This is a genomic window from Nonomuraea sp. NPDC050786, from assembly GCF_040654115.1.
Classification (GTDB): domain Bacteria; phylum Actinomycetota; class Actinomycetes; order Streptosporangiales; family Streptosporangiaceae; genus Nonomuraea.
On record NZ_JBFAHJ010000034.1, the window covers coordinates 1 to 111624 of the forward strand.

103 protein-coding genes, 6 tRNA genes, 1 pseudogene and 2 riboswitches (1 of these 112 only partly in view) are annotated in these 111624 nt (G+C 71.2%); of the genes and pseudogenes, 48 read left to right on the forward strand and 62 right to left on the reverse strand.

Features of this window, described 5'->3' with window-relative positions; translation table 11 throughout:
- Positions 1-89: 89 nt before the first annotated feature.
- On the reverse strand, positions 90-2615 hold the full coding sequence (locus AB0H84_RS42760) for a LuxR C-terminal-related transcriptional regulator (RefSeq protein WP_357617748.1): 2526 nt from the start codon (positions 2613-2615) through the stop codon (positions 90-92).
- A gap of 67 nt (positions 2616-2682) precedes the next feature.
- Between AB0H84_RS42760 and AB0H84_RS42765 the strand changes: the two genes are divergently transcribed.
- Positions 2683-3780 (forward strand): hypothetical protein, encoded by a 1098-nt coding sequence (locus tag AB0H84_RS42765; protein ID WP_357617750.1) that lies wholly within the window; start codon positions 2683-2685, stop codon positions 3778-3780.
- 198 nt (positions 3781-3978) lie between these two features.
- Here the strand turns inward: AB0H84_RS42765 and AB0H84_RS42770 are convergent, their stop codons facing one another.
- Positions 3979-4794 (reverse strand): aminotransferase class IV family protein, encoded by an 816-nt coding sequence (locus tag AB0H84_RS42770; protein WP_357617752.1) that lies wholly within the window; start codon positions 4792-4794, stop codon positions 3979-3981.
- A 164-nt stretch (positions 4795-4958) separates the two neighbouring features.
- On the opposite strand from AB0H84_RS42770, the gene AB0H84_RS42775 reads away from it, so the two are divergent.
- Positions 4959-5831, forward strand: a complete 873-nt coding sequence (locus AB0H84_RS42775; protein ID WP_357617754.1) for a helix-turn-helix transcriptional regulator — start codon at positions 4959-4961, stop codon at positions 5829-5831.
- Positions 5832-5883: 52 nt separating this feature from the next.
- On the opposite strand, the gene AB0H84_RS42780 is transcribed toward AB0H84_RS42775, so the two are convergent.
- The 5 genes from AB0H84_RS42780 to AB0H84_RS42800 form a co-directional block, all read right to left on the reverse strand.
- Positions 5884-6366, reverse strand: a complete 483-nt coding sequence (locus tag AB0H84_RS42780; RefSeq protein ID WP_357617756.1) for a CBS domain-containing protein — start codon at positions 6364-6366, stop codon at positions 5884-5886.
- Positions 6367-6433: 67 nt separating this feature from the next.
- On the reverse strand, positions 6434-7549 hold the full coding sequence (locus AB0H84_RS42785; protein ID WP_357617758.1) for a glutamate--cysteine ligase: 1116 nt from the start codon (positions 7547-7549) through the stop codon (positions 6434-6436).
- An 82-nt stretch (positions 7550-7631) separates the two neighbouring features.
- Entirely contained in the window at positions 7632-9218 is a 1587-nt protein-coding gene (locus tag AB0H84_RS42790; protein ID WP_357617760.1) for a pyruvate, phosphate dikinase, read from the reverse strand.
- Complete coding sequence (locus tag AB0H84_RS42795; protein WP_357617762.1) at positions 9215-9829, reverse strand: transcriptional regulator; 615 nt, start codon at positions 9827-9829, stop codon at positions 9215-9217. Before AB0H84_RS42795 ends, AB0H84_RS42790 begins: the two co-directional genes overlap by 4 nt.
- Positions 9830-9888: 59 nt before the next feature.
- The gene (locus AB0H84_RS42800) at positions 9889-10986 is read right to left on the reverse strand and encodes a helix-turn-helix domain-containing protein (protein WP_357617764.1); all 1098 of its coding nucleotides are present in this window, start codon (positions 10984-10986) and stop codon (positions 9889-9891) included.
- Positions 10987-11131: 145 nt separating this feature from the next.
- Here AB0H84_RS42800 and AB0H84_RS42805 point away from each other — a divergent pair, with 145 nt between their 5' ends.
- Complete coding sequence (locus AB0H84_RS42805; RefSeq protein ID WP_357617766.1) at positions 11132-11539, forward strand: pyridoxamine 5'-phosphate oxidase family protein; 408 nt, start codon at positions 11132-11134, stop codon at positions 11537-11539.
- An 88-nt stretch (positions 11540-11627) separates the two neighbouring features.
- On the opposite strand, the gene AB0H84_RS42810 is transcribed toward AB0H84_RS42805, so the two are convergent.
- Entirely contained in the window at positions 11628-13295 is a 1668-nt protein-coding gene (locus AB0H84_RS42810) for a GAF domain-containing protein (protein WP_357617984.1), read from the reverse strand.
- Positions 13296-13389: 94 nt separating this feature from the next.
- Between AB0H84_RS42810 and AB0H84_RS42815 the strand changes: the two genes are divergently transcribed.
- A complete protein-coding gene (locus tag AB0H84_RS42815; RefSeq protein WP_357617767.1) occupies positions 13390-14031 on the forward strand; it encodes a response regulator transcription factor in 642 nt (213 codons plus the stop codon).
- 72 nt (positions 14032-14103) lie between these two features.
- On the opposite strand, the gene AB0H84_RS42820 is transcribed toward AB0H84_RS42815, so the two are convergent.
- Both AB0H84_RS42820 and AB0H84_RS42825 read right to left on the reverse strand, forming a co-directional pair.
- Positions 14104-14760 (reverse strand): CBS domain-containing protein, encoded by a 657-nt coding sequence (locus AB0H84_RS42820; protein WP_357617769.1) that lies wholly within the window; start codon positions 14758-14760, stop codon positions 14104-14106.
- Between the two features lie 38 nt (positions 14761-14798).
- On the reverse strand, positions 14799-15446 hold the full coding sequence (locus AB0H84_RS42825; protein ID WP_357617771.1) for a DUF305 domain-containing protein: 648 nt from the start codon (positions 15444-15446) through the stop codon (positions 14799-14801).
- Between the two features lie 266 nt (positions 15447-15712).
- Between AB0H84_RS42825 and AB0H84_RS42830 the strand changes: the two genes are divergently transcribed.
- Together AB0H84_RS42830 and AB0H84_RS42835 are read left to right on the forward strand one after the other, a co-directional pair.
- A complete protein-coding gene (locus AB0H84_RS42830) occupies positions 15713-18868 on the forward strand; it encodes a BTAD domain-containing putative transcriptional regulator (RefSeq protein ID WP_357617773.1) in 3156 nt (1051 codons plus the stop codon).
- Between the two features lie 163 nt (positions 18869-19031).
- On the forward strand, positions 19032-21164 hold the full coding sequence (locus AB0H84_RS42835; RefSeq protein WP_357617775.1) for a BTAD domain-containing putative transcriptional regulator: 2133 nt from the start codon (positions 19032-19034) through the stop codon (positions 21162-21164).
- A gap of 15 nt (positions 21165-21179) precedes the next feature.
- Here the strand turns inward: AB0H84_RS42835 and AB0H84_RS42840 are convergent, their stop codons facing one another.
- The 4 genes from AB0H84_RS42840 to AB0H84_RS42855 all read right to left on the reverse strand — a co-directional run bounded on the left by AB0H84_RS42840 (position 21180) and on the right by AB0H84_RS42855 (position 26128).
- The gene (locus AB0H84_RS42840; RefSeq protein ID WP_357617777.1) at positions 21180-22244 is read right to left on the reverse strand and encodes an ABC transporter permease; all 1065 of its coding nucleotides are present in this window, start codon (positions 22242-22244) and stop codon (positions 21180-21182) included.
- Positions 22237-23784, reverse strand: coding sequence for a sugar ABC transporter ATP-binding protein (locus tag AB0H84_RS42845; RefSeq protein ID WP_357617779.1), 1548 nt, complete (start codon positions 23782-23784; stop codon positions 22237-22239). The genes AB0H84_RS42840 and AB0H84_RS42845 overlap by 8 nt, the downstream gene beginning before the upstream one ends.
- Positions 23781-24818 carry an ABC transporter substrate-binding protein gene (locus tag AB0H84_RS42850; protein ID WP_357617781.1) on the reverse strand — a complete coding sequence of 346 codons (1038 nt, stop codon included), beginning with the start codon at positions 24816-24818 and terminating at the stop codon, positions 23781-23783. Before AB0H84_RS42850 ends, AB0H84_RS42845 begins: the two co-directional genes overlap by 4 nt.
- Positions 24819-24925: 107 nt before the next feature.
- Positions 24926-26128, reverse strand: a complete 1203-nt coding sequence (locus AB0H84_RS42855; protein ID WP_357617783.1) for a hypothetical protein — start codon at positions 26126-26128, stop codon at positions 24926-24928.
- A gap of 101 nt (positions 26129-26229) precedes the next feature.
- Here AB0H84_RS42855 and ppk2 point away from each other — a divergent pair, with 101 nt between their 5' ends.
- On the forward strand, positions 26230-27162 hold the full coding sequence (gene ppk2 / locus AB0H84_RS42860) for a polyphosphate kinase 2 (RefSeq protein WP_357617784.1): 933 nt from the start codon (positions 26230-26232) through the stop codon (positions 27160-27162).
- 20 nt (positions 27163-27182) lie between these two features.
- On the opposite strand, the gene AB0H84_RS42865 is transcribed toward ppk2, so the two are convergent.
- The 3 genes from AB0H84_RS42865 to AB0H84_RS42875 all read right to left on the reverse strand — a co-directional run bounded on the left by AB0H84_RS42865 (position 27183) and on the right by AB0H84_RS42875 (position 29125).
- Positions 27183-28061 carry an alpha/beta hydrolase gene (locus AB0H84_RS42865; RefSeq protein WP_357617786.1) on the reverse strand — a complete coding sequence of 293 codons (879 nt, stop codon included), beginning with the start codon at positions 28059-28061 and terminating at the stop codon, positions 27183-27185.
- 181 nt (positions 28062-28242) lie between these two features.
- On the reverse strand, positions 28243-28653 hold the full coding sequence (locus AB0H84_RS42870; RefSeq protein ID WP_357617788.1) for a GNAT family N-acetyltransferase: 411 nt from the start codon (positions 28651-28653) through the stop codon (positions 28243-28245).
- A 31-nt stretch (positions 28654-28684) separates the two neighbouring features.
- The gene (locus AB0H84_RS42875; RefSeq protein ID WP_357617789.1) at positions 28685-29125 is read right to left on the reverse strand and encodes a DUF4396 domain-containing protein; all 441 of its coding nucleotides are present in this window, start codon (positions 29123-29125) and stop codon (positions 28685-28687) included.
- A gap of 250 nt (positions 29126-29375) precedes the next feature.
- Between AB0H84_RS42875 and AB0H84_RS42880 the strand changes: the two genes are divergently transcribed.
- Genes AB0H84_RS42880 through AB0H84_RS42890 form a run of 3 tightly spaced genes read left to right on the forward strand, consistent with a single transcriptional unit; the run spans position 29376 to position 33159 of the window.
- Complete coding sequence (locus AB0H84_RS42880) at positions 29376-29891, forward strand: 2Fe-2S iron-sulfur cluster-binding protein (RefSeq protein ID WP_357617791.1); 516 nt, start codon at positions 29376-29378, stop codon at positions 29889-29891.
- Positions 29888-30865, forward strand: coding sequence for a xanthine dehydrogenase family protein subunit M (locus AB0H84_RS42885; protein ID WP_357617793.1), 978 nt, complete (start codon positions 29888-29890; stop codon positions 30863-30865). The genes AB0H84_RS42880 and AB0H84_RS42885 overlap by 4 nt, the downstream gene beginning before the upstream one ends.
- Positions 30862-33159 carry a xanthine dehydrogenase family protein molybdopterin-binding subunit gene (locus AB0H84_RS42890; protein ID WP_357617795.1) on the forward strand — a complete coding sequence of 766 codons (2298 nt, stop codon included), beginning with the start codon at positions 30862-30864 and terminating at the stop codon, positions 33157-33159. Before AB0H84_RS42885 ends, AB0H84_RS42890 begins: the two co-directional genes overlap by 4 nt.
- Here the strand turns inward: AB0H84_RS42890 and AB0H84_RS42895 are convergent.
- Positions 33156-33842, reverse strand: a complete 687-nt coding sequence (locus AB0H84_RS42895) for a helix-turn-helix domain-containing protein (RefSeq protein WP_357617797.1) — start codon at positions 33840-33842, stop codon at positions 33156-33158. The two genes, AB0H84_RS42890 and AB0H84_RS42895, sit on opposite strands and share 4 nt — an antisense overlap.
- 63 nt (positions 33843-33905) lie before the next feature.
- On the opposite strand from AB0H84_RS42895, the pseudogene AB0H84_RS42900 reads away from it, so the two are divergent.
- Both AB0H84_RS42900 and AB0H84_RS42905 read left to right on the forward strand, forming a co-directional pair.
- Positions 33906-34169 (forward strand): annotated as a pseudogene (locus tag AB0H84_RS42900) (SAM-dependent methyltransferase); the annotation flags it as partial.
- 223 nt (positions 34170-34392) lie between these two features.
- On the forward strand, positions 34393-34557 hold the full coding sequence (locus tag AB0H84_RS42905; protein ID WP_357617798.1) for a hypothetical protein: 165 nt from the start codon (positions 34393-34395) through the stop codon (positions 34555-34557).
- Between the two features lie 95 nt (positions 34558-34652).
- On the opposite strand, the gene AB0H84_RS42910 is transcribed toward AB0H84_RS42905, so the two are convergent.
- From AB0H84_RS42910 to AB0H84_RS42920, 3 genes are all read right to left on the reverse strand, one after another.
- Positions 34653-35252, reverse strand: coding sequence for a TetR family transcriptional regulator (locus AB0H84_RS42910; protein ID WP_357617800.1), 600 nt, complete (start codon positions 35250-35252; stop codon positions 34653-34655).
- A gap of 50 nt (positions 35253-35302) precedes the next feature.
- Positions 35303-36427 (reverse strand): serine hydrolase domain-containing protein, encoded by a 1125-nt coding sequence (locus AB0H84_RS42915; protein ID WP_357617802.1) that lies wholly within the window; start codon positions 36425-36427, stop codon positions 35303-35305.
- Between the two features lie 123 nt (positions 36428-36550).
- Positions 36551-36784 carry a heavy-metal-associated domain-containing protein gene (locus AB0H84_RS42920; protein ID WP_357617804.1) on the reverse strand — a complete coding sequence of 78 codons (234 nt, stop codon included), beginning with the start codon at positions 36782-36784 and terminating at the stop codon, positions 36551-36553.
- Between the two features lie 190 nt (positions 36785-36974).
- On the opposite strand from AB0H84_RS42920, the gene AB0H84_RS42925 reads away from it, so the two are divergent.
- Positions 36975-37946 (forward strand): helix-turn-helix transcriptional regulator, encoded by a 972-nt coding sequence (locus AB0H84_RS42925; protein ID WP_357617806.1) that lies wholly within the window; start codon positions 36975-36977, stop codon positions 37944-37946.
- Between the two features lie 16 nt (positions 37947-37962).
- Here the strand turns inward: AB0H84_RS42925 and AB0H84_RS42930 are convergent, their stop codons facing one another.
- From AB0H84_RS42930 to AB0H84_RS42950, 5 genes are all read right to left on the reverse strand, one after another.
- Positions 37963-39174 carry a hypothetical protein gene (locus AB0H84_RS42930; protein ID WP_357617808.1) on the reverse strand — a complete coding sequence of 404 codons (1212 nt, stop codon included), beginning with the start codon at positions 39172-39174 and terminating at the stop codon, positions 37963-37965.
- 103 nt (positions 39175-39277) lie between these two features.
- The gene (locus tag AB0H84_RS42935) at positions 39278-41188 is read right to left on the reverse strand and encodes a cytochrome c oxidase assembly protein (RefSeq protein WP_357617810.1); all 1911 of its coding nucleotides are present in this window, start codon (positions 41186-41188) and stop codon (positions 39278-39280) included.
- A gap of 46 nt (positions 41189-41234) precedes the next feature.
- Positions 41235-42140 (reverse strand): cation diffusion facilitator family transporter, encoded by a 906-nt coding sequence (locus tag AB0H84_RS42940; RefSeq protein WP_357617812.1) that lies wholly within the window; start codon positions 42138-42140, stop codon positions 41235-41237.
- Positions 42140-42520, reverse strand: a complete 381-nt coding sequence (locus AB0H84_RS42945; protein ID WP_357617814.1) for a metalloregulator ArsR/SmtB family transcription factor — start codon at positions 42518-42520, stop codon at positions 42140-42142. The genes AB0H84_RS42940 and AB0H84_RS42945 overlap by 1 nt, the downstream gene beginning before the upstream one ends.
- Positions 42521-42586: 66 nt before the next feature.
- Positions 42587-43876, reverse strand: coding sequence for an aminotransferase class V-fold PLP-dependent enzyme (locus tag AB0H84_RS42950; protein ID WP_357617816.1), 1290 nt, complete (start codon positions 43874-43876; stop codon positions 42587-42589).
- Between the two features lie 186 nt (positions 43877-44062).
- Between AB0H84_RS42950 and AB0H84_RS42955 the strand changes: the two genes are divergently transcribed.
- Genes AB0H84_RS42955 through AB0H84_RS42965 form a run of 3 tightly spaced genes read left to right on the forward strand, consistent with a single transcriptional unit; the run spans position 44063 to position 46911 of the window.
- Positions 44063-44512 carry a hypothetical protein gene (locus AB0H84_RS42955; RefSeq protein ID WP_357617818.1) on the forward strand — a complete coding sequence of 150 codons (450 nt, stop codon included), beginning with the start codon at positions 44063-44065 and terminating at the stop codon, positions 44510-44512.
- Between the two features lie 57 nt (positions 44513-44569).
- The gene (locus AB0H84_RS42960) at positions 44570-45658 is read left to right on the forward strand and encodes a PLP-dependent cysteine synthase family protein (protein WP_357617820.1); all 1089 of its coding nucleotides are present in this window, start codon (positions 44570-44572) and stop codon (positions 45656-45658) included.
- 5 nt (positions 45659-45663) lie between these two features.
- The gene (locus AB0H84_RS42965; protein ID WP_357617822.1) at positions 45664-46911 is read left to right on the forward strand and encodes an MFS transporter; all 1248 of its coding nucleotides are present in this window, start codon (positions 45664-45666) and stop codon (positions 46909-46911) included.
- Between the two features lie 150 nt (positions 46912-47061).
- On the opposite strand, the gene AB0H84_RS42970 is transcribed toward AB0H84_RS42965, so the two are convergent.
- Together AB0H84_RS42970 and AB0H84_RS42975 are read right to left on the reverse strand one after the other, a co-directional pair.
- A complete protein-coding gene (locus AB0H84_RS42970; RefSeq protein ID WP_357617824.1) occupies positions 47062-47769 on the reverse strand; it encodes a cation transporter in 708 nt (235 codons plus the stop codon).
- Positions 47766-48152, reverse strand: a complete 387-nt coding sequence (locus AB0H84_RS42975; protein ID WP_357617825.1) for a metalloregulator ArsR/SmtB family transcription factor — start codon at positions 48150-48152, stop codon at positions 47766-47768. Before AB0H84_RS42975 ends, AB0H84_RS42970 begins: the two co-directional genes overlap by 4 nt.
- Before the next feature lie 144 nt (positions 48153-48296).
- Here AB0H84_RS42975 and AB0H84_RS42980 point away from each other — a divergent pair, with 144 nt between their 5' ends.
- From AB0H84_RS42980 to AB0H84_RS42990, 3 genes are all read left to right on the forward strand, one after another.
- A complete protein-coding gene (locus AB0H84_RS42980) occupies positions 48297-49865 on the forward strand; it encodes a M28 family metallopeptidase (RefSeq protein WP_357617827.1) in 1569 nt (522 codons plus the stop codon).
- 122 nt (positions 49866-49987) lie between these two features.
- Positions 49988-50422: a hypothetical protein gene (locus AB0H84_RS42985; RefSeq protein WP_357617829.1), complete on the forward strand. Its 435-nt coding sequence runs from the start codon at positions 49988-49990 to the stop codon at positions 50420-50422.
- A 656-nt stretch (positions 50423-51078) separates the two neighbouring features.
- Positions 51079-52365 (forward strand): PHB depolymerase family esterase, encoded by a 1287-nt coding sequence (locus AB0H84_RS42990; protein ID WP_357617831.1) that lies wholly within the window; start codon positions 51079-51081, stop codon positions 52363-52365.
- Positions 52366-52602: 237 nt separating this feature from the next.
- Here the strand turns inward: AB0H84_RS42990 and AB0H84_RS42995 are convergent, their stop codons facing one another.
- The 3 genes from AB0H84_RS42995 to AB0H84_RS43005 all read right to left on the reverse strand — a co-directional run bounded on the left by AB0H84_RS42995 (position 52603) and on the right by AB0H84_RS43005 (position 56503).
- Positions 52603-54411 (reverse strand): CocE/NonD family hydrolase, encoded by a 1809-nt coding sequence (locus tag AB0H84_RS42995; RefSeq protein WP_357617832.1) that lies wholly within the window; start codon positions 54409-54411, stop codon positions 52603-52605.
- Between the two features lie 145 nt (positions 54412-54556).
- A complete protein-coding gene (locus tag AB0H84_RS43000; protein ID WP_357617834.1) occupies positions 54557-55534 on the reverse strand; it encodes a nitroreductase family protein in 978 nt (325 codons plus the stop codon).
- Positions 55535-55660: 126 nt separating this feature from the next.
- On the reverse strand, positions 55661-56503 hold the full coding sequence (locus AB0H84_RS43005) for a universal stress protein (RefSeq protein ID WP_357617836.1): 843 nt from the start codon (positions 56501-56503) through the stop codon (positions 55661-55663).
- Between the two features lie 149 nt (positions 56504-56652).
- Between AB0H84_RS43005 and AB0H84_RS43010 the strand changes: the two genes are divergently transcribed.
- The 4 genes from AB0H84_RS43010 (at position 56653) to AB0H84_RS43025 (ending at position 59891) form a co-directional block, all read left to right on the forward strand.
- Positions 56653-57309, forward strand: a complete 657-nt coding sequence (locus AB0H84_RS43010; RefSeq protein WP_357617838.1) for a pyridoxamine 5'-phosphate oxidase family protein — start codon at positions 56653-56655, stop codon at positions 57307-57309.
- 226 nt (positions 57310-57535) lie between these two features.
- Positions 57536-57883 carry an STAS domain-containing protein gene (locus AB0H84_RS43015; RefSeq protein ID WP_357617840.1) on the forward strand — a complete coding sequence of 116 codons (348 nt, stop codon included), beginning with the start codon at positions 57536-57538 and terminating at the stop codon, positions 57881-57883.
- A gap of 110 nt (positions 57884-57993) precedes the next feature.
- Complete coding sequence (locus AB0H84_RS43020; protein WP_357617842.1) at positions 57994-58833, forward strand: universal stress protein; 840 nt, start codon at positions 57994-57996, stop codon at positions 58831-58833.
- Between the two features lie 305 nt (positions 58834-59138).
- A complete protein-coding gene (locus tag AB0H84_RS43025) occupies positions 59139-59891 on the forward strand; it encodes a DUF305 domain-containing protein (RefSeq protein ID WP_357617844.1) in 753 nt (250 codons plus the stop codon).
- A gap of 23 nt (positions 59892-59914) precedes the next feature.
- Here AB0H84_RS43025 and AB0H84_RS43030 read toward each other — a convergent pair whose 3' ends face one another.
- Both AB0H84_RS43030 and AB0H84_RS43035 read right to left on the reverse strand, forming a co-directional pair.
- Positions 59915-60955 carry a substrate-binding domain-containing protein gene (locus AB0H84_RS43030; protein WP_357617846.1) on the reverse strand — a complete coding sequence of 347 codons (1041 nt, stop codon included), beginning with the start codon at positions 60953-60955 and terminating at the stop codon, positions 59915-59917.
- The gene (locus AB0H84_RS43035; protein WP_357617848.1) at positions 60952-61347 is read right to left on the reverse strand and encodes a 2Fe-2S iron-sulfur cluster-binding protein; all 396 of its coding nucleotides are present in this window, start codon (positions 61345-61347) and stop codon (positions 60952-60954) included. Before AB0H84_RS43035 ends, AB0H84_RS43030 begins: the two co-directional genes overlap by 4 nt.
- 316 nt (positions 61348-61663) lie before the next feature.
- On the opposite strand from AB0H84_RS43035, the gene AB0H84_RS43040 reads away from it, so the two are divergent.
- The gene (locus AB0H84_RS43040) at positions 61664-62251 is read left to right on the forward strand and encodes a DUF2218 domain-containing protein (protein ID WP_357617850.1); all 588 of its coding nucleotides are present in this window, start codon (positions 61664-61666) and stop codon (positions 62249-62251) included.
- A gap of 22 nt (positions 62252-62273) precedes the next feature.
- Here AB0H84_RS43040 and AB0H84_RS43045 read toward each other — a convergent pair whose 3' ends face one another.
- Positions 62274-62852 (reverse strand): TetR/AcrR family transcriptional regulator, encoded by a 579-nt coding sequence (locus AB0H84_RS43045; RefSeq protein ID WP_357617852.1) that lies wholly within the window; start codon positions 62850-62852, stop codon positions 62274-62276.
- 344 nt (positions 62853-63196) lie between these two features.
- Between AB0H84_RS43045 and AB0H84_RS43050 the strand changes: the two genes are divergently transcribed.
- The 4 genes from AB0H84_RS43050 to AB0H84_RS43065 all read left to right on the forward strand — a co-directional run bounded on the left by AB0H84_RS43050 (position 63197) and on the right by AB0H84_RS43065 (position 65263).
- Entirely contained in the window at positions 63197-63373 is a 177-nt protein-coding gene (locus AB0H84_RS43050) for a hypothetical protein (protein ID WP_357617854.1), read from the forward strand.
- A gap of 64 nt (positions 63374-63437) precedes the next feature.
- A complete protein-coding gene (locus tag AB0H84_RS43055; RefSeq protein WP_357617856.1) occupies positions 63438-63812 on the forward strand; it encodes a BlaI/MecI/CopY family transcriptional regulator in 375 nt (124 codons plus the stop codon).
- Positions 63809-64759 (forward strand): M56 family metallopeptidase, encoded by a 951-nt coding sequence (locus tag AB0H84_RS43060; RefSeq protein WP_357617858.1) that lies wholly within the window; start codon positions 63809-63811, stop codon positions 64757-64759. The genes AB0H84_RS43055 and AB0H84_RS43060 overlap by 4 nt, the downstream gene beginning before the upstream one ends.
- 99 nt (positions 64760-64858) lie before the next feature.
- On the forward strand, positions 64859-65263 hold the full coding sequence (locus AB0H84_RS43065; protein ID WP_357617860.1) for a MerR family transcriptional regulator: 405 nt from the start codon (positions 64859-64861) through the stop codon (positions 65261-65263).
- 51 nt (positions 65264-65314) lie between these two features.
- Here the strand turns inward: AB0H84_RS43065 and AB0H84_RS43070 are convergent, their stop codons facing one another.
- From AB0H84_RS43070 to AB0H84_RS43095, 6 genes are all read right to left on the reverse strand, one after another.
- Positions 65315-68257 carry a BTAD domain-containing putative transcriptional regulator gene (locus tag AB0H84_RS43070; RefSeq protein ID WP_357617862.1) on the reverse strand — a complete coding sequence of 981 codons (2943 nt, stop codon included), beginning with the start codon at positions 68255-68257 and terminating at the stop codon, positions 65315-65317.
- Positions 68258-68353: 96 nt separating this feature from the next.
- Positions 68354-68689: a hypothetical protein gene (locus tag AB0H84_RS43075; protein ID WP_357617864.1), complete on the reverse strand. Its 336-nt coding sequence runs from the start codon at positions 68687-68689 to the stop codon at positions 68354-68356.
- A 61-nt stretch (positions 68690-68750) separates the two neighbouring features.
- Complete coding sequence (locus AB0H84_RS43080) at positions 68751-70133, reverse strand: FAD-binding monooxygenase (protein ID WP_357617866.1); 1383 nt, start codon at positions 70131-70133, stop codon at positions 68751-68753.
- A 24-nt stretch (positions 70134-70157) separates the two neighbouring features.
- Positions 70158-70289 (reverse strand): hypothetical protein, encoded by a 132-nt coding sequence (locus tag AB0H84_RS43085; RefSeq protein WP_357617868.1) that lies wholly within the window; start codon positions 70287-70289, stop codon positions 70158-70160.
- Between the two features lie 150 nt (positions 70290-70439).
- The gene (locus AB0H84_RS43090) at positions 70440-73277 is read right to left on the reverse strand and encodes a BTAD domain-containing putative transcriptional regulator (protein WP_357617870.1); all 2838 of its coding nucleotides are present in this window, start codon (positions 73275-73277) and stop codon (positions 70440-70442) included.
- A gap of 195 nt (positions 73278-73472) precedes the next feature.
- Positions 73473-73637, reverse strand: coding sequence for a hypothetical protein (locus AB0H84_RS43095; protein ID WP_357617872.1), 165 nt, complete (start codon positions 73635-73637; stop codon positions 73473-73475).
- Positions 73638-73695: 58 nt separating this feature from the next.
- Between AB0H84_RS43095 and AB0H84_RS43100 the strand changes: the two genes are divergently transcribed.
- From AB0H84_RS43100 to AB0H84_RS43115, 4 genes are all read left to right on the forward strand, one after another.
- Positions 73696-73827, forward strand: coding sequence for a hypothetical protein (locus AB0H84_RS43100; RefSeq protein ID WP_357617874.1), 132 nt, complete (start codon positions 73696-73698; stop codon positions 73825-73827).
- Positions 73828-73976: 149 nt separating this feature from the next.
- The gene (locus AB0H84_RS43105; RefSeq protein WP_357617876.1) at positions 73977-77771 is read left to right on the forward strand and encodes a hypothetical protein; all 3795 of its coding nucleotides are present in this window, start codon (positions 73977-73979) and stop codon (positions 77769-77771) included.
- 242 nt (positions 77772-78013) lie between these two features.
- A complete protein-coding gene (locus AB0H84_RS43110) occupies positions 78014-78514 on the forward strand; it encodes a hypothetical protein (RefSeq protein ID WP_357617878.1) in 501 nt (166 codons plus the stop codon).
- Positions 78515-78750: 236 nt separating this feature from the next.
- Positions 78751-78894, forward strand: a riboswitch (cyclic di-AMP (ydaO/yuaA leader).
- 12 nt (positions 78895-78906) lie between these two features.
- Entirely contained in the window at positions 78907-79683 is a 777-nt protein-coding gene (locus tag AB0H84_RS43115) for a GH25 family lysozyme (protein ID WP_357617879.1), read from the forward strand.
- 30 nt (positions 79684-79713) lie between these two features.
- Here the strand turns inward: AB0H84_RS43115 and AB0H84_RS43120 are convergent, their stop codons facing one another.
- Entirely contained in the window at positions 79714-80130 is a 417-nt protein-coding gene (locus AB0H84_RS43120; RefSeq protein ID WP_357617880.1) for a VOC family protein, read from the reverse strand.
- 79 nt (positions 80131-80209) lie between these two features.
- Here AB0H84_RS43120 and AB0H84_RS43125 point away from each other — a divergent pair, with 79 nt between their 5' ends.
- Positions 80210-80827, forward strand: coding sequence for a TetR/AcrR family transcriptional regulator (locus tag AB0H84_RS43125; protein WP_357617882.1), 618 nt, complete (start codon positions 80210-80212; stop codon positions 80825-80827).
- Positions 80828-80860: 33 nt separating this feature from the next.
- Here AB0H84_RS43125 and AB0H84_RS43130 read toward each other — a convergent pair.
- From AB0H84_RS43130 to AB0H84_RS43180, 11 genes are all read right to left on the reverse strand, one after another.
- Positions 80861-80937: transfer RNA gene (locus AB0H84_RS43130), tRNA-Leu, on the reverse strand.
- 133 nt (positions 80938-81070) lie between these two features.
- Positions 81071-81146: transfer RNA gene (locus tag AB0H84_RS43135), tRNA-Pro, on the reverse strand.
- A 178-nt stretch (positions 81147-81324) separates the two neighbouring features.
- The gene (locus AB0H84_RS43140; protein WP_357617884.1) at positions 81325-82341 is read right to left on the reverse strand and encodes a mechanosensitive ion channel domain-containing protein; all 1017 of its coding nucleotides are present in this window, start codon (positions 82339-82341) and stop codon (positions 81325-81327) included.
- Positions 82342-82397: 56 nt separating this feature from the next.
- Positions 82398-83393 carry a ribonucleotide-diphosphate reductase subunit beta gene (locus AB0H84_RS43145; protein ID WP_357617886.1) on the reverse strand — a complete coding sequence of 332 codons (996 nt, stop codon included), beginning with the start codon at positions 83391-83393 and terminating at the stop codon, positions 82398-82400.
- Between the two features lie 12 nt (positions 83394-83405).
- Positions 83406-85550 carry a ribonucleoside-diphosphate reductase subunit alpha gene (locus AB0H84_RS43150; RefSeq protein WP_357617887.1) on the reverse strand — a complete coding sequence of 715 codons (2145 nt, stop codon included), beginning with the start codon at positions 85548-85550 and terminating at the stop codon, positions 83406-83408.
- 122 nt (positions 85551-85672) lie between these two features.
- Positions 85673-85868, reverse strand: a riboswitch (cobalamin riboswitch).
- A 43-nt stretch (positions 85869-85911) separates the two neighbouring features.
- Positions 85912-86820, reverse strand: a complete 909-nt coding sequence (locus AB0H84_RS43155; RefSeq protein ID WP_357617889.1) for a tripartite tricarboxylate transporter substrate-binding protein — start codon at positions 86818-86820, stop codon at positions 85912-85914.
- A gap of 67 nt (positions 86821-86887) precedes the next feature.
- Positions 86888-87658, reverse strand: a complete 771-nt coding sequence (locus AB0H84_RS43160; protein ID WP_357617891.1) for an SAM-dependent methyltransferase — start codon at positions 87656-87658, stop codon at positions 86888-86890.
- Positions 87659-87716: 58 nt separating this feature from the next.
- Positions 87717-89537, reverse strand: coding sequence for a glutamine--fructose-6-phosphate transaminase (isomerizing) (gene glmS, locus AB0H84_RS43165; RefSeq protein ID WP_357617893.1), 1821 nt, complete (start codon positions 89535-89537; stop codon positions 87717-87719).
- 13 nt (positions 89538-89550) lie between these two features.
- Complete coding sequence (locus AB0H84_RS43170) at positions 89551-89826, reverse strand: hypothetical protein (protein ID WP_357617895.1); 276 nt, start codon at positions 89824-89826, stop codon at positions 89551-89553.
- Positions 89827-89906: 80 nt separating this feature from the next.
- Entirely contained in the window at positions 89907-90647 is a 741-nt protein-coding gene (locus AB0H84_RS43175; protein WP_357617896.1) for an ABC transporter permease, read from the reverse strand.
- Positions 90637-91440, reverse strand: a complete 804-nt coding sequence (locus AB0H84_RS43180; protein ID WP_357617898.1) for an ABC transporter ATP-binding protein — start codon at positions 91438-91440, stop codon at positions 90637-90639. Before AB0H84_RS43180 ends, AB0H84_RS43175 begins: the two co-directional genes overlap by 11 nt.
- Before the next feature lie 55 nt (positions 91441-91495).
- Here AB0H84_RS43180 and AB0H84_RS43185 point away from each other — a divergent pair, with 55 nt between their 5' ends.
- The 7 genes from AB0H84_RS43185 to AB0H84_RS43215 all read left to right on the forward strand — a co-directional run bounded on the left by AB0H84_RS43185 (position 91496) and on the right by AB0H84_RS43215 (position 96353).
- Positions 91496-92104, forward strand: coding sequence for a TetR/AcrR family transcriptional regulator (locus AB0H84_RS43185; RefSeq protein WP_357617900.1), 609 nt, complete (start codon positions 91496-91498; stop codon positions 92102-92104).
- Between the two features lie 65 nt (positions 92105-92169).
- Positions 92170-94125, forward strand: coding sequence for an N-acetylmuramoyl-L-alanine amidase (locus AB0H84_RS43190; protein WP_357617902.1), 1956 nt, complete (start codon positions 92170-92172; stop codon positions 94123-94125).
- A 91-nt stretch (positions 94126-94216) separates the two neighbouring features.
- Positions 94217-94288 (forward strand) — tRNA-Gly (locus AB0H84_RS43195).
- 15 nt (positions 94289-94303) lie between these two features.
- Positions 94304-94374: transfer RNA gene (locus AB0H84_RS43200), tRNA-Cys, on the forward strand.
- Positions 94375-94426: 52 nt separating this feature from the next.
- Positions 94427-94498 (forward strand) — tRNA-Gly (locus AB0H84_RS43205).
- Between the two features lie 19 nt (positions 94499-94517).
- A tRNA-Val gene (locus AB0H84_RS43210) sits at positions 94518-94592 on the forward strand.
- 1182 nt (positions 94593-95774) lie between these two features.
- On the forward strand, positions 95775-96353 hold the full coding sequence (locus tag AB0H84_RS43215) for a dihydrofolate reductase family protein (RefSeq protein WP_357617904.1): 579 nt from the start codon (positions 95775-95777) through the stop codon (positions 96351-96353).
- Here AB0H84_RS43215 and AB0H84_RS43220 read toward each other — a convergent pair.
- Both AB0H84_RS43220 and AB0H84_RS43225 read right to left on the reverse strand, forming a co-directional pair.
- A complete protein-coding gene (locus AB0H84_RS43220) occupies positions 96335-97045 on the reverse strand; it encodes a helix-turn-helix domain-containing protein (protein ID WP_357617906.1) in 711 nt (236 codons plus the stop codon). The two genes, AB0H84_RS43215 and AB0H84_RS43220, sit on opposite strands and share 19 nt — an antisense overlap.
- A gap of 239 nt (positions 97046-97284) precedes the next feature.
- Complete coding sequence (locus tag AB0H84_RS43225) at positions 97285-97521, reverse strand: nuclear transport factor 2 family protein (RefSeq protein ID WP_357617908.1); 237 nt, start codon at positions 97519-97521, stop codon at positions 97285-97287.
- Positions 97522-97584: 63 nt separating this feature from the next.
- Here AB0H84_RS43225 and AB0H84_RS43230 point away from each other — a divergent pair, with 63 nt between their 5' ends.
- Positions 97585-98154 carry an IS607 family transposase gene (locus AB0H84_RS43230; protein ID WP_357617910.1) on the forward strand — a complete coding sequence of 190 codons (570 nt, stop codon included), beginning with the start codon at positions 97585-97587 and terminating at the stop codon, positions 98152-98154.
- Positions 98155-98174: 20 nt separating this feature from the next.
- The gene (locus tag AB0H84_RS43235) at positions 98175-99368 is read left to right on the forward strand and encodes an RNA-guided endonuclease TnpB family protein (protein ID WP_357617912.1); all 1194 of its coding nucleotides are present in this window, start codon (positions 98175-98177) and stop codon (positions 99366-99368) included.
- An 88-nt stretch (positions 99369-99456) separates the two neighbouring features.
- Here the strand turns inward: AB0H84_RS43235 and AB0H84_RS43240 are convergent, their stop codons facing one another.
- On the reverse strand, positions 99457-99819 hold the full coding sequence (locus AB0H84_RS43240; RefSeq protein ID WP_357617914.1) for a MarR family winged helix-turn-helix transcriptional regulator: 363 nt from the start codon (positions 99817-99819) through the stop codon (positions 99457-99459).
- On the opposite strand from AB0H84_RS43240, the gene AB0H84_RS43245 reads away from it, so the two are divergent.
- Together AB0H84_RS43245 and AB0H84_RS43250 are read left to right on the forward strand one after the other, a co-directional pair.
- A complete protein-coding gene (locus AB0H84_RS43245) occupies positions 99818-100111 on the forward strand; it encodes a hypothetical protein (protein WP_357617916.1) in 294 nt (97 codons plus the stop codon). The two genes, AB0H84_RS43240 and AB0H84_RS43245, sit on opposite strands and share 2 nt — an antisense overlap.
- Before the next feature lie 146 nt (positions 100112-100257).
- Positions 100258-101367 (forward strand): FAD-dependent oxidoreductase, encoded by a 1110-nt coding sequence (locus AB0H84_RS43250; RefSeq protein WP_357617918.1) that lies wholly within the window; start codon positions 100258-100260, stop codon positions 101365-101367.
- 144 nt (positions 101368-101511) lie between these two features.
- Here the strand turns inward: AB0H84_RS43250 and AB0H84_RS43255 are convergent, their stop codons facing one another.
- Positions 101512-102051: a GNAT family N-acetyltransferase gene (locus AB0H84_RS43255; RefSeq protein ID WP_357617920.1), complete on the reverse strand. Its 540-nt coding sequence runs from the start codon at positions 102049-102051 to the stop codon at positions 101512-101514.
- A 199-nt stretch (positions 102052-102250) separates the two neighbouring features.
- Between AB0H84_RS43255 and AB0H84_RS43260 the strand changes: the two genes are divergently transcribed.
- Positions 102251-102640 (forward strand): hypothetical protein, encoded by a 390-nt coding sequence (locus AB0H84_RS43260; RefSeq protein WP_357617922.1) that lies wholly within the window; start codon positions 102251-102253, stop codon positions 102638-102640.
- 110 nt (positions 102641-102750) lie between these two features.
- On the opposite strand, the gene AB0H84_RS43265 is transcribed toward AB0H84_RS43260, so the two are convergent.
- Complete coding sequence (locus tag AB0H84_RS43265) at positions 102751-103125, reverse strand: VOC family protein (RefSeq protein WP_357617924.1); 375 nt, start codon at positions 103123-103125, stop codon at positions 102751-102753.
- A 123-nt stretch (positions 103126-103248) separates the two neighbouring features.
- On the opposite strand from AB0H84_RS43265, the gene AB0H84_RS43270 reads away from it, so the two are divergent.
- A complete protein-coding gene (locus tag AB0H84_RS43270) occupies positions 103249-104097 on the forward strand; it encodes a hypothetical protein (protein WP_357617926.1) in 849 nt (282 codons plus the stop codon).
- Positions 104098-104172: 75 nt separating this feature from the next.
- Here AB0H84_RS43270 and AB0H84_RS43275 read toward each other — a convergent pair whose 3' ends face one another.
- Genes AB0H84_RS43275 through pobA form a run of 4 tightly spaced genes read right to left on the reverse strand, consistent with a single transcriptional unit; the run spans position 104173 to position 108125 of the window.
- Entirely contained in the window at positions 104173-104484 is a 312-nt protein-coding gene (locus AB0H84_RS43275; RefSeq protein WP_357617929.1) for a DUF6401 family natural product biosynthesis protein, read from the reverse strand.
- Positions 104485-104511: 27 nt separating this feature from the next.
- Entirely contained in the window at positions 104512-105642 is a 1131-nt protein-coding gene (pcaC, locus tag AB0H84_RS43280) for a 4-carboxymuconolactone decarboxylase (RefSeq protein ID WP_357617932.1), read from the reverse strand.
- Positions 105639-106940, reverse strand: coding sequence for a lyase family protein (locus tag AB0H84_RS43285; protein ID WP_357617935.1), 1302 nt, complete (start codon positions 106938-106940; stop codon positions 105639-105641). The genes pcaC and AB0H84_RS43285 overlap by 4 nt, the downstream gene beginning before the upstream one ends.
- 30 nt (positions 106941-106970) lie before the next feature.
- Positions 106971-108125 carry a 4-hydroxybenzoate 3-monooxygenase gene (pobA, locus tag AB0H84_RS43290; RefSeq protein ID WP_357617937.1) on the reverse strand — a complete coding sequence of 385 codons (1155 nt, stop codon included), beginning with the start codon at positions 108123-108125 and terminating at the stop codon, positions 106971-106973.
- Positions 108126-108195: 70 nt separating this feature from the next.
- Here pobA and AB0H84_RS43295 point away from each other — a divergent pair, with 70 nt between their 5' ends.
- The gene (locus tag AB0H84_RS43295; RefSeq protein ID WP_357617940.1) at positions 108196-108963 is read left to right on the forward strand and encodes an IclR family transcriptional regulator; all 768 of its coding nucleotides are present in this window, start codon (positions 108196-108198) and stop codon (positions 108961-108963) included.
- Here the strand turns inward: AB0H84_RS43295 and AB0H84_RS43300 are convergent.
- On the reverse strand, positions 108932-110692 hold the full coding sequence (locus AB0H84_RS43300) for a thiamine pyrophosphate-binding protein (RefSeq protein WP_357617942.1): 1761 nt from the start codon (positions 110690-110692) through the stop codon (positions 108932-108934). The genes AB0H84_RS43295 and AB0H84_RS43300 overlap by 32 nt on opposite strands.
- A gap of 87 nt (positions 110693-110779) precedes the next feature.
- On the opposite strand from AB0H84_RS43300, the gene AB0H84_RS43305 reads away from it, so the two are divergent.
- A protein-coding gene (locus tag AB0H84_RS43305) for an NAD(P)H-binding protein (protein ID WP_357617945.1) crosses the window boundary here: on the forward strand, positions 110780-111624 show its 5' portion. Its footprint extends 49 nt past the window's final position; 845 of the gene's 894 nt are visible here — the first part of the coding sequence; its start codon is at positions 110780-110782; its stop codon lies beyond the right edge, outside the window.

Consider the following 111624-nt stretch of genomic DNA (forward strand, 5'->3'; position numbering starts at 1 on the left):
CTCAAAATCGGTCCAGCGGTTGGAAGTGCTCACTCACCAGCGGCTACCAGGCACCGAGTCTGCCCGATCAGCCGACCCGGTAGCTCCCATTAGCGATTCAGGATGGCGGCGAGGGCGGCGCGGTCGTTGACGCCGGTCTTGTCGTAGACGGCGTACAGCGTGTTGGCCACGGTGCGGATGGACACGACCAGCCGCTCGGCGATCTCGCGGTTCGTCAGCCCCTGGGCGGCCAGCACCGCGATCTCGCGCTGTCTCGGCGTCAGGCCGGGGACGTCGAGGTCCATCAGGGCGAGCGTGCGGGCGCCCTGGCAGCGCTGGGAGAGCTGCCAGGCCCGGGTCTCCGCCGCCCGCGCGCCGCGCCACAGCCCGGCCTCGCGGTGGCGGGCGGCCGCCTGCGCCGCCGCCTCGGCCGCGTACAGCAGCAGGCCGAGCCGCGCGAAGCCCTCCGAGACCGCGTCGAGCTCCGCGCCGTCGCGGGCGGCGGCGTGCCGCGCGAAGAGCGCGACCAGCGGGCTGTCCACGTCGAGCGCGGCGAGCCGCGCGGACACCAGGTCGGGACGGCCCAGCCGGACGACGTCGTGCAGCGCGAACGGCTCGTCGCAGGGCAGCGCGCTCCCGGCGATCTCCAGGCAGAGCGCGACGGCCCCGGCCGCGTCGCCGCGCCCGGCCATGGTCCATACCTGGGCGAAGCGGAGGGGTATGACGGCGGACGGGCCGATCGGCCTGCCCGTCGCCTCCACCCGCGCCAGGGCCTCCTCGGCCGCGGCGACGTCGCCGAGGAGCGCGTACGCGTGCGCGAGCTCGCCCAGATAGGACCCCGCCAGCGCGCTGCAAGCAGGCAGCCGGCCGGTCGTGTCGCGGGCCCAGGCGAGGGCGTCGGCGAGCCGGCCACGCAGCCGCAGCACGCGGGCCTTCACCGTGCCGAACTCCAGGATCGCCCGCGTCCAGCTGCCGAACTGGCCGCCCAGGTCGAATCCCTCGTCGGCGAGCCGCTCGGCGCCGTCCAGGTCGCCGAGCAGCAGCGCGGCGTTCGCGGCGGTCCCGGTCAGGGTGGCGGCGAGGCTCCGCATGGCGTCCGGCTGCTTCACGAGCCTGGCGCGGGCCTCCGCCACGCGGGCCAGGCTTTCCGCGGCCCGGCCCCGTGCCAGCAGGACGGCCGCGTCGGCCCCGCCGATCATGCGTTCGCCGTGCGGGTTGAGCGGGCCCAGCTCCCGCGTCCGCGCGAGCAGCTCCTCGGCGGCGGCGATGTCGCCGGTGAGCACCGCCAGGACGGCCCGCATGATCAGGATGCCCTGCCGCGCGCCAACGCCGCGGGCGAGCCGGGTGGTCTCCTCCAGGACGGCCCGCGCCCGCGCGACGTCCCCGAGCCCGACGGCCAGGTTCAGCGCCCACTGCACGCCGAGGTCGGTCCTGGCCGTCTCGGTCATGTCCGCTTCCCACGCGGTGGCGAACACGTCGTCGGCCTCGGCGTACCGGTCGGAGTAGGACAGCACTGTAGCCAGTGCGGCCAGCGCGGGCGTCCCGCCGCCCGCGGCCACGGCCGCTCGTCCGAGCCGTACGGCCAGTTCCAGGTCCCGGACGATCCTGGCGCGCTCGCAACCCGCCAGCAGCAGCCCGGGATCGCCGGGCAGGCCGCTGTCCAGCCGCCAGACGGCCACCCTGAGCACGTCCTCGCGCCGTCGCAGCCCGGCCTCGGTCACCGCCTGGGCCAGCCGGCGCATCATCGTGCGGGCGCGCAGCACGCCGCAGCCGTCCCTGATGACCTCGCCGTACAGGGGGTGCGCGAGGCGTACCTGGAGCCGGCGGCCGTCCGGCTGCACGGTGACGAGCTGCCGGTCCTCCAGGTGCTGGACGGCGTCGAGGGAGCCGAGGACGGCCAGCAGGTCGGCGCCGAGCGGCTCGCCGTAGGCCAGGAGCTCCAGCGCCTCCCGTTCGCGCGCGGTCAGCTCGCCGATGCGGCCCGCGATGGTCTCGCGCAGCGTGGGCGTGATCGTCAGCGGCCCGCGCCAGCGCCACACGTCCCCGTCCTCGGTGAGGATCCCGGACAGCACGAGCTCGTGCAGGTAGAGGGCGTTGCCCTGGCTGGCGCGCCACAGCCGGGCCACGGTCGCCGCCTCCACCCGGCTGCCCAGGGCTGCCCCCAGGAGGGCCTCCGTCTCCTCCGGGGAGAACGGCTCCAGCTCCAGCCGCGGCACCAGATCGTCCTTCCACAGCGCGAGCACCGCGTCCGGCACGGGCGTCCGGCTGCGGAGTGTCGCGATCACGCGGGTCCCGCCCCGCGTCACGAGGTGGTGGACGAGCGCGGCCGAGGCCGGATCGAGCAGGTGGGCGTCATCCACCACCAGCACCGGCGCGCGCAGCGCGGCGGCCGCCCAGCCCAGCGGGTTGCCGGCGGGCGGCGTGGCGGGGAGCAGCGGGGCGAAGGCCCCCAGCGGGACCTCCGCGGCGGCCGCGGTGGCCCGCGCCCACGCGACCCCGTCGAGGCCGTGTACGGCCTGCGCCACCAGGCGGCTCTTGCCCGTCCCCGCCGGCCCGGCGACGACCACGCCTTCGGCGGCGGACCTGATCTTCGCGAGTTGCGTCGCACGCCCGATGAACGGCCAGGAGGCTGCCACGGCGAAAGCGTATTTGAGTAGGCCATGCTCATGCGAGAGCGTCGCGGCGCCCGGCATGCTGGGGCCCATGACCGTGACGCTGACCACCGGCCTGACGGACCTCGTCCGCGCGTGCCTCGGCGACCCGCTGGCCGAGATCGCCGAGCAGCACGTCGAGCTTCTCCACCACGGCTCCGGGTCGTTGTCGACGGCCTCGCTCCACCGCGTGCGCGGCACGACGACCGGCGGCGTGAGCTGGTCGTTCTTCGTCAAGTCGATCCACGCGATCAGGCACTCGGCCTGGTTCGCGAAGATGCCCGAGGAGACGCGGGCCGCGGCGGTCGCGCACTTCCCCTGGCGGGCCGACGCGGACGTCTACCTGGCCCGGCCTCCGCTTCCCGCCGGGTTGCGACTGCCCCGGATGTACCGGCTGGACGACCTGGGGGACGACCGGCTCGTCATGTGGTTGGAGGACGTGCCGGTCGCTCCCGCCGCGTGGGACCTGGACCGCTACCGCGTCGCCGCCCGCCTGCTGGGCGAACTGGCCGCCGCGCGGCCCGTGGCGGGCCGCTCGTCCGCGCCGCGCGAGCCGCTCAACCGCAGCCTCCGCTTCTACTGCGCGGGTCCGGTCGCCGGCCTGTTCCTGCCGATCCTGCGGGACCCGGCGACGTGGCGCCACCCGCTGGTCGCCGCGAACGCCGACCCGCTGCTCCGAGCCGACCTCCTGGCCCTCGCCGACCGGATCGACCCGCTGCTGGACGCCCTGGACCGCCTCCCGCACACCCACGTCCACGGCGACGCCGGCCCCATGAACCTGCTGGTCCCGGCCGACGGCTCGGCGGAGTTCGTGGCCGTCGACTGGGGCTGGCCGCACCCGGCGGCCGTGGGCTTCGACCTGGGCCAGCTCCTGGTCGGCCGCGCGCACACCGGCGAGCTCGACCCGGCGGACCTGCCGGCCGTGCACGAGGCGATCGAGGCCGCGTACGCCGCCGCGACGGCCGGCGTCGCGGATCCCGGCGAGGTCTCCTTCGGCTACGTCGCCACGCTGGTGCTGCGCAGCGCGTGGACCGCGATCCCCTTCGAGCTTCTGGGCCAGGAACCCACCCCCGAACTGCACGAGCTGTTCCGCAAGCGGGCCGCGCTCGCCCGCTTCATCGTCGACCTGGGGCGCTCCCTGCTTCCCTGACCGCGGTGGATGCCGACCACGGCGGCGGGCTCGCGCCCGTACGGGCCGGCGGTCCAGAGGGCGAGGTGCTCCCCGGCCTCGCGGAGGTGGAGCAGGGCGGGGCGGTCGACGGTGATGTCCGGTCGCGTGCATGCCGTCCGCCGTACCCGGAACCTCCCTAACCGGAACGGGCCGGGGTGGCCCCCGGCGGCCGGGACCTCATGGCGCGGTGAGCGGCTCGGCCTGGTAGGCGCGGTGCAGCAGCTCCACGAACGACGGCGACTCAGGCAGGGCCACGGCGCCGATCCGGTGCACCGCCACTCCCGGCGTCCATGAGTTCATGACGACGGCCCCGGCCAGAGCCGGCAGGTCGGACAGGGTGATCTCCTGGGAGCGCTGCGGGATGCCGAGGCCGTCCAGCCGCCGGCGGAGGATGGTCATCGTGATCCCGCTCAGCATCTCGGCCACGGGCCACACCACCGCGGTGCCGTCCCAGAAGGCCAGGTTCCAGATCGACGCCTCGCTGAGCCGGCCCCGGCGGTCCACGAAGGCGGCGTCGTCGAAGCCTTGCGCGACGGCTTGGCGGAGGAAATACGTCTTGGCCACCTCGCCGACGTGCTTCACGGCCGGGAGCATCCGTTCGTGCTCGACCGCCGCCAGCGCCAGCGGCCCCTCCGGGCCGGAGGCGGGGGGTCCGGTACGGACGAGCACCTCCGGCTCGACCTCGGCCCCGGCCACGGTGAACTCCCCCGCCGGCGAGTACACCGTGGCCGTCAGCGAGAGATCGGCCGGACCGTCCTCCAGGGCAGCCCTCAGACAGGACCGCACCCGATCGTCGGGCAGCGCCCGGCCGAACAGCTCCACCGAGGCGCGCCGCAGCCGCTCCAGATGGAGGTCCAGCCCCCGGACCCGGCCGCCACGCACCTGCATGGCGGTGAAGTGGGCGTAGCCCGCGAAGGCCAGCGGCGCCAGCTCCCCGGCGACCGCCGCCCGGCCGTTGAGTTGCACGACAGAAGAGGCGGCAACAGTGCTCATCGAAGTCTTCCCTCAGATCGTGGTCAGGTGGGGGGGCACACCCCAGCCTGCCGCGGCGGGGCGGGATGGCCCAGAGCCCTGTCCCGCGTACGACCGGTGGTCCTACTACTGCCAGGGTCAGGCTCGCACGCACTCGTATCCGGCGATCAGCGACAATGGGCTATATGTACGTCATGCCCGACCCGGAAGGAGCGGACCCGGGCGGCGAGCAGCCGTTCGATCCGCGTGCCGAGATCGGCGCGTTCCTGCGCAGCCGCCGGGCCCGGCTGACGCCGGAGGAGGTCGGGCTGCCGGTCCTCGGACGGCACCGGAGGGTGCCGGGGCTGCGCCGCGAGGAGCTGGCCCAGCTCGCCGGCGTGTCGGTCGCCTACCTGACCCGGCTCGAGCAGGGCCGGGGGAACAACGTGTCGGACGAGGTGGTCGGCGCGATCGCGCGGGCCCTGCGGCTGACGGACGCCGAGCACACGCACCTCAGGCACCTGGTCAAGTGCCAGCACCGCAAGCAGTACTCGCCGCCCCACCAGCAGGTACGCGCCGAGCTCCGGCAGCTGCTGGCCGCCATGGACGGGGTGCCGGCGTACGTGACGGGGCCGCGCTCGGACCTCCTGGCCTGGAACCGGATGGCGGCGGCCCTGTTCGGCGACTGGGACCGGCTGCCGGCCAGGGAGCGCAACTGGGCCCGGCTGGTGTTCCTGCGACCCGATCATCGCCGCCTGTTCGCGGACTGGGAGTCCAGGGCCACCGACGTCGTCGGCGCGCTGCGCCTGTACGCGGGCTGCTATCCGGACGATCCGCAGCTGCTGACGCTCGTGGACGAGCTGACGGCGCGGAGTGAGGAGTTCCGCCGCCTGTGGGCCCGGCACGACGTCGAGGAGGCCAACCACGGCGTCCAGCGCCTGCGTCACCCGCTGGTGGGCGAGCTCACCCTCTCCTTCGAGTCGCTGCGGCTGCCCGACGACCCCGAACACGCCCTGACCGTCTACCACGCCCCGTCCGGCTCCGCCGCGGCGGAGAGCCTGAGACTGCTGGCCCGCTGAGGCCAAGCGCCGCGCCAAGGAGAAGGGTGTGGGCGTACGCAGGGCGGCTTCCTCACGCGCCTCCCGGCGAGGGCGCCGGAGGCAGGACGGGCTCGAGGTGGAACATCCCGGTGACGACTTCACCGGGCGTCCGAGCGGACCGGACCCGTCCGGCGACGGCCGCCAGCACGTCACAGGCGGTGACCAGGCCGACCAGCCCGCCGCCGTCGACCACCGGCACGGCGTCGCACCCGGCGTCCAGCATCGTCCCCGCCACCCTGGCCAACGGGGTGTCCGGCCGGACCACCGGCCTGCGCTCGCGCCGCAGCAACATCCGCACCTGGCGGCTGGACTGCTCCTCAGGCCCGCCCGACCAGGACGCCGCCACCTGCTCCCGCGTCAGGATGCCCAGCACGTGCCGCCCGTCGACGACCGGCAGGTGATGCACGCCGGCGCGGCGCATCAGCTCCCAGGCCATCAACGACGACTCGTCCGGCTTGACCGCCACCAGGACGCGGCTCATCACCTGCCCGGCGGTCAGCGATTCGACGGTCATGACCCCTCCTTCGCGACGAGCCCGCCACGCGCGTATCCCCACATGTCGGATCCCTCACCTCCTACCCTCACGCTCGGGCCCGTGTCGCGCCGGCGAGCAGCTGGGCGAAACGCCGGGGTGAGCCCGCCCGTGCCCACATCGTCCGCTGCCTGGCCGCACCCGTCCCCCGGCGGGCGAGCCCGCGCAGGAGCAGGGCGATCGGTTCCGGGTCGGGCAGGTGCGGCAGGAGGCTCTCCAGCAGGTCGCGGTGGGGCATGACGCGCGAGGTGTACGGATCGACGGCGAGCGCGTCCAGGCCGTGGCGGGCGGCGGCGGTCAGCTCGGCGGCGATCCGCCTGTCGCTCAGCGCGGTGACGGGCACGCCGCGTGTCACGTCGGCGATGGCCAGGGCGACGAGCGCCCGCGCCATGGCCGCCATCAGCAGGGTGTCCTCGACCGAGAGGCAGGTGTCCATGACGCGCAGCTCCACCGTCGGGTGGCGCGGTGACAGGCGGGCGTGGAAGTACACGCTCCGCTCGTCCATGGCACGGCCGCGACGGATCAGGCGGCACACGGCGGCGTCGTAGTCGGCCGCCGATCGCCAGACGCGGGGCGGCGCCGCCGTCGGCCAGCGGCTCCACTGCGGGTGGCGACGGCTGGCCCAGCCCGTGTCACCGCCGTCGGCGATGGGCGAGTTGGCGCTGAGCGCGAGGAGCGTGGCCAGATAGGGCCGGAGCCGGGCGAGGATCTGCACGCCGAGCTCGCGGGAGGGGATGCCGACGTGTACGTGGCAGCCGCAGGTGCCGGAGCTCGCGACCAGGGAGCCGTGGCGGGCGGCCAGTTCCCGGTAGCGGGCGTCGGCCGTGAGGGCGGACAGGCCGGGCACCTGCCAGGGGGCTATGCCGCAGGCGACCAGGTGGCAGCCGAGCTCCTCCGCCGCGCGCGAGGCGAGCGTCCGGTGACGGGACAGCTCCTCCGCCACCTGCGCCAGGTCCGTGCACACGCCGGTGACCGTCTCGAGCTGGTAGCGCATGACCTCGGCCTTGACGTACGGGTCGCCGTCGAGCAGCGCCAGGATCGCGGGCGCGGTGAGGGCCGGACGGCCTTCGGCGTGGTCCAGCAGCAGGAACTCCTCCTCCACGCCCACTGTCAGCGCCCGGCTCGTGGGACGCGCCGCAGGCATGGTGGTGCCGTGCACGCTCATCGCAACCTCCCCCGAAGCGATGACCCGCTCATCTAAGGGTCGCGCTTGGAAGGCGTCCGCGGCAAGCCGGCAGAACGCCTGCTCACCGCCCCCTTTCGAGGCGTTCCGCGGCGCTGCGGGGCGAGTGGTCGCCCGAGACGGCGTCGGCCCATTCGAGCAGGCGGTCCAGGTGCGGATCGGACGCCGCCGTGACGATGCGGGGGCTGCCGACGGCGACCTCTCCGCCGGTCCCGTCGATGGTGACGAGCGTGCCCTCCGGGATGGCCCGCCCGCCGGCTCGCACGCGGGCGGCGGCCACGTCGACCTCGAGGTCCGCGGCTCCCACCACGGCCGGTTTGCCCATGGACCTGGCGACGACGGCGGCGTGGCTGGTAGGACCGCCACGGGCGGTGACCACGCCCGCGGCGGCGGCCAGGCCGTGCAGGTCGAGCGGGGAGGTTTCGGGGCGTACCAGGATGACCGGACCGTCGGCGGCCATCCGGGCGGCCGTGTCGGCGGTGGTCGCCACCCTGCCGGTCGCGACGCCCGGGCACGCGCCCACCCCTCGGGTGAGGAGGTCGAGCCCGCCTGACGGGTCGATCCGGGGCGTGCGTACCTGGTCGAGCCGGCGCGGGGAGACGCGGTGCAGCGCCTCGCGGCGATCGATGACGCCCTCGTCGGCCAGGTCGACCGCGACGCGGACGGCGGCCCGCCCGGCGAGTCCGCCGGGCCGCACCTGCAGGAGCCACAGCCGGCCCGCCTCGAAGGTGAACTCCACGTGGCACGCGTCGCGGTAGTGCCCCTCGACCCGGGCCAGGGCCGCCAGCAGAGCGGCCCACACCGCCGGCTCCCGTCCGGCCAGCTCGGACAGCGGCCGGGTGATCGACCGCCCCGAGACGACGTCCTCGCCCTGGCGGCCGAACAGGACCTCGCCGTAGGGGACCCGCTCACCGGTGTTGGGATCGCGGCTGAACGCGACGCCGCTGCCGCTGTGGTCGCCGCGATTGCCGAACACCATGGCCTGAACGGTGACCGCCGTGCCCAGGTCATGCGGGATGTCGTGCAGCTCGCGGTAGGTCCGGGCGCGCGGCGTGTCCCATGACGCCAGCACGGCCTCGACGGCCAGCTCCAGCTGCCGCGCCGGGTCGTCGAGGACCGCCTGGCTGGCTCGTTCGCGGATGAGGGCCTCGATCTCATGGATCCCCGCGGCCCCGCGTGCGGCCGGGTCGACGCCGAGGACCGTGGCGGCGAAGCCGGACAGGAAGCGCAGGCGCGAGTCGAGCGCGAAGCGCGGGTCACCCGTCTCGGCCGCCAGCCCCTCCGCGGCCTCGGCGGTGAGGCCGAGGTTGAGGATCGTGCTCATCATGCCGGGCATCGACACGCTGCCGCCCGAGCGGACCGACACCGCCAGCGGCCGCTCGGCCCCGCCCAGGCGCCGTCCCGTGGCGGCCTCGAGCTCGGAGAGCGCGGCGGCCAGCTCGGCGCCCAGGCCGTCAGGAAGCCGCCCGTCGCGCAGGAAGGCGCGGCAGGCCCCGGTGCCGATGACGAATCCCGGAGGCACGGGCAGCCCGAGACGCCGCAGGACGATCAGGCCGTACGCCTTCCCGCCGAGCACGGCCGCGCCCTCCCCGCCCTCCCCGCCCTCCCCGCCCTCCACGGCTTCCGGCGACAGCGGATGGATCCACGTCATCGCGGAATCCCCAGCGTGACCAGCAGATCTTCGTGCAGCTGGAACCAGACCGTGTGGTACGAGGCCATGCTGTCGGTCACGTACTCCGGCTCGCCGGCCCTGGCGCGGGTGAGCGCGTCGGTGAGCCGGGCCCGATACCGCCGGAATCGGGGCAGCGCCGCGGTCAGGTCCGCGATGACGACATCGGCGCGCCGGTCGAAATCGGTCAGCCGGTCCAGGACGCGGGAGTCGTAGGCGGGGTCGGCGTGGTCGTTGAGCGTCAGGACACCGCCGGCGGACCGCGTCTGCCAGGCGGCGCAGAGATCGAGCAGCTCTCCGTTGAGCGGGAGGAAGGCGTCGTACGCCGCCGCCACCGCGGCCCGGGCGCCGGCCGCGTCCAGCTCGGCGGAGATCCGCTCGGCGTCCGCGGCGCGGCCGGCCTCGGTGATGCCCCACCCGCCGAAGTCTCCCCGAGTGTGCGTGACCAGGCCGGCCACGGCCAGATCGATCAGCTCGGATTCGACGTCGGCCTCGGGCAGCCCGCTCGCCTCGGCCACGCGGGCGAGGACGGTGAACCCCATGCAGCGCAGGGTGTGGAGCACCAGCAAGTCGGTGCTGGTCGGACGCGGCACGTCGGCAGGCCCTTCCTGTCGGTCGTCTGTGATGTCGGGGACATGCCGGGCGGCGCGGGTCATCGCCCGGCCTTCCCGGGTTCGGTCATGGCCGGCCCGCCCGCGGCTGCCGCCGCGTGGGCGGCGCCTCGCCCGGAGGCCCGGGCGACGATCCAGCCCGACTGGACGCGTACCGCGGCCTCGGTGGCGTCGTCGGCGTCGGGGATCCCGGCGGCCGAGGCGATGGTGGCGCGCTCGTCGAGGACCAGGCGGAGGTCCGGCCAGGCGTCGGGGGTGAACACGCGGCGCAGGCATCCGGCGAGGTCGCCGATCCTGAGCCGGGCGAGACGTCCGGTCTCGGCCGGGTCGCCGGTCACGACGGCCACGGTGACGCGGTCGCCCGGGCGGGCGGCGCGCACGGCCTCCTCGGCCGCCTCCAGCCGGCCGGTGCCGAGGACCGCGATCACACCGTCGGCGTCGAACCCGGTCCGCCGGCCGGTGATCTGGTCCGGCAGCTCCGCGGGCGGCTCCCAGACGTCCTGGACGGGCCGCGCAGGAGCGATGTACGGCAGGTGCGGCGGGTCCCAGGTGTCGGCGAGGTCGAGCCCGGCCAGATGCCGGCAGGCGCCTGCCACGTCGAAGGGGTCGCCGAAGCCGGGCGCCGTGTCGGCCAGGTGGCCGGCGCCGGCCAGCAGCGTGAGGACCAGCTCGGCCAGCCGCACCCGCCGGGTGTGGCGCGGCAGGCGTGACTCCAGCGCGAGAGCGAGCAGCAGCGCCTCCAGCCGGGCGAGCTGGGCCAGCGCGGCGCGGCCCGGTTCGTCGTCGAACACCCCGGCCAGCGCGCGCAGCTGCAGCTTCCCACCGGCGGGGGTGTCGCCGGCCAGCGGGAGCCGTTCGAGCCAGACGCGGGCGAACGCGCCCAACGCCTCGGCCAGGTCCGGCGGCGACGTCGCCGCCGCCGCGTCCGTGCGCCCGATCGAGTCGGTCAGGACCGCCAGGTAGAGCGCGCGCTTGCTCGGGAAGTTCGAGTAGACGGCGCCACGGGTCAGCTCGGCCCGCTCCGCGATCCGGTCGACCTTGGCGTCGGCGTAGCCGCGCTCGGCGAACTCCTCCCTCGCCGCGGCCAGCACCGCCGCGCGGGTGCGCTCCTGCTGCTGCGCCCGGGTCAGCCTCGCCATCATGACTCCCTTCCTCGTCCCGACACAGTAAGGATACCAAGAACATCCCGATGTTCTCATCATCTGAGTGGCATGGGTCTTCGAGCGGCAAGGACGGGACTTTCGCCCCTAACGCTGAGGGGCTCGGAGCAGAGAGGGTGAAGGTATGCAGGTCGACTCGTCCGGGCTTCAGGTGCTCTCGCGCGCGGAGTGCCTCGACCTGCTGTCCACGGCGCCGATCGGGCGGATCGTGTTCACCGATCGGGCTCTGCCGGCCGTGCAGCCGGTCAACTTCCATCTCGACGGCCATTCCATCGTGATCCGCACCTCGATCGGGTCCAAGCTGGCCACCGCCACCAGAAGCGCCGTGGTGGCCTTCGAGGCCGACGAGTTCGATCTGGAGCGGCGTACCGGCTGGTCTGTCACCGCGGTGGGACTCGCGCGGGCCGTGACGGACCCGACCGAGCGCGACCGGCTGTCGGCGCTGCCGTTGGCGACCTGGGCGCCGGGCAACCGGGACCACTACATCGTGGTCGAGGCCGAGCAGGTGTCCGGCCGCCGGATCGCCGCCTGAGCCGTCTCACAGCGCCGTCTCACAGCGCCGCTCCCACAGCGCCGCTCCCACAGCGCCGTCTCACAGCGCCGCTCCCACAGCGCCGGTCTCACAGCGGGACGTGCCAGCACAGCCGGGTGCCGCCCTCTTCGGCGGGGGCGAACTCCGCGGCGCCGCCCAGGCAGGCGGCCCGCTCCTCCACGTTGCGCAGGCCGCTGCGGCGTCCGCTCTCTCCCAGGCCGACGCCGTTGTCCGTGACCATGAGGGCGAGTTCGGCATCGGCGGCCCGCACGAGAACATCGGCGCGGGTCGCGCGGGAATGGCGGACCACGTTGGACAGGGCCTCGCGCAGCACGGCCAGCAGGTGCTCGGCGACCGTTCCTGGAACCAGGGTGTCGATCTGCCCTTCCATGCGCAGGCCCGGCATGAAGCCCAGGTGGCCGGCGGCGCCCTCCACGAGCGCCACGATCTGGCCTCGCAAGCTGGGTGCGGCCTGGGCGGAGCCCTGCAGCGCGAAGATGGACGAGCGGATCTGCCGGATCGTCTCGTCCAGCTCGTCGATCGCGTGCTGGACCCGATTGGCCGCCTCAGGCCGCTCCACCAGCCGGATCGTGCTCATCAGCGTCATCGCCGTCGCGAACAGGCGCTGGATGACCACATCGTGCAGATCTCTGGCGATGCGGTCGCGGTCCTCCAGCAGGCCCAGCCGTTCGGCGTCCCGGCGCGCCTCGGCCAGCTCCAACGCGATCGCCGCCTGGCAGGCGAACGCCTGCAGCATCTGCTGATCCGCATCGCTGAACGGCAACCGCCCGCTCCGCTTGGCCAGCACCAGCACCCCGCGCACGCTCTGCGCGTTCCCGAACGGCACCATCAGCACCGGCCCGTAGCCCAGCCGCCGCAGCGGCGAGCCGGGGCGCGGAACGCTCTGCATGTCCGCGTCGGACATCGGCTCGCCCTCGGTGAACACCTGGCCCGCGAGCGTCTCCGACACCACGAAGACCGCGCCCGGCAGCTCCTCCGCGCCCTCCCCCGCCGCGAACTCCACGATCAGCGACTGCTTCGACGGCTCGGGCATGAGCACCTCGACCAGGTCCGCGTCGGTCATCTCGCGGGCGCGGGCCGCCACCAGGCTCAGCACCTGGCCCTGGTCGGCGCCGGACAGCAGGCTCGTGCTCACTTCGGAGGACGCCTGCAGCCAGGTCTCACGCCGCCGCGACACCTCGTACAGGCGGGCGTTGTCCACGGCGACGCCGGCAGCGGTGGCCAGCGCGATCACGATGGCCTCGTCCTCCTCGTCGAACTCTCCGCCGCCGCGCTTCTCGGTCAGGTAAAGGTTTCCGAAAACCTTCTCCCGCACCCGGATCGGGACGCCGAGGAAGGAGCCCATGGGCGGATGGCCCTGCGGGAAGCCGTACGAATCCGGATGTTCGGCGATGCGGCCGCACCTGAGCGGCCGCGCATCCTTGATCAGCAGGCCGATCAGGCCCAGGCCGCGCGGCCAGTGCTCGATCCTGGCGATCTCCTCCTCGGTCAGTCCCACCGGGATGAACTGGATGAGCGTGTTCTCCTTGCCGATCACGCCGAGCGCGCCGTAGCTGGCGTCCACCAGCTTCGTCGCGGTCTCCGTGATGCGGCGCAGCACGGCTTCCAGGCTGAGGTCGCCGCCCACCGTCACGATCGCCTCGAGCAGCGCGTGCACCCGGTCCCGTGTGGACAGCACGGCATTGAGCCGCATCTGCAACTCGGCCAGCAGCTCGTCGAGCCGCATCTGCGGCATCAACGGGTGACGCTCGCTCTCCACATCTCTCAGTGTCGCATCTGACCTGCGGCGATGCCCATCGCCAGGGCTGCGGTCGGATAGCGTCGTACATATGATTCGGGTGTTCCTTGTCGACGATCACGAGGTCGTGCGGCGGGGTGTCGCGGCGCTGCTGGGGTCCGAGGCGGACATCGAGGTGATCGGCGAGGCGGGCACGGCCGAGTCGGCGATCGCCCGTATCCCGGCGCTCAAGCCGGACGTGGCGGTGCTGGATGTGCGGCTGCCGGACGGCAGCGGCGTGGATGTGTGCCGCGAGGTGCGCTCGCGGCTGCCTGGGCTGGCGTGCCTGATGCTGACGTCGTTCGCCGACGACGACGCGCTGTTCGACGCGGTGATGGCGGGCGCGTCGGGCTACGTGCTCAAGCAGATCCACGGCTCCGACCTGGTCGCCGCGGTACGGACGGTCGCCTCCGGGCAGTCGCTGCTCGACCCGCAGACCACCGCCGCCATGCTGCAGCGCCTGCGCGACCAGGCGGGCAGGAAGGACCCCCTCGCCACGCTGTCGGAGCAGGAACGGCACATTCTCGACCTGATCGGCGAGGGGTTGACCAACCGGCAGATCGGCGAGCGGATGTTCCTGGCGGAGAAGACGGTCAAGAACTACGTGTCCAACCTGCTGGCCAAGCTCAACATGCAGCGCCGCACCCAGGCGGCGGCCCTGGCGGCGCGGTTGCGGGACGACCGCCGCGAGTGACGCCAGAGGCCGGCACCCTGGCGGCGGCACCGTGACGGCGACGCCGGCGCCGGGCCATCCTGGCGGCGGCGCCTACCTCCCCGAGCGGGCGCTCAGGAGGTCGTCCTTGTCGAAGGTCACCACGGACCTCACGTCCACGACGCCCTCGACCGCCCGGACCCGCTCCGCCAAGGCGATGGCCTGTGATCGCCACTCCACCGCGCCGCTGACCGTCACCACGCCCTGGTCGATCTCGACGGTGAACGCCTCCGGGTCCGGGAGCACGGCTCTGACGTCCGCCTCCAGCTCATCGACGGGGCGGCTGAAGACCCGGAGCACGTCGCGCTGGTGCAGGGTGCCGACGATCCGCCCGGTGACCGCGTCCACCACGGGCAGCTGCTTGATGCGCTCTGCGTGCATCAGCCGGGCCGCCTCCCGCACGAAGGTGTCCGGCGTGACGGTGATCGCCGGCGAGGTCATGAGCTGGGCCGCCGTCACACCCGCGGCCTTCTCGTGCTCCTGCCGCTGCCTGCCCGACTCGTACATCGACACGCTGTGCCGTACCGGGTCGGCCTCCTTGAGCAGAAGATCGTCCTCGGACACCACACCCACCGGCCGCCGATCCGCATCGATCACCGTGACCGCGCCCACCGCGAACCGCTCCATGGCCTCCATGATCTCCACGAACGAGGCATCCTTCAGCACGGCGATGGCCACGCGGCCCATGATGTCCTTGACCTCGATCGGCATGACATCCCCCTCCACTCCGCCGGCGAGGAGCTCGCCGGTCAGCCCTGCATCTCGCAGGGAACGGCCCAGCCGCCGAACCGGTCGGCCAGGTCCCGCTGCATCCGGAAGACCTCGGCACGCTCGGCATCGCGCGTCTTGACGGCGAACGCGGCGACCTCCTGATGCCGGGCGCGCCCGGACATCAGCAACTGCTGAGACATCACCACCCCCATCATCTGATGGTCGGTCATGTCACACAGGAACGCCTCGTCCAGCGCGTCGCCCGACAGCCTGGACATATCGCGGATCATCGGGGGGTAGCCGGTCTCCGTGTCCGAACGCCTCGGATACCACCGGTCCAGCCAGGCCCTCATCGTGCTGATCTCGGCGTTCTGCGTCTTCGCGATCGAGGCTCCGAGCGCGCGCATCTGGGGCCGCTGTGAGCGCTGGAGCTGCCGGGCCGCCGCCACTGCTTCGTGATGGCGCGCCACCATACGGGCCAGATAGTCGGCCTCATCGGTCACGTTCGCGTCGCGCATGGGCCGGTAAGGCGCCGCCATGCCCCGCTCGGCCGGTGCGGCGCTCTGCTGCCCGGACGTGATCTGGGTGACCTGCTGCACCACATCGGTGGCCGCCACAGTGGCGCCGGCCGCCACGGCCGCCAGCGCGGAGCCGGCCGCGATCCTCGCCACTGTTGACCGTTTCATGCCCCGGCCCCCAACGCTCTGTCCCCGGATTGCACTTTCACTGCCTTCAAGACTGAAGGGGGCCGCCGTGCGGGGACAGGGCCGCAGGACCCTCATGACCAGGACCAACGTCCTTCGCCGGTAGGGCCGAACCGCCCGCCGCCCAGGTCGGCTCGGCCCCGCGGCGCCTCCCCGCTCCAGTGCGGCCACAGGGCCGACCCCCTCCAGGGCTGACTTTCCTCCGTGAACGCTCACCCGACCAGTTATTGATCGCTTACAGTCCCGTTATGTCGAGAAAGACCCACGGCTTCCGGATCCTCGGCGGCGTGCAGGTCATGATCGAGACAACGGAGGTCCTGCTGCCGCCCCAGCAGCGGACGGTGCTGGCCGTGCTGCTGCTGAACGCCGGCGCCCCGGTGTCGGCCGACTTCCTGGCGGACGTCCTTTGGGGCGAGACGGTACCCGATACGTACCGCTCCAGGATCCGCATGCTGATCGCCAAGCTCCGGGCCGCGTGCGGCAGCGAGCTGATCACCACCTGCGATCGCGGCTACATCCTTCACGTGGGACCCGGCGAGCTGGACTCCGACGTGTTCGCCGACCTCGTGGGTCAGGCGCGGCGCGCCACCGCGGAGGACGCGCTGCCCCTCTACGAGCAGGCACTCGCGCTGTGGGGCGGCCCGCCGCTGCCGGAGATCGATCACCCGTTCGCCCAGGCCGCGGTCGCGCGCCTCTGGGAGCTGCACGCCGGCGCGGTCGAGGAGCGGGCGGAGCTGATGCTGACCCAGGGGTGGGCCGCGGAGGTCGTCACCGAGCTGCGGGCCGTCGTCGTCGCGCACCCCTCCAGAGAGCGTCCGCACGGCCAGCTCATGCGGGCCCTGGCCGCGACCGGCAGGACGGCCGAGGCGCTGGACGTCTACCACCGGCTCCGCGACCACCTGCGGGAGGAGCTCGGCACGGAGCCGGCCCCTTCGCTCCGCGAGCTGCACGGCCGGCTGCTGCGCGCGAAGTCGTCGGCGGCGCCGGCGAGGCCCCGCCAGCTGCCGTTCGCTCCCGGCCGGCTGCTCGACCGGCAGGCCGAGCTCGACCGGCTCGGCCTGCTCAGCGAGGGCTCCGCCAGGACCGTCGCCATCGTCGGCCCCGCGGGCATCGGCAAGACGAGCCTGGCGCTGCACTGGGCGCACGAGCACGCGGAGCTGTTCCCCGACGGGCAGCTCTTCCTCGATCTGCATGGCTTCGACCAGGGCGCGGCCACCGCCGATCCGCTCGCGCGGCTGCTCATCGCCCTGGGCCACCCGGCTCAGGACGTGCCGGTGGACCCGCAGGCGCAGCTCTCGCTCTACCGGTCGTCGCTGGCCGGGCGCCGGATGCTCATCGTGCTGGACAACGCGGCCGGCTCCGCACAGGTGCGGCCCCTGCTTCCGGGCGAGCCGCGCTGCCTGACGCTCGTCACGAGCCGCGATCGGCTCACCGGCCTGGTGGCGCTGGAGGGAGCGCAGCGCATCGCGCTGGACGGCCTGCCTCCTGAGTCCTCCCTGGAACTCCTGGCGAGCACCGCGGGCCGCGGCAGGATCGACGCCGAACCGGACGCCGCCGCCGAGCTCGTCCGCCTGTGCGGGCACCTGCCCCTCGCGCTCAGGGTCGCCGGCGCCCGGCTGGCGGATCATCCGCACCTGACGATCGCCGGCTACGTGAAGCAGCTGACCGAGCACGGACGGCTGACGGGGCTGCACATCGAGGGGGACGAGGGCGCGGCCGTGCGTCAGGCGCTGTCCCTGTCGTACCAGGCGCTCTCCGGGGCGGCCCGCAGGATGTTCCGCCTGATGAACCTGGTCCCCGGTGACGGCATCACCACCCGCGCGGCCGCGGCCCTCGCCGACGTGGGCGTCGCCGAGGCGGAAGCCCTGCTGAACGCCCTCACCCGGGTCCACCTGGCCACCGAGACGGGGGCGGGCCGCTACACCTGCCACGACCTGGTGGCGGAGTTCGCCCGCGAGACGGGCAGCGCCGAGGACGACCGCGCCGCCGTCCTGCGCCTGCTGGAGTTCTACCTGCACAGCGTCGCCGCGGTGGCGGACGTGGCCTACTCCCGCCCGGTGGACCTGCTGGACGAGCCGCCCGCCGTGCACTTCGACTCCCCCCAGGACGCGGACGCGTGGCTCACGAGCGAGTGGGTGAACGTCACCGCGGCCATCGAGCACGCCGCCGAGCTGCGGATGGACGGGATCGTCTGGCGGCTCGCGCATGCCATGCGTGCCGTGCTCTACCGCAAGCGCTGGCTGCCCGTCTGGCTGCGGCTGGCCCGGCTCGGGCTGGCGAGCGCGCAGCGGGACCGCGACGTGCTCGGCGAGGCCGCCATGCGCCTGTCACTCGGCCTGGCGCACGTCTGCACCGGCGACTACCGGCTCTCGGCCGAGGAACTGGGCCGCGCGACAGCGTCCTGCCGTAAGGCCGGATGGCGAAGCGGCGAAGCGGACGCCCTCCGCGCCGAAGGCTCGGCGCTCGCGCTGGTCGGCTCGTCCAGGCAGGCCGTCACCAAGACGCGCCAGGCGCTGCGGATCTACGAGTCGCTCGGCGACAGGGGGCGCCAGGCCTCCGGCGTCAACAACCTCGGCGTGATGCTGCGCCAACGGGGGAGGCTGGCGGACGCCGAGGAGTGCCTGGAACAGGCGATGGCCATGGCCGAGGAGATCGGCCCCAAGGAGTTGCAGGCGCTGACGCTGGTCGGGCTCGGGGAGGTCCGGCAGGAGCAGGGGCGGCTCGGGGAGGCCCTGCCGATCCTGCGGCGCGCGCTGAGGCTCGCCTCGTCGGCCGGGATGGTGTACGGGCAGGTCTCGGCGCTGGACGCGATAGCCGCCGTGCACGCCGACGCCGAGCGGCACCTGCAGGCCCTGCTGGCCAGAAGGGAGATGCTCGCCCTGGCCAGGCAGATCGAGGACCACGGCCATGAGGTCCTCGCACTGATCGGCCTGGCGCGGGCGGAGCTCGGCCTCGGTCAGCAGGCCGGTGACCGGCTACAGGCCGCCTGGCGCCAGGCCGAAGAGCTCGGTCATCACCAGGGCGGCGTCGAGGCCGCGCTCGCTCTGTCGGAGCTGGCCTCCCACGAGGGCCGCTACCGGGAGGCCCGCGCCCACGCCGGCTCCGCGCTGCGCAGGGCGGCTCGGGGATGGGTCCTGGGCGCGGGCCGGGCCCGGATCGCGCTGGCCGTCGCCGATCTCGGCGAGCGCGAGTACGACCAGTGCGTCCGGCAGTGCGAGCGGGCGGTGCGCACCTTCACCCGCACCGGTCAGCGGCTCGGCCTGGCCCGTGCGCTGGTCGTCCTGGGGCGGGCGCGCGAGCGGACGGGTAACGAGCGCGGCGCCCGTTCCGCCCGGCGGCGGGCGCAGGCGGTGCTGGCCGAGCTGGGCGCGCCCGCGCAGCACGGCGTACTCGCCGGACTCTGAGCGCGGCGGCCCGCCGTGTCCGCATATCCGCCTTGCTGTGAGCATGCGCCCTTTATGCGGCTATGCCGGAAGGTGGCCAGCGGTCGCTGTTCGGGTTGATCATCAGCGGGAGCACGGTTTGACGGAAGTGACCTTCGGCATCCTGGGGCCGATATGTGTCCGTGTGAGCGGAACGCATTCCATCGAGCTGAGCGGCAAGCAGAGCGTGGTCCTGGCCAGTCTGCTGCTCAACGTCAACACCACGGTGTCCAAGGACCGGCTGATCGCCGCGCTGTGGGACAAGCCTCCCCACTCGGCGGTCTCCAACCTGCACACGTACGTCGGGCAGCTGAGAAAGTCGTTGCCGACAGGGACCCGCCTCCTCACCAAGGGCTCCGGCTACCTGCTCCAGGCCGGTACGGAGGAGGTCGATCTGCTCACCTTCGACCAGGAGGTACGGCTGGCCCGGCTGGAGGCCGAAAGGGGCGAGACCGAGTCCGCGGTCGAGCGGTTCGGGCGCGCGCTGGCGCTGTGGCGCGGGCGGCCCGCCGAGGGCACCCCGCTGCGGGACGACCTGCTCACCGGCCTCGCCGAGGTGGAGGAGTGGCGCACGCAGGCGCGCCTCGACTACGCGGAGCTGAAACTCCGCCTGGGTCACTCGCAGGAGGTCACCGGTGATCTCCGCCGCCTGCTGATCGAGCAGCCGCTGCGGGAGAGGACGTGGTACCTCCTCATGCTGGCGTACGCACGCGCGGGACAGCGGGACAAGGCGCTGGACGCCTACCGGCAGGCCCGCGACGTGCTCGTGGAAGAGCTGGGCGTCGAGCCCGGGGAGGACCTGAAACGCCTGCAGGCCATGATCCTCGGCGGCAACCTGCCAGCCGTCACGTCCCGGCAGGAGGGCAGAGGCATCTGCCAGGTGCCGCCGGACATCGCCGACTTCGTCGGCAGGCAGGCGGAGCTGTCGTCCGCGGTCGAGGCGCTCTGCCCGGGGCAGGCGACGGCTTCCGGGGGCGCCGTGCGGACCGCGCCGACGTTGCCCCTGTGCGTGATCTCGGGTCAGGCGGGAGTGGGCAAGACCGCCCTGGCCGTCCACGTCGCGCACCGCCTCCGGCGGGACTTCCCCGACGGGCAGCTGTACATCAAGCTGCGCGGCGAGGACAACCGTCCCACGGACCCGGAGGAGGCGCTGGCCCGGCTCCTGCGCATGCTCGGGATCGACGGCGCCGCCGTCCCGGCCGGGCTGGAGGAGCGGGCGGAACTGTACCGCGGCAGGCTGGCCGACCGGCGCTACCTGGTGGTGCTCGACGACGCGGCGGACGAAGGGCAGCTCACCCCGCTCCTGCCGGGCACGCCAGGGTGCGCGGTCCTGATCACCAGCAGGCGCCGCCTGACGGCCCTGCCCGCGGCGCGGATGATCGAGCTGCCGGTGATGCCGCACGGCGAGGCGCTCGAACTCCTGCGGCACGTCATCGGCGCCGGGCGGGCGGCCGGGGCGCCCGGCGAGGCGGGCAGGCTCGTCCAGCTCTGCGGTGGCCTGCCGCTGGCGGTCCGGATCGCCGGCGCCAAGCTCGCCGCCCGGCCGCACTGGGGCCTGGACCAGCTGGTCACCAGGCTGAGCGACGCCCGCGGCCGCCTGCACGGGCTCACCCACGGCTCCCTGTCGGTGCGGGACGGCCTCGCCGTGGACCACCGGGACCTGGACCCGGCGGCGCGGAGGCTGTTCCGCCTGCTCGGCCTGCTGGAGGCCCCGGACTTCGCCGCCTGGGCCGCCGCCGCCCTGCTCGACCTGCCGCACACCGAGGCCGAGGACCTGCTCGAGCAGCTGGTGGACGTCCGCCTCCTCGACGTCGCCGGCCGTGACCGGACGGGTCAGGCGCGCTTCCGCTTCCACGACCTGACGCGCGCGTACGCGCGAGAACGCGCCAAGGCCGACGAGCCCGAGGACGAACGTCTCGCCGCGGTGCGCCGCGCCTTGAGCGCCTGGCTCGCCCTCACCCGCCAGGCGCACCTCCGGTGGTGCGGCGGAGAGCACCGCGTGCCGCGGGTCCGCAGCATCCACTGGTCGCCCGGCCCGGAGACCACCGAACGCCTCGTACGGGACCCGCTCGCCTGGGTGGACGCCGAACGAGCGGGCATCGTGGCGGCGGTCAGCCAGAGCGAGGCGCTGGGAGCGTACGAGCTGTGCTCGGAGCTCGCCTCCGCCGCCATGCACCTGTTCGAGACCCGCGACGACGTGTCCCGCCGCTGCGACCAGCCCCCGGCACGCTACGAGCAGGCGGCCGCCGGTCTCGGCACGGAGATCACCGTCAGGTGAGGCGTTGCCTCTGTGTCAGCCGCCGCCCGCGGCGGACCGCCGGGTGTTCAGCTGGTCGAACCCGACCGCGACGAGGATGAGCACGCCGATGGCGATCTGGAGGTAGAAGGCGTTGATCGCCAGGAGGTTGCCGCCGTTGTTGAGCACGCCCATGATCAGCGCTCCGGTGGCGGCGCCGATCGCGCTGCCTTTCGCGCCGAAGAGGCTGGCGCCGCCGATGACGCAGGCCGCGATCGCGCTGAGCTCGAAGCCGGTGCCCGCGGTGGGGATGCCCGCTCCCAGGCGGGAGGCGAGCAGCACCCCGCCGAGGCCGGCGAGCAGGCCCGAGATCAGGTACACCGAGATCGTCACCATGCGCACGGGGACGCCGGCGAGGCGCGCCGACTCCGGGTTGGAGCCGACGGCGTAGATGTAGCGGCCGAAGACCGTCCGGGTGAGCACGAACCACACCACGGCGGTGACCGCGGCGGCGATGATGAGCAGGTTGGGGATGCCCAGGACCGTGCCGTTGGCGATGGCCTGGAACGCGTCCGGCACACCCTGGATGGTCTGCGCGTCGGTGCTGAGCAGGACCATTCCGCGGGCGATGCCGAGCATGCCCAGGGTCGCGATGAACGGCGGCAGCAGGGCCCGGGTCACCAGCAGGCCGTTGACGGCCCCGAGCCCGGTGCCGATCCCCACTCCGAGCAGGATCGACGGCACGATCGGCACGCCGGCCACCAGGAACTGCGCGGTGGAGGCGCCCGACAGGCCGAGGACCGACCCGACCGACAGGTCGATCCCGGCCGTCAGGATGACCAGGAGCTGGCCGACCGCGATGATCGCGAAGATGGCGACCTGGCGGGCGAGGTTGGCCAGGTTGTTGCCGGTGAGGAATTCGTCGCTGGCGAGCGTGAGGACGCCGATCGCCACGAGCAGCACGACCAGGCCGCCGCTCTCCCGTCCGGCGATGTCTCCGAGCGTGATGACCCGCCGCCTCGCCCCGGGTGCCGGCGCCGAAGCGCCGTCCGCTTCGCCTCCGGGCGGCTTGCTGGTGATCGTCGTGGTCTCTATCGGCTCCCGCCAGATCATCCTAGGCATCCCGGCCCGTCCCTCCCTGATCGCCCGGAGCGGCCGGGGGCTCGCCGCCTCCGCCACCGCTCGCCAGGCGGAGCACGTCCTCCTCGGTGGCCGTCCCGGGCAGCTCGCCCGCGACCGCCCCGTCACGCAGCACGAGGATGCGGTCGGCCAGTCCCAGCAGCTCGGGCAGGTACGACGAGACCACGATGATCCCCAGCCCGCTCGCCGCCAGGTCACCGATGACGGTGTAGAGCTCGCCCTTGGCCCCGACGTCGATGCCCTTCGTGGGCTCGTCGAACATCAGCACCTTCGGCTTGGTGAGCAGCCAGCGCGCGAGCAGCACCTTCTGCTGGTTGCCGCCGGACAGCGTCGAGACCGGCTGGTCGTACGAACCGGCGCGCAGCCGGAGGCTGTCGAGCAGCCGGTCGGCCTCCTCGGCCTGCTCGCGGCCGGGCAGGAGACCGCGGCGGGAGCCGCGGCGCAGGCTCGCGATGGTGACGTTCTCCCGGATCGACAGCTCCGGCAGCAGTCCCAGCACCTTGCGGTCCTCGGTGAGGAGCCCCACCCCGGCGTTCATCATCGCGCGCGGTCCGGACGGTCTCACCGGCCTGCCCGCGACCTCCAGGCGGCCGGCCGCGATGGGCACGGCGCCGAAGACGGACAGCAGCAGCCCGCTCCGCCCCGCCCCCAGCAGCCCTCCGATGCCGAGGATCTCCCCGGCCCCGACGTGCAGGTCGATGCTCGGCGAGCGCTCGAACCGGCGCAGCCCCCGGACCCGCAGCGCGGGCGTTCCCGCGTGCCGGTGGGCCTCCGGATACAGCGAGCTGATCTCCCGGCCGACCATGGCGGTGATCAGCCGGTCCTCGTCGTACTCGCTGATCGGCCCGGCCTCGGACAGGCCCCCGTCCCGCAGGACGGTCACCCAGTCGCCGATCTCGAACATCTCCTCGAGCCGGTGGGTCACGTAGAGCATCGCGATGCCGCGCTCGCGCAGCCGCAGGATGTGCTGGAGCAGCCGCTCGGACTCCGCCTCGGTGAGCGCCGTGGTCGGCTCGTCGAAGACGATCACTTTGACGGACTCCGCGGTCAGCACCTTGGCGATCTCCACGAGCTGGCGCGTGGCCGCCGGGAGCCGTTCGACGATCGCCTGCGGGCTGAGCTCCGTCAGGCCGACCTCGTCCAGGGCCTTCCTGGCCTGGGTCTGCAGCCGGCCCCTGGCGATGATCCCGGTACGGGCCGGCAGGCGGCCCATGAACAGGTTCTCCGCGACCGACAGGTGCGGCAGCAGGCTGAGCTCCTGGTAGACGGCCTGGACGCCGGCCGTACGCAGGGCCGCCGGGGTCGGCGCGGTGACCGGCCGGCCGTCGATCTCGTAGCTGCCGCTGTCGCGGCGCAGCGCGCCCGTCAGCACCCGGATCAGGGTCGACTTCCCCGCGCCGTTCTCCCCGGCGAGGCAGTGCACCTGGCCGGGCAGCAGGCGGAGCGAGACGTCGCTGAGCGCCTGTACGGAGCCGAACGCCTTGGAGACGCCGCGCAGCTCGACGACCGGACGCGCCATCATCCCGCCTTCATCGTCGGCGGGTTGAGCAGTTGCTTCACATCGGGCGCCGTCATGTTCCCCACGTCGGCCACGACCGCCCCCGGATCGATGTCACGCGGCGGGATGCGTTCGACCGTGGCCATCCCGGCCGCCAGCACACCCTGGTAGCCGAAGAAGTAGGGGTTCTGCACCACGAGCGCGTCGATGGTGCCGGCGGCGAGCGCGGCGTTCTCCTGCGGGTCGGAGTCGAACGCCACGACGGGTACGGTCGCGGTGGCGTGGTTGTCCTGGATCGCCCGGGCCGCGCCGACGCCCGAGGTGTTGTTGTCGGCGAACACCCCCGCGAGGCTCGGGTCGGCGGTCAGCGCGTCGTTGACCTGCGACGCCGCGGTGTTGATGTCGTTGTTGTTGTAGCGCTGCAGCGCCACCTTGACCTGCGGGCAGTTGTTCGCGATGCCCTGCTTGAAGCCGGCGTCCCGATCGACGAGTGACTGGATGCCGGCCACGGACGATTCGATCATGACGCTGCCGCTCGTCCTGTTCTGCGCCTTGAGCAGCTCGCACATGCGCTTGCCCGCCTGCGTGCCGGCCTTGACGTTGTCGGTGCCGATGAACCCCTCCGAGGCGGTGGTCACGCGGCTGTCCACGGTGATGACCTTGAGTCCCGCCTTGCGTGCCCGGTCGATCGCCGAGTTCAGGGCGCTGGAGGAGTTGGGCGCGATGACGAGCCCGTCGACGCCCCGGGAGATGGAGTTCTCCACCAGCTGCACCTGCTGGTCGATGTTCGTCTCGGACGTCGGGCCGAAGGTGCTCACGGTGAGACCGAAATCCCCGCCCGCCTGCTTCGCGCCGGCGATCATCGTCTGCCAGAACGAGGAGTCGCTCGCCTTGATGATCACATCGATCTTCTTGCCGCTCGCCGCCCCCGCCGGGCCGCCGCCCGCCGGCCGCCCGGCCGAACTCGTCGCCCGGCCGCCCACCACGCCGAGCACCAGCGCCACCAGCGCGATGGCCGCGACCAGCGAGAGCGAGAAGACGATACGGGAGCGGGCCATGACTCTTCATCCAGCTTGAACGGTTGGTCCCTTCAGCAAAGCTCTGCACGTCACTGGCTTGAAACCAATAACGGGAAAAGAAGTCATTACCCGGCTCCGCGTGGCGGCTACAGCAGGATGCGCCTGTGCCGCACGACCTGGTGCGGTACCTGGACCCTGGCGAGTTCCCGCAGCGCCCGCGACGCGCCGCTCCGCCTGGCCAGGGCAAGGGCCTGACGGGCCGTCTCGGCCCACCGCTCCCTTTCGTGGGCGTCGGCGTACGCGTGCGCCATGCGGGCCATGGCGTAGGCGATGGCGTAAGCCGGCTGCGCCTTCGGCGGCTCCTGCTCCAGGATCTCGATGGCGCCGCCGGCCTGACCGAGATCGACGAGACACCCGGCGCAGAGCGCGTGGTGCGCCTCGGCGGAGCTGTCGAACCGGTAGGGCGGGTCGTCGCCCGGCTCCTCCAGCGACTGCGCCGACTCCTCCAGGCGGCGATGGCACATGTCCACGTCCCCGGCGAGGGCGTGACCCTGCGCTTCGTGCTGCCGTGCCAGGGCGTCCACCCGCGGCGCGAGTTCGGCGCGTTCACGGGCGGCGACGGCGAGGTCCACGAGCCGGCCGGGATCACCGGTGGCGTCGGAGAGACCGCCCCGCTGGGCGAGCGCGTACGCCTCCAGCGGCGCGTCCGCCGCTTCACGGGCGTCGCGGATGGCCTCGTCCGACCACGCCAGCGCCCGGTCAGGGTCGCCGGCCTCGTGGTGCATGCGGCTGATCAGCTCCGCGTTCTCCGCGGCGAGCCCCAGCAAGGCCCGCCTGACGGACGGAGCGGCGTCGCGGTGGAACTCCTCGATCCCGGCGAAGACCGGCCGCAGCACGTTGATCAGGTCGGCGGGCCGCAGATCGGTACGGCTGTAGGCGTCGAGGATGGTCCTGAAGTAACGCACCGTCCCCTCGTCGGCCCGCTGGGGCGCCTCGATCGCCCGGCCGGTGCGCTCCTCCTCCTCGGCCGCGAACATCCCCGACCGCAGCGGAATGCCCGTGAGGTAGTGCCAGAGCGTGGTGCCGGCCGCGTCCCCGACGAACAGCTCCGCCTCCCCCAGGCCGAACGCCCGGCAGAGCAACTCCGCGTGCGACTCGCCGGGCCGCCGCGCTCCGGTCTCCCAGAGATGGATCATCGAACCGAGCGTCTCCGGCGCGGGCAGCTGATCACGCGACGTCTCGTCCGCCACGTCTGCCAGGCGCCTGCCCAGCTCCCGGCGGCTCCACAGGCGCGCGCGGCGCAGGACCCGCAGCCGGGCGGCCCAGATCGGAACATCGATGTCAACCATGGGCGTCCCCCCACGTCCAAGTGGCTTATCCCTATTGTCCGCTTTTTGGGGTCACCCGGCCAACGCATGTGGCGTGATGCTGATGGTCTGGTGGGTACGGGGTGCCGAAGCGTGAGAGAGGCGAGGCGGTTGACGTGGACGAGGAGAATCTTCTGGACTCGACGCCGGGCCTGCTGGTGGACGACAGCGACGACGAAGATCCCGTGCTGCTGCGTCCCGACGGCACCCGGGTCGACACCTGGCGCGAGCACTACCCGTACCCGGAGCGGCTGGGGCGGGAGCAGTACCAGCACTACAAGCGGCTGCTGCAGATCGAGCTGGTCAAGCTGCAGTACTGGGTCAAGGCGAACGGCGAGCGGCTGGTCATCCTGTTCGAGGGCCGCGACGCCGCGGGCAAGGGCGGCACGATCAAGCGGTTCATGGAGCACCTCAACCCCCGCGGCGCCACCGTGGTCGCGCTGGAGAAGCCGTCGGAGCGCGAACGTACCCAGTGGTACCTGCAGCGCTACATCGCCCACCTGCCCGCGGCCGGGGAGATCGTCCTGTTCGACCGCTCCTGGTACAACCGGGCCGGGGTGGAGCGGGTGATGGGCTTCTGCACCGAGGCCGAATGGCGGGAGTTCATGCTGCAGGCGCCGCAATTCGAAAGGGCGCTGGTGCGCGACGGCATCCACCTGATCAAGCTCTGGTTCTCGGTGACCCGCTCCGAGCAGCGCACCCGCTTCATCATCCGCCAGGTCGATCCCGTACGGCAGTGGAAGCTGTCCCCGATGGATCTGGCCTCGCTCGACAGATGGGACGACTACACCGCCGCCAAAGAGGACATGTTCCTCAACACCGACATGCCCGAGGCGCCCTGGACGGTCATCAAGAGCAACGACAAGAAGCGCGGGCGGCTGGAGGCGATGCGCTACGTGCTCAGCCTGTTCGACTACGACGACAAGGACCACGAGGTGGTCGGCACGCCCGACCCCCTCATCGTCAGATCGGCCTCGGACATCTACGACGAGGACCACACCGGGCTGCCCGACTGACCCTCATCGCGAGGTCCGCGTCAATCCGGCCGAGGACCGAAGAAGCGGCGCAGGGCGGGGGCCACCGCCTGGGGCTCACCGCCCTGATCGGCGTTCCAGGCGGCGCCGTGGCCGACCCCGGCCAGCTCGACCCGCTCGGCCGCGGGGATGATGCCGGCCAGGGCGGCCAGTCCCGCTCGCATATAGGCCGGGCTGTGCTCGGCGCCCAGGAGCAGGGTCTCGGCGTCGATGGCGGCGAAGCGCACGAGGTCCTGGAGCTCCTCGACGATGGCGACCTCGTAGGGAAGCGCTCGGGCCAGCTCGTCGGTCGAGGCGTAACGCCCCGGCTCTCCCCGCGCCTCGCGGCGCAGGAAGAGGCGCATGCCGGCCTCCAGGAGGCGCCGGGGAACGAGCTCGACCAGCCTCGGGGCGAGGCGGGTGACCTTCATGGAGGTGATCAGCATGCCGGGCACGTCGCCACGGGCGGCCTCGCGGTGGAAGCGGGCGATGAGCCTGTCCGGCAGGCCGTCGAGGTAGACGGGGGGATCGAAGGCCGCGACGCGCCGGATGCCGGGGAGCACGCGGGCGGCCTCGAGAGCCACCAGCGCGCCGGTGCTGAGCCCGAAGACGTCGGTCGCGCCGGTGGCGTCGAGCACCGCGGCGAGATCCTCGACGTCTCGCGCGACCTGATGGCCGGGCTCGAACGGGCGCGGGCTCAGTCCGCGGCCGCGACGGTCGGGCAGGATCACGGTGAACGAATCGGAGAGCATTCCGGCGAGCTCGACGAAGTTCTCGCACGTGCCCATGGCCCCCTGGACCAGGACAAGGGCCGGCCCGGTTCCCACGCTGCGGTAGCCGATGCGGGTCTTGTCGGTCGAGATGACGGCCGCATCCGTGAGGGTCAATAGCGATGTAGGCATGGAAAGGCCTTTCGATCGTTCATCCGCATCCGGTAGACGTACGTGTTTCGGCCTGTCGCGAAGAAGCCGGAGCACCAGCGCGGACGAACGTGCCGGCGTTCCACCCCCATGTTCGTGGTCATGCTATTCAGCGGCCGATCATCAGGACACCCCTAGAAACCGGCGTGCCGCCGACCCCGGCTCAGAGGAAGAGCGCCATTCCCACCGACTCGGGCGCCGTCTCGGCGAACCCGTACTTCTCATACAGATGGCGGGCGTCGCCGTCGGCGATCAGGGAGACGTAGGCGGTGGCCGGCGCGCGCTCGGCCAGCGCGGCCATCAGCGCGGTCATGATCTGCTTGCCGAGCCCACGCCCCTGATGCTCGGGCAGCACGCACATGTCCACGATCTGGAAGTGACATCCACCGTCTCCGATGACCCGCCCCATCCCCACCGGTTCCGCGCCGTGGTAGACGGTGACGGCGTGCCAGGAGCCGGCCAGCCCGGCCGTCGCCGCCTCGACCGACTTGGCGTTCAGCCCGCAGGCCGTGCGCAGCCGCCGGTAGACCTCCACAGCCGGCGCCTCGGCCCGTACGTCGTATCCGGCGCTCATCTCGATCGTCCCCTTCTGCGACCCACGGGTGTCAGTGGTGGTAGGCGTGGACCACCGCGTGCCCCTTGCCCCGCCCGATGATCCACTTGTTGATCGGGGTCGTGACGAGGAAGGCCACCAGCAGCGAGATCGCCAGCGCGCCCCAGAACAGCACGGTCCCGAGGCCGGCGTCCATGGCGCCGGGGATGGTCACCATGACGCCGTTGTCGACGATCTCCATGACGAGGATCGAGAGCGTGTCGGCGGCCAGCGCCAGCCGCAGCGCCGTACGCCAGTCCACGCCGGCGCGGAAGAGGCCGCGGAGCGTGAGCGCGTAGCCGAAGAAGAACGCCAGCACGATGGCCAGGATGATGCTGGGCCCGTTGCCCCAGCCCAGCGCCGTGGCGATCACCATGCCGAGCACCTCGCCGATGGCACAACCGGTCAGGCAGTGCAACGTCGCGGACGCCGCGACTCCCCAGGTCGCCTTCATCGCATGCGCTTCATGCCCGTGATCGTGGTGGTCGCCCCCCTCACCGGGATCGTGAGCGTCGTGTCCGGCATGGTGCGTCGATTCCGACATTGTTACCTCTCGCTCAATCAGCCACTCTGACCGCACACCCTATACCCCCATGGTGTATAGAACAACGCCGCGCGGTCACCCCGGATCGTTCCCTCCATACACCGGCGGGGTATGGTGCCAGCATTAACTCGTACACCCATGTACGAAATAGTCGGAGGGCATGATGACTGGCCATATCCCGCTCCACCTGCACGTGAACGGGCAGGCGCACGACCTGTCTCTCGATCCACGCGTCAGCCTGCTCGACTGCCTGCGCGAGCACCTGAACCTGACCGGCACCAAGAAGGGCTGCGACCAGGGCGCCTGCGGTGCCTGCACGGTCCTTGCCGACGGCGAGCGGATCAACTCCTGCCTGACGCCCGCCGTCCAGTGCGACGGCATGGAGATCGTCACCGTCGAGGCCATGGCGGGCCACGAGCTGGGCGGCAAGGTGCAGGAGGCGTTCCAGGCACACGACGGTTTCCAGTGCGGCTACTGCACGTCCGGACAGATCTGCTCGATCGTCGCCATGCTGGCCGAGCACCACGACGGCCGCCCCAGCGCCGAGACCCGGGACCTGACCGCGCCCGCGGCGCTCACCGACGCCGAGATCAGGGAGCGCATGGCGGGCAACCTGTGCCGGTGCGGCGCGTACAACGGCATCGTCGCCGCCGTCAGAGAGGTGGCCGGAGCATGAGGGAGTTCGCCTACGTCCGCGCGGCGGATGTGTCCGGAGCGGTCCGGCTGGCGGGACCTCGGGCGAGATACCTGGCCGGCGCGACGAACCTGTTCGACCTCATGCGGGAGGAGGTGGAGACGCCGGAGCTGGTCGTGGACATCTCACGCCTGCCACTCTCCGCCGTCGAGGACCTGCCGGGCGGCGGGCTCCGCCTGGGGGCGCTGGCCCGCAACTCGCAGGTCGCCGCCGACGACCGGGTCCGCCGGCGCTACCCCGTGCTCGCGCGGGCGCTGCTGAAGGGCGCCTCGCCGCAGCTGCGCAACCGGGCGACGGTCGGCGGGAACCTGCTGCAGCGGACGCGCTGCCGCTACTTCTACGATCTCGGCGCCCCCTGCAACAAGCGGGTCCCCGGCGCGGGATGTGCCGCCCTCGACGGGTTCAACCGCGCGCATGCCGTCCTCGGGGCGAGCCGGAGCTGTGTCGCCGTGCATCCGTCCGACATGTGCGTGGCGCTGGCGGCCCTCGACGCGACCGTCAACCTCACCGGCCGGGACGGCGAACGGAGCGTGCCCATCACCGACTTCCACCGCCTGCCCGGGGAGACCCCGCACCAGGAGACGGTGCTGCGCGAGGGCGAACTCGTCACGAGCGTGGACCTGCCGCCGGAGCAGCCTGGCCACGGCGACTACGTCAAGGTCAGGGACCGGGCCAGCTACGCGTTCGCGCTGGTGAGCGTCGCCGCGTCGCTGCGGGTCGAGAACGGCCGGATCACCAGGGCACGTGTCGCGCTCGGCGGGGTGGCGCCCAAGCCGTGGCGCGCGTACGCGGCCGAGCAGCTCCTGGCCGGAGCGGCGGCGGGCGAGGCGGCGTTCGGGCGGGCCGCCGAGGAGGCGGTCGCCGGGGCGACCCCGCTGGAGCAGAACGCGTTCAAGGTCGAACTGGCCCGGCGGCTGGTCCGGCGTACCCTGATCGAACTGGCAGGTCGCTCATGAACGTCATCGCCCGCGGTTTCAGCCTCGCCACGCGAGCCATGGGCAAGGTGGCCAGGCTCCTGCCCGACGGCCGCCACGACCCGCTCTCCACCCGGCCCGGCGAGATCGGCCGCGACGTCGACCGGCTCGACGGACCGGCGAAGGTGTCAGGCGGCATCCGGTACACCGCCGACCACGCCCCCGCGCGGCTCGCCTACGCCGTCCCCGTTCCCAGCGCGGTGGCCAAGGGCCGCATCACCGCCGTCGACTCCTCCCGGGCGCTCGCGGCACCCGGGGTCGTGCTGGTGATGACGCACGAGAACGCGCCGCCGATGAGGCCCACCGGCGCGTACGCCACGCTCAAAGGCCCGGTCGCCGCCGCCGCCATGAGCCTGCCGATCATGAACACGGACCGGGTCTTCTGGCACGGCCAGCCGGTGGCGGTCGTCGTGGCCGAGACGCAGGAGCAGGCGGAGCACGCGGCCAGGCTCGTCAAGGTCGAGTACGCCCCCGAGCCCGCGCGGCTGTCGATGACGGACGAGGCGGCCTACACGCCGGCCCACTCCGTGCTGGAGGAGTCGAAGACCGTGGTCGGCGACGTGCGCGCAGGGCTGGCCGGCGCGGCCGTCACCGTGCGAGGCGTCTACACCACCCCGCTCGAGTACCACAACGCGCTGGAGCCGCACGCCACCGTGGCCGCCTGGGACGGCGGCGATCTCACCGTCCACGACACCGCGCAGTACCCGTACGGGGTCAAGGAGATGCTGGCCAAGAAGTTCGGCCTGCCGCTGAGCCGGGTCCACGTGCGGGCGCCCTACATAGGCGGCGGCTTCGGCGGCAAGACCCCGGCCTGGCCGCATGTGGCGCTCACCGTGGCCGCCGCCGCACTGGCGGGCCGCCCGGTCAAGCTCGCGCTGTCACGTACGCACACGTTCCACATGACCGGCGGCCGGGCGCCCACCCGCAGCAGCATCGCGCTGGGCGCGGACGAGCGAGGACGCCTGACCGCCATCGTGCACGACGCCCTGTCCACCTGCACGACGGACGAGTTCGCCGAGGCCGCGATCGCCTCCTCGCGCCACCTGTACGCGTGCCCCAACATCGCCGCGCACCAGCGGGTCGTCCGGGTGGACCGCATCCAGAACGCCTTCTTCCGCGGCCCGGGCGTGACCCCTGGCTCGTTCGCGCTGGAGTCGGCCATGGACGAGCTCGCCTGGGAACTCGGCCTCGACCCGCTCGACCTACGCCTGCGCAACGAACCCGGCCGCGACCCGGTCTCCGGGCACCGCTTCACCAGCCGCCACCTGCGCGAGGCGTACGCGCTCGGCGCGGAGGCGTTCCGCTGGAGCGAGCGCGCCCCCGCCCCGAGGGCCACCCGCGACGGGCACTGGCTCGTCGGACAGGGCATGGCCGCCGCCGTCAACCCCGACACCGTCCTCATCGCCGCGGTCAAGCTCCGGCTCTCCGCCGACGGCACCGTCACCATCCACAGCAGCACGAACGAGCTCGGCGCCGGCACCTCGACCGCCCAGACCCAGGCCGCGGCCCAGCGCCTCGGCGTCCCCATGCACAAGATCCGCTTCCTGCACGGCGACTCCGACGTGGCCAAGACCCGCATCCCCGGCGCCTCCGCCGCCACGACCACCCTCGCCTCGGCCATCTGGTCGGCCCGCGACGAGCTGGTACGCGAACTCCTCAAACTCGCCGAGGAGACGCCACTGGCCGGGCGAAGGGTCGAGGAGGTGGAGACGCGTGACGAGGGCCTGTTCACCCGGGACGGGCGCGGGGCGACGTACCGGCGGATTCTTGAGCAGGCCGGACGCGACCACGTGGAGGTGACGGGCAAGTCGGCGCTGCCGTACCAGACGATCAAGCGAGCCACCAGCACCTACGGCGCGCACTTCGCGGAGGTGCGGGTGGACGCGGACACCGGCGAGGTGCGGGTCTCACGCTGGGTCGGCGCGTTCGACGGCGGTCGCATCGTCTCGCCGAAGCAGGCCGTGAGCCAGATGCGCGGCGGCATCATCCAGGGCATCGGCATGGCGCTGATGGAAGAGACGCTGTTCGACGAGCGCTCGGGCCGGATCGTCAATGCCAGCCTGGCCGAGTATCACATCCCCACGCACGCCGACGTGCCGGACATCGAGGTCCGTTTCGTGGACCTGCCCGACCCGCAGACGCCGCTCGGCGCCAAGGGCATCGGCGAGCTGGGCATCGTGGGCGTGGCCGCGGCCATCGCCAACGCGATCTACCACGCCACCGGCACAAGGGTGCGCGACCTGCCCATCACGCCGGACAAACTGCTCCAGATCTAGCTTGCATGGACGGTCCCCTCGCTCCCTCTTCGCGACGAGGTTGAACGCGCCGGTCCTTCGCACAGCTGGGTGTGCAGGGTTTCGTAAGCCCAGGTCTCCCACTGGGCCGGCGACCAGCCGCGGTCGCGGACGAAGACGAGGTAGAGATCGGGGCTGAGCAGGCAGTACAGCAGGTCGGCCGCCATCGCGGCGGACAGCTCGGGGCGGGCGCCGGGCTTGGCGACCAGGGCCTGCGCGGCGGCCGACTGCACCGTGAAGCGTGGATCCTCCTCGGCCGGCCACATGGTGGCGATCTCGGGATCGTTGGCGGCGGCGGCCTCGAGGAGCTTCGTGATGGGGGCGACCCGGTCGAGGATCAGCCGGGTGCCGTGCACGTGCTGCCGCAGCTGGTCCGCGGCGGTGGGCGCCGCGCACGCCTCGCGGAACCAGGGGCGGTCCATGGTGGCGACCGGCTCGTCGTCACCGGCGATGGTGGTGTCGACCAGCTCCTTCAGCAGCGCGCGCTTGTTGCGGAAGACGAAATAGATGGTCTGCACGGCGACGCCGGCCCGCTCTGCGACGTCCTGGAGGTTCGTGGCCCCATATCCATGCTCGAGGAACAGCTCCCGCGCCGCCGCGACGATCTTCGCGCGGGTCTGCCGGGATCGTTCCGTCCGCTTGTCCACCCGCTTGACAGTGCTCACGGCTCAAGTCTATATCTAGAGTTGTCGTCTAGAGATCAACTCTAAATAGTTCCGGAGGACGACATGAACGTGGCTCACCTCGCATGGCGGCTCAGCAGCCTGGGGAGGCGCTCCGAACGCGGCCGCGAGCTCGCGGTCAAGCGAACGCTGCAGGCCTACTACCTGTCCGGCAAGCCGCCGTGGGACAGCGGCATCCCGGCTCCCGAGCTCGTCGACGCGGTCGAGGGGCCGCACGCGCTGCCTCCCGGGCGCGCGCTCGACCTCGGCTGCGGCACCGGGACCAACGCCGTCTACCTCGCGCGCAACGGCTGGGACGTCGTCGGCGTCGACCTCGTCGGCCGCGCGATCCAGCGGGCCAAGGAAGGCCGGCGCGGCGGGCGTACGGCCCCTGCTGCTGCGCGGCGACGTCACCCGGCTGGACGGACTCGCCGTCGGCGAGGGCTTCAGCCTCTTCTTCGACCTGAGCTGCTACTGCGGCATTCCCACGCACCGCCGCGACGCCTACGCCGCCGGGGTCACCGCCCGGGCCGCTCCCGGCGCCCGGCTGCTGATGTTCGGGTACGGCCCGGAACCGTTCGACGACGGCTTCACCGGCGTCACCGCCGACGAGCTCCGCACCCGCTTCACCGGCTGGGAGCTCGCCGACGTCACCCCCGGCACCAACCCCGTACCCACGTACTGGTTCACGCTGCACCGGCGGACACCGGGGTCATAACCCCGGCCTCTGGACCTCCGGAGAGCCGGGCCCACGCTGTCCATGGCCAACGGACCGCACTTGGCCGACGGGCGGCGCGGCTCAGCGTGTGCGGGTCACCCTTCGGGCGGGGAGAGCAGCGACAGCATCGTCTTGATCAGCACCGGCTCGACCTCCTCGGGCGCCAGCCGGCCCGTCTCGCGCTCCTGCGCGGCACTGTGGATGATCGAGAAGAACGTCGTCACCAGCCAGGCCGGCGGCAGGTCGGTGCGGAAGTCGCCGTCGCGCTGCCCGCGCACGATGAGCCGCTCCACCCGCCGCAACGGCCGCTCATGGTGCTCCCGGATCCGCTCCGTGGCCAGGACCCGGTCAGCGGCCAGGAACAGGCGGCGGTGCCGGTCGAGCACCTCCCAGGACGACCGCAGCAGCCTCGCCATGGCCTCCGGCGCGGGTGCCGTGTCGATCGACTCGTCCGCCAGCACCGCGTCCGCCACGTCCACCGCGTGATCGAGCACCGCGTCCATCAGCGCCTCCCGCGACGGGAAGTGGCCGTACAGCGTCACCCTCCCCACCCCCGCGGCCTTGGCGATGTCGGCCACGCTCGCCCCGGCGTCGGCGCTGAGCAGCCGGGTCGCCGCGTCGAGGATCGCGGCGATGTTGCGCTCGGCGTCCGCGCGCCGAGCGGGTACGGGCTGTCGTGCCGCTGTCCTCACCATGGGATCCACCCTACGACGGCGGCCTCAGTGCCACGGGTGCGGCGGGATGGTCAGTCCTCGCCCACCACGCTCAGGTCGTCGCCCAGCGCGGCGGCGATCTCCGCGGCGCGGGAGTGGTCGTCCAGCCGTCGCGTCACATACGCACAGCCGTGGTGGTGGTTGAGCGACCACCAGGCCGCCGAGCCGCCGATCCCGCCCTTGGCGATCTTGCCGCGGTCCCGGACGAAGCCCAGCGTCCAGGTGATCCTGGTGCCGAAGACCTCGTCGAAATCCGTGACCTGGGAGGCGAGGAGGTCGGCGTGCAGCTCCGGCCCGAGCAGGGCGCGTACCGGGCTGTCGGCTCCGGTCAGCCGGGAGAAGAACCGCGCCATGGCGGTCGCCGTCGTGTGCAGGTTGACCGCGCCGAACACCGCCTGCCGCCAGGCCCTGGAGTTCGCCCGCTCGACGTCCAAGGTCCCGTCGGGAATCCGCAGCCACGGCGCGGCATGCAGCCGGCGCGGCCAGCCCGGGGCGGCGTACTCCAGGTCGGCGACGCGCTCGAGCGCGTCATCCGGCACCCCGAACCAGGCGTCGAGCTCCAGGGCGGGCCGTACGACCTCGTTGAACGTCTCCCCCAGCGTGGTGCCAGCGGCCGCACGCAGGATCCCGTCCACCAGGTGCCCATAGGTCAGCGCGTGCTCCCCGAGCGAGGTTCCGGGAGCGTACTCCGGCGCCGCCCGCACCAGGCTTTCGCGCAGCCCGGCATCATCGAGCAGGTCCAGGCCCGCGGCTTCGTCCGGGAACCGGGGCTGCCCTGCCCGGTGCGTGAGCACCTGGCGCAGCGTGGTGCGCTCCTTGCCCCTGATCCCGTACGCGGGCCAGTATCGGGCTATCGGCTCGTCCAGCGCCAGTGCGCCGTCGCGCACCGCCACCAGGGCGGCGAGCGTCACGAACGCCTTCGACAGCGAGTACGGCTGGACGAGGGTGTCGGCGCGCCAGGGGCGGCGCCGCGCGGCGTCGGCCCATCCCCCGCTCAGCCGGACGACCTCCCGGCCGTCCCGCCAGACCGACACCCCGGCCCCGGTCTCCCGTCCGTCGTGCACCAGCTTCTGGAACACCTCGAGCACCTTGTCGTACCCGTCGGCGACGAACCCTTCGACCGGCGCCGCAGCGAATCTCCCGGACTCTTCGCTCACTTCACATACCCCCTGTACGTATGATCCTTGACTCGGAATATACCTATGGTGGGTATCAAGGACAATGGAGGCCGGGTCTCCGGAAGCCGGGCGTACCGGCCTCCGGAGACTCGGCCGCGTCCGTCAGGAGCTCAGGACATCGCATCCGGCGGCCGCGATCGCTTCCTTGACCCGGCCGTCGTCGACAGGGCCGTCGGTCAGGATGCTGATCTTCGACTCCTCGAGGTTCAGGTCCACGCCGACGACGCCGGGCACCAGGATGAGCTCGGACCGGACGCTCGCCAGGCAGTGCTCGCAGCACTCCGTGGACAGCCCGCTGACGTGGTAGGTGACCAGACTGTAGGCGACAGTGATCATCCATACTCCAAGGGTTGGAACGATTGGGAACGGCGCGCCTTGCTGAAGATCCTGCCCGCGGCAGGCGTCCAGTGACAGGCTTCGGGGCTTCCGAGTCACGCCATGGCGAGAAACAGACATGCCGGATTGGAGAAGCACACGGGGCTGTGCCATGGTTTGCGCGTTTGTCCGGCAACGACGGGACCACCACATGACCGACGCCTCACCCTCCGAGGAAGACCGCCTCGCCCAGGCCCTGTACGAACGCGTCCACACCAGAGGCGAGACCGTCGCCGACGCGTCCGCCGCTCTGGGCCTCACCGAAGCCCAGCAGGAGACCGTGCGGAACCGCCTGATCCACCTCGGCCTGCTCAGCCCCGAATCGGAGCTCAGCATCGAGGCGGCCGCGGCCCTGGCACTCAACCTCGAACGCAGCCATCGAGCACTGGACAAACTGGTGGAACAGCACGTCCTGACCGCCTCGCTGGCCAAGAACTACCTGGGACTCGCCCGGCCGGCCGGCGACGACACCTCGGTGCAGTTCTATCCGCGCGAGGAGCGTGCCACCCGCCTCAACCAGCGCCTCAACGAGCTGGCGGAAATGGCGCAGCACGAGATCGCGGAGCTGCACCCGGCCGCGAACTGGACCCCGCAGAGGCTGGACGGCGGCGTCGAGCGCAACAAGGTCTCACTGAGCAGAGGCGTCCGCATCCGCGCCCTCCACGCGCAGATCGCGCTGTCCGACCCGCTCGTGCGCGACCATCTGCGCGCACGCGCGTCGGAGGGCATCGAGATCCGGTTCGCGCCCATCGTCCCGACGCGCATGCTCGTGTACGACCGGCGCATCGCGATCATCCAGGCCGACCCCGAGGACCTCCGAGCCGGCGCCGTGCTGATCCGCGGCGGCAACGTGGTCAGATCGCTGGCCGCGATCTACGACTACCTCTGGCTGACGGCCTCAGAGCCGCAGGAGGTACCGCGGCACGGCATGGCGATGACGGGGCAGCAGCACGCGGTGCTGCGCCTGCTGGCGACCGGCGCCAAGGACGACGTGATCGCCCGCAAGCTGGGCGTGTCGAATCGCACCGTGACCCGGGTCGTCGCCGAGTTGATGGCGATCCTGGGGGCGGACAGCCGCTTCCAGGCCGGCGTACGCGCCGCCAGGCTCGGCTGGCTGGACTAGATCGTGACGCGCGGCGTCAGTCGCCGTGCAGGCCGTCCGGGTCGCAGTAGTCGATCTTGTCCGTCGGCCTGAAGCTGGCGACGATGAGCTCCCGCTTGAACGGGCCGCCCTTCGGCACGTCCTCGGCCGACACCTCCAGCGTGAACTGCTGCATCGCCCGCAGCGCCCGGCCGGCGATGACGACCGGACGGCGCACCAGGTAGATCGCGGAGAAGGGGCAGCAGTAGTAGCTGCCGAACGGCTTGCCCTGGGCGTCGGTGGCAAAGGTGATCGCGCCGTTCTGCCGGGCGGCGTCGATCTCGGCCTGGATGCGCAAGGTGAGGGCGGGGGCCGGGTCGTAGTCCCACATCTCCTTGATCGCCTGGTGCGCCCGCGGGTCGGCCTGCCAGAAGCTCCGCTTCTGCGGGTCGGTCAGGCACCACGGGTCGAAGTTGCGGGCGTCGGCGACCCTCAGGTCGGCGGGCGGGACGGCCTGCCGTACACCTGGTCCCTGGTAGCCGGCGATCAGACCGGGCATCGCGATGAGCTGGCCGAGGTGGTAGTAGATCTCCAGAGCTCGCTGCAGGCGCTGCTCGATGGCCTCGTGCATGCGCGGTGCCGGGTCGGCGTCGAGCAGGCCTTCGGCGTAGTCGGCGGTCGTCGCCGCCTCGGCGGCCAGCTGGCGCAGCCGTTCCAGTGCGGGGCGATGCCTGTCGGCGTCGGCGACGGTCTGTTCGAAGACACCGAGCGCGACCTCGGCGTGCTGACGGATCGCGCGCGAGGCGGCGAGCATGCCGTGCAGGTGCGGCAGCGGACATGGGCTGGCCTCGGCCCATCCGGGCAGGTCAGCGGGGAGCAGCAGCTCGTTCTCCACCAGGTAGCGGGAGTTTCCCGCGGCCTGGCGGGCTCGTGACACCCAGCTCTCCACCTGGGCGAAGCAGGCGTCGACCTGCTCAGCGGTGACCTGCGGCACGTAGCCCACGGTGCTCGGGTCGGCGGCGTAGTCCGCGTCGAGCAGGTGCTCCCCGATGGCCTGCAGAACGAACGCGTTCCACGTGCACAGCAGCTGCCCGGCGGCGGCCTGCGGGCCGTGCCACAGGTTCACCCCCTCGGCGGCTAACCGGGAGCGCAGCGCCTCCGCCCGCTCCAGCTCGGTGTAGACGAGCCCGCCCGCCCGGCGATAGGCCTCGAGCTCGTCGGCCCGGACCTCTCCCTTGAACGCCGCCGTCATCCGCGTCATGAACGACATGCATGCCTCCCCGTTGTTCCCCTTTCGTCGTAGCGTACGGGCGGGCATGATCCCCCAGCCGGATCATTTCCATCACGACTTGTGCACACCGTCGTGGCAGCGCTCACGTGCTGCCTTCACGTGAGCGTGCCAGCCGTACGGCGAGCAGCGCGAGCGGCAGCAGCGCGACCAGCAGGTAGGCGACCGCGGCCAGCCGCTGATCGCTGAGCGGGTCCGGCGCGCCGGGCGGCGCCGCCAGCAGGAACCAGTCGGCCGCGACCGGAGGTCCGAACAGCAGCAGGGCGCCCACGGCCAGCTGCACCACCCCGACGGCGGCCAGCAGCCCGGCGCGGACCGCCCAGGAGATCCGGGGCGGCAGCGGGTCCACACCCGCCAGCATCCAGAACACCACTGAGCCGGCGCCGAAGAACCCCAGCTCGGTGGCCAGGTGAGCGGCGTGCTCCGGCAGGGCCCAGGCCAGCCAGCCGGTGCGGTACAGGAGCGGGAAGCCCAGCATGTAGGCGATCGGCAGGCAGACCAGGACGGCCGGCCGGCCGGGGCGGCGCGTCCCCGTACGGAGATCTGGGGTGGCCCGCGCGGCCAGGGTGAGCGGCGCGCCGAGGCAGAGCAGCAGCGGGGCCAGGACGGCGAGGACGGTCTGCTGCAGGGCATGGACCGACAGCATCACCCGCGCGTACCCTCCGACGCCGCCGAGCAGCACCAGTGCCATCAGCGCCAGGCCGGTGTACCAGGCGAGCGTGCGGCCGAGCGGCCAGGAGGCGACCCGCCGCACGCCGGCCAGGTAGCCGATCGCCGGCAGGGCCAGCAGCAGAAGGACCATCGGATCCAGGCGGGCCTCGGTGAGCAGCGCGGTGGGCGTGAAGGGGGCCAGATCGTACTCCAGCACGCGGAAGAGGTGCCCGCCGTCGATCTGCGGGGCCGGCGGCGGAGTCCGGGAGAGGCCGACGGCCAGGGCCATGGCCGCCACCATCACGATCAGCTCGCCCGCGGCCAGCCGGATGAAGACCTGGCGTACGCTCCGGTCGGCGACGCGCGCGACCGTACGGCGGCGGTGGGTCCGGCCGAACACGGCGAGGATCGCCAGCGCGGTGGTCTTGGCCAGCAGGAACCCCCCATAGGCGCTCCCCCACAGGTCCGAGATCGCGTTCAGCCGGACCCATGCGGCGGCCAGACCGGAGACGGCCACGCCCGCGAAACACCACAGGGCGATCGTGCTGAACCGGGCGAGCACCGCGCGTAGATCGCCGGAGTGACGGAAATGCAGCAGCACCGCGCCGAGGCCGCCGACCCAGAGCGACACCGCGAGCAGGTGCGTCATCAGGGCCGACACCGCGATGTCGTGGCCGGCGGCGGAGGCCGCGTGGCCGACAGAGGTGGGCGGCAGAAGCGCGAACGTCGTGATCGCCAGCGGGATCCACGCGGGCAGGCGCCGCAGCCGCGTGGCCGCGGCCGCCACGACGACCATGGCCGCCACCAGGAGGAGCACGCGGGCCTGCGGGATGGACAGGCTGAAGCCCAGCAGCTCAGGAGAGGCGAGCAGGTCCGGGACGGGCAGCGCGGTGATCTCCGACAGGGTCAGCAGGTAGCTCAGCAGGCCGGTGACCGCCCAGCCGAGCGCCCAGCGGCCCGCCGCGCGCAGGCAGGCCGCTTTCTGGGGCGATGCGGGCGGGGCGAGCACGGCGGCGGCGAGGAGCGTTCCCACGGTGGCGACCGAGCACAGGTGGTAGCAGAACCGGACCAGCGGCAGTCCCCATGCGGTGAGCGGCCCGGCGGTGGGCAGCCCGGCGATGGCCGGCTCCCGCGTGCCCTGGCCCAGGGCCATGCCCAGCACCACGGCCAGCACCACGGCCAGCACCACGGCCAGCACCACGAGGCCCGCGGCGATCGACGCGGTGCCGGCGTGGATCCGCTGACGCCGCCCGTCGAGGAGGCCCGGCCGGCCGGGGCGGGGCGGCGTCCAGGCGCGCTTGCGTGTCGGACCGACCCTTGAGTCCGCTGTCAGGCTCCAGCGCATACATGGGGATACGCGGCATTCTGCGGGTCGGTTCGCGCGGGTGGGGTCACCAGCCGAGCTCGTCGCAGCCCTGGTGATCGGCGGGCTCGACCTGCAGGGTGGCGTGGGCGACGCCGTGGCGCCGGCGCAGCAGGTCGCGGGCCTGGTCCAGCACGGAGTGGTTGTCGTTCTGGTCGGTGGTGACGAGGTGGGCGGTGGCGACGTTCATGCCGGAGGTGAGGGTCCACAGGTGCAGGTCGTGCACGTCGCGTACGCCGTCGATCGCGGCCAGGTCCTTCGCGACCGCGGTGGCGTCCATGCCTTCGGGTACGTGCTGGCCGAGCACGGCGAAGACCTGGCGGCCGAGCGAGATCGCGCGGACGGCGACGAAGACCCCGATGGCCAGCGCGACGACCGTGTCCCAGAACGTCTGGCCGGTGGCGGTGACGAGCCAGCCCGCGATGATGACGCCGACGGACCCGGCGGTGTCGGCGACGACCTCCAGGTAGGCGCCCTTGACGTTGAGGCTCTCGCTCGCGCCCGCGCGCAGCAGCAACAGCGCCACGACGTTCACCACGAGGCCGATGGCGCCGACGACGAGCATCGGGCCGGAGGAGACCTCGGCGGGCCCGCCGATGCGGCCGATGGCCTCGATGACCACGTACAGGGCGACGGCGAGCATCAGCGTGACGGCCAGCAGGGACGCGAACACCTCGGCCCGGTAGGAGCCGTAGCTGCGGCGTCCGGTGGTGTCGGGGCGGGTGGCGATCCTGGTCGCGATCAGGGCCGCGCCGAGGGTGACGACGTCGGCGGCCATGTGGCCGGCGTCCGACAGCAGCGCCAGCGAGCCCGAGACCAGCCCGAAGGCCAGCTCGACCACGAAGAAGGAGCCGATCAGGGCGAAGGAGGCCGCCAGCCGCCACCGGTGACGGCTTCCGGCGTGCCCGTGCCCGTGTCCGTGTCCGGCGCCCATCAGGTGTTCCCGGCGCGTTCGGGGTGGATGGCGTCGGTGTGCTCGGTGTGGGCGAGCGCCAGGTCGAGCAGCATCCGTACGTGCGGGTCCTCCAGACGGTAGTAGGCCATCCGGCCGGAGCGGCGCGCGGCGACGATGCGGTGCGCGCGCAGCAGCCGCAGGGCGTGGGAGACGGCCGACTCGCTCTGGCCGGTGACCGCGGCCAGGTCGCATACGCACAACTCGCCGTCAAGCAGGGCGACCAGCAGCCGCAGCCGGTTGGGGTCCGACAGCAGGCCGAAGATGTCCGCGGTGTCGGTCAGGTCCTCGGCGGCCGGCATCCGTTCGCAGACGGCGGCCACCCGGTCGGCGTCCACTACTTTGGCAGCGCATCCGTCCATCGCCAACACGCTCTTATCTGAAGAACCATTCATATGAACAAGATAGGACGATTCCTGGATGCCGTGTCAAGAGCGCGCCTCCTGCCGGCAGAGCTCGCGGAGGGCGGCGGCGAACCGGTCGATGTCCTCCGCGGAGGTGAACAGGGCGGGCGTGACGCGGACGGCGCCACCGCCGGCCATGCCCGTCCGGGCGACGGTGAAGATCCGGTGCTCGTTCATCAGGCGGTCGGCGATGGCGGTGTTGTCGGCTTCGGTGGTGCGGCCGCGGAGCCGGAACGCGGTGATGGCGCCGTACATGCCGTCTTCGTCCGGGGTGAGGATCTCCAGGTTCCCGACATCGCGGAGCGGCCGGACCCAGCGGTCGCGCAGGAACCGCAGGCGGGCCTGTTTGACCGCGGCGCCCAGGTTGTCGTGGAAGTCCAGGGCGGCGTCCACGGTGAGGACGGGAGCGACGTTCATGGTGCCGGAGTGCACCCGGGAGCGGATGTCGGTGGCGGGGTAGGTCTCGTCGGCGTACAGGAGGTCGATGTCGGCCAGGCGGCCGGCGCGGATGTAGAGGAATCCGGCGCCCAGCGGCACGCCCATCCACTTGTGCAGGGAGAAGACGGCGAAGTCGGCGTCGAGGTCGGCGAGGGTGAAGTCGAGTTGTCCCCAGGAGTGGGCGGCGTCCACGATCACGTCCACTCCCCGCCGGCGCGCCATGGACACGATCCGACCGACGGGCGTGACCAGGCCGGTGCGGTTGTTCATGTGGCTGAGCAGGAGCAGCTTGACCTTCGGGTGCTCGCGCAGCGCGCGCTCGTAGGCGTCCAGCACCGCCTGGCGCGTGGCCGGTTCGGGGATGACCATGCGCACGACCTCGGCGCCACGCCGCTCCCGTAGCCAGTTCATGGCGTACTGGCCGCTGTGGTAGTCCAGGTCGGCGTACATGACGGCGTCGCCGGGGCGCAGGCGGCGGTAGCCGGCGACGAGGTTCTGCAGGGCTTCGGTGCCGCCCCGGGTGAGCGCGATCTCGTCCCGCGACACGCCGAGCAGCCCGGCGATGCGGTCGCGGATCCGGTCGGCGCCGGCCTTGTACGTGGTGCGCAGCAGGTGAGAGCTCTGCTCGTTGAGCAGGTCGATATTGCGGTGGTACGCCCGGCGGACGGGCTCGGACATGATGCCGTAGTAGCCGTTCTCCAGGTTCACGAAGTCGGGGCTCACCCGGAACTGGCGGGCGACGCCGGCCCAGAAGCGCTCATCGCGGGCCACCTCCTCGGGGGTGCTGCCGCGCGGCGCGAAGAGCACGTCGGCGGCCGCGGGGCCCGCGGCGATCGCGCCGAGCCCGGCGACGACCCGGCGTCTCGTCAGGGTCACGAAAAACACCACCTGTAAGTCGGCAGAGATACGCGAATGTCCAGTGTCACCTCGATCGCAGTACGGCACGGCCTTCATTTATTCGTGTCGTGAGATGTCTTTCGGGAAGAATGGCGGCGGGAGCTTTACCGGAATCTTTGATTTCGCCGGGCGCGTCCGGTGGGCTCGCGGGCATCATCACCGGTGATGCTCACGACACGAACGATCCGCTCCCACCGCCCGGCCGGTCGGCTGACGGCGCGTGCGGCGCTCGTGCTCGTGCTGCTCATCGGCGTGGTGTTCGCCCATGGCGGCGCGTGCGCGGCCGTGGAGTTGTCGGAGCCGGCCATCGACGGCGCCCACATGCAGGACACCGCCGTGGACACCGCCATGGACACCGCCATGGACACCGCCATGGACGCCGCCATGGACGCCGCGCCGTGCCTGCATCGGGAGTTGCCGACGCGTCACCGGCACGGCACCGAACCGGACTGCTGCTCGGCGGCCGGCCTGGCCGACACGCCCCTCTCCGTGGCCACCCCGGCGACCCGGTCGGCGCCCACCGCACACGGCGTCGCCGAGATCGCGATCGCCCACGCGTGTGCGGCCCGCCCTGCCGCGCCCCGTCTGGGAAATCTCTGCGTGATGCGCATATAGGAGTCATGACCTCCGTCAGTCGTCCGAATTGCGTCATTCACTTCCGGGAATTCACCCATGCCATCACAAACTACTTCCGCGCGCCCGCAAGAGGCGCCCGCCGCCCATTCTTCGTCGCTTTCGCTGACCGTCGGCAATACGCCGCTGGCGTTCATTTCGGAGCCGTTCGTACCGGGAGGAGGATTCTGGGCCAAGCTGGAAGGCTTCAACCCCGGCGGCATCAAGGATCGTCCCGCCCTGCACATGGTGCGCCGGGCGCGGGCCCGGGGGGATCTCCGGCCGGGCGCGACGATCGTCGAGTCGACCAGCGGCACCCTGGGGCTGGGCCTGGCCCTGGCCGGGATCGTCTTCGGCCATCCAGTCGTGCTGGTGGGCGACCCCGGGATGGAGCCGCTGATGTGCCGGCTGCTCGCCTCCTACGGCGTACGGCTGGAGATCGTCACCGAGCCGCACCCGGTCGGCGGCTGGCAGCAGGCCCGCCGCGAGCGGGTCCAGCGCCTGCTCGCCGAGACTCCCGGCGCCTACTGCCCCGACCAGTACAACAACCCGGACAACGTCGACGCCTACGCCGGGCTCGCCCACGAGCTGCTGGGCCGGCTCCCGCACATCGACACGCTGGTGTGCTCGGTCGGCACCGGCGGGCACAGCGCCGGCATCCACAACGTCCTGCGCCACCACTTCCCCGACCTGAGGCTGGTCGGGGTGGACACCGTCGGCTCGACCATCTTCGGCCAGCCCGCCAGGCCCCGGCTGATGCGCGGGCTCGGCTCCAGCATCCATCCCCGCAACGTCGCCTACGACGCCTTCAGCGAGGTGCACTGGGTCAGCCCGGCCGAGGCGGTCTGGGCCTGCCGCACCCTGGCCGCCCGGCACTACGTCTCGGGTGGCTGGAGCACCGGCGCGGTCACCCTGGTGGCCCGCTGGCTGGCCCGCACCGCCCCCGGACAGGCCATCGTCGCGGTCTTTCCCGACGGGCCGTGGCGGTACTGGAACACCGTCTTCGACGACGACTACTGCCGCGCCCACGGCCTGCTGGGCGCCGTACCGGCCGAGGAGCCGGACGTGCTGGACGTACCGACCGAGCGGGAGGTGCGCCGCTGGACGCGCTGCACCACCGTGACGGACCCGCTGGCAGGCACGAGGTGAGCGGCGTGCTGCGGGAGTTCCGCTCCTTCGACCGGTCGATCCAGCTGCTGCAGGTCAACCAGGCGGGCATCAACCTCGGCTTCTACATGCTCATGCCCTATCTCGCCCAGCACCTGTCGAGCGGCGCGGACCTGGCGGCCTGGACGATCGGGCTGGTCCTCGGCCTGCGGAACATGAGCCAGCAGGGCATGTTCCTGATCGGCGGCACCCTGGCCGACCGGCTCGGCTACAAGCCGCTGATCATGCTCGGCTGTGCGCTGCGGACGGTCGGGTTCGCGCTGTTCGGGCTGACCACGTCACTGCCTCTGCTGATCGTGGCCGCCGTCGTGACGGGCTTCGCGGGTGCGCTGTTCAATCCGGCGGCCCGCGCATACCTGGCGGTCGCGGCCGGGGAGCGCAAGGTCGCCGCCTTCGCCGTGTTCAACGTCTTCTACCAGGGCGGCATCCTGCTCGGCCCGCTGGTCGGCATCGCGCTGCTGAAGACCGGCTTCACCGCCGTGTGCCTCTCCGCCGCGGCGATCTTCGCGGTCCTGACCGTCCTGCAAGGCTGGTGCCTGCCGGCCCGGCGCGGCCCGGCGCGGGAGGAGCAGCCGGTGCTGCGCGACTGGCGGCGGGCGTTCAGGGACCGGGCGTTCGTCTCCTTCGCCACGGCGATGATCGCTTCGTACGCGCTGTCGTACCAGATGTATCTGGCCCTGCCGCTAGAGGTGCAGCGCCTCGGCGGAGGCGAGATCGGCGTGACGGCCCTCTACGCCCTCTCGGCGCTGCTCGGCATCGCCGGTCAGGTGCGCCTGACCGGCTGGTGCTCGGCCCGGTGGAGCCGCGGACAGGCGATCAGCCGCGGCCTGGCGCTCATGGGGGCCGCTTTCCTGCCGCCCGCCGCGGCCGCCCAGCTGCCCCTCCCTCCGGGGTGGGCGATGGCGCCCGTCGTGCTCTGCACCCTCCTGCTCACCCTCGGCACGCTGGTCGCCTTCCCGTTCGAGATGGCCACCATCGCCGACATGGCGGGAGACCGGCTGATCGGCACCTACTACGGGCTGTACAACCTGCTGTCCGGCGTCGGCATCCTGGCCGGGAACCTGCTGTCCGGCGCCCTGCTCGACTCGGCCCGCGCCACCGGCCTGGCCGGCCTGCCGTGGCTGCTGCTGGCCGTCACAGGAACGGCCTCGGCGGCGGCCGTCAGGCGATTGGACCGGCGTCACCGGCTCTCCCCCACCGGCCGGGTGGCCCTCGCCGGGCTTGACCCCGGATAGTCAGCCCTGCTGCGGGTGGCGCGTGCCTGAGGCAGGTCGGTGGCGCCCGCTCCAGATGCCGCCGGCGAGCATCGGCGCTGCCTGCGGTGCGGGCGGCGCGCATCTCGCTGCGGTAGGCGGCCCGTACGCGGGCGGGCATCGGGCGGCCGATCATCGCGGGTCGTCCTGACCGGGAGAGCAGCATCCGTCCGCGCAACCGTCACGCTCGGCGGACGCGGAGACCGGCGCGGCGGGGACGGCGCAGCAGGCATCGCCGCGCCAGGCCTCGCGCCCTTCCTTGACCGCCACGGCGGCGATGACCAGCGCGGCGATCGGGTCGGCCCAGGACCAGCCGAACAGGCTGTTGAGCGCGAGCCCGGCCAGCAGCACCGCCGAGAGATAGGTGCACAGCAACGTCTGCTTGGAGTCGGCCACAGCCGAGGCCGAGCCGAGCTCCCGACCGGCGCGGCGCTGGGCGTACGACAGGAACGGCATGACCGCCAGCGAGAGCGCGGCCAGGATCAGACCGGGCGTGGAGTGCTCGGCCTCACCCACCCCGAACAGGGCGCGTACGGAGTCGAAGGTGACGTACGCGGCCAGCGCGAAGAAGGAGAACGCGATCACGCGCAGCGCGGTCTTCTCGCGGCGTTCGTGGTCGGCGGCGGAGAACTGCCAGGCCACCGCGGCGGCGGAGGCGACCTCGACGACCGAGTCGAGACCGAAGCCGATCAGGGCCGAGGAGAAGGCGATGGTGCCGGCGGTGATGGCGACCACGGCCTCGATCACGTTGTAGGTGATGGTCGCGGCGACCAGCAGCCGGACGCGGCGGCGCAGCACGGCGCGGCGGGCCGGCGCCGGGCCCAGGTCCAGCGCCGTCACGACACCGCTTCTTCCATGAGCCCCGCCTGGCCGGAGCCGGGGCAGAGAGCGACCGCGTGGCCGGTGGCGGCCAGCAGGTACTCGGCGGAGGCGAGCAGGTCCATCAGTTCGGGGCGGGTCAGCGAGTAGAACGACTGGCGCCCTTGGGCCCGGTAGTCGACCAGGTGGCAGTCGCGCAGGCAGGCCAGATGCTTGGACACGGTGGACTGGGCCAGCCTGAGCTCGGCGGTCAGGTCCACCACCCGCGCCTCCCCTCTGGCCAGGCGTTGCACGATGCGCAGCCGGGTCTCGTCGGCCAGGGAGTGGAACAGTGCCGCCGCCGGAGAGATCCCGGCGGCGATGTCGGCGCTCACACAACGGCCACCGTCGCCATCAATCGTCATATGGCGATGATAGCCCAATTCTGTTATGTCAGCACACCAGCCTGCGCGATTCGGGTCTTCCTGATGCCGATATGTCGAGCTAAGTTCTCGTACGCCGCCCATTCGGGGATATTGCACCGATTCGCGCAAGCCAGAGGAGCCTGTATGCGCATCAGTTCGCGCCGAGGTGTGTTCCGCGTCCTAACCGTGGCCACGGCACTCGCCTTACCCCTCACGCTCGTCCCCGCCGCGGCGTACGCGGACCCGGCACCGAACGCGGCCCAGAAGAAGCTGATCGACTCCATCACCGCACCTGCCGTCAAGAAGCACCTGCAGGCCCTGCAGTCGATCGCCGACGCCAACGACGGCATCCGGGCGGCGGGCACCAGCGGGCACGCGGCCTCCCGCGACTATGTCGTCAGCAAGCTGAAGAAGGCCGGCTACACGGTCACCGTGCAGCCGTTCGAGTTCGCCTATTTCGAGGAACTGTCCACCGCGTCGATGGAGCGGATCTCGCCCAACCCGCGGGCTTTCACCCCGACCCCGCCCGACGGCTCGTCCGTCGGGGAGTTCGCCACCATGAGCTACTCCGGCTCTGGCCAGGTCACCGCGACCCTGCAGAACGTCGACCTCACCCTGCCACCAGGCCCGACACCGAGCAGTTCGAGCTCCGGCTGCGAAGCCTCGGACTTCGCCGGCTTCACCCCGGGCAACATCGCCCTGCTGCAGCGCGGCACCTGCAACTTCGTCGTCAAGGCACAGAACGCCCAGGCCGCGGGAGCCGTCGCCGCGATCATCTTCAACGAAGGCCAGCCCGGCCGCACCGAAACCCTGCGCGGCAACCTCGGCGAGCCCGTCTCGATCCCCGTCGTCGGCACCAGCTTCGCCGTCGGCCAGGAACTGGCCTCGGCCACGACCGTCGTCCGCATCAAGACCGACACCGTCAGCGAGTTCCGCACCACCCACAACGTGATCGCCGACTCCAAGTGGGGCGACCCGAACAAGGTCGTCATGGCCGGCGCCCATCTCGACTCCGTGACCGCGGGACCCGGCATCAACGACAACGGCTCGGGCAGCGCCGCCATCCTCACGGTGGCCGAGGCGCTCGGCAAGATCCCCACCAAGAACCGGCTCCGCTTCGCCTGGTGGAGCGCCGAGGAGCTGGGCCTGCTCGGCTCGGAGTTCTACGTGGGGTCCCTGCCGGCCGCCGAAGCCGCGAAGATCAAGCTGTACCTCAACTACGACATGGTGGCCTCGCCCAACTACGCCTTCAAGATCTACGACGGTGACGACTCCGACGCCACCGGCGCCCCCGCCGGCCCGGCCGGATCCGACGAGATCGAGAAGCTCTTCGAGAAGTACTTCGACGCTCTGCGCCAGGGCCACAACGGCACCGACTTCGACGGCCGCTCCGACTACGGGCCGTTCATCGCGGTCGGCATCCCCGCGGGCGGGCTGTTCACCGGAGCCGAAGGCGTCAAGACCGCCGAGGAGGCCGCGCTGTTCGGCGGCACCGCCGGCCAGCCCTACGACTCCTGCTACCACCAGGCCTGCGACACCATCGCCAACATCAACGACAAGGCACTCGCGCTGAACACCGGCGCCATCGCCACGGCCGCCGTCGTCTACGCCTTCAGCTCCGACCTGCCCGGACCCGACACGCGTGCTGCGGCCGCCACCCGGCGCGCCACCGCCGGCACCGGGGCCGACATCCACGGCAGAGTCAAGAACTGAATGATGGGGTCGGCGTGCGTCCTGCCTTGCCCTGCTCCGGCGGGCGCACGCCGAGTCCCTCGCCTTTACAAAGTAGATTCATAGCGGGGCTCCGCTGGGCTCGACCTACCACTACTTCCCCCGTGGCAAGCAGCAGCTGGCCGCCGAGGCCGTACGGCATGCCGGTGATCTGGTGTCCACGGCACTGGCGCGAGCTGGCGGCGGGTCCGGTGGCCGGGTTGCGCGCCTTCCTGGCCTTGTGGCGGCGGACGGTGCTCGACAGCGGCTTCCGCGCGGGCTGCCCGGTGCTGGCCGTGGCGGTCGAGGAGCCGCCCGCCGAGGGCGAGGCCGAGGCGATCGCCGCCGCGGCCGCCGTCTTCACCGCATGGGAGCGGCTGCTGGCCGAGGCGCTGCGCGAACACGGTGTCGCGGACGCCGGCCCGCTGGCCACCCTGATCGTCGCCTCCGTGGAGGGCACGGTGGCCCTGTGCCGGGCCAAGCGCGACATCCAGCCGCTGGACGACATCGCGGCCCAGCTAGAGCAGCTTCTTACGGATCGCCTCGGCTCGCTCGGGTGAGAAGACGCCGCTGTCGAGCAGCTCCAGGATCGACAGCACGCCGCCACGGCGACACCCATGTAGCGGCCGCTCTGGGCGGCCGCGGCGCCAAGGGTGCCGGCGTCGTCGGGGGCGGCGTCGTCGGGGGCGGGGACGGACATCGCCGGCGCCGCCGCATCGAACGCCGTCCGTCGCCGGACCGCGTCACCTAGGGCGGTAGCTGCCGCCCACCACCACCCCGGCAGGAGGAGGCCAGTCGGAAACCAGTGTGGAAATCACCACGGCAACTGTAAAGGTATTCGCCGCTCGTTCTGCCGCTCCGCGCCCGGCGGCAGCCGACTTTCCCTGATCTAGGGCCATTATCCGCACCGAAACTTTCGGAAAAGTTGCGCCTCCCCCAATTGGCTCGGCCGAACAAACTCCACTGGACTGAAAGTTTCAGCGCGGCACGCTTCGCGCCCCATCGGCCTGCTCCTTCATAGGACCAGCTCAGGGTCGCTTCCCCATGGAGAAAGGGCGGAGCGGAGAGGCCGCAGCCTTGACCGGGATTCGCCGTTTCGTATTTGCTCCGCCGTACCACCACCCCGCGCAGAAAGAGGCCGCGCTCCGCGGATCAGGCGTTTTCGCTGACAACGGACTCCGGTCACGCACATCTTCTCGAAGCAGAAAGGACCGCCGTGAAACAGAGGCTGAGAGCCGTTGTCGCGGCCGCTGCCACAGTGCTGGTCGCCGCCAGCGTCCTCCTGGGGATCCGGCCCGCCGACGCCGCGTCGCTGACCCGGGTGACCAACTTCGGCACCAATCCCACGAACCTGAACATGTACATCTACGTCCCGGACAAGGTCGCGGCGCAGCCGGCGATGCTGGTCCTGGTCCACTACTGCGGCGGTTCGGCCAGCGGGATCTTCAACTGGAACGGCCACGACTACGTCACCGCGGCCGACCGGTACGGGTACATCATCGTGCTGCCCGAAGCCACCCGGGACGGCCACTGCTTCGACGTGTCCACGGCGGGCGCGCTCAAGCGCAACGGCGGCGGCGACTCGACCGGCATCATGGCGATGGTGGCCTACGCCCGGCAGCGCTACAACGTCGACCCCGCACGGATCGTGGTCAGCGGCTTCTCCTCCGGCGCGATGATGACCAATGTCCTCGCCGCCGAATACCCGGACGTGTTCGCGGCCGGCGCGGCGTTCTCCGGCGTACCCGCCGGGTGTTTCGCCACCACGAACGGCTCCCTCTGGAACAGCCAGTGCTCCGGCGGGAACCTCATCAAGACCGCTCAGCAGTGGGGCGACCAGGCCCGGTCGATGTATCCGGGATACACGGGCCGCTACCCACGGATGCAGCTGTGGCACGGCACCACGGACACCACCCTCGCCTACCCGAACTTCGGAGAAGAGCTCAAGCAGTGGACCAACCTGCACGGGTTGAGCCAGACTCCGGCGTTCACCGACCACCCGCAGTCGTCCTGGACCCGGACCAGGTACGGCGACACCGGGACCCGGGCGACCGTCGAAGGAATCAGCGTCAGCGGCGTCGGCCATGACCTGCCGATGAGCGGCATGCTGGCCTACGCCATCTCCTTCCTCGGCCTCGACGGGAACACCCCGCCGCCGACCGACCCTCCGCCCGGCGGCGGAACCGGCGCCTGCCGGGTCAGCGACACGATCAGCCCCTGGAACACCGGGCTGACCGAGAACATCACGATCACGAACACCGGTTCGGCCGCCATCAACGGCTGGTCCCTGGTCTTCACCCTCCCCGGCGGACAGACGATCACCTCCGGGTGGGGCGCCACGTACACGCCGGCCAGCGGCCAGGTCACCGCGAAAAACGTCAGCTACAACGGGTCGCTGGCGCCAGGCGGCTCCACCACCATCGGGTTCCAGGCCAATCACACCGGCAACACCGCCGCGCCCGCCGCCTTCACCCTGAACGGAGCCGCTTGCACCGTCGCCTGACGAGCTGATCAGCCGTCCGTCTCCCCTCTTGTACGGGGCACGCTCCGCGTACCGGCGCGCCGGCTGCCGGCCGCCTGCCTGCCCGTGGAGGGCACGCCCACCCGAGGCTCCATCGCCGTCCTCCCGCCCGGGGTGGCGGGCGTCGGGAGCCTCGGGCACGTGGCGTTCGTGCTGTGGTACGGCTGCCCGGCATCCGCCGCTGTGGCGGGTGCCGGGCAGTCGCTCGCTCGGCCGGCCCTACGAGACCTTCAGCGGGAAGGTGCCGGGACCGACGTTGTCCAGCGTGGTGGTGTTCGCCGCGAGGTACTCGTCCAGGTACGGCGAGCGGTCACCCTGGGTCGGCACGTCGAACCTGGGGTTCAGCACGTTCAGGCTCAGCCGCGCGTCAGAGACCTTGATCGTGTTGCCCGAGGGCACGTCCAGCCAGCCCCAGCCGTCGGTCTCGATGATGGTGCCGATCTGCACCCCCAGCCGGTGTCCCCGCTGGAAGGTCCAGTCGGTCGACTTCAGGTCGAACGAGATCGGTCCGCCCTTCTCCAGCAGGGCGACGTTCTCGTCGAACATCGTCGCCTGGCCGTCCGGAGCGACGTCCCACAGGCGGACCATCACGTTCCCGCTCGTGCTCGCGGTCAGCCTGATCGTCGGCGTGGCGGTGAGCCGGAGCGGCCGGGCCGCGGGCGTGGACCAGGTCCAGAAGCTGTTGGCGGCGGCGTCGCCCCGCTTGGCCAGGCTCTTCTCGGTGTCGGAGAGCGGCTTGATCGGCGGCGCGTGCTCCATGTCCCAGCGGCCCTCCGGGGCGGCCTTCGCCGAGACCCCGCCGCCGTCGTCGACGTACCGGCCGGAGGAGAGCCGCACGCCGTACGACGTCGTGGCCACCGGCCAGGTCGGCTGGGCGCGCCAGTGGCCGAGGCTGTCCTCGATGGCGTACGCCGGGTCGGTCACCGACGGCTTGGTGCCGAGCAGGTGCTGGTCGTAGAAGCGCATCACCTCGTCGAACCAGCCGGCACGCCCCATCTGCAGCCGGCCGTTCTCGTCGGTGTCGTTGCCCCGCACGTGCGGCCACTGGCCGAGCCAACCGCGTTCGCGGCCCCGGTGGTTGGCCAGGTACTCGTCCATGTCCTCAGGCTTGGTGTTGGGCTCGATGAACCCCTGGGTCACGAACAGCGGCGTGCTGCTGCCGGCGGCCTGGGCGGCCAGGTTGCGGGCCTTCCAGTACGCCGACTGCGGGTCGGGGTTGTTGTTGTTGGTGAGGTTGTCGCTCAGGCACTGCGGGTGGCTCGCCTCGTACGCCGCGTTCGCCTTGTAGCGGTCGCTGTCGTCGGCCAACGAAGGCAACGTCGCGATCGAGTTGTACGCCTGCGGCGTGCCCGTGACGTTGGGCCGCGGAACCTTGTTGCTGAACAGGTAGTTGTACATGTCCCAGACCGGCTCCTGGGCGACGACCGCCTTCAGGCTGGGCAGCTTGAGGTTGTTGCCCACCAACCCGGTGACGGCGTCGTACGACTTGCCGTACATGCCGACCTTGCCGGTCGACCATGGCTGGCCGGCCGCCCACTCGACGGCGGCCTTGACGTCGGCCTGCTCACCCGGGCCGACCCAGTCCAGGCACCCCGTGCTGCCGCCGAAGCCGCGCAGGTCGACCATCACGAAGGTGTAGCCGCGCGCCATCAGCTTGGCGCCGTCCACGAAGTCCCGGAAGCGCGCCGACGGCCCGACCCGGTCCCACCCCTCGGGCGACGTCTGCCCCACGTGCGCGAAGTAGGGGCCGACCGAGACGATCACCGGCGTCTTGGCGTCAGCAGGCAGGTGCGCCGGCCGCAGCACGTCGGCGTGTAACTCGACCCCACTGCCGTCCGAGGACGGGAAGTACGCCTCCGTCCACGCGGCGCCCTCGGGAACCCGCGGGTTCTGCTCGTGCGTGACCGGGCCCTCGGCTGCCGCGGTCGCGGCTCCTGCCTGGGCCGCCGCGGGTAATCCGCCGGCGGCAAGGGTGGCGATGGTGACCAGTGCACCGACGGCCGTCGATGCCTTACCACGAAGATCCATTTACGCTCCCGTGATCAATGACTAGCCACGGGAAGAGTAACGATTTTCGGTGGATTTGTCGCTACTTTACTTTCAGCCGCGCCCTTTAGAGAGAATCGAGAATCCTTGAAATATTCGGAATAGTACGATATTCGTCACCGGCGGCTTACTCGACGATCTCGGACAGCGGGCGGCGGATCGACTCCTTGTCGTCGAAGGTGACGCCGAGCCTCATGATCATTTGCGGGTATTCGCCCGAGCACAGCTGGAGCCGCAGGAACTCGCGGAGCGGCTCCAGCTCCAGCGCCTGCGTGTGGAAGGCGGCGCTGACGCCGTACGCCGAGGCCTCCAGCAGCACGTGCTGCAACGCCTGCCCCGCGTCGATCCAGTCCTGGCGGCTGTCGCCCCGTGTGGTGAGCACCGCCACGACTCCGACCGCCGCCGCGCCTTCCTGGCCGGCTCCGCTCCCCCAGCCGGGCTGCCAGCCGTATTCGCGCTGCGGGAAAAGCGGGTCGGTACGCGCCGCCTCGCGCGGGTAACCCTGTGCGGGCACCCCGTCCGTACCGCTGCTGTCGGGTGACCGCGCCCAGCGGATCATCTCCAGGCCGAAGCGGCGATCCTGCGCCTGTACGCCCTGCGCGGCCTGGGTGAGCCCGGCGATCACCTTGATCGCGTCCGGCGAGCGGACCGGCGTCAGCTTGGCGCACTCCTCCATGGCCGCGAGGACCAGCCGCTCGACCACCCTGTCCGGGACGGGCACGTCGGCGAAGCCTGCCCGGTGCGTGCGCCGGCGTTCGATCTCACCGCCCAGCACCTTGACGGTTTCGTCCGCTCGCGCTTCGGCGCCCGGGCGGAGCGTGGCGAGCAACGAGGGGCGGTCCGGGTCCGGGAGCGTACGCACCACTGGCTCGAAGCCCTCGCAGCGCATGGCCGTACGCATGGTGAACAGGGCCGCGCCGCAGCTGATCAGCAGCTCACGGCCCGAGACATCGCTCTCGCGCAGCTTCCGGTCCGTGTCGGCCCGCAGGCCGATCTCCTGCTCGGACACCACGAAGGTCCAGGGCTGCGTGTTGTGCACAGACGGCGCCCAGCGGGCGGCCTCCACTGCGGCTTGCAGCGCATGCTTCGCCGAAATCACGGTCATGACCACCACCTCCACATCAGCGCATCACGCCCAGGGCGGTCCGGTCAGGGCCGAAAGTCCCACGCCGCCAGGGGCATCGGCCCTCCTTGTGCCCGATCACGGAGGGCGTCGATGACGCTTACGGCTTCACGCGCGTACCACCGCCACGGGGCAGCGGACGTGGTGCAGGACGCTCCGGCTGACCGAGCCGAGCAGCACCGAGCTCAGGGCGCCGCGCCCGTGCGAGCCCACCACCAGCAGGTCCGCTTGTTCGGACGCGTCGGTGAGCGCGTCGACCGGATGCGCGGATTGCACGTCCTCGACCAGCTTGACCTCCGGGTAATCCTTGCTGAAGATCGCCGTCCGGTCGCGGACGATCCGGTGCTGCGCCGTACGTACCTCGTCCATGTCGTAGGAGGCCTCGGGGGCGAAGGCATGCACCGGCAACTGCCAGGCATGGACCACCCGCAGCGCGCTCCCCCGGAGCTTCGCCTGCTCGAAGGCGTAGGCCAGCGCGGGCTCGCATTCCGGCGAGTCGTCGACTCCGACCACGACCTCCCCGTACGCCGGCCGATGGTCGGCTCGAACGACCACGACGGGACAGCGCACGTGACCGGCCACGTGCATGCTGACGGGACCCAGCAGCGCGCCGGCGAACCCGCCGAACCCGCGGCTGCCGACCACGACCTCGGCGGCGTCCTTGGCCTGCTCGCGCAGGACCTCGGCCGGCGCGCCCTCGATGTCCTCGGTCGTGACCTCGACGGCGGGCCACCGCTCGCGCACGAGCGCCTCCGCCTCGTTCAGGATCCTCTGTCCCTCGCGCAGCAGCACGTCCGGAAGGACGGAGTTCGGGTATTTGCCGATCTGGTACGGCGAGCGGTCCACGGCGTGCACGATCCGCAGCGGCACCCGCATGCGGTACGCGTCGTGGGCCGCCCACTCCACCGCGGCTCGCGCGGCCACGGAGCCGTCCACGCCAACAATGATCATGGTGTCCTCCTTCGTCACCTCCATCGGACCGCGCTCGACCCGTCCGCTGCAGGGCCGGAGGTCGGTCACGTCAGGGACTAAGGGCCCTGTCTGCCGTGGCGGCACGCGGGTAGCTTCATGGGCACTACCAGCCAAGAAGGGACGCGCCCATGACCGGCAGTGGTGACTTCGGCCGTCGCATCAGCTATCACCGAGACCGGCTCGGCCTCACCGTCGAGCAGGTCGCCGAACGGGCGGACATGTCCACCGGATACGTCCAGTACCTGGAGAGCCACCTGGACATGCCCGACATGGGTACGGTGACCCGCCTGGCCGCCGCTCTGGAGACCACGGTCCAGGACCTGCTGGGCGGCGGGCGCGATCGCCCGCCCGGCCCCGGTCCCGCCGCGGCCCATCCCGTCCTGGAGGTCCTCGAGCCCGAGGAGTGCCTGCGGCTGGTCGCGCCGGGCGGCATCGGCCGGGTGGCGTTCAACGGCCCGGACGGGCCCACGGTGCTGCCCGTGAACTACAAGCTGCACGAGGGCGCCATCGTCTTCCGTACGGCCCGCGGCGGCCCCATGGACCAGGACCTGCGCACCGGCCTCCAGGGAGTGGACATCAAGATCGGCTTCCAGGTGGACCGGATCGACGAGGCTCAGCGGGCGGGCTGGAGCGTGCTCATCCAGGGCCCCGCTCACCACGTACCGGAGGACGAGGTGGAGAAGGTCGTCCACGCCGACGTCACCCCGTGGGCGGGCGGCGAGCGTCAGCTGTACATCCGCATCGCGCCACACAAGATCACCGGCCGCCGCGTCCACGGCCTCTGACCGATCCACGCCCCGGCCGTCCGGCGGCCCGACGCCCTGCCGGGCGCACATGGGCGCGCTTGTCGCGCACCGGGACGGAGATCACCCGCGTGGTGGCGGTCCCGAGGACTTTGGGAACCCATGGGCGGGACCTTCGGCCCTACTGCCGCCGCTGGAGACCCGACAGCATGGAGTGGTCCGGTAAGACGATCTGCGCCCCCCTGGCAGCACTCGACTGGAGGCGGAGATGAAGAGGAAGCCCGTCCACCCAGGCCCGTACAGAAGCCCCTTCGAGCTGTTCAAGCAGGCGGTGAACGGCACGGCGAAGGTCACGGTCTGCGGAGAGGTCGATATCGCGACGGCGGCGCCGCTGGAGGACCTGCTCATCGGTACGATGAACGGCCCGAGCTCGACCATCGAGGTCGACCTGGGCGACGTGTCGTTCATGGATGTGTCCGGACTCACAGCGCTCGTCCGTGCCGACGACAGGGCCCGAGACGTCGGCGGACACCTGTACCTCTCCCGTGTCCCCGAACGCGTCGCCCGCCTGCTCAGGATCTTCGATCTGGACCACCGATTCTCCATCCTCGCTTGATCATCCAGAGGTCTCCCGAACGGCGAAGCTCTGACCGGGAAAGGGCAAAGCCTCAAGACCAAGCCGTTGTGGCCCCCCGTACGGCGCTGTGATCTGCCAAGAGTGGACAGGTGAACGGGACAATGGGCGTGGTGATCGGCTACGACGGCTCCGACCACTCGATGCAGGCCCTGGACTGGGCGGTGGACGAGGCCGAGCTCCGACAGCTGCCCCTCGTCGTCTGCCACGCGTGGCAGTGGCCGTACGGCGACGGTGATCCGGCGGCCCGTGACTCGCTCCGCCACGCGGCCGAGCACGTGCTGTGGCACGGCGCCGACTGCGCGCGAGCCGGCTCCCCAGGACTGGACGTGCGCCCTGATCTGTACGAGGGCTCGGCGACCAGGCGGCTGGAGGAGCTGTCGGCCGATGCTGGACTGCTCGTGGTCGGCTCGCGCGGGCTGGGCGCCATGGCGCGAGCGGTGACCGGTTCCGTGGCGGCCCATGCCGCGGCCCACGCGCGGTGCCCGGTCATCGTCGTCCGTGGCAGGGGTTCGCTGCCTCGCAGGTCCCGTCAGGGGCCGATCGTGGTGGGCCTGGCGGATGACGGCAAGGCCGACGCGGTGCTCGCCTTCGCCTGCGCGGAAGCGACCGTACGCGGCCTTCCGCTGATCGCGGTGCACGCCTGGCGCCAGCCTCCGGTGGCCTGGGGAGGGATCGCGTTCCCCGCCCTCGACCCCATGGCCGTCCGGAACGCCGCCGACAACTGGCTGGCGCAGGCCCTCCGGCCATGGAGGGAGAGGCAGCCGACGACCATGATCGAGTCGCGTACGACACAGGCACAGGCAGGCGAGGCGCTCGCCGCCGTCGCGAACGCGACCCTGGTGGTCGTCGGGAGCCCGCACGGACGGTTCGGCTCCGTGACCGCGGCCATGTTGCGGCATGCGCCATGCCCGGTGGCGATCGTGCGCTGACCACGGGCACGATCGGCATCGCCGGCACCGGCCAGGTCCACTGCCCCATGGACAGGTAGGTCGCGGCACGCCAACAGGCGTCGATGTGCTGCATCGTCATCATGCTGCCGATGCTGTCCGGAGCCGTCCCGCACCCTGGGGGCTTTGGTCCCGTTCTCCTGGGTCGCGGACCCGCCCGCCGGCAGGTCCGCGGTGTCGGGGACGTTGGTCCTGGTCATCAGGGTCGCATGGCACTGGCCGGGCCTGGCCGGCCGCACGCAGGCTTGGAGGGACGGGGAACAGGACACATCACGCTGGGGGCCGACATGAAACGTCCGGCTGTAGCGGCTGCCGCGGTCGGGTCGGCGCTGGCCGCCGCGGCGGCGGTGACCGGCATCGCCGGCACCACAGCCGGCACCACAGCCGGCACCACAGCCGGCACCACAGCCGGCACCACAGCCGGCACCACAGCCGGCACCACAGCCGCCACCACGGCGGCTGCCGCCGCAGCCTGGCAGCCGACCGCCACACCGACCGGCTGGGGCCCCATGGGGCCGTGCGGCTGGATGCACGGCATGCACGTCAGGGACGAGGCCGGTTATCTGACCCAGATGGTGGCCCACCATGAAGAAGCCGTAGCCGCAGCCCGGCAGCTGCAGCGCTCGAACCGCTCCCAGATGCGCGCCCTGGGCGCCTCGATCGTCACGACGCAGAGCGCCGAGATCGCCACCATGAAGGAGTGGCTGGCCAACTGGTATCCGGGGCACCCGGGGGCGCGCGACTACCGGCCGATGATGCGCGACCTGTCCGGACTGTCCGGCGATGCGCTCGATGAGACGTTCTTGCAGGACATGATCCCGCACCACATGGCGGCGATCGGGATGTCGCAGCAGTTGCTGGCGTCCGGGCGGGCCGAGCATCCCCAAGTCGCGGAGTTCGCCGCGAAGATACGCGACGACCAGCATGCCGAGATGTTCCGGATGCGCCGCTACCTGGCCGACTGGTTCGGTGAATGGGGCAGGCCCTGTGGAAGATGGGACAGGCCGGGCCCACGCGGGCCGGGCAGCATGATGCACTGATGGGTCCCACGGCATGGCGGTGGTCAGCGCCGCCGGCCCGCTCGCGTGCCAGAGACAACATGAGTCGAACCGCGGATGACAAGTTTGGTAGCGAGTTCGATGTGGCGGTATTCGATCTCCTCGCCGGCGGCCAGGCGCAGCGCCGTGCGCAGGGCGACGGCGCCCATGTCGCGCAGCGGCTGCCGGACGGTGGTCAGCTGCGGCGAGGTCATGGTGGCGATCTCCGTGTCGTCGAAGCCGACGACGCTGAGGTCTTCGGGGATGCGCAGGCCGCGAGCCCTGGCCGCCTGTATGGCGCCCATGGCACTCTCGTCACCGGCCGCGAAGATGGCCGTCGGCGCGGCGCGCAGGTCGAGCAGGGCGGCTCCTTCTCTCATCCCGTCGGGATAGCCGAAGCCCGGAGTGCGGACGTATTCGGGTGGTACGGGCACGCCCGCGGCCTCCATGGCGGCGCGGTAGCCATGCATGCGTGCTTGGTTGGTGGTCGAGGTCGCGGGTCCGCCGAGATAGGCGATGCGGCGATGGCCGAGCTCCAGGAGATGGTGTGTGGCGGACAGGCCGCCGGCGAAGTTGGTGGATCCGACGCTGGTCACGGGGGTGTCCGGCAGGTTGAGCGGATCGATGACGACCACCGGGAGGCGGGCCTGGGACAGCGCGGCGAGCTGGGCTGGGGTCGGCACGCTCATGACGGTGATCACCGCTCGACGCCCGGCGGCCACGAGGTCGCGAGCCCAGGAGACACCCTCACCGGCCGTGTCTTTCGGATAGGTGACGACGACCGCGACGCCAGACTCGGCTCCGGCCTCGACCGTGCCCTTGATGGCCTCGGTGGAGTAGGCACACAGATCGTCCACCCACACCTCCACCGTGGCCGTTATCCGGGCCTGGCCCTGCCCCGACAGGCGCGGCAGGTAGCCCTGCTCCTCCAGCAGGGACTGCACCAGCGAGCGCGTGGCCGGTGCGACGTCGTGGCGGCCGTTGAGCACCTTGGACACAGTGGTCACGGAGACACCGGCCGAGGCGGCGACGGTGGCCAGCGTGGTACGCCGGGGCAGCCCCGTCACAGGAGCTTGTCCAGGGTGACGGGGAGGTCGCGGACGCGCTTGCCGGTGGCGTTGTGGACGGCGTTCGCCACGGCCAGGCCGGCCTCGCGGATCTCCGCGTCGGTCTGGGCATGCCCCTCGCGCAGCACGGCCACGGCCGACATGATCTGCCCCGACGTGCAGAATCCGCGCTGGAATCCGTCACAGTCGATGAACGCCCGCTGCACCGGGTGCAGCCGGTCGCAGGCCCCGCACTGCCCGCGGTCGCATCCCTTCTTCGTGCCGGTCAGCTCCAGCCGCTCCCGCAGGGTGTCGAGCAGCGTCGTCCGCGGGTCCGCGCGGAGCCGCTCGGCGGTTCCGTTCGCCGTGAACGCCACCGCGACCAGGCTGTCGGCGGGATCAGCGTGCTCCATATGGCCGAACGCTAAGGTTTGCCCACCCCACCGGTCAAGAGCAGACATCGGATGATTCTCACCGAGCGTCCCCCTTTCAACGGGAGCACACCAAGCAGCGACGACCCCTCCTCCGATGACTGGCGATCCCCGAGCGGCACCTGACAGAGGTCCATCGCGACATTTTGCGATACATGGTGTATATGTAAGATACAGCCTGATCGCATAAAGGCGCATGGGCAGCCCCCCAGTCAGAACGTCAACACCATGACGTCCTGCCCTGGCTCGCCAGGTCCACCAGAGCCTCATCCCTCACGAACTCCCCGAAAGGAATGCGATGCCAAGCGCCGAAGCCCACGTCACGACAGACCGCGCCGGCCGGTACCTCGTCCAGCTCTGCCGGCACGCCGCCCAGATGGGCCACGGGCTCCCCGCCCATCCGGGCCGCGGTTCTCACACGGGCGGCGAAAGGCCCAAAGACATCAAGGCCGACTGGTCGGAAACCGAGGGGACCATCACCGTCGACGGCGCAACCTGCTTCCTGCGGGCCACCCCCCACCACCTGACCCTGCGCGTCGAGGCCGAGGACGAGGAGAGGCTGCAGCGCGCCCAGGCCCTCGTCACCAGGAACATCATCAGAATGGGCAGGCGCGACAACCTGACCGTGAGCTGGGACCGACCCGGCGCGACCGCAGACGCGGCCGTCACGGACCCCGCGCCGCGACGACGGCACACCGTGCTCGGCCTCACGCTGGCCGCGGTCCTGGCCGTCGCCGTACACGTGGGCCTGGCCGCAGGCATCCTGGCGATCCCGCAATGGGCGGGCCTGGGCGCGGACGTCGTCCTGGCGGCCGTCCTGGTGAAGGCCGCCCTCGTGGCGACGCACTTCTGGCGCCGCCGCCGTTCAACGGCCAAGGCCGGCTGAGAACGGGAAGGCCGCAACGGGCTCAGCGAGCTCGCAACCCGCCCAGGGTGACCGCGACGAGCCGCTGGACGGCAGCCTTCGAGGGGAGGACGGCAGCCGCCTGCAGTGCGTGCAGGCAGAATGCGGCGAGTTCCTCCGCCGCCACGTCGTCGCGTACGACACCGGCACGCACGGCCTCGGTCAGCGCGTCGCGCAGCATGGTGTGCAGCTGATGCCGGGCGCGACCGACGTCCTGCGACCGGTGCAGGAGCGCGACCAGATCGGGGCCGAAACCGTGGCGCGCCATCTGCTGATGGATGAGCGCGTACGTCTCGAGCATGGCCTCGAGCCGCCGCCCGGCATCGCCCTCGTGCTCCCGTGCTCGGGAGAGGCGCTCCAGATGCCCCGCGATCTCGCGGCTGTGCCAGGCCACCAGGATCGTCTCGACGTCGGGGAAGTACTTGTAGAGCGTGGCCCGGCCGATGCCGGTCCTCTCGGCGATCTGCGACATCGTCACCGCAAGCAGTCCCCGCTCGCCCACCAGCTCGACGGTGGCGTCCAGGATCGCGTCATGCACGGTCCGGCGATGCGCCTCGATCGTCTCGTTCCACAGTTTCGGCACCTGGTCAGTGTACGAGGTGCCGCAAAGGATACATTTTGTCGGATACAGTACAGGCCGTATCGCTCTGCTCGCCGCCGGGGCTTCAGCCGGCGACCACTTCGCACCCGACCTCTTCCACGATTCCGCCGCAGGTCATCCACGACGATCCAGGTCACAGCCGGGCACTGCGCGCCACTCGAGTCGGGACACGAGCACGTGCTGGCCATCGGGGGCGAGGTGCCCTCCACGGCTCGGCAGGAACGTCACCCTGGTCGACTCGGCGCCGCACCCCATGCACGCCGGGCTGGGCAAGGAGGCATCACGCTGGGCTGGGCGGACCGGAGAACACCCAGCCATTCCTGGACGTGCCGAACTTCGCCGCCCACGTGCACGGCGCCCGCATCCGGACGGCCGGGCTGCCGCACCTCGCGGACGCGGCGAGCATCGCCGCCGCCTCCCCGGAAGACGACCGCTTCGCCGTGGCCTTCACGCGGGACGCCGTGCTGGTGGGCGCCGTCGCGGTCAACTCCCCAAGGACCTGATCCTCAAGCGGGCGATCACGGCACGCGAAACATGCTGACTACGATCGCCGGTAGCATTGCCGCCATGATGCGGGGTCTCGGCGAACTCGAATCCACGATCATGGACCGGATGTGGGCCCGGCGCCGGCCCGCCTCCGTACGGGATGTGCTGGAGGACCTCCGTCAGGAGCGGACCATCGCCTACACCACCGTGATGACCGTGATGGACAAGCTGCACACCAAGGGCCTGCTCAAGCGCCGGCCCGTCGGTCGCGCCTACGTCTACGAACCGGTCGCCTCCAAAGAGGCGTACACGGCCGATCTGATGCGCAGCGCGCTGGCGGGCAGCGGCAACCAGGCCGCCACGCTGGTGCATTTCCTGGAGCGGCTGACCCCGGAGGAGGCCGCGGCGCTGGAGGCGGCGCTGCAGGTCTACCCGCACCGAGGCGGCCGGGCATGATCGCCGCCGTCGTCCTGCTGCTTTACACGGTCACGGCCGCGATCTGGCTGCCCCGGCTGGGCCGGCGCGCGGCGCGCCGGGCCGACCGGGCGCCCCGGCTGGCGATCGCGCTCTGGCAGGCCGCGGCCGCTTCGGTGGTCGCGGCCGCGGTGCTGGCGGCGCTGGCCTTCGCCGTCCCCCCTGAGGTCGTCGGGCACGGCCTGGCCGGGCTCTTCGAGGCCTGCGCCGACATGCTGAACGACGGATCCGGGCTCACGCCGGCGGGCGCGGGCGCCCTGCTGGCCGCGGGAGCGGTGCTGGCCCGGGCCGCCTACTGCGGTGCGGCCGTCCTGGTCAGAGCCCGCGCGGAGCGTCGCGAGCACGCGGCGCTGCTCAGCCTCCTGGGCCGCCGCGACAGCGACCTCGGCGCCGTTGTGATCGACTACGACGAGCGGCTGGCCTACTGCCTGCCCGGCAGGCACGCCCAGATGGTCATCACCACGGGAGCGCTGCAGAGCCTCGCCCCTGAGCAGGTCGCCGCGGTCCTGGAGCACGAGCGGGCGCATCTGCGGGGACGCCATCATCTCGTGCTCGCCGCGGGCGAGGCGCTGACCCGGGCCTTCCCGCGCGTCCCGCTGTTCGAGCAGGCCAGGACGGAGATCGCCAGACTGATCGAACTGCTGGCCGATGACATCGCCGCCCGCCGCCACCCACGCGTGCAGATCGCCGCCGCGCTGGTCCGCCTGGCCACCGGCCGCGCGCCCGCGTTCACCCTCGGCGCCGGCGGCGAGACAGCGATCACCCGCGTACGCCGCATGCTCAACCCGGAAGAGCCACTGCGCCGCCGCGAGCGCCTGGCCGGGCTGCTCGCGGTCGCCCTGCTGCTGGGCGGCCCCGCGCTGGTCGCGCTCGTGCCCGGCCTCAGCTCCTTCCTGGCGCATCACTGCCATTCGCTCTTCACCCTCTGACCTACGAAGGCGGATAGTAGCCTTCGTGCGCGATCTCCTTCAGGTTTGGACATGTGGGTCAGCGTGCGACTTAATGTCTGCATGACGTCCAATGCCGGCATGAGCATCGGTGAGATCGCGGAGCGGTTCGGCCTGGCGACGCATGTGCTGCGGCACTGGGAGGCGATGGGCCTGCTCACGCCGGTCCGCGTCGCAGGAGCACGCCGCCGCTACGGACCGGACGACCTCTACCGGGTGGCCGTGATCCTTCGGGGCAAGGAGGCCGGGTTCAGCCTGGAAGAGATCCACGAGATGATGGCCACCTCGGACGCCGCGAAGCGGCGGGCCGTCCTGCTACGCCGCCGGGAGGAACTGGCCCGGCGCATCTCCGAGGCACAGGCGTCTGTTGAACTCATCGACTGCGCGCTGGACTGCGATCATGAGGATCTGGCCGGTTGTCCGCATTTTCAGTCCATGGTCGCAGAGCGGATCTCCGGGTTCACGACTCCACACGTACGAGTGTGAAATCGCGGAGCACGAGCACCCTGGACGGCGAGGCGGACGGGCCGGTGCCGGTCAGCGGAGCTTGAGGAGGTCCACCAGGAGGGTGGTCAGTTCCTCCAGGGACAGTTCGCGTCCCCGGGCCGTCAGGCGTTCGTACTCGTCCTGCGGGAGGGCCTCGCGTACGGCGGCGGCCTCGCGGGGACCGTCCCGCGGGTCCATCGACTCGGGGGAGAAGCCCACCCGGCGGCCGACGGCCTCCACGCCGCCCATCAGCACGGCTGCCTGGTCGGCCTGTCCGGCCAGCACGAGGGCGTGGGCGGCGGTGTGGAACAGCACCAGCCTGGAGGTGACGTCTTGGTGACGGTCGAGCGCGTGCAGAATGCCGGCGGCGATCTCCAGGGCACGCCGGCCGTCGCCACGGTCGCACGCGGTTTTCATGGCGGCCCACGCGGACGAGCCGGCCGCCCAGTCGTGGCCGCAGGAGTCGGCGGTCGCGACGGCTTCGGCCAGGACCGCGGCGGCGGTCGGGAGATCTCCCAGAACGCGGGCGAGCGTGCCCTGAACCATCAGCGCCTCGGCCACCAGCCAGTCCTCGCCGGTACGCCGGGCGAGTTCGACCGCGCTGCGGGCGAGCGCCGGAGCGTCAACGGGTATGCCGGCGAGCACGCCGAAGTGCGTCTGGTAGACCCGTGCGGAAGCCTCGACCACCAGGTCACCTGCCTGCCGTGCCTCCTGCTCCGCCAGCAGGACGGCCTCGTACGCCTGCGCCGGCCTCCCGGCCAGGTAGCTGAGCCCGCTGACGGCGAGCCGGGCCCTCCCCCGGACCTCCGGCTCGGCGTGCGGCGCCGCGGCGAAAGCCTTCGACATCCACGACAGGCCCTCGGCGATGTGGCCCATGCGGTACCAGAACCAGTACAGCGCTCCACCCAGTCGCAGCGCGTAGTCGCCGTCCCCGGCGGCCAGCGCGGAAGCGAACGCGGCGCGGAACTCCGGCTGCTCCCGGGTCAGCCGGCCCAGCAGCACGGCCGCCTGAGGGCCGTGGAGCCTGCGCTCGGCGCTCTCCGCCTGGGCCAGCACCCAGGCGCGGTGCCGTTGCTGGGTCCGCGCCAGGTCCTCCACGTCGAGTTCCCGCAGCGCGTACTGACGCAGCGTCTCCAGCAGCCGGTAGCGGCGTGGCGCGGTCCCGGGCTCGACACCGACCAGCGACTTGCGGACCAGGGCCGACAAGGGAGGCAGCACGGGGCTCTGGTTCCCGACCGCGCCCGCGGCGTCGAGGTCGAATCCGGCGGCGAACACGCTCAGCCGGTGGAAGAGCCGCCGTTCCTCGGGTTCGAGCAGCCGGTGGCTCCAGGCGATGGCAGACTCCAGCGCGCGATGCCGGTCGGGCAGGTCGACAGGGCCGTCGACCAGTACGTCGAAGCGGTTCTCCAAGGTGTCGGCGATCTGGCCGATGGAGAGCACCCGGCATTGCGCGGCGGCCAGTTCGATGGCGAGCGGAATGCCGTCGAGGCCGGCGCAGAGCCCGGGGATCCGGTCGAGGTCGTCCACGTCCGGGGACCAGGTGGCCAGGCCCGCGGCGGCCCGTTCCCGGAAGAGTTCGGCGCCGTCCCCGTCGGGGTCGAGCGGCCGTACCTCGTAGACCGCCTCGCCCTCGACGCCCAGCGCTTCGCGGCTGGTGGACAGTATCCGCAGGCCGCCGCATCGGCTCAGCAGCACACCGGTCAGGGTGGTGACCTCGTTCAGCAGGTGTTCGCAGTTGTCGAGGACCAGCAGTAATCGCCGTCCGGCGAGCACGGCCGACAGGTCTTCGGCTGAGGACGCCCCGGGGATGCCGACGGCGGCGCCGATCGTGGCGGGCAGCAGCTCGGGTGAGGTGAGGCCGGCCAGTTCCACCAGCCAGGGCCCGTCGGTGCTGTCGGTCCGGCCTCTGGCCGTCTCCAGCGCGAGACGTGTCTTGCCCACTCCGCCCGGGCCGGTGAGGGTGACCAGCCGGTACTCGGCCAGCAGACGCTCCACGGCGGCGATGTCGTCCGTGCGGCCGACGAGGCTTGACAGTGCGAACGGCAGGTTACCGACGGGCGCCGCCGCCGGACGGCGGGCAGGCGCGACGGGAACGGCGGGAGCGCCATCGAGGTGAGCGCCACCGACGTGAGCGCCACCGACGTGAGCGCCACCGACGTGAGCCCCACCGACGTGAGCGCCGACGGTTCCGGCGGAGCGAGCGGGCGGCGGGTCGAGGCGGGGGTCCTGGGCGAGCACCGCGGACTCCAGGTCGCGTAACGCGGGTCCGGGGTCGATGCCCAGCTCGTCGGCGAGCCGTCGCCGTACCGTGCGCAGCGCCGCGATCGCGTCAGCCTGCCGCCCGGACCGGTGCAGGGCGAGGACGAGCAGCTCCCAGCCGCGTTCCCGCAGCGGTTGCTCGGCCACCAGCGCCTCCAGCTCGCCGACCGCCGCGGCGTGCCTGCCCAGGTCGACGGTGGCGGCCAGCCGGTCCTCGTACGCGGCCGCACGCAGGTCCTCCAGCCGGGCCGCTTCCGTGAAGGCGAAACCGGCCCCGCCGAAGTCCGCGTAGGCGGGACCACGCCACAGCTCCAGCGCCTCGGTGAGCAGTTCCACGGCGGGGCCCGGCCGTCCGCCGTCCAGAGCGCGCCGCCCCGCCACGGCGAGGTCGGCGAAGCGCTCGGCGTCGACGGCGGACGGATCAGTCCGCAGTGCGTATCCCATCCCCTCACGGACCAGCAGCCGGGCCGGAGCGCCGGGCGGGCGCTCCGGCTCCAGGGCCCGGCGCAGCTGGGAGATGTACGCGTGGAGGGTCGTCGGTGAGGAGGGCGGGGAGTCTTCCCACACCTGGGACGTGATCCGCTCGGCGGAGACCGTCCTGCCCCTGGCGATCAGCAGGACAGCCAGGACCGCCCGCTGCCGCAGACCCCCCAGGCCGACCGCCCGTCCCGCCAGCTCGGCCCGGACAGGACCGAGTACCCCGAACCGCACAATATCGGGAGCGACCCCACCCATCGGCCCGCCTCTCGCACCCTTTGTGAAGATCTCATGCGAGGGTAACCGAAGGGCTGCGGCCCAGGAAGGGCGGGAACAACGGGTGGCCGGAGCCGGTCAGCTCGAGCAGGTGGCCGTCACCGAGACGTACCGGCGAACGGCGCCTCCGTTCGCGGCCGTCACCGTGAGCTTGTCGCGGCTGAACGCGTCGGAGGTCGTGTCCAGGCTGGTCGAGACCGACACCCCGTCACCGGCGGTGATCTTGATCGTGTCGGTCAGCATCGTGGGGGCGTACGAAGGGCACATGACCAGGAAGGATCTGGTGGCGCCGGGCTCGACCCAGACCGCGTTGCCCGCGCCGGCCGTCGCCGCCGAGGCCGGGGCGGCGAGGGCCGTCAGCCCACCGGCCACGGCGGTCGCCAGCACGATGCCCGCGGTGATGTTCTTGAACATGATGATGTCCTTTCTCACGGTTCTCTATTTCGGATGCCGCGGCTCAGGATGAGCCGCGACGTCATTGACCGGCCGGGACCTGCTCCCGAGCCGGAAGCGTGGGATGGGCCGGGCCGCCGCTGGGACGCGGCCGGAGCACGCGGGCCAGGACGCCGGGTGACAGCAGGCGCTGTGGCGGGGCCTGCAGGTTGGCGACGCTCAGGAAGGCGTGGCCGACCACCGGGTCCGCTTCCGCGGCCACGTGGAGGCGGGCGATGTAGCGGTTGAGCAGCTTCACCCGCAGCGGCCGCGGAGCCTCAACGGACGGGAACCGCAGATCACCACCGACCGACAGGTCCCAGGGCACGTCGATGATCCGCGCGGCCCGCTCGAAGAAGCGGCGGGCCAGGCCGTCGCGCCGGCCGTCCTGCAAGCACTCACGAAGGGCGACGGCCTCGCACGCGGCGACCGTCATGCCCTGCCCGTAGCTCGGGTTGAACTGGCACAGGGCGTCGCCGAACACCACATAGCCCTCGGGGAAACGGCCCAGCCGCTCGTAGCGGCGCCGAATGCTCACGGGGATGCGCATCCGCCGCGGCTCCCCCAGCGGTTCCAGGCGCTCCAGGAGGCGGTGCAGGTCCGGGACCGGAAGCCGGGCGGCGAACCCGTGGTACCCGTCCGGGTCGACGGGTGGGACGTCGTCGCCCATGCCGAAGAGGGTGACGAGCCAGCGGTCTCCCTCCCCGCTGAGGGCGACCCCGCCCCTGGGGATCGTCGCGCTGTGCCCCACCACCATGGCGACGAAGTCGGCGTCGCCCGGCCGGCGCCGGTACTCACGCGAGACGTACTGCAGCCGGGAGTCGACACGTTCCTCAGGCGCGGGCTCGTATCCCAGCCGGCGCAGCCACTCCGTGCCCCGGTTTCCCCGGCCCACGGCGTTCACCACGAGATCGGCCGCCATGTCCTCGGGCTGGTGCCCCGGACGCTGCAGACGTACTCCGGTGACCACGCCGTCCCTGCCGGCGATCGGCTCGACCACTTCGCAGCGCTCGAGGATCACCACGCCGGGAAGGTCCGCGACCCGGGAGCGCAGATACCGTTCGAGTTCCGGCCGGCTCACCGTCAGGCCACGCAGCCGCGAAGGCGCGGGGCGCAGCAGCCGGCCGTCGTTGTACCAGCGGACGTCGTCCTGGATGTCGCAGGTGGTGGCGCCCGCCGCGATCAGGTCCGCGGTCAGCCGGGGGAACAGGTCCTCGAGGATCTCGCAGCCCCGGGAGAGCAGCCCGTGCGCGTGATACCCCTGCGGCACACCGCGCCGGGGCACACCCTGGGCGGGCAGCGCGTCACGGTCGATCACCGTGACCCGGTCGAACGTCTCGCTCAGCACCCGGGCCACCAGGAGTCCGCCGATCCCCGCTCCCGCGACGACGGCGTGTCCGGTGGGCGGGCTTCCGATGCCGGTCATGGCTTCCTCACCCCTCTCCCCTGCTCAGCCCCACTGGGAGGGGTCGCCCGCCACGGACGATGGGGAGGGGTCGCCGTCGGTGGCGTGGGCCGTCGTGGCGCCCAGTCCGAGCAGGACTCCCAGGGCGATTCCCGCCGCCGCCGCAGTACGGATCATTCGGTTGACCATGATTCACCTCGTTGTCCGGCCGCCCGGACCAGGCGGCGCCGCGTTCACACCAACGAGAGTGGGCCGGCCTGCTTCGACGTCACTGGGAACGGGCTTTCCCAGCGGCTTCCAAGGCTTCCCAGCGCCCCGGTCAGAGGATCATCGTCCAGCGATCAACGAGGTGAGCAGGGCACTCGCGTCCCGCCGGGACATCGCGCGCCCGCGGGCCGCATGACGTTCGTACTCCTCGGGCGGAAGCGCCCCGCGTACGGCGGCCGCCTCGCGCGGCCCGTCCAACGGGTCCATCGACTCCGGGGAGACGCCGGCTCGCTTGCCGATCGCCTCCACGGCTCCCATGAGCACGGCCGCGTGCTCGGCCTGCCCGGTCAGCGCGAGGGCGCGGGCCGCGCTGTGCACCGTCACCAGCCAGAAGGAGATGTCTCCGTACCGGTCCATCGTGGCCAGGATGTCCGCCGCGACGGCCAGCGCCCGCGTGCCGTCCCCGCGGTCCGAGGCCGTCTTCATCTCGCACCAGGCCGCCCCGTCCGCCGCCCAGTCGTGGCCGCTGGCGCGGGCGGCGCCGATGGCCTCCTGGAAGACCCTGTCGGCGCCCGGCAGATCCCCCAGCACCCGCAGGACCATGCCCTGGATCATGAGCGTCTCGGCTTCCAGCCAGTCCAGGGCGCTGCGCCGGGCCAACTCGACGGCCTCGCGGGCGAGAGCCGCGGCGTCGAGCGCCGCCCCGGTCAGCAGCCCCAGGTAGGCGGCGTACGCGGTGGTGAGCGCCTCCGTCACCAGATCGCCTGCCTGGCGGGCCTCCTCCATCGCCGTACGGGCCGCCTGGTACGCCTGTGGCGGCTGTCCTGCCAGGTAGTGCAGTCCCACGACCGCGAACCGGGCACGCGCCCGGACATCCGCACCGGCCCGCGGGGCCGCCGCGAACGCCTCGGACAGCCAGGCCAGGCCCTCCGCGACATGGCCCATGCGGAACCAGAACCAGAACAGCGCGCCGCTCAGCCGTAGCGCGTACTCGCCGTGACCCGCTGCCAGCGACGAGGCGAACGCCGCCCGGAACTCCGCCTGATCCCGGCTCAGCCCGTTCAGCAACGCCGCTCCCTGCGGCCCGCGGAGATGGCGTTCGGCGTTCTCGGCCCGGGCCAGGGCCCAGGCGCGGTGGCGTTCCTGCGCCGCGGCCAGCTCGTCGGCGGAGAGCGAGGCCAGGGCGTACTGGCGCAGGGTCTCCAGCATCCGGTAGCGGCGTGGCGCCGTGCCGGTTTCGGCGGTGACCAGCGATTTGCGGACCAGCGCCAGCAGCGGTGGCAGGACAGGATCGACTCCTCCCACCGCGGCGGCCGCCTCCAGGTCGAAGCCGGCTTCGAACACGCCGAGCCGGTGGAAGAGCCGGCGTTCCGCCGGCCGCAGCAGTTGATCGCTCCAGGCCACCGTGTTCAGCAGCGTGCGATGACGGTCCGGCCGCCCGGCTGATCCGTCCACCAGCAAGGTGAAGCGGTCCGCCACGGCGTCGGCTATCTGGGCGACGGACAGCGCCCGGCTCTGCGCGGCGGCGAGTTCGATGGCCAACGGGATGCCGTCGAGCCGTAAGCACAGGGCCGCGATCGTCTCCCTGTCGCCCGGCTCGGCCGCCCAGCCGGGAGAGACGGCCGCGGCGCGGCGCAGGAACAGGTCCGCGGCCTCCGTGGCGGCATCCAGGGGCGGTACTTCGTAGACCATCTCCCCCGAGATGCCCAGGGGCTCGCGGCTGGTGCACAGCATCCGCACGGTCCCGCAGCGGGTCAGCAGCGTGTGGGCCAGCATGGCGGCGGGCACCAGCAGATGCTCGCAGTTGTCCAGGACGATCAGCATGTCACGGTCGGCGATCATCCCGGCCAGCTGGTCGGGGGACGCCGCGCTGGGCAGTCCCAGGGCGGCGGCCATGGTCCCGGTGAGCAGTTCGGGTGCGTGCAGCCCTGCCAGCTCCACGAGCCAGGGCCCGTCGGCGTCGGTACGGGCGCGCGCGACCTCCACGGCCAGGCGGGTCTTGCCGACCCCGCCCGGCCCGGTGAGCGTGACCAGCCGGTGCCCGTCCAGCAGAGACGCGACGGCCGCGAGGTCGCCGCCGCGGCCGACGAAGCCGGACAGCGCGAACGGCAGATTGCCCGAGGGCGGCGCCGGAGCCACCGCCGGAGGGTATGACACGCGGGTGGGCTCAGCCGGTGCCGAGGCCAGCCGCGGGTCCTGGGCGAGTACGGCCGCCTCCAGGTCGCGCAGTCCGCGTCCCGGGTCGATGCCCAGCTCGTCGGCCAGCCTCCTGCGTACCGCCCGAAGGGCGGCGAGCGCGTCGGCCTGCCGCCCCGACCGGTACAGGGCGAGGACCAGCAGCTCCCAGCCACGCTCCCGCAACGGCTGCTCGACGATCAGCGCCTCCAGCTCGCTCACGGCGGCGGCGTGCTGCCCGGACGCGATGACCGCCGCGAGCCGGTCCTCGCGGACCGTGGCCCGCAGATCCTCCAGCCGGGTCGCGTCGGGCACCGCGAAGGCGGCTCCGCCGAAGTCGGCATAGGCCGAGCCCCGCCACAGCGCGAGCGCCTGTCCGGTCAGGTCCGCGGCGAGTCGCGGTTCACCGCCCTCCAACGCGCGCCGGCCACGAGCGGCCAGATCGGTGAAGCGCTCGGCGTCGATCGCGGCGGGTCCTGTCCGAAGGGCGTAACCGGGCCCCTCGCGCACCAGCAGCCGGGCCGGGGCGCCGGGCGCTCTCTCCGGCTCCAGCGTCCTGCGCAGATCGGCGACGTATCCATGGAGCGTCGTCAGGGAGGGCGGTCGCGAGCCCTCCCACACTTCGGAGAGGATCCGCTCTGCCGAGACGCTCCTGCCCCGCGCGATCAGCAGCAGCGCCAGCACGGCCCGCTGGCGAGGTCCGCCAAGCCCTGCCGCGCGACCGCCGACCTCGGCCCGGAGCGGCCCAAGAACGCCGAACCTCACGTCCTCGACCACACTCACCAGCAGACCTCCCACCGCATTAAACGCGCAGTGAGAATATCCACTTCATCCAAGGTCAAAACCCGCGTGCGGGGCGGCTCGGCGGTTCTCGCTTCCCGCGTTGACTCACCCGAATATCCGAGTTGTTTGTCCAGCGAGCCGTACGCGTGCTGGACAACTCCGGAACGGCTAGACCAGGGGATACGGCTTATCAAGTCACCCGACGAAGGGAATCGACATGGAACGACAGTCGCGCAGCAAGCTCGCGCGCGGCCTGGGCCTTGTGACGGCGGCCATGTTCGCGACCGCTATGATCACCTCCGTCCCCGGCTTGTCGTACGCATCGACCGCGAGCACCTCGTCGAGCAGCAATGCCTCCACGATCCTCGCCTCAAACCGATGCCACCTCCGGACAGAGGCCAATCCGAACAGCGTGTGGGTGCCCCCGAACTACGAAAACTGCTACCAGTGCCTTGAAAGAGCCTCCTACCTGCACTCGCAGACCGGCATCGACTATTACTGCACCTACAACCCGAGCAACGGCAAGACCGACCTGCACTACGACCTGTAAGTCGCGTTGGAGCCGCCCGTCTGCCAGCGGGGGCGGGACGGGCGGTTCATCGCGTAATGAACTCCCGATGGCTATAGTCGATCCCGGTTGTCAAGCGGCGATATTCGCTGTTCGGCAACCGGCGATCGTACGGCCATGGGGGCGCATTCATGGGACGACCGGAACGGCCGATCGACCCTGACGCGGGCCCGTTACAGCGCTTCGCGCACGAGCTGAGGCAGTTACGCGCCAAGGCCCCTCGGTCCAGTTACCGCGAATTGTCCAGGCGCGCGCACTACTCGGTGACCGCACTGTCCGAGGCGGCCGGCGGGGAGATCTTTCCCACGCTCGCGGTCACCCTGGCCTATGTCGAGGCCTGCGGCGGCGACACCCAGACCTGGGAGAAACTCTGGCGAGAGGTCGCCGCGGAGCTGGCCGCCGGCGGCGCGGAGGATCAGATGGAGGACCAGGAGGCGCCCTACCTCGGCCTGGTCACCTTCGAGCCTGAAGACGCGGACCGGTTCTTCGGCCGGCGCGAGCTGGTGAACGAGCTCTCCGCGCGATTACGCGACACATCCCTGCTCGCGGTGTTCGGCGCCTCAGGAAGCGGCAAGTCCTCCCTGCTGCGCGCCGGCCTGCTTCCGGCGTTGCGGAACCGCGCCGCCTCGGAAGGCCAGGACCGGCCGACGCTCCTTATCACGCCAGGCGCGCACCCCTTGGACGAGCTCTCGGTGGGCCTGGCAAGCCTCAGCGGGACCTCCGCCCCCTCCCTGTACGCCGACCTGGTGGCCGCCCCTTCGAACGTCCGGCTGGCGATCGGTCAGATCCTGGCGGGCAGGCCGAAGAGCGCGCGCCTCGTGATCGTCGTCGACCAGTTCGAGGAGGTCTTCACCCTCTGCGACGACCAGAAGGAGAGATCCCTCTTCCTGGACTCGCTGCTCGCCGCGGCGGAGGAGACCAACGATCGAGCCCGCGTCGTCCTGGGAATCCGCGCGGACTTCTACGCCCGGTGCGCCGAACACCCGCCGCTGGTGGCCATGCTGCGCGACCGGCACCTGCTGATCGGCCCCATGGAGGACGACGACCTCCGGCAGGTGATCACCGGCCCGGCGCTCCGGGCAGAGCTCAAGGTCGAGCGGGCGCTCGTCGAGACCATCCTCAGCGACGCGAGAGGTGAGCCCGGCGCGCTGCCGCTGATCTCCCACGCCCTGCTGGAGACGTGGAAGCGCCGCAAAGGCGGCACGTTGACGCTCGCGGGGTACCGGGAAGCCGGAGGCATCCAGGGCGCCATCGCGCAGACCGCCGAGCAGATCTACGACGCGCTCGACCCCGGGGAGCGAGGTCTGGCCAGGAACGCGTTCCTCCGCCTGACGGCGCTGGGGCAGGGAACCGAGGACACGCGCAGGCGCGTCCCGCCGGCGGAGTTGCTGGCAGGGCCGGACGGGGCGGCGATGGAGGCCGTACTGTCCCGGCTGACGGCGGCGCGGCTGCTCACCGTCGACGAGGACAGCGTCCAGGTAGCTCACGAGGCGGTGATCCGTTCCTGGCCGAGGCTGCGGGGCTGGCTCGCCGAGGACCGGGAACTCGTCCGGCTCCAGCGGCGGCTCACCGACGCCGCCACCGAGTGGGAGCAGCACGGGCGCGAGGACGAGCTGCTGTACCGGGGAACGCGGCTGGCGGCCTGGGAGGAGCGCGCGCTCGACCGGCTCAACGACCTGGAGCACGCGTTCCTGGCGGCCAGCAGGGTACGCGCGCGCCGGGAGCGGGCGGCGGCGGGCCGTCGTGTGCGCGCGGCTCTGATCAGCCTGGTGGTGGTGGCGGCCGTGGTCGGAGTGCTGGCCGTGATGGCGCTGGTGAACGCGAACCGGGCGGAGAAGGAGCGAGATCTCGCGTACTCCCGCCAGTTGGCGGCGTACGCGCGTGGCCAGCTCCAGCTGGACCCGCAGCTCGGGCTGCTGCTGGCCCGGCGGGCATACGCGGTGAGCCCGACGGAGGAGGCCACGGCGGTGCTCCGGCAGGCCATCGTCGACTCGCGGATCCGGCTCATCGTTCCCATCGCCGCGGGCAAGGTCTGCGGCGTCGCCTTCAGCCTGGACGGGCGGCATCTGGCCGCCGCCAGCGGGGACGGCACCCTACGGGTCTGGCAGGTGTCCGCACAAGGGCTGCCCACCGGCGACCCGGTGGTGCTGCACGGCCATGCCGGTGAGGCGTGGAACCCCGTGTTCAGCCCGGACGGACGCTACCTGGCGACTGGCGGCATCGACGGAACGGTCAGCGTGTCCGACTGGGCCGGCGGTGGCGATCCGCTGGTGCTGCGCGGCCACCGCGGCCCGGTGTGGGGCGTCTCGTTCGACCCCGACGGGCGACGTCTGGCGAGTGCCGGGGACGACGGCACGGTGCGGATCTGGACAGCACCGGACGGCGGCAGGTGGACCGGCGGTTCGCCGGCAGGAGGCGGTGCTCCCAAGGCTGCTCCCAAGGCGGCTCCCAAGGTGCTGCGCGGCCACGACGGGCGGGCTCTGCAGGTCGCGTTCAGCCCGGACGGGCGGAGACTGGCCAGCAGCGGCGGCGACGGCACCGTCCGGATCTGGGACCCGGCCGGTAAGGCGAGAACGGTCGTGCTGCGCGGCCACGAGAATTCCGTGGAAGGACTGCAGTACAGCCCGGACGGGCGGAACCTGGTCAGCGGCAGTACCGACGGCACGGTGCGGGTGTGGGACGTGACCGGACATGATGCACCCGTAGTGCTGCGCGGGCACGATGGCACGGTGGAGGGCACGGCGGTCAGCCGCGACGGCCGGAGGATCGCCAGCGTGGGCAACGACGGCACGGTCCGCATCTGGAACATGTCCAGCAACATCGACCCGCTCGTGCTGCGCGGCCATCGTGGGACGACGTGGAACGCGTCGTTCAGCCCGGACGGGCGTACGCTGGCGAGCGCGAGCGATGACGGGACGATGCGGCTGTGGGACGTGGCGTACACCGGTGACGCGACGATCCTGCGCGGTCATACCGGGGGGACCGTGTACGACGCCGCGTTCAGCCCGGACGGGCGACGCGTCGCCAGCGCCGGTATCGACGGCACGATCCGCGTCCAGAGCATCGACGGCAGCGGTGACGCGCTGGTGCTGCGCGGCCACAAGGCGGACGTCCTCGGGGTCGCCTTCAGCCCGGACGGACGGCGACTGGCGAGCACGGGTGCTGACAGCACGGTACGGATCTGGCACGCCGACGGGACCGGCCAGGCCGTCCTGCTGCGCGGCCACCGTGGAAACGTGTGGAACGCCGCCTTCAGCCCGGACGGCACGCGGGTGGTCAGCGGCGGTGACGACGGCACCGTACGGGTCTGGCACACCGACGGGACCGGGGCGCCGGTCGTCATGGACAGCCCGCAGAGGCAGGTCCGGTATGTCGGGTTCAGCCCCGACGGGCAGCGAGTGGCGAGCGCGGGCGTGGACGGCACGATCCTGATCCAGAACGCCGACGGGACCGGCCACCCTGTCATGCTCCGCGGCCACCAGGGCCTGGCGTGGTGCCTCGCCTTCAGCTCGGACGGGCGGCGGCTGGTCAGCGGGGGCAACGACGGCACGATCCGCATCTGGAACACCGACGGGACCGGAGACCCGATCGTCCTGCGCGGCCATCAGGGCGTGGTGTGGAGCGTCGGCTTCAGCCCGGACGGGCGGCAGGTCATCAGCAGTGGCAATGACAACACCGTGCGGATCTGGATGCCGGCCGAGGGGCGCGAGCCAGTGGTCTTCAGCGGCTCCGGCACCGCGGTCAATTCCGTGAAGTTCAGCCCGGACGGGTGGCGGCTGCTCTCGACCTACGACGACGCCACGGTACGGATCTGGCACTGCGAGGTATGCGGCCCCATGCACCAGGTCCAGGCACTCGCCGCCAGGCGCACCATCCGCGAACTGACCCCCGAAGAACGCAGGAACTACCTCGAACCATCCCCTTGATCTCGGCTGTTCGGCGAGGACGATGCGATTGCGACGGTACGCGATCGGCGTGGTGGACGCGTCCCGAGACTCAGGCGCGGAGTTCGGCGCTGCTGCTGCACGCTTCGTCGATTCCTGGTACGTCGTCCGTCGCGCAACTGGAGGAGCACTTGAGGCCTTGACCGTGGAGGCGACGGCCGAGCAGCTGGGCGGCTGCGACGTCCCGTTGACCGCCGGCCGACCGGCGTGGCAGCTTGCGGATCATGAGATTACAGGTCGCCCGTGCCGCCGCCGTCGGAGCGCTGCTCACCCTGACGGCATGTACGCCGGCAGACGGTGGCCGGACCGGGCTTATGCTCGGCGCGGGCGGCCATTTGACGGTGGCGGTGGCCTGGTGCGACCAGGCGCCGGATTCGGTGGTCGTCTACCAGCACTCTGGTGGCGAGTTGCTCGATCAGGCCACGATCAGCGGTCCGGCCCTGCACGGTGAGAAGATCGGGTTCATCGACCTGGATGAGCTGCCCAAGGGCTGGTCCGTGACGGAGGGCGATCTCGACCTGCGCGAGGACCGGTTCTACGAGATCAGGGCGCACAAGACCGGAGTGCAGCTCAGCTACGGCGGGGTCACGCTCAGAGCCGGCCATGAGAAGGGCCTGCACCGGGACGGGATCGTGATCCAGCACTACGACGACGGCTCCGAGTACGGCTACGACGTCAAGCTCACTCAGGACGACCTGAGAAATGCGGCCAAGGAGGCGTGCTGAGGGCCGGCCTCGGCGGGGGCACGTCCAGGCGACCGATTTTTTACCAAGTCCCGCATCCCTTACCGGCACGGCACTTCAGCGCCTTTCAGCCACCGGCACCAGCAAATCGGATTTGCCCTACTTGCACTATCTATGGGCATATGTCTATCTTTTGCCTAATCGCGACATGGATGTGACGAGCTTTCACCACATCGTTGCCGCTTGGTTGACCGGACCGTGCGCTGCTCTTCGCGGGCAGTGTCCGGCCGCCGAATCCGCGCCTCGCGGAGCCGGGGACCCACCTTCTCGGGGTGAATCGGACGCCAGCCCAGCCTGCGCCCGTAGGGCACTTCCAAGCCCGAACTCGTCAGCTAACCCGGTAGGCGGCATGGAAGCAAGGAGTCAATGCCGTCATGCCCGAGCCTCGGCTTGCCGCAATCGCCCACACCCTCAAGAACCGCCTCGATCCCCTCACCCAGCGCCTCAGCTTCGCCGTCGCGGGCGCGATCCTCGCCGGAACCACCGCCATCGCCGGCATTGCCGCCGTGACGCTCGCATCGCCCGCCGGCCAGGTCCCGACGCACGAAGCCCAACCTGAGAGCGCGTCTCTCACTTACGGCCTGGACATCTCGAACTACGAGCCCCTGTACGACTGGAACGCCAGCGCGGCCCAGTTCGGCATCATCAAGGCCACGGAAGGCACGAGCTTCCGCGACGCCTCCTTCGCCAGGCACTGGCTCCAGCTGGGCAAGAAGGGCATCGTGCGCGGCGCCTACCACTACGGCCACCCCCGCAACGACCCCGTCGCGGAGGCCGAGCACTTCCTGTCCGTGGTGAACGCGCAGCCCGCCGAGCCCGGCGACCTGCTGGTCCTCGACCTGGAGACCACCGACGGCAAGTCCGTCGCCGAGGTGAACGCCTGGGCCAAGACGTGGCTGTCGTACGTCAAGGCCAGGACGGGAACCACCCCGATGTTCTACAGCGGCTGGAACTTCGCCAACACCTACGGCAAGGGCCTGGCCGAATATCCGCTGTGGGTCGCCCACTACAGCAAGGCCAAGGGAGCGGTCACCCCGCCCGCCGACTGGAAGTCCTGGACCATCCACCAGTACACCGAGTCCCCCATCGACCAGAACGTCTCCGCGCTCACCGCCGACCAGCTACGCGGCCTGGGCCGCCACGCCGCCTGAGCAGCGCGGCGGTCGGCTTGACGCCTGGGTTCACCCGCTGACGTACTGGTCGGCGTAGGCTTCAGAGGGTGCGATGGGCGTGATGACGTCTATCAGGACGCCGTTGGGATCGGCCACGATGAAGTGCCGCTGGCCGAAGTCCTCGCTGCGCAGTTCGAGCTCAGGTCGCAGCCCCTCACCGGCGACGAGCCGGTCCCACTCGGCGTCGACGTCCTCCACCTCGAAGTTGAGCAGCAGCCCCTGCACCGGCGCGCGATATCCCTCGGGCAGCGTCGGGTGGGTGTGGTCGAGCAGCGCCAGTTCGTACGCCACCGGCCCCGGCCGCCGCAGGCTCACGTACCAGTCCGCCTCGAAGGTCGTCTCGAAGCCGAACAGCCGGGTGTAGAAGTCGTGGGACTCGGCCAACCGCGAGGTGCCGATGACCGGATAGAAGCTGGTCAGGATCACGAAAACCCCTTTCACATACCGCTGGTATGCGAAGGTACAGTATTGACGTACCACCGGTATGTCAACGTGGAGGCAACTCATGACCGACGGGGCCAGGGCCCGCCAGCGCGAGCAGACCAGGCGCGCCCTGCTGCGCGCGGGCCGGCGGCTGTTCGCGACCCGTGGCTACGCCGCGGTCGGCCTGGCAGAGATCGTGCACGCCGCCGGCGTCACCAAGGGCGCGCTCTACCACCACTTCGAGAGCAAGGCCGAGCTGTTCCGCGCCGTCCTCGAACACGTACAGCAGGAGGTCGCTCAGCAGGTGGCCGCGACCGCCGACGCCGAGGACGATCCCTGGGAGCAACTGACGGCGGGCTGCCGGGCCTTTCTCACGGCGAGCACCGACCCGGACGTCCAGCAGATCATGCTCATCGACGGCCCCGCCGTGCTGGGGTGGAGCGACTGGCGCGCCCTGGATGAGGCCGCCTCGGCCCGCCACCTGGCCGAAGCACTCGCCACTCTCATCGAGAAGGGAATCATCACGCCGCAGCCGGTCGAACCGCTCACCCACCTGCTGTCCGGCGCCATGAACGAGGCGGCACTGTGGCTGGCCAGGTCAACCGGCCCCGGCGACCTGGAGGACACCTGGATCGCCCTCTCACAGATGCTCCAGGCCCTACGCCTCAATTCGAACGGCGCCACCTGCCGGGCTTCGTAGCGCCTGCGCAGCGGATTCGTTCGTATGCCGAAGTGCCCCCCCGGGGACTCGAACCCCGACCAACCACGGGTCTGAGCCGTGGGCCTCTACCGAAATTGGGCTAGAGGGGCTGCTCCACGAGAGCGGCTGGACCCCGGGCTTGGCTGGCGTGGGCCGGCCCGGGGCGTGGGCTGGGTCCGGCCGGGGGGCGCCAATCCCGTCGGCCAGGCCGTGGCCCGCGGCCCTTTCCTTTCAGGACCGCTGTCCGAGTGGCAGGATTCGAACCTGCGGTGCTCCTGCTCCCAAGGCAGGCGGGCTGACCGAACTGCCCCACACTCGGTCGTCAACGAAAAAGCCGCCCCGGTGGTCCGAGACGGCTCTCCGAATAATTCGAGGGTTTATCCGGAAAGCCTTCGCGGCAGCTCGGGGAGGATCAGGTGGAAGCTCACTTCGCCGCCTTTCTTCGTGCTGCTGGACAATGTCCACGGTAAAGACTTGATCGGCCCCGCGCCACATATTTAATGGCTCAGGCGGGATTCCGGGGTGTCCACGCGGAAGCGGGGCAGGGAGTCCGGGTAGTTGTCCCTGACGTAGTTGACCAGGAACTCGCGTACGTCGCACTTGAGGTCCCATGCGGACGGCGAGTCCGCGGCGCTCATCAGGGCGCGCAGCTCCACCAGGCCGTTCGTGAGCACGTCGGTGACCTGGAGCGTCCAGTCCTTCTGGTCCCACAGCGGGTTGCCCTGCAGGAACTCGTAGAGCGCGTCCCGCAGTTTCGGCACCGGCACCGACCAGTCCACGCGCAGCAGGACGACGGCGAGGACCCGGCTGCCGTGCCGGGTCCAGTTCTCGAACGGGTTCTGCGTGAAGTAGGACACCGGCAGGACCAGGCGGCGCTCGTCCCACAGGCGCAGGACGACGTACGTGAGCGTCAGCTCCTCGATCCGGCCCCATTCGTCCTCCACCACGACCACGTCGTCGAGCCGGAGGGCGTCGCTGAAGGCGAGCTGGAGGCCGGCCAGGGCGTTGCCGATGGTGGGCTGGGCGGCGATGCCGACGATGGCGCCGGCGATACCCGCCGAGGCCAGGATGCCCGCTCCGAGCGCGCGTACCTGGGGGAACGAGAAGAGCATGGCGCCGATGGCGACCACGATGATGACCGCGGCGGCGATGCGGCGGACCAGCGCGATCTGCGTCCTGATCCGCCGCGCCCTGCGGTTGCGCTCCCCCTCGACCAGCACCAGCCGTTCGAGTACGACGTCCGTCAGCGCGTACGAGACCTGCACGATCAGCCAGGTGACCGCGCCGATCGTCACCAGGCCGAGCGCCCGCTGCACCGTCGCCTCCAGGCCCCGCTCCCCCACGGCGGAGCCGAACATCCCCGGCTCGAAGACGAGGTTGAAGGCGACCACGGCCGCCACCGCGAACGCGGGCCACGTGCAGTGCTCCACCAGGTGCCGGGCGAGCGCCCATTTGCGCCCGGCCTTGTTCAGCACCCTCCGCATCAGCTCAACCAGGAGGATCGAGCCGATCACCGAGATTACGAGAATCGGCCAGTCCGCCAGAGACTGCACGCCTTTGCCCCCAATGTCTAGAAAGTCTCGTCAAAGGTCACATTGCCCTCAACCGCCACTTGATACGCAGAGACCCGCCGTTCGAAGAAGTTCGCCAGCTCCTGGACGTCCTGCAACTCCATGAACGCGAACGGGTTCGCCGAGCCGTACCTCTTGGGCAGGCCCAGCCGGACCAGCCGCTGGTCGGCGACGTACTCGAGGTAGTGGCGCATCTGCTCGACCCCCATGCCGGGCATGCCGTCCCCGCACAGGTCCGCGGCGAAGGCCAGCTCGGCGGCCACGGCCTCCTCCAGCATGAGGGTAACCTGCTTGGCCAAATCATCGCCAAAGAGCTCCGGCTCCTCCGCCCGCACGGTGTCCACCACGCTGAAGGCGAACTCCATGTGCATGGACTCGTCGCGGAAGACCCAGTTCGTCCCGGTGGCCAGGCCGCCGAGCAGCCCGCGGGAGCGGAACCAGTACACGTACGCGAAGGCGCCGTAGAAGAACAGGCCCTCGATGCAGGCGGCGAAGCAGATCAGGTTCAGCAGGAAGCGGCGGCGGTCGTCCTGGCTCTCCAGGCGCTGCAGCTCGTTGATCGAGTCGATCCACTTGAAGCAGAATTCCGCCTTGTCGCGGATCGAGGGGATGTGGTCGATGGCGGCGAAGGCCTTCACCCGCTCGGCGGGATCCGGGAGGTAGGTGTCTAGCAAGGTCAGGTAGAACTGGACGTGCACGGCCTCCTCGAACAGCTGCCTGCTCAGGTAGAGCCGCGCCTCAGGGGCGTTGACGTGCTGGTAGAGGTTGAGCACGAGGTTGTTGGCCACGATGGAGTCGCCGGTGGCGAAGAACGCGACCAGCCGGTTGATCAGGTGCCGCTCCTGGGGCGTCATCCTGGCCAGGTCGGCGAGGTCGGTGTGGAGGTCCACCTCCTCGACGGTCCACGTGTTGCGGATGGCCGCGCGATACCGTTCGTAGAAGTCGGGATAGCGCATGGGCCGGAGGGTGAGGTCCATTCCCGGGTCGAGCAGCATGGCAGGTCTCCTTTACTGGCAGGCCTCGCAGGTCTCCGGGTTCTCCAAGGAGCAGACCGGAGCCGCGACGGTCGTCTGGGCGATGCGGGTGGCGGGGCGGGAGCGCAGGTAGTACGTGGTCTTCAGGCCCCGCTTCCAGGCGTAGGCGTACATCGACGAGAGCTTGCCGATGGTCGGGCTGGCCATGAAGAGGTTGAGGGACTGCGACTGGTCGATGTACGGCTGGCGCGCGGCGGCCAGGTCGATCAGCGCCTTCTGCGGCAGCTCCCAGGCCGTGCGGTAGAGCTGCTTGAGGTCGTCCGGGATGCCCGGGACCTCCTGGACCGAGCCGTCGGCCCGCTTGATGGCGTCGCGCATCTCCTGCGTCCACAGCCCGCGTGCCGCCAGGTCGGCCACCAGATACCGGTTGACCTGCAGGAACTCCCCTGACAGGGTCTCGCGCTTGAACACGTTGGAGACCTGCGGCTCGATGCACTCGTAGCAGCCGGCGATGGAGGCGATCGTGGCGGTCGGCGCGATGGCGATCATGAGCGAGTTGCGCAGGCCGGTCGCCGCGACCTTCTCCCGCAGCGCCGCCCAGCGCGGCGAGGCCCCGGCGCCGTAGTGGTCCGGGTGCAGCACTCCCCCGGCCGCCCGCGTGTCGGCGTACGACGGATGCCGGCCGCGCTCGGCCGCGAGGTCGGCCGAGGTGTCGTACGCGGCCAGCGCGATCTCCTCGGCGATCCGCGTGGACAGCTCCAGGGCGCGCGGCGAGTCGAACGGCAGCCGCAGCGCGAAGAAGACGTCGGCCAGGCCCATCACGCCGAGCCCGATCGGCCGCCAGCGCCGGTTGGCCGCCTCGGCCTCGGGGGTGGGATAGAAGCCCAGGTCGATGGTCCTGTCCAGGAAGCGCACGGCCGTGCGCACGGTGCCGCGCAGCCGCTCCCAGTCCATGTCACCACCGGCGAGGTGGCCGGCGAGGTTGATCGAGCCGAGGTTGCAGACCGCCGTCTCCCCGTCGCTGGTGACCTCCAGGATCTCGGTGCACAGGTTGGAGAGGTGGATGACGTTCTCGGGGCGGGCGGTCTGGTTGGAGGTGCGGTTGGCGGCGTCCTTGAACGTCATCCAGCCGTTGCCGGTCTGGGCGAGCGTGCGCATCATCCGGCCGTACAGCGTTCTCGCCGGGATCTGCCGGACATATCGCCCGGCGGCCTCGTAGTCCCGGTACGCCGCCGTGAACGCCTCCCCGTACAGGTCGGTCAGGTCGGGCACCTCCTTGGGGTCGAAGAGCGACCAGACCTCGTCCGCCTCCACCCGGCGCATGAACTCGTCGGGCACCCAGTTGGCCAGGTTGAGGTTGTGGGTGCGGCGGGCGTCCTCGCCGGTGTTGTCGCGCAGCTCCAGGAACTCCTCGATGTCGGCGTGCCAGGTCTCCAGGTAGACGCAGGCCGCGCCCTTGCGCCGCCCGCCCTGGTTGACCGCCGCGACGGAGGCGTCGAGCGTGCGCAGCCATGGGACGATGCCGTTGGAGTGGCCGTTCGTGCCCCGGATCAGCGAGCCGCGCGAGCGCACCCGGGTCCAGGCGATGCCGATGCCCCCGGCGTACTTGGACAGCCGGGCCACCTGCCCGTACCTGTCGTAGATCGCCTCCAGCTCGTCGCGCGGCGAGTCGAGCAGGAAGCACGACGAGAGCTGCGGCCGGCGCGCGCCCGCGTTGAACAGCGTGGGCGAGCTGGGCAGGTACGACAGCGTGGACATGAGCGCGTAGAGCTCGGCGGCCTCCTCGACCGACTCCGACAGCCCGCAGGCCACGCGGAGGAAGAAGTGCTGCGGCCGCTCCAGCACCGCCCGCGTCTCGGGGTGGCGCAGCAGGTAGCGGTCATAGACCGTACGCAACCCGAAATACTCGAACCGGTCGTCCGCCTCCGCGGAGACCAGCGCGTCCAGCTCCGGCGCGTGCGCGGCGACGAACTCCGCCAGCCCGTCCTGGATCAGCCCGGCCGCGTGGGTGGCGGCGATGGACTCGGAGAACGACCGCACCCCGTGCGCGGCCGCCTCGTCGGCGATCTCTTCGGCCAGCAGCCGGGCGGCGACCCGGGAGTTGGCCGGATCGGCGATGACCCGGGCGGCGGCCTCCTCGATGGCCAGACGACGGTCGATCCCGATGATCTGCGTCACGTGCTCTCTCCTCGCGAGCTCGTCCCCCAATGAGGGCGCGCGAGAGCACGGCGGCAGGCAGCACCCGCCGCGGTTCGCTCCCCGGCCCTCCCTCGAGGCCATGGTCACTTCATGCCGGACGGGCAGCCCGGCACGCCGCTGGCAGGTCTTCGGGCTCGCGGGCGCACGATCGTTTCCTACTGGCCGTCGCTTCCCAGATCGCTCCAGTGCGTATGACGGCGGTCGTTCCCGCTCACCGCTGCGGGGCAGCCCCGGAATCGCACCGGGTTCCCTTTTGCTTCGCCTCCGTGGAGGCGAACCAGCGACGAGGAGGATCCTACATCTAGTAGGCGTTCCCGCAACTGACCCAGGATGTTGTGGCTCAGGGCTTGTCGAGCAGTCCGAGATCCCGCAGTACGGCGCGGGTGCGCTCGACCTCGGTGCTCAGCCAGAGCTCGAAGTCCTCGCCGCTCAGCGGGATCGAGATCCACCCTTCGGAACGGCAGGCCGCGTCCCACGCCGGCGAGCCGGTGACGTCGTCGCACATGCGGATGGCCGCCTCGCGGGCCCCGTCCGGCATGGCCTCGGGGCCGAAGGCCGCCACCCAGTCCGCGAAGTCCACCCGTACGCCGGACTCCAGCAGCGTCGGAGCGTCCAGGTCCGGCACCCGCCTGGCCGAGGAGACGGCGAGCGCCCTGACCCGGCCCGCGCCGATGCCGGCGCGCCAGTCGGCGAGCAGGCCCGTGGCGGCCGTGGCCTTGCCGGACAGCAGCGCGGTGGCGGCCTCCTGGCTGCTGGGGTAGCCGGTGTACTCCATCCGCCGGGTGTCCGCGCCGAGGCCCTTGGCGATGAGGCCGAACAGCAGGTGGTCAGGCTCGCCCTGCGGCCCGCCCGCCAGCGGCGTCTGGCCCGGGTTGGCGACCAGGTGGGCGCCGAAGTCCTCGAAGTCCTTGAAGCGGGAGTTGCCGGACACGACCACGACCTCGACCTCGCCGCTGAGCCGCGACAGCGGCGTCCTCGTGGTGAGGAGGGCCTGGCGGCCGTTCACCTCGGCCGCGGCCAGGGCCGGCAGGCCGGTCAGGGTGACCTTCGTGCCGGCGCCGAGCTGGTAGCCCACCGCGCGGGCCGCGTCGGCGAACATCTGCCCGGCGCGCGCCCACCGGCGCCCCTCCGGGTTGATCGAGAACCGGCCACGCGGGCCCGCCGCGCCTCCGGGGGCGCGCTCCGTACCGCAGGCGACCGCGCACATGGCCACGGCCAGCCCTCCTGCGAAGAACCGTCGACGGCGCATGTGCCTCTCCCCCGAATTGCCACTTACAGGGAGTTATTGGCAATTTACGCAGAGATACACATTTCTCTCAGATCGGCTTCTTGCCGACTCCGGCCATGAGCGACGACGGCAGCGACCAGTCGCCGACCAGCTTGGGCCGGTCCGGACGCCAGTCGACGGCCTGCACGAGCCCCGGAGGCTCCAGCGGGAAGTCGCCGAAGAACGCGCGGATCTCGGCGGGCGTGCGGTCGGTGCCGGCACCCGGCTCCTCCTTGGAGGCGCCCCGGTATCGCCGCTCGTCCTCCAGACGACCCATCGACGTGGCATGGGTGATCACGAGGTGGCTGCCCGGCGCCAGCCTCTCGCGCAGGCGGGCCACCGCCCGCTGCGGCCCCGCCGCGTCCGGCAGGAAGTGCAGGATCGACACCAGCAGCACCCCGACCGGCCTGCGCAGATCCAGGAACGCGCCCGCCTTGGTCAGCACCGCGTCGGCGTCCAGCAGGTCCGCCTGAACGAAGGCGGCCCTGCTCGAACGTCCGAGCAGGGCCTTGGCGTGTGCGGCGACGACCGGATCGTGATCGACGTAGACGACCCTGGCCTCCGGCGCCACCTCGTGCGCGCTGCCCTGGGTCGGCAGCCCGCTGCCCAGGTCGAGGAACTGGCGCACCCCGGCGGCGGCGACGTAGCGCACGGCGCGCTGGAGGAACGCCCGGTTCGCGCGGGCCAGCGGGACCGCCTCCGGGATCAGCTCGGCGAGCTGCTCGATCGCCAGGCGGTCGACCGCGAAGTTGTCCTTCCCGCCGAGCATGTAGTCGTACATGCGTGCGAGATTGGGCGTCTCATGGTCGAACTGCCGCACATATCGAATTTATGCCGTCCGCAGCGAGATAACGAGGTTTGAGGCCAAATTGGCCTCTTTATTCGACCGTGACACTCTTGGCTAGATTGCGCGGCTTGTCCACATCGCGGCCGAGCGCCACCGCGGCATGGTACGCGAGCAGCTGCAACGGGATCGTGAGCAGGATCGGGTCGAGCTCGATCTCGTTCTTGGGGATCACGATCACGTCGTCGGCCAGCTTGGCGTCCGGCTCGCGGTGGCCGACCATGACCACCTGGCCGCCGCGCGCGCGGATCTCGCCGAGCGTGGTGAGGTTCTTGTCGAGCAGCTCGTCGTCGGGGACGATCGCGACCGTCGGCATCTCGGGGCCGATCAGCGCGAGCGGCCCGTGCTTGAGCTCGCTGGCCGGGTACGCCTCGGCGTGGACGTACGAGATCTCCTTGAGCTTCTGCGCGCCCTCCCTGGCCACCGGGTAGCCGCGCACGCGGCCCACGAACATCATGCTCGGGTGCTTGGCGTACTTCTGCGCCAGCTCGGCGATCTTGTCGCCCTGCGCGAGGATCTCCTCGATCTGCCCCGGCAGCCGGCGCAGGCCCTCCACGATGCGCCGCCCGTCGGCGGGCGACAGGTCGCGCACCCTGCCCAGGTGGAGCGCGAGCAGCGCGAACGCCACCGACGTCGAGGTGAACGCCTTGGTCGAGGCCACCGACACCTCGGGCCCCGCGTGCAGGTAGATGCCGCCGTCCACCTCGCGCGCGATGGCGCTGCCGACCGCGTTGACGATGCCGATGACGCGGCCGCCCTTGCGCTTGAGCTCCTGCACGGCGGCGAGCGTGTCGTAGGTCTCCCCCGACTGGCTGATCGCGACGTAGAGCGTGTCGGGGTCCACGACCGGGTTGCGGTAGCGGAACTCGCTGGCCGGCTCGGCGTCGGCGGGGATCCGGGCCAGCTCCTCGATGAGCTGCGCGCCGATCTGTCCCGAGTAGTACGCCGACCCGCAGCCGATGATCTTCACCCGCCGGAAGGAACGGGTCTCGCGGGCGTCCATGTTCAGGCCGCCGAGGTGGGCCACGTGGAAGCGCTCGTCGAGGCGGCCGCTCATCGTGCGGGTCATCGTCTCGGGCTGCTCGGAGATCTCCTTGAGCAGGTAGTGCTCGTAGCCGCCGGTGTCGTAGTGCCCGGCGTCCCAGTCGACGGTCAGCGGCTCCTTGGCGGTCTCGCGGGCGTCGCTGGCGAAGGTGTGGAAGCCGTCGGCCTTGAGCACGGCCAGCTCGCCGTCCTCCAGGTGGACGACCTGACGGGTGTAGCGGATGAGCGCGGCCACGTCGGAGGCGGCGAACATCTCCTTCTCGCCGATGCCCAGCACGATCGGGCTGCCGTTGCGCGCCACGACCACCTCGCCGGGCCGGTCGCGGTCGATGACCGCGATGCCGTACGTGCCGACGATGCTCTTGAGCGTCTTCCTGACCGCCTCCTCCAGCGTGTCGTTCTCGTCGACGGCGCGGGCGATCAGGTGCGCGAGCACCTCGGTGTCGGTCTCGGAGGCGAACTCCACGCCGTCGGCCTGGAGCTTGGCGCGCAGCTCGCCGGCGTTCTCGATGATGCCGTTGTGCACGACGGCGATGCGCTCGTCGGCGGACAGGTGCGGATGCGCGTTCACGTCGCTCGGCACGCCGTGCGTGGCCCACCGGGTGTGCCCGATGCCGAGGGTGCCCTTGAACCTCGCCGGCATCACCTTGGCCAGGTCGGCCACGCGGCCCTTGACCTTGCGCACCTTGAGCCCTCGGTTGGACACCACGACCCCGGCCGAGTCGTAGCCTCGGTACTCCAGCCGCTGCATGCCCTCCAGCAGGATGGGTGCCGCCTCCCTCGGGCCGACGTAGGCCACGATTCCGCACATAGAGGTCTCCTCTTCATCCGTAAATGATCCTGCGCAGCTGCCGCAGGGACAGCTCGGGTGCCGCTACTCGGCGACCGTGTAAGTCGCGGGCGATCCTCGGGAAGATCTCGTCGTTGGTGTGGCCGCGCGACTTCAGCTCCGCGTGACGGCGGCGGACGTACTCCTCGACGGACTCGGAGAAGTACGACAGCACGTCGGCGACCACGCGCGCGGCCGCGCCCGGACCCAGGGGGGTCGTCTCGGTGAGGTGGGCGATGAGATCTTCGTAGGGATGCCGTGCGGTGGACACAGAGGAGGACACTACGCATCTGGAACGAGACACGCCAACATCCTGCCCGAAATCGGGCAGGATTTAACTCCAACAGCTCTCTACAGGAGGCTGTTGCGGCCCCAACCTTTACCGAAGCGCCACCAGGCGAAGGCGCCGGCGACGAGGCCGAGCCCGACGAGGACGGCCGCCGGACCGGCCGCGCCCGCGACGTCACCCCTGACGGCGGCCTGCAGCATGGTGGTCGCCCAGTATCCGGGCGAGACCGGCGCGATCGCCTGCGCCCAGGAGGGCATCATCGAGTACGGCACGAGCGCGCCGCCGAGCGCGCTGACCGACAGCGCCGCGATGTTGCAGAGCGTGCTCAGCTCGCCCTGGCTGCGCACCACGCCCGCCAGCGCGGTGCCGACGCCCAGCAGCGCGAAGCACCACGCCGCCACGGCGAGCGCCAGCGGCCACACCGGGCCGGCGGGCCGCATGCCCACCGCGACGATCCCGTACGCGAGCAGCACAGACTGCTGCAGGACCAGCACGGCGAAGACCGGCACGGCCTTGCCGAGCATGATCTCCGCCACACCGGCCCTGGTCGCCCTGAGGCGGTCCCACGTGTGCCAGGTGCGCTCGGCGAGGCCGGCCCCCGCCACATCCGCCATTGACAGGACCGAGAACATGACCAGCAGACCCGTGACGACCTGGACCGGCTCGCCCAGCATGGACTTGAAGACCAGCATGAGGACCATGGGCATGACCAGGTAGCTGATCAGGTGGGCCGGATCGCGCCTGCGCAGCAGCACGTTGTGGGCGGCCAGCACGGCGATCCGGTGCAGGGCGTCACGCGGCACGGGCCAGCTCCCGATAGAGGTCGTCGAGCGACGGCTGGCGGATGTCGATGCCGCGCACCGGGCGGTCCAGGTCACGCAGCAGCGCGGCCAGGGTGGCGGTGGGATCGGTGGTGGAGACCGTGATCTCGTCGTCGTCCAGCGTGACGCGTACCTCGCCCGGCAGCCCCTTGAGCAGCTCGGCGCCCGTGCCCCGCGCGATGACCCGCCCGTTCCGCGCGACGGCGATCGTGGCCCCCAGCTCGGTGAGCTCGGGAAGGTAGTGGGTGCAGTAGACGACCGCCGCGCCGCCGTCCGCCCTGCGGCGCACCGCCGCCAGAAGCGCGGCGCGGGTCTCGGGGTCGGCGCCCACCGTGGGCTCGTCGAGGAGGAGCACGCCCGGGTCCGCCATGAGGGCGGTGGCGGCCTGCGTGCGGCGCTGCTGGCCGCCGGAGAGCACGCTCACGCGCCGGTCGAGCACCCCGGTCAGCGCCATCTCCTCCGCCGTGACGTCGATGGCCCTGGCCAGGGCGCCCCGCCGCAGCCCGGCGAGCCCGCCGAACAGCCGCAGCGTCTCCCGCACGGTGACGCTGGGGTAGAGGGCGAGCCGCTGGGGCGCCATCCCCACCTCACCCCGCGCCGCGACGCTCCCGGCGTCCGCCCGCACCAGGCCCGCGGCGATCTCGAAGAACGTCGTCTTGCCGGCACCGTTATGCCCGACCAGGCCCGCGATCTCGCCGGGCTCCACCCGCAGGTCGAAGCCGTCCAGGGCGGTGACGTCGCCGTACCGCTTGACCAGCCCGTCCGCCTTCAGCATGAGGCCTCCTTCCGTAGTCTACGGCGTAGACTGCTCTACACCGTAGACTGCGGTGGTGCGGAAGCTCAAGACCTCCCGGCAGCCGGAAATCCTCGACGCGGCCCTCGCGATCGCCGACGAACGCGGCCTCGAAGCCCTGTCCATGCGGGCCGTCGCGGAGCGGGTCGGGGTGACCCCCATGGCCCTGTACGGATATTTCAGGAACAAGGATGAGCTGCTCGACGGCCTGGTCGGCCGCCTGCTCGGCGAGCTCGTGCCCGACGACCCCGGGCAGACCTGGCAGGAGCGCCTCGGCGCGATCGCGTGGGCGATCCGGCGCCTGGCCCGCGCGCACCCGTCGGTCTTCCCGCTCCTGCTGCTGCGCACCTCGGTGACGCCCGACGGGGTCAAGCTGGTCGATCTGGCCTATCAGGCGCTGCTCGACGCGGGCGTGCCGGAGGCCGACGTCCCCCGGATCGAGCGGCTGGTAAGCACGTTCGTGCTGGGCTTCGCGCTGTCCGAGGTGAGCGGGCGCTTCTCCGACGCCTCCAGGGACGTCAGGCGCCGCCGAGGGACCGACATGCCCGCCCACCAGCGACTGGCCGGCCACCTCACGCCCGATGACTGGGATGCCGAATTCGCTGACGATCTCGCTGATCTCATGCGTATCATCCGACCCGTCTGACACATCCCTTTCATGGGAATGACTACGGTGAGTAGTCGCATCGTGACGTTCCCGAGGGAGTGCTCATGCACATCCGGCTCACCGCCACCTTGATCACCGGCACGCTCACCTCGCCTTCCGCTGTGCCCGCTGCTGTGCCCGCCGCTGTGCCTGCGGCCGCGCCCGTTTCGGTGCCCGTTTCGGTGCCCGTTTCGGTGCCCGCTTCGGTGCCCGCTTCGGTGGCCGCCGTCGCGCCCGCCGTTTCGGAGCGGCAGGCGGACTTCGCCGCAGCCGCCCGGGAGTACGGCGTGCCGGAGAGCGTGCTGCTCGGCGTCTCGTACCTGGAGTCCCGCTGGGACACCAACGGCGGGTCGCCCAGCACGGCGGGCGGCTACGGGCCGATGCACCTGGTGGACGCGCCCTCCGACACCCGCCCCCGTCCGGCCCCCCTGTCGGCCACCCGGTCGGCCACCCTGTCAGCCCCCCTGTCGGCCCCTCCGTCGGCCCCTCTGTCGGCGCTGCGCATGGCGGACCCGCCCGCCACGCTCCCCCGGGCCGGGCGCCTCATCGGCGCCGACCCCGCCACGCTGCGCGAGGACCCCGCCGCCAACATCAGGGCCGGCGCCGCCCTCCTCGCCTCCTACCAGGACCGCCCGAGCGCCGATCCCTCCGCCTGGTACGAGGCCGTCTCCCGCTATTCGGGCACCGCGGACGCGGCGGCGGCCCAGCAGTTCGCCGACGAGGTCTTCTCGGTGATGCGGGAGGGCGTCGAACGCCGCACCGACGACGGCTTCCTGGTGCGGCTCGACCCCGTACCGGCCCTGTCGACCCCTGGCGAACAGCTCGGGAACGCGCACGTGGAGTGCCCTGCCTCCCTCGCCTGCGAATGGATGCCGGCCGCGTACAAGCGCTTCGGCAAGAAGAGCAACCGGGACTACGGCAACCACGACCACCTGAGCCGGACCCGGACCGTCGACTACATCGTCATCCACGACACCGAGGGGTCCTACAAGGGCATCCCGTCCATGATCAACGATCCGAAGTACGTGAGCTGGCACTACACGATCCGCTCCGGCGACGGACATGTCGCCCAGCACGTGCCGACGAACGACATCGCCTGGCACGCGGGCAACTGGGACGTCAACACCCGTTCGATAGGGATCGAGCACGAAGGCCGCCTGGCCCAAGGGGCCACCTGGTACACCGAGGCGATGTACCGCTCGTCCGCCAAACTGGTCAAATACCTGGCCGACAAGTACGACATCCCGCTCAACCGCGCCCACATCCTCGGCCACGACAACGTGCCCGGCCCCACCCCGAAGGCCGTCCCGGGCATGCACGGCGATCCCGGGCCGTACTGGGACTGGGCCCACTATTTCGACCTGATGGGCAAGCCACTCAAAGAAGCCAAGGACGGCGATTCCATCATGATCCGCCCGTCGTACGGCGAGAACCACTCCCGCTTCACCGGCTGCGCCTCCGGCAAACCGGACAAGGACTGCCCGGAGCACGGCGCCGCCACGGTCTGGCTCCACACGCAACCCAGCGAGTCGTCTCCCCTGGTCAGCGACCCCGGCAAGCATCCGGGCAAGCCGGGCACGTACAGCGTGTACGACCACAGCGCCCGCGCCTCCACCGGCCAGCGCTACGCCGTGGCCGGCCGGCAGGGCGACTGGACGGCCATCTGGTACCTGGGCCAGAAGGCCTGGTTCCACAACCCGCCCTCGAACCCCGCCGCCGTCCCCGCCAAGGGCCCTGTGATCACTCCGCTCAAGGCCGGCACCAAGGTGTACGGCCGTGCGTATCCGGAGAAGTCCGCCTACAAGCTGGCGTCCTACCAGCCGCTGGCGCCGCTCCCGTACAAGATCGGCCCCGGCCAGCAGTACACGGTGGGCGGCACGGTCACCGGCTCCTACTACGCCGCCGGCGCCTTCAGCCCGGCCAAACACGTCACCACCACCGGCGATCTCCGCTACTACCAGATTCAGCTCGGCCACCGGGTGATGTTCGTGATGGCCAAGGACGTCCGCCTGATCCAGTGAATTTGGCTCCGCGGGCCGTCTGCTGCGCACGGGCACTCCGGGAAGGCGATATGGTTTTCCCGTGGCCCGGCGCACGTCGCCCGGGGTTCACGCGGAAGTGGCTCAGTGGTAGAGCATCACCTTGCCAAGGTGAGGGTCGCGGGTTCGAATCCCGTCTTCCGCTCGGAGCAAGACTCCTGGTGGAGTGGCCGAGAGGCGAGGCAGCGGCCTGCAAAGCCGTCTACACGGGTTCAAATCCCGTCTCCACCTCGGCCTGGCCGGCGGACCCCTCGGGATCCGCTAAAGTAAAAGCAGCACCAACGCGGAAGTGGCTCAGTGGTAGAGCATCACCTTGCCAAGGTGAGGGTCGCGGGTTCGAATCCCGTCTTCCGCTCTGAGTTCTAACTCAATATGGACGATTAGCTCAGCGGGAGAGCGCTTCCCTGACACGGAAGAGGTCACTGGTTCAATCCCAGTATCGTCCACCATGCTCCATAGCAGATCAGGTCTGACCTGGTCAAACAGGAGTTAAAGCCCCAGCTCACGGCACACGCCGAGAGACTGGGGCTTCTTGTTGTTCCCGGTTGATCATCGTTGTTGTCAGCACCGGTGATGACTTTGTGCTGACCCGTGATGGACCGATCTGGCATGAGTCGCTTGACTGGCTGCGGCTTGCCGTTCGAGTGCGATGGCGTCCCAAGCAGGCCAGGACAGAAGGACTTCGACCGAGCGCCTCTACCTTCGGCGGCGGACTACCAGCCGAACAACGATGACCACCACGGCGACGATCACAAGCAGCTGGATAAGTTCCGGGAGGCCCATGTTCAGCATCGCTTTCCTTCTATCGAGAGGTGACATGCAGGAAACGCCCGACGCTCAAGCGAGGTTCCGGGTCCACCACCCTACGATCAAAAACGCCTTCTTTCCCATGCTGCCGGACGAAGAGGGTGCCGAGAGCCTGGGGCTTCTTGTTTTGTTCCGAGCTGATCACGCCTGATATCGGCATGCCGTACGAACGCAACGGCATTTTCCGCGAACACCGCCGCCGGCGCGACCACGGCCGCCCACAACGCCACGAGCGTGGCCGCGTCCACCTCCAGGAAGCACCGCTCCTCCCTGTGACGCAGCTGTTCGACGCGGCGTCGCGTGGCCACGTCCAGCACTGAGTCTCGAGTGGAGATCACCTCGAGCAAGGTCTGTGACGTGGGCGTCGGTGAGCTCGACCGGCGCCTCCTCCAGCTCCGCCTGCAACAGCGCGGCGGTGACGATCCGGTCGGTCAGCCTGGCGTCTTCCCACAGGAAGTCGAGCCAGGACACCGCATCTCTCACCCTCACCCCGACCCCGTCAACGCGCAACAGCAGCGTCTCGCCGACCCGGTGCACGCCGCGCATGGGCCACGGGAGCGCCCGGGGCGTCGGCTTGCCGTACCGCTTGTTGCGCTTGCAGCGGGCACGGCACTGTCCTCGCCGGTAGCGGGAGCCGCACTGATCAGGCGTATCGGGGCCCGCTTCGATGGGTGGACCAACTCTCACGCTGGCCAAGGAAGAGCCGGTCGCGGCGCCGTTCAGATACGCGTTCCGGACCCGCTGTCGTTTCCGTCCAAGACGGCTACCGCCGCTGTGATCTAGCGTGGACCCGGCAGTTCGCCCGAGCATGAGGAGACGGCACAGTGCGTAAATTGGTCTACACCGGTTTCATGTCGCTCGACGGCGTCGTGGACTCGCCCGGCGGCGGGCCGGGGGAAGAACACCGCAGCGGCGGGTGGGTGTTCAAGGACCTCGAGTTCGTCCCTGAAGCCTGGTCGCTGAAGGGCGAGGAGCTCACCGACACGACGGCGCTGATGTTCGGCCGCCGCAGCTACGAGGTGTTCGCGGCGTTCTGGCCCGGCTCGCAGGACCACGCCGACTACAAGGAGCTGCCCAAGTACGTGGTGTCGACCACGTTCTCTGACGACGCCATCGTCAACGGGTGGGGGCCGACCACGATCCTGCGCTCGACCGAGGACGTCGCCGCGCTCAAGGAGGGCGAAGGCGGCGCGATCTTCATCCACGGGAGCGCGGAGCTGGCCCGGCGGCTGTCGGACGCGGGCCTGATCGACCAGTACAACCTGCTCGTCTTCCCCGTGCTGCTCGGTGCCGGGAAGAGCCTGTTCGGCCGGGCCGACCGAGACAAGCACATGCTGACGCTACGGGAATCGGAGAGCTACTCGAACGGGATCCTCAAGCTCGTCTACGACGTCAAGCGCTGATCCAGGTCGAGGGCGATCGCACCGCCGGCGCCCTCGCGCAGCTGCCTGACGGTGCGTCCGATGTAGGAGCGCAATGCCCGGGCCAGGTGCGGCTCGTCGAAGTAGTCAAGCTTGGCAACGACGTCGGCGGCGGGGTCGCCGGCGGACAGCAGCTGCGCCGCGATGCGGGCCCGCTCGATCTGCCGGATCGCGCCCCGCGTCAGTCCAGTCGCGGCGCGAAACCGGCGTTCGACCGTGCGCCCCGAGACGACCGGCCGGTAACCCCGCACCACGTCGGTGACGAGCAGGTCGCGGAGCACGATCCCGGCCCGGACGAGACTCTCGACCAGAGCCTCGGCGTCGTCAGGGCCGGGCGTCTCCCAACGTGCGCCGTCCAGCCGGAACGTCCGGCGCGTGGTGTCGGGGAGCGCGATGCCCCCGTCGACCAGCGCCGGCGTGGGCACGGACCGCAACGAGGTGCCCACGGCGAACTCGATGCCGGTAAAGGTCGCTCCCTCCGGCACCGGCGCCGTGCTGGTCCGGGTCTCGGGACCTGTGATGCCCGCGTACGACCGACCGGCGTGTTCCCAGAACACCAGACCCCAACGCACGCCCGCGATGGACGTCATTGCAGTGACGTGCTCGCTCGTGCAGGTCCACACGGTGTCGACCCACGCCGAGTCCGACTCGCGCGTCTTGAACCGCAGTCCCACGGGGGAAGGATACGTGGCTTCGCGGTCTGCGTGACTTGCCCGGTCACGCGGCTTTGCGCCACGGCAAGCTGTGCGGGCCGCGCTGAACCGAGCTTCGACCTCGACCGCGCGATCCACCAAGCGAACGCGGTCGCCGGCCGATGCGGCCGTGGAGGTCCGACCTGTCGCGGGGCGTACACCCACCGCGAGACGGCACCCGTGCACCTTGCCTTGCCAATGCCGTCATACCGCCACGCCGTCTAAGAGTCGCGTCTCAGCGAGGACAGCCCCCACAGCTCGGCGATGCGCCCGTCGCGCACTCGGAACATCTCCAGCATGGTCGGCGGCTGCGTACCGGGAATGCCGTGCACACTCGTGCGGACGGCGACCGTGCCCCCTTCGACGATCATGTCCTCAACCACGACTCGGGCATCAGGGAACGTCTCGTGGAACCGCTCCCACGAGCGGGTGACACTGTCCGGCCTGGTCGTGCCCATAGGGTAGTTAGCTGTTGGGCGAAATCATCAGTATTTCTAAGCTCTCATCCAGATCATCTATGCGTGAAGCTTTCCGAGTGGGCGCGGCGGAACGGCGTGCACTACCAGACCGCCTGGCAATGGGCGCGGGACGGCAAGATGCCCGTCCCCGTCACCAAGACCGCCACCGGCCGGTACCTGGTGCTCGAGCAGCACGCCGAACCGTCGGAGCGGACCGTGGCGTACTGCCGGGTGTCCTCCGCCGACCACAAGAGCGACCTCGAGCGGCAGACCGGGCGCGTGGTCACTGCGGCGACCGGTATGGGCCTTGCGGTGGCCGAGGTGGTCACCGAGATCGGTTCGGGCCTGAACGGCAAGCGGCCGAAACTGGCCCGGCTGCTGCGCGACCCGGCGGTGACCACGATCGTGGTGGAGCACCGCGACCGGCTGACCAGGTTCGGGCTGGAACATCTGACGGCCGCGCTCGAGGCCACAGGCCGTCGCATCGTGGTCCTTGACGATGCCGAAGTGGACGACGACCTTGTCAGGGACATGACCGAGGTGCTCACCTCGTTCTGCGCCCGGCTGTACGGCCACCGCTCCGCCGCGCTGCGCGCCAAGGCCGCGATGCGCGTGACTGGTGAGGCTGCGTGATCGCCCGTCAGGGTTTCCGTGTGGAGCTTGCGCCGACGCTCGAGCAGCGTGCCCGGCTCGGCCGGCACGCGGGGTTGTCGCGGGTGGTGGAGAACTTCTGCCTCGAAAAGGTGAAGGCCGCACTCGCCCAGCGGGAGGCGGAGAAGACCTACGGCGTGCCCGACAAGGAGTTGACTCCTGTCCCGTGGTCCGCTCCGGCGCTCGAGCGGCTGTGGCGTCTCGAGCACCGCAGGCGCTACCCCTGGTTTGGCGAGGAAGGCTTGTCCTCGAGGGTGCCGAAGGAGGCGTGCCGGGTCCGCGCCGCCGCCTTCAAGAACTTCTTCGACTCCCGTTCCGGCAAGCGCAAGGGCCGCAAGGTCGGCTTCCCCGCCTGGCGGAAAAGGAAGCACGGCTCGAGGTTCCGCTACGACGCCGACCGCGCCCGCCCCGAATCGGCTCGAGTCGTCCGTCTGCCTGGCGTCGGCAAGGTGCGCACCCTCGAGGACATGTCGTGGCTCACCGACCGCATAGCCGATGGTCGCGCCCGTGTCATCGGGGCGACGGTGCGGGAGCAGGCCAGGCGTTGGTGGGTGTCGTTCCAGCTCGAGATCGACCGCGCCGACATCAACACCAAGCGCGCCGTCGCGGCCAACGCCCCGGCGTGCGGTGTCGATGTCGGGGTGAAGACGTTCGCCACGGTGGTGGACGACGACGGCACCGTCACCGAGATCCACGCTCCCAAGCCGCTCAAGGCCGCGCTGCGCAAACTCCGCAAGGCGGGCAAGGTGGTGGCGCGCAAGAAGCCCGGCTCGTCCAACCGAGCCAGGGCCGTCAAGCGGCTCGGCAGAGTTCACCTCGAGGTGGCCAACCGGCGGGCAGACTTCCTGCACAAGACCACGACGATGCTCGCGAGATCCAAGCGGGCCATCGCCGTGGAAACGCTCAATGTCGCCGGGATGGTGGCCAACCGGCGGCTTGCCAGGGCGATCTCCGATCTGGGGTTCGGCGAGTTCTTCCGCCAACTCGAGTACAAAACCGCGTGGTACGGGTCGGCCGTGTGGGCGGCCGACCGCTGGTTTCCGTCCTCGAGACTGTGCGGCGGCTGCGGGTCGATCAACCGGGATCTCACCCTCGCCGACCGCGTGTGGACGTGCGGGTGCGGCCTCGAGCATGACCGGGACGTCAACGCCGCCCGCAACCTCCTCGAAGCCATGGATCTCGAGAGAGCGGCTTAGCTCGACGTCGCCGGGCAGTTCCCTGGAGACGGTAAACGCCTGTGGAGGCGATGTAAGACCTCGAGCAATCGAGGTAGGCGCCGACGAATCAGGAACGAGGATCACTGAGATTCTCCGAACGGTGGCTGTAGAAGTCCGCCGTGAAGATCTCCGCCGCGGCCGCGTGGTCATGGGCGTTGAACGCGTCGTACATGCGTCGGGCGGCGGCCCGCAGGTTGTCCGCCGGGTCCAGACGCCGGCCGACGAGCCCTTCGGCCTCGAACTCCTTGACCAGCCGGGCGACGCTCGCACCGTCGATGCCCAGCGTCCGGCGCAGGTCGCTGTGGCTGGTCGCCCCGTTACGCCACAGAAGGATGAGCAGCTGCACCCCGGTGGGGGGGTCATGCCCATCGCGGGGCCGGCAGACGGATCCGTCGGCGAAGACGGCCGTACTGCGGCATGCTGGAGTCATGACCGATGATCAGATCGCCGCCGCCGTGCGTTTATTGATCAACCAGTACGACCCCGAAGGTCTGCTGGAGATGGGCGCTCCCGAGGACGAGTACGACCCCGAGGTGGGCGATCTCGCGGCTCTCGTGTGCGGAGAGGAGGAGATCACCGCGGACGCGGTCGGCTCCATCTGGAACCGCTGGTTCGACGATGTCTCCGATTGGTGTGTCCGGCAGCCTGAGCAGGTCAGTGAGGTCGCGGCCGGGCTGGAGAGGCTTCGCGGCCAACTGCGGCGCTCGGATCCTGCCTCATAAAGGAGGCACCGCGCCCGGCCGCTCCGGCACCCCATTCCTAAGCCCTTTGCCTGTCCTGTTCATAGTGATCACGTTTCACACGCTTGCATGTTAGAAATGAGAGTTCATCCGTGCCCTGAAAGGGGGCGTTCGTGAGCATCGGGTCCGTGAAGCGGACTGAACGTGTTGCCGTCATCGGAGTGGGCATCCTCGGGGCCGGCGTCGGCTGGCACCTGTCCCGGCACGGCGCCGAGGTCGTCTTCATCGACGCAGGCCAGCCGGGCGAAGGCGTCACGAACTGGTCTTTCTCGTGGGTCAATGCCAGCAACAAGACCGTGCGCAGGTCCTACTTCGACCTGAACGTCGCAGGCATGGCGGCGTACCGAGAGCTTGCCGGTGCCATCGGGCCGGACTCATGGTGGTATCCCAGCGGCCACCTGCGCTGGACAGACGATCCCGCCGCGGAGGCGAAGCTCCTGGAGACAGCCGGACTGCTGGCCGGCTGGGACTACCGGGTCGAGGTGCGCACGGGGGCCGAGGTGCGCCGCCACCTCGAACCAGCTCTCACGATGCCCGACGAGGCTCCGGTCGTGGTCTACCCCGACGAGGCCTGGGTGCATGGACGTCATCTCGTCGGCCGCCTGGTCGGCCAGGCCGTCGCGGCCGGCGCCGAGCACCGGTTCGGCACCGCGGTCCGTGACATCGGCACCGGTGCCGACGGGAGCATCCGGACAGTCGCTTTATCGGATGGGAGCAGTCTCGACGTCGACATCGTCGTGAACGCAGCGGGCCCCAGCGCCTCCCACATCGCCGGGCTCGTCGCACGGCACTTGCCGATGCGCAGGGAGCCCGGCGTCGTCACCCGGATCGGCTGTGCTCAGGTCCCGGTCCGCCGGGTCATGCACGCGCCTCACATCGAGATCCGCCCTGACGGAGAGGCGTCGATGGTCCTTCACAGCCGCGAGATCGACGCACTCATCGACACAGGCGAAGATCCAGCGGAACTCGCACGGCTGCTCCACGAATCGGCGCGGCAGGTCGTTCCCGAGCTCGGCGACTCCCGCATCGTACAGACCCGGGTGGCCAACCGGCCGATCCCGGCCGACGGGTTCCCGTCGGTGGGAGCGGTGCCGTCGGTGCCGGGCTACTACGAGGCCGTCTCCCACAGCGGTATCACGCTCGGGCCGGTGATCGGCCGGCTGCTTGCTTCGGAGATCCTCAGCGGGGAGAGAGATGAGATGCTTGCGGACTTCCGCCCGGAGCGGTTCTCCCCGTGACAGCCCGAGCAAGCGCCGCCAGGACCGCGACCCGCCGCCCGACGCAAGGAACGCGCCCGCATCCGCAGCGAGAGAGGCAGCCGCTGGGGCAGACGCCCCGTCGCCGCCGCAACCAACGTGATCAAACGAGCCCAGCGGAGAACGTCAGATCCTCGCACCACGGGCGATGCGGTACAGCACGTTCGGACGCAGTGGCCCTTCGGGCTGGGTGGGGTCGTCGAAGTCGTCGGCAGGGTCCCTGGTCATGCCGATCCGGCGCATCACCGCCTGGGAACGAAGGTTGGTGGCCGTTGTGACAGCGAGGATCTCAGGAAGCTCAAGAGCGTCAAAGCCGTGGGCCAGGACTGTCAGCGCGGCCTCGGTGGCGTAGCCCTGGCCCCAGGCCGAGCGAGCGAGCCGCCAGCCGATCTCCACTCCTGTGAACGGCATGTGGTCGTCCACTTCGTCCAAGCCTGCGAAGCCGATGAACTCGCCCGTGGCCGCCACCTCAACCGCCCACCACCCGTAGCCTCGCTGGTCGAACTCGGCCTGAAATCGCGCCACGGAGGCATCGCTCTGTTCGCGGGTAAGCAGGTCGCCCAAGTGCTCCCGGACCTCGGGATCGGCATTCATCGCCGCCCACGGTGCAAGGTCGGAGTCACGCCATCGGCGCAAGATGAGGCGATCGGTACGCAGTTCAGCCATGCCGCACAGCCAACATGAGCTCTGTCCCCGAGGCAATCACTTTTCTCGGGCCGGCATGACCCCGGCGGCAAACCTCTTCTCCGCGGCCTCGCCAAGCCGGCTGCGAATCGTTGACCCGCGGCGTTCCGTCGGCCGATCAGACGTATATGCACATCAGTCGCGCCGCAGATGTGTCGTACCTCTCTGCGACACTCTCACGATGCTGAACGTGGAACTGTTGCGGCCGTTACTGCGGGCCGCCTGGGGGCCTGACACCTGCGATCCCGTAAGCCGCGAACAGTGGCGACCTGACAACCCGGCAAGGAGCCAGTGCGGGACAACGGCGCTGGTGGTGCAGGACTTACTCGGAGGCGACCTGATCCTTGGCGAGGTCCATGTCGGCGGGGCCAAGGTCTGGAACCACTACTGGAATCGGCTGCCTGACGGCACCGAGGTGGACTTCACCTCCGATCAGTTCCAACCCGGCGAGATCGTCACCGGGGGTCGCGTACAGCAACGGCCACCGGATGCGCCGCGCCGGTGCCGCGAGCAGTACGAGCTGCTGCGGCAGCGGGTGCTTGCCGCCCTGGCCGCGCCGCGACTCGACTGACGAGGCCTGCCGGCATGCGTCAGGAGCGCGATCTTGCCCTCTGCCGTGAAGGGGGCCAGGAGCTCCGGCGTGGCGGTCATGTCCGGCCCTGAACCCGTCCTGACCCGGGATCAGGGCCAGGTCTTCGCCTCCGCCTCGAACCGGTCGCTCTCCACCGGCAGCACGCAGAGCACGTGACCGCCGGGCGCCCGCAGGATGCGGCACTCCTGCCACCGCGACACCTCCGTCGCCCCGAGCGCCACCAGCCGCCGGGTCTCGGCCTCGACGTCGTCCGTCTCGATGTCGACGTGGAAGCGGGGTGCGTCGTCCACCGCCTGGACGGCCACGTCGAGGCCGGGAACGGCTCCGTGCAGCGAGGTGAACTGCTCGTCCCCGGGGAGCGGGCTCGCGGTGGCCCCGAGCACCCCCGCCCAGAACGTCGCCGCCTGCGCGGCCTCGGACGCGGGGGTGTCGATGAGGAGGGCGGACATCCGGCTGCGGTGCATGGCGGTCACCCTAGCGACCGCCCGGATGCGATGTCGCCTTGTGCGAAGTTTCGACTGCGCTGCGTGCATACACCGATTCGGTACGGGTAGCGCCGTTGCATTGGCTCCTCAGAGGAGGAAACCGTGGACATCAACATAGGCCAAGGCCTTTCAGACGCCTGGCGGGCGATCGCGACATTCGTTCCGAAGCTGGTCGCGATGCTGGTGATTCTCGTCATCGGCTACTTCGTGGCCAAGGCGCTGGAGAAGATCGTCGACAAGATTCTCGAACGCGTCGGCTTCGACCGGGCGGTGGAGCGCAGCGGTGTGCAACGGTGGCTGGAGCGCAGTAAGTACGACGCCAGCAGCCTGCTCGCCAAGATCGTCTTCTACGCGATCCTGCTGGTCACCCTGCAGCTGGCCTTCAGCGTGTTCGGGCCCAACCCGATCTCGTCGATGCTGAACGGCGTGGTCGCCTGGCTGCCTCTGGCACTGGTGGCCATCGTGATCATCGTGGTCGCGGGTGCGGTCGCCAAGGGCGTCAGGGACATCGTCGAGGGGATGCTCGGCGGGCTCTCGTACGGCCGCTGGCTGGCGACGGCCGCCTCGGTCTTCATCTGGGCCCTGGGCATCATCGCGGCGCTCAACCAGATCGGCGTGGCCACGACCGTCACGACGCCGGTGCTGGTCACGGTGCTCGCCACCCTCGGCGCGATCGCGGCGATCGGCTTCGGCGGCGGGCTCGTCCGGCCGATGCAGCAGCGCTGGGAGCGCTGGCTGGGCCGCATCGAGCGGGAGGCGCCGCAGGCGAGGGCGCACGCGGAGGCGTACCAGCGGGGCCGCGAGGACGCGCGGGCGATGTCGGAGGAGACGACCCCCATCCGCACAGGCCCGGCGGCCACGACCACCCCGCCGCGCTCCGAGATGCCCCCGCGCACGGACATGCCGCCGCGTACGGACATGCCGCCGCGCAGCGAGATGCCTCCGGAGTGACCGCGCTCGGCGGGCGCCCCGCTCGGGGGCACGGCGTCCGCCGCACGGCGCGGCAACGTGCAAGAACCGGGCGGGTCAGGCGGGGAGGCCGTCTTCCAGGAAGCCCAGTTCGCGGGCCAGCCAGCAGACGGCCGTCAGCCGGAGCGCGGCCGCGTCCGGCTCGCCGGTGAAGATCCAGCCGCGCTGCCGCAGCTCGTCGAGGAAGCCGAGCAGGTAGTCGCCCAGCGTCTCCCGGTCGAGCGGGATCGCGTCACGCAGCACGGCGGCGTGCTGGTCGACCGCGGCCACCAGGCCCGGGTCGCGGTCCATCTGGGCGAGTTGTGCGTCGCCCAGCGTGTTCATCAGCCAGCGCAGGGGCGTAGCCGCCCACCCTTCCTCAAAGACCACCAACTAACTGTAAAGCATCTCCCAAGGTCAGCGGCCCTCCGCGTCGATTTCGGCGAGGGTGCGGCGGGCCACCGCGAAGGCGGCGTTGGCGGCCGGGACCCCGCAGTAGACGGCCGTCTGGAGCAGCACTTCCTTGATCTCGTCCCGCGTGAGGCCGTTGCGTAAAGCCGCGCGGACGTGCATGGCGAGCTCGTCCAGGTGCCCGCGCGCCACCAGCGCGGTGAGCGTGACGCAGCTGCGGGTGCGCCGGTCGAGGCCGGGCCGGTTCCAGATCTCGTTCCAGGCGTAGCGGGTGATCAGCTCCTGGAAGTCCTGGGTGAAGTCCGTGGTGGCGGCGACCGCCCGATCGACGTGCGCGTCCCCGAGCACCTCGCGCCTGGTGCGCATCCCTGCCGCCAGGTCATCGTCCACGGCAGGAGACGATCGCTCGCCTGACAGGTGGCCGACGACGGCCGCGGTGACCGCCTCGGGGCGTTCCACGTTGGCCAGGTGGGAGGCATGCGGCACCACCGTCAGGGACGCTCCCGGGATGTTCTCGGCCAGCGTGAGCGCCTGGTCGAGCGGCGTGGCCGGATCCTGGGCGCCGGCGATGACCAGCGTGGACGCGGTGATCTCCCCCAGGCGGCGCGTCAGGTCGAAGGCGGCGACGGCCTCGCAGCAGGCGGCGTACGACTTGGCGTCCACCCCTGCCAGCTGGTCGAAGACCCACTGGCCGTCGAAGCCGGGCGTGAACCAGCGGGCCTTGAGCGTCGGAACGAGGGCCGCCACCCCCTTGCCGCGCACCAGCGCCGCCCGCCCCAGCCACGGCCCCGGCTCGCCGAACCTGGCCGACGTGCAGCACAGCACCAGCTTGCGCACCCGGTGCGGGGCGCGCGCCGCGATGGTCGTGGCGATCGCGCCGCCGAGCGAGATGCCGGCGAGCGCGAACCGCTCGGGCTCGACGAGATCGAGTACGGCCTGCGCCAGGTCGTCGACCGTGAACCCGGCAGCGGCCGCCGGCGAGCCGCCGTGGCCCGGCAGGTCGTACCGGAGGACCCGCCAGGAGTCGGTGAGCGCGGGGAGCTGGGGCTGCCAGATCTCCATCGTGGTGCCGAGCGAGGGCCCGAGCACCAGCAGCGGCGCGTCGGAGGGGCCGTCGACGCGGTGGTGAAGTTTCACGGTTGCTCCCGATAGGTGGCGAGAATGCGATCAACCAGCTCAGCCGCCGCGCCCAGGTAAGCCTCCGGATCGAGCAGCTCGTCCGGGACAGCGGCCATGGCGTCGCGCAAGGGACCCTCCGCGGCCAGGGCCTCCCGTAGCGGGCCCTCCGCTGACAGGACCCGCTTGAGTGTCCGCGGGTCGAGGTGGGCGGAGAGGCGTTCGGCGACCAGGCGCCCGCCGGCCAGGTCGGCGTTGGCGCGCATCCGGTCGGGGAACACCCGCAGCCCGGCCACCAGCTCCGCCGCGGTCTCGGCCGCGCCGCCCGTGAGCCGGAGCGCCTCGCGCAGCGGCAGCCACTCCGCCTGCCAGGCCCCCGCGGCCCGCTCGTGCTCGCCGGCCTGCCCCAGCACCTGCGCGTACGCGGGCACCTGGAGCGCGGCCGACCGCACGAGAACGGAGAGCGCCGGGTTGCGCTTCTGCGGCATGGCCGACGAAGCGCCGGTCGACGACTCGGCCACCTCCCCGACCTCGGTCTGCGCCATGAGCACGATGTCGGTGGCCGGCTTGCCGAGCGCCTGGGCCGTGCCGGCGAGCGCGGCGCCCAGCTCGGTGACGGCGGAGCGCTCGGCGTGCCACGGGACCGCGGGGGCCGCCAGCCCGATCTCCTCCGCGAACACCTCGACGAGCAGCAGCGCGGTGGCGGGACCGGCCTCCGCCCGCTCGGCGACGGCGGCCAGGGTGCCGGCCGCGCCGCCCAGCTGGGCCGGCAGGCGCAGCTCGCGGAGCCGGTCGCGGGCGCGCAGGAGCCCGGCCAGCCACCCCGCCGCCTTCAGCCCGAACGTGGTCGGCACCGCCTGCTGCCCCAGCGTCCGCGCGGCCATCACCGTGCCCTTGTGCCGCTCGGCCAGCTCGCAGAGCTCCCGCATGATCGCGCTCAGGTCGCCCACGACGGCACGTACCGCCCGCGTGGCCACGAGCATGGCCGCGCTGTCCAGGATGTCCTGGCTGGTCGCCCCCAGGTGCGCGTACGAGGCCGCGCCCGGCACCGCCCGCCGGAGGTCCGAGACGAGCGGGACGACGGGATTGGCCGACTGGCGGGCGCGCCTGGCCAGGTCGGCCGGGTCGAGGACGAGCGCGGCGGCCGTCCTGTCGATGGCCGCGGCCGCCGCGGCGGGGATGAGCTCCAGCCGGGCCTGCGCGCGGGCGAGCGCCGCCTCGGCCTCCAGCATGGCCCGCAGCCAGGCCGCGTCCGAGGTGATCTCCTCCGCTCGGGTGCCTGCCCAGACCGGGGCGAGCAGGCCGCCGTCAGCACTCAAAGAAGCCTCCGACCTGTGAACTCCGATGTATCACGGCAGCCCCACGTAGTTCTCCGCCAGGGTGGTCGCCGCCGCCTCCGACGAGGTGACGTAGTCGAGGTACGACAGCTGCAGCCGCCGCGCGTACGGGTCGTCCTCCTCGAACGTGTGCAGCAGCGTCGTCATCCACCACGAGAAGTGCTGCGCCCGCCACACCCGCTTCAGGCACGCGGCGGAGTAGCCGTCGAGCAGTTCGGTCGAGCCGTCCGCGAAGTACGCGGCCAGCGCCTCGGTCAGCACGCGGACGTCGGCCACGGCCAGGTTGAGCCCCTTGGCGCCGGTCGGCGGCACGATGTGCGCGGCGTCCCCGGCCAGGTAGAGCCGCCCGTACTGCATGGGTTCGGCCACGAACGCCCGCATCGGCGTGACGCCCTTCTCCATGATCTCGCCGGTCGCCAGCGTGAAGCCGGGCACGCTCTCCAGCCGCGCCTTCAGCTCGGCCCAGATCCGCTCGTCCGGCCAGTCTTCCACCCGGGCGTCGGGCGGGACCTGCAGGTAGAAGCGGCTGACGGTGGGCGAGCGCATGCTGTGCAGCGCGAAGCCGCGCTCGGTCCTGGTGTAGATGAGCTCCTTCGACGAGGGCGCGACCCTGGCCAGGATGCCCAGCCAGGCGAAGGGATAGTCCCGCTCGTAGACGTTCAGGACGCCGTCGGGGACGGCCGGTCTGGACACGCCGTGGAAGCCGTCGCAGCCGGCGATCACGTCGCAGTCGAGCCGCTCGCCGCCGAAGGTGAGGTACGGATCCGACTCCAGCGAGTGCAGGGCCACGTCCTCGACCTCGAAGCGCACGTCGCCGCCCGCCGCGAGCCTGGCCGCGATCAGGTCCTTGACCACTTCCTGCTGGCCGTACACGGTGATGGACCTGCCCGGCACGAGCCTCTCGAACGCGATGCGGTGGCCCGCGCCGCCGTACCTGAGCTCGATGCCGTGGTGCGGCAGCCCCTCGCGCAGCATGCGCTCGCCGACGCCCGCCTCGACCAGCGTGTCCACCGTGCCCTGCTCCAGCACCCCGGCCCGCACCCGCCGCTCGACGTACTCGCGGCTGCGCTTCTCCAGCACCACGGAGGAGATGCCGCGCAGGTGGAGCAGATGGGAGAGGAGCAGGCCAGCGGGGCCCGCGCCGATGATCCCGACCTGAGTTCGCATGAGGGAAAGCATCCTGCCTCCACCGCGCTTTGGCCGAGATCTCCCTTCCGCTCAGTGGAAGAATGGCTCCATGGCAGGCGGATCGCGCGACCCCGGGCGTTCGGTGACGTCCAAGGTGCTGGCCGTCCTGGGCGCGTTCGACCCGGCGCATCCGCAGCTCACGCTGACCGAGGTGGCCAGGCGCAGCGGCCTGCCGCTGAGCACGGCGCACCGGCTGGTCGCCGAGCTGGAGGGCCGGCAGGCGCTGAGCCGCGCGCCCGACGGGCGGCTGCGGATCGGGATGCGGCTGTGGGAGCTGGGCCAGCTCGCGCCCCCGCCGCTCCAGGAGCTGGCGCATCCGTGGCTGCAGGAGCTGTTCACGAGCACGGGCGAGAACGTGCACCTGGCCGTCCGCGACGGGCTCGAGGTGCTCTACGTGGACAAGGTCTACGGCAGGCGGGCGGTGCCCATCGTCTCCAGGACCGGCGGCCGGCTGCCGATGCACCCGACGGGCGTGGGCAGGGCGCTGCTGGCGTACGAGCCGGACTGGTTCGTGCAGTCCTACCTCGCGCGGCGGCTCGAACGCCCGACGGCGCACACGATCACCGAGCCGGGGCGGCTGGCCAGGGAGCTGGCGGTGGTACGCGCCCAGGGGTACGCGCTGACGTACGAGGAGATGACCTTGGGCACCTGCTCGGCGGCGGCGCCGATCCTCGTGGAGGGGCGGCCCGTGGCGGCCGTGGGCATCGTGCTGTCGTCCCGGCGCGCCCGCGAGCTGCCCCGCCTGATCGATCCGCTGCTGAGCACGGCGACGGGCATCGCGGAGCTCAGTCCCCCATCCGCTGGATCCGGTCCTTGAACAGGGTGGTGGCGATGGCGGCCTTGTGCGGCTGCCCTTTGAGGAACGCCTGCGCGAAGTTCTTCGCCTGCTCGTAGGAGACCTTGCCGGGCATGGGCGGCTCGTTCGGGTTGACGTCCACGTCCACCAGCGCCGGACCGTCGTACGCGAGCGCCTGCCCGATCGTCAGGGCCACGTCCTCCGCCTTGACGACCTTGGCCGCGAATCCGCCGCACGACCGGGCCCAGGCCGAGAAGTCGGCTTCGGGCTCGGGATAGCGCACGCCGTGCTCCGGGTAGCCGAGCACCATCTGCTCCCACAGGATCTGGCCGAGCGAGTTGTTGTTGTTGATGATCACCTTGACCGGCAGCCGGTGCTGCACCGCCGTCAGGAACTCGGCCATCAGCATCGAGAAGCCGCCGTCGCCGACGTACGCGATGACCTGGCGGCCCGGGAAGGCGTGCTGCATGGCGATGGCGTACGGCAGCCCCGGCGCCATCGTGGCGAGCGTGCCCGACAGGTAGAACTGGCGCCCGCCCCGGATCGTCCAGTGCCTGGCGGCCCAGGTGGCGATGGTGCCGCTGTCGCAGGTCAGGATGGCGTCGTCGGTGGCGAGCTCGTCGAGGACCGACACGACGTACTGCGGCGCGATGGGGTCCCGGTCCGGATTCTCCAGCGTGTCCATCTCGGCCCGCCACTTGCCCATCATCGTCTGATATTTCGACAGATGAGCGTGACGGTCCCGGTGCGTCAGCAGCGGCAGCAGCGCCTGCAGCCCCTCCTTGGCGTCGCACACCACGGGCACGTCGGTCGCGATCCGGGCCCCCGCCCTGGTCGGCTCCGCCTCGAACTGCACCACGCGCGCCGCCTCCGGCAGGAACTTCGTGTACGGGAAGTTCGTCCCCACCATGAACAGCACGTCGGTCTCGTCCATCAGCTCCTCGCTCGGCCGGGTGCCGAGCAGCCCGATCCCGCCGGTCGTGTACGGCGAGTCGTCCGGGATGACCGCCTTGCCGGGCAACGTCTTGACCACGGGCGCCCCGAGGGCCTCGGCCACGGCCAGCACCTCCGCCCCGGCGTGCAGCGCACCCTGCCCGACGAGCATGGCCGGGCGCTCGGCCGCGTTGAGCACGTCGGCCGCCCGCCGGAGGTCCTCCTGCCGCGGGATGCCCGCCGGCTGCAGGTAGATGGGCGCGGTCTCCGGCGCACGCGCCGGCGCCACGGTCCTGTACGGCTCCGCGCCCGCCTCGGCGACCTGGATGTCGTTGGGCACCGTGAGATGGGAGACCCCGCGCCGCGCGTAGGAGGTCCTGATCGCCAGGTCCACCAGCGAGGGCAGCTGCGCCGGGTTGGTGATCATCATGTTGTACTCGGTCACGTCGGCGAAGAGCCGGTCCAGGTGCACCTCCTGCTGGTAGCCGGTGCCCAGCACGGACGTCTCCTGCATGCCGGTGATCGCCAGCACCGGGACGTGGTCCAGCTTGGCGTCGTACAGGCCGTTGAGCAGATGGATGCCGCCGGGTCCCGAGGTGGCCAGGCACACGCCGATCTTCCCGGTGGCCTTGGCGTAACCGGTGGCCATGAAGGCCGCCGCCTCCTCATGGTGGACGAGGACGAAGCGCACCCGGTCACGGTGGCGCCGCAGCCCCTCCATGATGCCGTTGATGCCGTCGCCCGGCAGGCCGAAGACGGTGTCCACGCCCCACTCGGCGAGCCGTTCTATCAGGGATTCCGCTGCGATTCGAGCCATGTGAGCGGCCCTACCCAGCTCGACCGATGGCAGACGCTTTTACCAGATTCCTTGTCATTTCCAGAGATTCACGGGTAGAGGGGCCGCATGCGCATTCTGGTCACAGGAGCCACGGGCACGCTCGGTAGCGCGCTGGTGCCCGCCTTGCTCAGGGCGGGCCATCGGGTGCGGGCACTGAGCCGTACGAAGCGGGAGAGCCGCGGGAACGTCGAGTGGATGTGGGGCGACCTCGTCTCCGGCAACGGCGTCGCGGAGGCCGTGCGGGACGTCGACGTGATCGCGCACCTCGCCACGGGCGGCCGCAAGGGCCGCGGCGCCGTGGACGTGACCGGCACGCGCAAGCTGATCGCCGCCGCCCGCGAGTCGGGGTACACGCACGTGCTCTACACCTCGGTCGTCGGCGCCGACCGCGTCGCCATCGGCCATCTCCGGCACAAGCTGGAGGCCGAGCGCCTGGTCTGCGAGAGCGACCTGGGCTGGACGATCCTGCGCGCCACCCCCTTCCACCAGGCGCTCGACCGGCGGCTGGGCGACTTCGAGTCGCTCCCCGTGCTCACCGTGGACCGCACGGTGCCCTGGCAGCCGGTCCACGCCGGCGAGGTGGCCACCCGCATCACCGAGCTGATCGCCGCGGGCCCCGCGATGGACGAGATCGAGTACGGCGGCCCCCAGGTGCTCAGCACGGAGGAGCTGGTCAAGACGTGGCTGCAGGCCAGGCACCTGCACCGCCCCTGCCTGCCCGTCCGCTTCCCCGGCAGCCTGTACGCGGCCCAGCGCGCCGGCGACCTGCTGACGGACGCCGAGCCCAAGGGCCGCATCACCTGGCAGGGCTACCTCTTCCCGCCGCAGCCCGAGCTCTCGGACGACTTCGCCACCGAGCACACCGCCTCGCCGACCAGCCCGGCCAACCAGCCGGAGCAGGACCCCGACCT

Bases quoted from the DNA above. Each gene is read 5' to 3' on its own strand.
- AB0H84_RS42875 (WP_357617789.1), bottom strand. From the start codon at position 29,125: ATGAAGGCGACCTGGGGAGTCGCGGCGTCCGCGACGTTGCACTGCCTG.
- AB0H84_RS42865 (WP_357617786.1), bottom strand. From the start codon at position 28,061: ATGCCTACATCGCTATTGACCCTCACGGATGCGGCCGTCATCTCGACC.
- AB0H84_RS42935 (WP_357617810.1), bottom strand. From the start codon at position 41,188: ATGCGCTGGAGCCTGACAGCGGACTCAAGGGTCGGTCCGACACGCAAG.
- AB0H84_RS42910 (WP_357617800.1), bottom strand. From the start codon at position 35,252: ATGGTGAGGACAGCGGCACGACAGCCCGTACCCGCTCGGCGCGCGGAC.
- AB0H84_RS43035 (WP_357617848.1), bottom strand. From the start codon at position 61,347: ATGGAGCACGCTGATCCCGCCGACAGCCTGGTCGCGGTGGCGTTCACG.
- AB0H84_RS43240 (WP_357617914.1), bottom strand. From the start codon at position 99,819: ATGACTCCAGCATGCCGCAGTACGGCCGTCTTCGCCGACGGATCCGTC.
- AB0H84_RS43295 (WP_357617940.1), top strand. From the start codon at position 108,196: ATGGCAGGCGGATCGCGCGACCCCGGGCGTTCGGTGACGTCCAAGGTG.
- AB0H84_RS42845 (WP_357617779.1), bottom strand. From the start codon at position 23,784: ATGATGGCGCGTCCGGTCGTCGAGCTGCGCGGCGTCTCCAAGGCGTTC.
- AB0H84_RS42870 (WP_357617788.1), bottom strand. From the start codon at position 28,653: ATGAGCGCCGGATACGACGTACGGGCCGAGGCGCCGGCTGTGGAGGTC.
- AB0H84_RS42770 (WP_357617752.1), bottom strand. From the start codon at position 4,794: ATGAGCACTGTTGCCGCCTCTTCTGTCGTGCAACTCAACGGCCGGGCG.
- AB0H84_RS42805 (WP_357617766.1), top strand. From the start codon at position 11,132: ATGCAGGTCGACTCGTCCGGGCTTCAGGTGCTCTCGCGCGCGGAGTGC.
- AB0H84_RS43075 (WP_357617864.1), bottom strand. From the start codon at position 68,689: ATGTTCAAGAACATCACCGCGGGCATCGTGCTGGCGACCGCCGTGGCC.
- AB0H84_RS43065 (WP_357617860.1), top strand. From the start codon at position 64,859: ATGAGCATCGGTGAGATCGCGGAGCGGTTCGGCCTGGCGACGCATGTG.
- AB0H84_RS43110 (WP_357617878.1), top strand. From the start codon at position 78,014: ATGAGATTACAGGTCGCCCGTGCCGCCGCCGTCGGAGCGCTGCTCACC.
- AB0H84_RS42930 (WP_357617808.1), bottom strand. From the start codon at position 39,174: ATGTCGTTCATGACGCGGATGACGGCGGCGTTCAAGGGAGAGGTCCGG.
- AB0H84_RS42830 (WP_357617773.1), top strand. From the start codon at position 15,713: ATGTCGAGAAAGACCCACGGCTTCCGGATCCTCGGCGGCGTGCAGGTC.
- AB0H84_RS42905 (WP_357617798.1), top strand. From the start codon at position 34,393: ATGTTCGGGTACGGCCCGGAACCGTTCGACGACGGCTTCACCGGCGTC.
- AB0H84_RS43025 (WP_357617844.1), top strand. From the start codon at position 59,139: ATGAAACGTCCGGCTGTAGCGGCTGCCGCGGTCGGGTCGGCGCTGGCC.
- AB0H84_RS43300 (WP_357617942.1), bottom strand. From the start codon at position 110,692: ATGGCTCGAATCGCAGCGGAATCCCTGATAGAACGGCTCGCCGAGTGG.
- AB0H84_RS42800 (WP_357617764.1), bottom strand. From the start codon at position 10,986: ATGGCGAGGCTGACCCGGGCGCAGCAGCAGGAGCGCACCCGCGCGGCG.
- AB0H84_RS42840 (WP_357617777.1), bottom strand. From the start codon at position 22,244: ATGCCTAGGATGATCTGGCGGGAGCCGATAGAGACCACGACGATCACC.
- AB0H84_RS43115 (WP_357617879.1), top strand. From the start codon at position 78,907: ATGCCCGAGCCTCGGCTTGCCGCAATCGCCCACACCCTCAAGAACCGC.
- AB0H84_RS42850 (WP_357617781.1), bottom strand. From the start codon at position 24,818: ATGGCCCGCTCCCGTATCGTCTTCTCGCTCTCGCTGGTCGCGGCCATC.
- glmS (WP_357617893.1), bottom strand. From the start codon at position 89,537: ATGTGCGGAATCGTGGCCTACGTCGGCCCGAGGGAGGCGGCACCCATC.
- AB0H84_RS42960 (WP_357617820.1), top strand. From the start codon at position 44,570: ATGCCATCACAAACTACTTCCGCGCGCCCGCAAGAGGCGCCCGCCGCC.
- AB0H84_RS43005 (WP_357617836.1), bottom strand. From the start codon at position 56,503: ATGATCATTGTTGGCGTGGACGGCTCCGTGGCCGCGCGAGCCGCGGTG.
- AB0H84_RS43255 (WP_357617920.1), bottom strand. From the start codon at position 102,051: ATGGCTGAACTGCGTACCGATCGCCTCATCTTGCGCCGATGGCGTGAC.
- AB0H84_RS42825 (WP_357617771.1), bottom strand. From the start codon at position 15,446: ATGAAACGGTCAACAGTGGCGAGGATCGCGGCCGGCTCCGCGCTGGCG.
- AB0H84_RS42975 (WP_357617825.1), bottom strand. From the start codon at position 48,152: ATGACGATTGATGGCGACGGTGGCCGTTGTGTGAGCGCCGACATCGCC.
- AB0H84_RS43265 (WP_357617924.1), bottom strand. From the start codon at position 103,125: ATGCACCGCAGCCGGATGTCCGCCCTCCTCATCGACACCCCCGCGTCC.
- AB0H84_RS42955 (WP_357617818.1), top strand. From the start codon at position 44,063: ATGCTCACGACACGAACGATCCGCTCCCACCGCCCGGCCGGTCGGCTG.
- AB0H84_RS43010 (WP_357617838.1), top strand. From the start codon at position 56,653: ATGACCGGCAGTGGTGACTTCGGCCGTCGCATCAGCTATCACCGAGAC.
- AB0H84_RS43060 (WP_357617858.1), top strand. From the start codon at position 63,809: ATGATCGCCGCCGTCGTCCTGCTGCTTTACACGGTCACGGCCGCGATC.
- AB0H84_RS42775 (WP_357617754.1), top strand. From the start codon at position 4,959: ATGTACGTCATGCCCGACCCGGAAGGAGCGGACCCGGGCGGCGAGCAG.
- AB0H84_RS42815 (WP_357617767.1), top strand. From the start codon at position 13,390: ATGATTCGGGTGTTCCTTGTCGACGATCACGAGGTCGTGCGGCGGGGT.
- AB0H84_RS43145 (WP_357617886.1), bottom strand. From the start codon at position 83,393: ATGCTGCTCGACCCGGGAATGGACCTCACCCTCCGGCCCATGCGCTAT.
- AB0H84_RS43015 (WP_357617840.1), top strand. From the start codon at position 57,536: ATGAAGAGGAAGCCCGTCCACCCAGGCCCGTACAGAAGCCCCTTCGAG.
- AB0H84_RS43225 (WP_357617908.1), bottom strand. From the start codon at position 97,521: ATGGGCACGACCAGGCCGGACAGTGTCACCCGCTCGTGGGAGCGGTTC.
- AB0H84_RS42785 (WP_357617758.1), bottom strand. From the start codon at position 7,549: ATGAGCGTGCACGGCACCACCATGCCTGCGGCGCGTCCCACGAGCCGG.
- AB0H84_RS43105 (WP_357617876.1), top strand. From the start codon at position 73,977: ATGGGACGACCGGAACGGCCGATCGACCCTGACGCGGGCCCGTTACAG.
- AB0H84_RS42790 (WP_357617760.1), bottom strand. From the start codon at position 9,218: ATGACGTGGATCCATCCGCTGTCGCCGGAAGCCGTGGAGGGCGGGGAG.
- AB0H84_RS43125 (WP_357617882.1), top strand. From the start codon at position 80,210: ATGACCGACGGGGCCAGGGCCCGCCAGCGCGAGCAGACCAGGCGCGCC.
- AB0H84_RS43180 (WP_357617898.1), bottom strand. From the start codon at position 91,440: ATGCTGAAGGCGGACGGGCTGGTCAAGCGGTACGGCGACGTCACCGCC.
- AB0H84_RS43080 (WP_357617866.1), bottom strand. From the start codon at position 70,133: ATGACCGGCATCGGAAGCCCGCCCACCGGACACGCCGTCGTCGCGGGA.
- AB0H84_RS43055 (WP_357617856.1), top strand. From the start codon at position 63,438: ATGATGCGGGGTCTCGGCGAACTCGAATCCACGATCATGGACCGGATG.
- AB0H84_RS42880 (WP_357617791.1), top strand. From the start codon at position 29,376: ATGATGACTGGCCATATCCCGCTCCACCTGCACGTGAACGGGCAGGCG.
- AB0H84_RS42920 (WP_357617804.1), bottom strand. From the start codon at position 36,784: ATGATCACTGTCGCCTACAGTCTGGTCACCTACCACGTCAGCGGGCTG.
- AB0H84_RS42890 (WP_357617795.1), top strand. From the start codon at position 30,862: ATGAACGTCATCGCCCGCGGTTTCAGCCTCGCCACGCGAGCCATGGGC.
- AB0H84_RS42925 (WP_357617806.1), top strand. From the start codon at position 36,975: ATGACCGACGCCTCACCCTCCGAGGAAGACCGCCTCGCCCAGGCCCTG.
- AB0H84_RS42810 (WP_357617984.1), bottom strand. From the start codon at position 13,295: ATGCCGCAGATGCGGCTCGACGAGCTGCTGGCCGAGTTGCAGATGCGG.
- AB0H84_RS43040 (WP_357617850.1), top strand. From the start codon at position 61,664: ATGCCAAGCGCCGAAGCCCACGTCACGACAGACCGCGCCGGCCGGTAC.
- AB0H84_RS42995 (WP_357617832.1), bottom strand. From the start codon at position 54,411: ATGGATCTTCGTGGTAAGGCATCGACGGCCGTCGGTGCACTGGTCACC.
- AB0H84_RS43155 (WP_357617889.1), bottom strand. From the start codon at position 86,820: ATGCGCCGTCGACGGTTCTTCGCAGGAGGGCTGGCCGTGGCCATGTGC.
- AB0H84_RS42780 (WP_357617756.1), bottom strand. From the start codon at position 6,366: ATGACCGTCGAATCGCTGACCGCCGGGCAGGTGATGAGCCGCGTCCTG.
- AB0H84_RS43000 (WP_357617834.1), bottom strand. From the start codon at position 55,534: ATGACCGTGATTTCGGCGAAGCATGCGCTGCAAGCCGCAGTGGAGGCC.
- AB0H84_RS42980 (WP_357617827.1), top strand. From the start codon at position 48,297: ATGCGCATCAGTTCGCGCCGAGGTGTGTTCCGCGTCCTAACCGTGGCC.
- AB0H84_RS42855 (WP_357617783.1), bottom strand. From the start codon at position 26,128: ATGGTTGACATCGATGTTCCGATCTGGGCCGCCCGGCTGCGGGTCCTG.
- AB0H84_RS42885 (WP_357617793.1), top strand. From the start codon at position 29,888: ATGAGGGAGTTCGCCTACGTCCGCGCGGCGGATGTGTCCGGAGCGGTC.
- AB0H84_RS42940 (WP_357617812.1), bottom strand. From the start codon at position 42,140: ATGGGCGCCGGACACGGACACGGGCACGGGCACGCCGGAAGCCGTCAC.
- pobA (WP_357617937.1), bottom strand. From the start codon at position 108,125: ATGCGAACTCAGGTCGGGATCATCGGCGCGGGCCCCGCTGGCCTGCTC.
- AB0H84_RS42820 (WP_357617769.1), bottom strand. From the start codon at position 14,760: ATGCCGATCGAGGTCAAGGACATCATGGGCCGCGTGGCCATCGCCGTG.
- AB0H84_RS42945 (WP_357617814.1), bottom strand. From the start codon at position 42,520: ATGGACGGATGCGCTGCCAAAGTAGTGGACGCCGACCGGGTGGCCGCC.
- AB0H84_RS43085 (WP_357617868.1), bottom strand. From the start codon at position 70,289: ATGATCCGTACTGCGGCGGCGGCGGGAATCGCCCTGGGAGTCCTGCTC.
- AB0H84_RS43190 (WP_357617902.1), top strand. From the start codon at position 92,170: ATGCACATCCGGCTCACCGCCACCTTGATCACCGGCACGCTCACCTCG.
- AB0H84_RS42765 (WP_357617750.1), top strand. From the start codon at position 2,683: ATGACCGTGACGCTGACCACCGGCCTGACGGACCTCGTCCGCGCGTGC.
- AB0H84_RS43245 (WP_357617916.1), top strand. From the start codon at position 99,818: ATGACCGATGATCAGATCGCCGCCGCCGTGCGTTTATTGATCAACCAG.
- AB0H84_RS43070 (WP_357617862.1), bottom strand. From the start codon at position 68,257: ATGGGTGGGGTCGCTCCCGATATTGTGCGGTTCGGGGTACTCGGTCCT.
- AB0H84_RS43260 (WP_357617922.1), top strand. From the start codon at position 102,251: ATGCTGAACGTGGAACTGTTGCGGCCGTTACTGCGGGCCGCCTGGGGG.